The organism is Qipengyuania xiamenensis (genome assembly GCF_019711495.1).
GTDB classification, from domain to species: Bacteria; Pseudomonadota; Alphaproteobacteria; order Sphingomonadales; family Sphingomonadaceae; genus Qipengyuania; species Qipengyuania xiamenensis.
Genome location: NZ_JAIGNM010000001.1, coordinates 280,088 through 395,430, shown reverse-complemented (window position 1 = coordinate 395,430; position 115,343 = coordinate 280,088). Strand labels below are relative to the sequence as shown.

Annotated in this window: 105 protein-coding genes, 1 tRNA gene and 1 pseudogene (2 of these 107 running past the window's edge); 51 read left to right on the top strand and 56 right to left on the bottom strand. The window is 60.2% G+C overall.

Annotated features, from left to right (window positions below; translation table 11 throughout):
• The 3 genes in view from K3165_RS01945 to ppdK are tightly spaced (at most 57 nt apart) and all read left to right on the top strand, a layout consistent with a single transcriptional unit that may run on beyond the window.
• Positions 1-782, top strand: the 3' portion of a protein-coding gene (locus K3165_RS01945) for a glycine--tRNA ligase subunit alpha (RefSeq protein WP_221547186.1). 118 nt of this gene lie to the left of the window's left edge; 782 of the gene's 900 nt are visible here — the last part of the coding sequence; its start codon lies beyond the left edge, outside the window; its stop codon occupies positions 780-782.
• Positions 779-3,091 (top strand): glycine--tRNA ligase subunit beta, encoded by a 2,313-nt coding sequence (gene glyS / locus K3165_RS01940; protein WP_221547185.1) that lies wholly within the window; start codon positions 779-781, stop codon positions 3,089-3,091. The genes K3165_RS01945 and glyS overlap by 4 nt, the downstream gene beginning before the upstream one ends.
• A 57-nt stretch (positions 3,092-3,148) precedes the next feature.
• Positions 3,149-5,815 (top strand): pyruvate, phosphate dikinase, encoded by a 2,667-nt coding sequence (gene ppdK / locus K3165_RS01935; RefSeq protein WP_221547184.1) that lies wholly within the window; start codon positions 3,149-3,151, stop codon positions 5,813-5,815.
• On the opposite strand, the gene K3165_RS01930 is transcribed toward ppdK, so the two are convergent.
• Positions 5,812-6,570: a methyltransferase domain-containing protein gene (locus K3165_RS01930; protein ID WP_221547183.1), complete on the bottom strand. Its 759-nt coding sequence runs from the start codon at positions 6,568-6,570 to the stop codon at positions 5,812-5,814. The two genes, ppdK and K3165_RS01930, sit on opposite strands and share 4 nt — an antisense overlap.
• 15 nt (positions 6,571-6,585) lie before the next feature.
• Here K3165_RS01930 and K3165_RS14145 point away from each other — a divergent pair.
• From K3165_RS14145 to K3165_RS01910, 5 genes and pseudogenes are all read left to right on the top strand, one after another.
• A pseudogene (locus tag K3165_RS14145) lies at positions 6,586-6,798 on the top strand (double zinc ribbon domain-containing protein); the annotation flags it as partial.
• 180 nt (positions 6,799-6,978) lie between these two features.
• Entirely contained in the window at positions 6,979-7,386 is a 408-nt protein-coding gene (locus K3165_RS14140) for a ComF family protein (RefSeq protein WP_345720711.1), read from the top strand.
• Between the two features lie 388 nt (positions 7,387-7,774).
• A complete protein-coding gene (gene hisI / locus K3165_RS01920; RefSeq protein ID WP_425594400.1) occupies positions 7,775-8,107 on the top strand; it encodes a phosphoribosyl-AMP cyclohydrolase in 333 nt (110 codons plus the stop codon).
• Positions 8,108-8,139: 32 nt separating this feature from the next.
• Positions 8,140-8,583: a MerR family transcriptional regulator gene (locus K3165_RS01915; protein ID WP_221547181.1), complete on the top strand. Its 444-nt coding sequence runs from the start codon at positions 8,140-8,142 to the stop codon at positions 8,581-8,583.
• Between the two features lie 57 nt (positions 8,584-8,640).
• A complete protein-coding gene (locus K3165_RS01910; protein ID WP_221547180.1) occupies positions 8,641-10,446 on the top strand; it encodes an acyl-CoA dehydrogenase C-terminal domain-containing protein in 1,806 nt (601 codons plus the stop codon).
• A 69-nt stretch (positions 10,447-10,515) separates the two neighbouring features.
• Here the strand turns inward: K3165_RS01910 and K3165_RS01905 are convergent, their stop codons facing one another.
• The 5 genes from K3165_RS01905 to tyrS form a co-directional block, all read right to left on the bottom strand.
• Positions 10,516-12,930, bottom strand: a complete 2,415-nt coding sequence (locus K3165_RS01905) for a prolyl oligopeptidase family serine peptidase (protein WP_221547179.1) — start codon at positions 12,928-12,930, stop codon at positions 10,516-10,518.
• Between the two features lie 104 nt (positions 12,931-13,034).
• Positions 13,035-13,955 (bottom strand): cysteine synthase A, encoded by a 921-nt coding sequence (gene cysK / locus K3165_RS01900; RefSeq protein ID WP_221547178.1) that lies wholly within the window; start codon positions 13,953-13,955, stop codon positions 13,035-13,037.
• On the bottom strand, positions 13,952-15,262 hold the full coding sequence (locus K3165_RS01895) for an MFS transporter (RefSeq protein WP_221547177.1): 1,311 nt from the start codon (positions 15,260-15,262) through the stop codon (positions 13,952-13,954). The genes cysK and K3165_RS01895 overlap by 4 nt, the downstream gene beginning before the upstream one ends.
• 74 nt (positions 15,263-15,336) lie before the next feature.
• Complete coding sequence (locus tag K3165_RS01890; RefSeq protein ID WP_221431211.1) at positions 15,337-15,675, bottom strand: PilZ domain-containing protein; 339 nt, start codon at positions 15,673-15,675, stop codon at positions 15,337-15,339.
• Positions 15,676-15,787: 112 nt separating this feature from the next.
• Positions 15,788-17,017: a tyrosine--tRNA ligase gene (gene tyrS / locus K3165_RS01885; protein WP_221547176.1), complete on the bottom strand. Its 1,230-nt coding sequence runs from the start codon at positions 17,015-17,017 to the stop codon at positions 15,788-15,790.
• 32 nt (positions 17,018-17,049) lie between these two features.
• On the opposite strand from tyrS, the gene K3165_RS01880 reads away from it, so the two are divergent.
• Both K3165_RS01880 and K3165_RS01875 read left to right on the top strand, forming a co-directional pair.
• A complete protein-coding gene (locus K3165_RS01880) occupies positions 17,050-17,592 on the top strand; it encodes a DOMON-like domain-containing protein (protein ID WP_221547175.1) in 543 nt (180 codons plus the stop codon).
• On the top strand, positions 17,589-18,791 hold the full coding sequence (locus K3165_RS01875) for an exo-beta-N-acetylmuramidase NamZ family protein (RefSeq protein WP_221547174.1): 1,203 nt from the start codon (positions 17,589-17,591) through the stop codon (positions 18,789-18,791). Before K3165_RS01880 ends, K3165_RS01875 begins: the two co-directional genes overlap by 4 nt.
• Positions 18,792-18,828: 37 nt before the next feature.
• Here K3165_RS01875 and K3165_RS01870 read toward each other — a convergent pair whose 3' ends face one another.
• Positions 18,829-20,010, bottom strand: coding sequence for a vWA domain-containing protein (locus tag K3165_RS01870; protein WP_221547173.1), 1,182 nt, complete (start codon positions 20,008-20,010; stop codon positions 18,829-18,831).
• A 198-nt stretch (positions 20,011-20,208) separates the two neighbouring features.
• Here K3165_RS01870 and K3165_RS01865 point away from each other — a divergent pair, with 198 nt between their 5' ends.
• A complete protein-coding gene (locus K3165_RS01865; protein WP_247713852.1) occupies positions 20,209-21,570 on the top strand; it encodes a methyl-accepting chemotaxis protein in 1,362 nt (453 codons plus the stop codon).
• 76 nt (positions 21,571-21,646) lie between these two features.
• Here K3165_RS01865 and K3165_RS01860 read toward each other — a convergent pair whose 3' ends face one another.
• Positions 21,647-22,513, bottom strand: coding sequence for an AAA family ATPase (locus K3165_RS01860; protein ID WP_221547171.1), 867 nt, complete (start codon positions 22,511-22,513; stop codon positions 21,647-21,649).
• Between the two features lie 99 nt (positions 22,514-22,612).
• Here K3165_RS01860 and K3165_RS01855 point away from each other — a divergent pair, with 99 nt between their 5' ends.
• Entirely contained in the window at positions 22,613-23,842 is a 1,230-nt protein-coding gene (locus K3165_RS01855) for a bifunctional alpha/beta hydrolase/OsmC family protein (protein WP_221547170.1), read from the top strand.
• Here K3165_RS01855 and K3165_RS01850 read toward each other — a convergent pair.
• From K3165_RS01850 to K3165_RS01840, 3 genes are all read right to left on the bottom strand, one after another.
• Positions 23,839-24,231, bottom strand: coding sequence for a hypothetical protein (locus K3165_RS01850; protein ID WP_221547169.1), 393 nt, complete (start codon positions 24,229-24,231; stop codon positions 23,839-23,841). The genes K3165_RS01855 and K3165_RS01850 overlap by 4 nt on opposite strands.
• Positions 24,224-26,215, bottom strand: a complete 1,992-nt coding sequence (parE, locus tag K3165_RS01845; protein ID WP_221547168.1) for a DNA topoisomerase IV subunit B — start codon at positions 26,213-26,215, stop codon at positions 24,224-24,226. Before parE ends, K3165_RS01850 begins: the two co-directional genes overlap by 8 nt.
• Before the next feature lie 61 nt (positions 26,216-26,276).
• Positions 26,277-27,422 carry a penicillin-binding protein activator gene (locus K3165_RS01840; protein WP_221547167.1) on the bottom strand — a complete coding sequence of 382 codons (1,146 nt, stop codon included), beginning with the start codon at positions 27,420-27,422 and terminating at the stop codon, positions 26,277-26,279.
• A gap of 37 nt (positions 27,423-27,459) precedes the next feature.
• On the opposite strand from K3165_RS01840, the gene rsmI reads away from it, so the two are divergent.
• The 3 genes from rsmI to gshB are packed head-to-tail and all read left to right on the top strand — an operon-like array spanning position 27,460 to position 29,639.
• Positions 27,460-28,314: a 16S rRNA (cytidine(1402)-2'-O)-methyltransferase gene (gene rsmI / locus K3165_RS01835; protein WP_345720241.1), complete on the top strand. Its 855-nt coding sequence runs from the start codon at positions 27,460-27,462 to the stop codon at positions 28,312-28,314.
• Positions 28,311-28,661 (top strand): YraN family protein, encoded by a 351-nt coding sequence (locus tag K3165_RS01830; RefSeq protein ID WP_221547165.1) that lies wholly within the window; start codon positions 28,311-28,313, stop codon positions 28,659-28,661. The genes rsmI and K3165_RS01830 overlap by 4 nt, the downstream gene beginning before the upstream one ends.
• Positions 28,662-28,670: 9 nt before the next feature.
• Positions 28,671-29,639 (top strand): glutathione synthase, encoded by a 969-nt coding sequence (gene gshB, locus K3165_RS01825; protein WP_221547164.1) that lies wholly within the window; start codon positions 28,671-28,673, stop codon positions 29,637-29,639.
• Here gshB and K3165_RS01820 read toward each other — a convergent pair whose 3' ends face one another.
• From K3165_RS01820 to rph, 4 genes are all read right to left on the bottom strand, one after another.
• Positions 29,640-30,539: a tyrosine recombinase XerC gene (locus K3165_RS01820; protein ID WP_221547163.1), complete on the bottom strand. Its 900-nt coding sequence runs from the start codon at positions 30,537-30,539 to the stop codon at positions 29,640-29,642.
• Positions 30,536-31,690, bottom strand: coding sequence for a radical SAM family heme chaperone HemW (hemW, locus tag K3165_RS01815; protein WP_221547162.1), 1,155 nt, complete (start codon positions 31,688-31,690; stop codon positions 30,536-30,538). The genes K3165_RS01820 and hemW overlap by 4 nt, the downstream gene beginning before the upstream one ends.
• A 64-nt stretch (positions 31,691-31,754) precedes the next feature.
• Positions 31,755-32,384, bottom strand: a complete 630-nt coding sequence (gene rdgB / locus K3165_RS01810; protein ID WP_221547161.1) for an RdgB/HAM1 family non-canonical purine NTP pyrophosphatase — start codon at positions 32,382-32,384, stop codon at positions 31,755-31,757.
• On the bottom strand, positions 32,381-33,097 hold the full coding sequence (gene rph, locus K3165_RS01805) for a ribonuclease PH (protein ID WP_221547160.1): 717 nt from the start codon (positions 33,095-33,097) through the stop codon (positions 32,381-32,383). Before rph ends, rdgB begins: the two co-directional genes overlap by 4 nt.
• Before the next feature lie 85 nt (positions 33,098-33,182).
• Here rph and hrcA point away from each other — a divergent pair, with 85 nt between their 5' ends.
• Genes hrcA through K3165_RS01790 form a run of 3 tightly spaced genes read left to right on the top strand, consistent with a single transcriptional unit; the run spans position 33,183 to position 36,615 of the window.
• A complete protein-coding gene (hrcA, locus tag K3165_RS01800) occupies positions 33,183-34,226 on the top strand; it encodes a heat-inducible transcriptional repressor HrcA (protein ID WP_221547159.1) in 1,044 nt (347 codons plus the stop codon).
• 12 nt (positions 34,227-34,238) lie between these two features.
• Positions 34,239-34,841: a nucleotide exchange factor GrpE gene (grpE, locus tag K3165_RS01795; protein ID WP_221547158.1), complete on the top strand. Its 603-nt coding sequence runs from the start codon at positions 34,239-34,241 to the stop codon at positions 34,839-34,841.
• A 22-nt stretch (positions 34,842-34,863) separates the two neighbouring features.
• Positions 34,864-36,615: a DUF885 domain-containing protein gene (locus K3165_RS01790; protein WP_221547157.1), complete on the top strand. Its 1,752-nt coding sequence runs from the start codon at positions 34,864-34,866 to the stop codon at positions 36,613-36,615.
• A 13-nt stretch (positions 36,616-36,628) separates the two neighbouring features.
• Here K3165_RS01790 and K3165_RS13955 read toward each other — a convergent pair whose 3' ends face one another.
• From K3165_RS13955 to K3165_RS01775, 3 genes are all read right to left on the bottom strand, one after another.
• A complete protein-coding gene (locus K3165_RS13955; protein ID WP_345720710.1) occupies positions 36,629-37,045 on the bottom strand; it encodes a GNAT family N-acetyltransferase in 417 nt (138 codons plus the stop codon).
• 65 nt (positions 37,046-37,110) lie between these two features.
• Positions 37,111-37,584 carry a vgr related protein gene (locus K3165_RS01780; protein ID WP_221547156.1) on the bottom strand — a complete coding sequence of 158 codons (474 nt, stop codon included), beginning with the start codon at positions 37,582-37,584 and terminating at the stop codon, positions 37,111-37,113.
• Positions 37,585-37,646: 62 nt separating this feature from the next.
• The gene (locus tag K3165_RS01775; protein WP_221547155.1) at positions 37,647-38,132 is read right to left on the bottom strand and encodes a copper chaperone PCu(A)C; all 486 of its coding nucleotides are present in this window, start codon (positions 38,130-38,132) and stop codon (positions 37,647-37,649) included.
• Between the two features lie 181 nt (positions 38,133-38,313).
• On the opposite strand from K3165_RS01775, the gene dnaK reads away from it, so the two are divergent.
• Both dnaK and dnaJ read left to right on the top strand, forming a co-directional pair.
• Positions 38,314-40,245, top strand: coding sequence for a molecular chaperone DnaK (gene dnaK / locus K3165_RS01770; RefSeq protein WP_221547154.1), 1,932 nt, complete (start codon positions 38,314-38,316; stop codon positions 40,243-40,245).
• A gap of 75 nt (positions 40,246-40,320) precedes the next feature.
• Positions 40,321-41,436, top strand: coding sequence for a molecular chaperone DnaJ (gene dnaJ / locus K3165_RS01765; RefSeq protein ID WP_221547153.1), 1,116 nt, complete (start codon positions 40,321-40,323; stop codon positions 41,434-41,436).
• Between the two features lie 3 nt (positions 41,437-41,439).
• Here the strand turns inward: dnaJ and K3165_RS01760 are convergent, their stop codons facing one another.
• Positions 41,440-43,755 (bottom strand): patatin-like protein, encoded by a 2,316-nt coding sequence (locus K3165_RS01760; protein WP_221547152.1) that lies wholly within the window; start codon positions 43,753-43,755, stop codon positions 41,440-41,442.
• A gap of 70 nt (positions 43,756-43,825) precedes the next feature.
• Between K3165_RS01760 and radA the strand changes: the two genes are divergently transcribed.
• The 10 genes from radA to K3165_RS01710 all read left to right on the top strand — a co-directional run bounded on the left by radA (position 43,826) and on the right by K3165_RS01710 (position 55,428).
• Entirely contained in the window at positions 43,826-45,190 is a 1,365-nt protein-coding gene (gene radA / locus K3165_RS01755; protein ID WP_221547151.1) for a DNA repair protein RadA, read from the top strand.
• A 34-nt stretch (positions 45,191-45,224) separates the two neighbouring features.
• Positions 45,225-45,758, top strand: coding sequence for a CvpA family protein (locus tag K3165_RS01750; RefSeq protein WP_221547150.1), 534 nt, complete (start codon positions 45,225-45,227; stop codon positions 45,756-45,758).
• Positions 45,755-46,183 carry an iron-sulfur cluster assembly scaffold protein gene (locus K3165_RS01745; RefSeq protein WP_221547149.1) on the top strand — a complete coding sequence of 143 codons (429 nt, stop codon included), beginning with the start codon at positions 45,755-45,757 and terminating at the stop codon, positions 46,181-46,183. The genes K3165_RS01750 and K3165_RS01745 overlap by 4 nt, the downstream gene beginning before the upstream one ends.
• Before the next feature lie 35 nt (positions 46,184-46,218).
• Positions 46,219-47,883 carry an MFS transporter gene (locus K3165_RS01740; protein WP_221547148.1) on the top strand — a complete coding sequence of 555 codons (1,665 nt, stop codon included), beginning with the start codon at positions 46,219-46,221 and terminating at the stop codon, positions 47,881-47,883.
• On the top strand, positions 47,880-48,917 hold the full coding sequence (gene alr, locus K3165_RS01735) for an alanine racemase (RefSeq protein WP_221547147.1): 1,038 nt from the start codon (positions 47,880-47,882) through the stop codon (positions 48,915-48,917). Before K3165_RS01740 ends, alr begins: the two co-directional genes overlap by 4 nt.
• Positions 48,918-49,001: 84 nt before the next feature.
• Positions 49,002-49,553 (top strand): polyhydroxyalkanoate synthesis repressor PhaR, encoded by a 552-nt coding sequence (phaR, locus tag K3165_RS01730; RefSeq protein WP_221431179.1) that lies wholly within the window; start codon positions 49,002-49,004, stop codon positions 49,551-49,553.
• A 65-nt stretch (positions 49,554-49,618) separates the two neighbouring features.
• A complete protein-coding gene (proS, locus tag K3165_RS01725; protein WP_221547146.1) occupies positions 49,619-51,160 on the top strand; it encodes a proline--tRNA ligase in 1,542 nt (513 codons plus the stop codon).
• 37 nt (positions 51,161-51,197) lie between these two features.
• Complete coding sequence (locus K3165_RS01720; RefSeq protein ID WP_221547145.1) at positions 51,198-52,544, top strand: M20/M25/M40 family metallo-hydrolase; 1,347 nt, start codon at positions 51,198-51,200, stop codon at positions 52,542-52,544.
• Positions 52,545-52,556: 12 nt separating this feature from the next.
• A complete protein-coding gene (gene rnr / locus K3165_RS01715) occupies positions 52,557-54,860 on the top strand; it encodes a ribonuclease R (RefSeq protein WP_221547144.1) in 2,304 nt (767 codons plus the stop codon).
• A gap of 52 nt (positions 54,861-54,912) precedes the next feature.
• The gene (locus K3165_RS01710; protein WP_221547143.1) at positions 54,913-55,428 is read left to right on the top strand and encodes a peroxiredoxin-like family protein; all 516 of its coding nucleotides are present in this window, start codon (positions 54,913-54,915) and stop codon (positions 55,426-55,428) included.
• A 4-nt stretch (positions 55,429-55,432) separates the two neighbouring features.
• On the opposite strand, the gene K3165_RS01705 is transcribed toward K3165_RS01710, so the two are convergent.
• Positions 55,433-55,885, bottom strand: coding sequence for a universal stress protein (locus K3165_RS01705; RefSeq protein WP_221547142.1), 453 nt, complete (start codon positions 55,883-55,885; stop codon positions 55,433-55,435).
• 129 nt (positions 55,886-56,014) lie between these two features.
• Between K3165_RS01705 and K3165_RS01700 the strand changes: the two genes are divergently transcribed.
• From K3165_RS01700 to K3165_RS01665, 8 genes are all read left to right on the top strand, one after another.
• Positions 56,015-57,310 carry a pyruvate dehydrogenase complex dihydrolipoamide acetyltransferase gene (locus K3165_RS01700; protein WP_221547141.1) on the top strand — a complete coding sequence of 432 codons (1,296 nt, stop codon included), beginning with the start codon at positions 56,015-56,017 and terminating at the stop codon, positions 57,308-57,310.
• Positions 57,311-57,342: 32 nt separating this feature from the next.
• Positions 57,343-57,807 carry a DUF6650 family protein gene (locus tag K3165_RS01695; RefSeq protein WP_221547140.1) on the top strand — a complete coding sequence of 155 codons (465 nt, stop codon included), beginning with the start codon at positions 57,343-57,345 and terminating at the stop codon, positions 57,805-57,807.
• A complete protein-coding gene (locus K3165_RS01690; RefSeq protein ID WP_221547139.1) occupies positions 57,800-58,177 on the top strand; it encodes an acyl-CoA thioesterase in 378 nt (125 codons plus the stop codon). Before K3165_RS01695 ends, K3165_RS01690 begins: the two co-directional genes overlap by 8 nt.
• A gap of 169 nt (positions 58,178-58,346) precedes the next feature.
• The gene (gene lpdA / locus K3165_RS01685; RefSeq protein WP_221547138.1) at positions 58,347-59,759 is read left to right on the top strand and encodes a dihydrolipoyl dehydrogenase; all 1,413 of its coding nucleotides are present in this window, start codon (positions 58,347-58,349) and stop codon (positions 59,757-59,759) included.
• A 28-nt stretch (positions 59,760-59,787) separates the two neighbouring features.
• Positions 59,788-61,647, top strand: a complete 1,860-nt coding sequence (locus K3165_RS01680; protein ID WP_221547137.1) for a cation:proton antiporter domain-containing protein — start codon at positions 59,788-59,790, stop codon at positions 61,645-61,647.
• Entirely contained in the window at positions 61,644-62,570 is a 927-nt protein-coding gene (locus K3165_RS01675) for an aminotransferase class IV (RefSeq protein ID WP_221547136.1), read from the top strand. The genes K3165_RS01680 and K3165_RS01675 overlap by 4 nt, the downstream gene beginning before the upstream one ends.
• Entirely contained in the window at positions 62,567-63,295 is a 729-nt protein-coding gene (locus tag K3165_RS01670; protein ID WP_221547135.1) for a sulfotransferase-like domain-containing protein, read from the top strand. The genes K3165_RS01675 and K3165_RS01670 overlap by 4 nt, the downstream gene beginning before the upstream one ends.
• 84 nt (positions 63,296-63,379) lie before the next feature.
• The gene (locus tag K3165_RS01665; protein ID WP_221547134.1) at positions 63,380-63,559 is read left to right on the top strand and encodes a hypothetical protein; all 180 of its coding nucleotides are present in this window, start codon (positions 63,380-63,382) and stop codon (positions 63,557-63,559) included.
• A 16-nt stretch (positions 63,560-63,575) separates the two neighbouring features.
• Here K3165_RS01665 and K3165_RS01660 read toward each other — a convergent pair.
• Positions 63,576-63,665, bottom strand: a tRNA-Ser gene (locus K3165_RS01660).
• A 142-nt stretch (positions 63,666-63,807) separates the two neighbouring features.
• Here K3165_RS01660 and K3165_RS01655 point away from each other — a divergent pair.
• From K3165_RS01655 to K3165_RS01620, 8 genes are all read left to right on the top strand, one after another.
• A complete protein-coding gene (locus K3165_RS01655; RefSeq protein ID WP_221547133.1) occupies positions 63,808-64,827 on the top strand; it encodes a lytic murein transglycosylase in 1,020 nt (339 codons plus the stop codon).
• 165 nt (positions 64,828-64,992) lie between these two features.
• Positions 64,993-66,108: a D-alanyl-D-alanine carboxypeptidase family protein gene (locus tag K3165_RS01650; protein ID WP_221548290.1), complete on the top strand. Its 1,116-nt coding sequence runs from the start codon at positions 64,993-64,995 to the stop codon at positions 66,106-66,108.
• Complete coding sequence (tmk, locus tag K3165_RS01645) at positions 66,105-66,746, top strand: dTMP kinase (protein WP_221547132.1); 642 nt, start codon at positions 66,105-66,107, stop codon at positions 66,744-66,746. The genes K3165_RS01650 and tmk overlap by 4 nt, the downstream gene beginning before the upstream one ends.
• The gene (locus K3165_RS01640; protein WP_221547131.1) at positions 66,743-67,693 is read left to right on the top strand and encodes an AAA family ATPase; all 951 of its coding nucleotides are present in this window, start codon (positions 66,743-66,745) and stop codon (positions 67,691-67,693) included. The genes tmk and K3165_RS01640 overlap by 4 nt, the downstream gene beginning before the upstream one ends.
• On the top strand, positions 67,686-69,245 hold the full coding sequence (gene metG / locus K3165_RS01635; protein WP_221547130.1) for a methionine--tRNA ligase: 1,560 nt from the start codon (positions 67,686-67,688) through the stop codon (positions 69,243-69,245). Before K3165_RS01640 ends, metG begins: the two co-directional genes overlap by 8 nt.
• Positions 69,245-70,021, top strand: a complete 777-nt coding sequence (locus K3165_RS01630; protein ID WP_221547129.1) for a TatD family hydrolase — start codon at positions 69,245-69,247, stop codon at positions 70,019-70,021. The genes metG and K3165_RS01630 overlap by 1 nt, the downstream gene beginning before the upstream one ends.
• Positions 70,018-70,785, top strand: coding sequence for an MBL fold metallo-hydrolase (locus tag K3165_RS01625; RefSeq protein ID WP_221547128.1), 768 nt, complete (start codon positions 70,018-70,020; stop codon positions 70,783-70,785). Before K3165_RS01630 ends, K3165_RS01625 begins: the two co-directional genes overlap by 4 nt.
• A complete protein-coding gene (locus K3165_RS01620) occupies positions 70,782-70,967 on the top strand; it encodes a hypothetical protein (RefSeq protein WP_221431160.1) in 186 nt (61 codons plus the stop codon). The genes K3165_RS01625 and K3165_RS01620 overlap by 4 nt, the downstream gene beginning before the upstream one ends.
• A gap of 497 nt (positions 70,968-71,464) precedes the next feature.
• Here the strand turns inward: K3165_RS01620 and K3165_RS01615 are convergent, their stop codons facing one another.
• From K3165_RS01615 to K3165_RS01585, 7 genes are all read right to left on the bottom strand, one after another.
• Positions 71,465-72,943 (bottom strand): serine hydrolase domain-containing protein, encoded by a 1,479-nt coding sequence (locus K3165_RS01615; RefSeq protein WP_221547127.1) that lies wholly within the window; start codon positions 72,941-72,943, stop codon positions 71,465-71,467.
• A 639-nt stretch (positions 72,944-73,582) separates the two neighbouring features.
• Complete coding sequence (locus K3165_RS01610; protein WP_221547126.1) at positions 73,583-73,780, bottom strand: hypothetical protein; 198 nt, start codon at positions 73,778-73,780, stop codon at positions 73,583-73,585.
• 152 nt (positions 73,781-73,932) lie between these two features.
• Positions 73,933-74,349, bottom strand: a complete 417-nt coding sequence (locus K3165_RS14210; RefSeq protein WP_221547125.1) for a GFA family protein — start codon at positions 74,347-74,349, stop codon at positions 73,933-73,935.
• 139 nt (positions 74,350-74,488) lie between these two features.
• Positions 74,489-75,802 (bottom strand): APC family permease, encoded by a 1,314-nt coding sequence (locus K3165_RS01600; protein ID WP_221547124.1) that lies wholly within the window; start codon positions 75,800-75,802, stop codon positions 74,489-74,491.
• A gap of 206 nt (positions 75,803-76,008) precedes the next feature.
• Positions 76,009-78,258: a copper-transporting P-type ATPase gene (locus tag K3165_RS01595; protein ID WP_221547123.1), complete on the bottom strand. Its 2,250-nt coding sequence runs from the start codon at positions 78,256-78,258 to the stop codon at positions 76,009-76,011.
• Between the two features lie 137 nt (positions 78,259-78,395).
• The gene (locus tag K3165_RS01590; protein ID WP_221547122.1) at positions 78,396-79,616 is read right to left on the bottom strand and encodes a DUF418 domain-containing protein; all 1,221 of its coding nucleotides are present in this window, start codon (positions 79,614-79,616) and stop codon (positions 78,396-78,398) included.
• 577 nt (positions 79,617-80,193) lie between these two features.
• A complete protein-coding gene (locus tag K3165_RS01585; RefSeq protein WP_221547121.1) occupies positions 80,194-80,814 on the bottom strand; it encodes a hypothetical protein in 621 nt (206 codons plus the stop codon).
• Between the two features lie 296 nt (positions 80,815-81,110).
• On the opposite strand from K3165_RS01585, the gene K3165_RS01580 reads away from it, so the two are divergent.
• A complete protein-coding gene (locus tag K3165_RS01580; RefSeq protein WP_221547120.1) occupies positions 81,111-82,925 on the top strand; it encodes a multicopper oxidase family protein in 1,815 nt (604 codons plus the stop codon).
• An 819-nt stretch (positions 82,926-83,744) separates the two neighbouring features.
• Here K3165_RS01580 and K3165_RS01575 read toward each other — a convergent pair.
• The 5 genes from K3165_RS01575 to K3165_RS01555 form a co-directional block, all read right to left on the bottom strand.
• Positions 83,745-84,959 carry an LVIVD repeat-containing protein gene (locus K3165_RS01575; protein ID WP_221547119.1) on the bottom strand — a complete coding sequence of 405 codons (1,215 nt, stop codon included), beginning with the start codon at positions 84,957-84,959 and terminating at the stop codon, positions 83,745-83,747.
• A 254-nt stretch (positions 84,960-85,213) separates the two neighbouring features.
• Positions 85,214-85,840, bottom strand: coding sequence for a peptide chain release factor H (gene prfH, locus K3165_RS01570; RefSeq protein ID WP_221547118.1), 627 nt, complete (start codon positions 85,838-85,840; stop codon positions 85,214-85,216).
• Positions 85,837-86,946 carry an RNA ligase RtcB family protein gene (locus K3165_RS01565; RefSeq protein ID WP_221547117.1) on the bottom strand — a complete coding sequence of 370 codons (1,110 nt, stop codon included), beginning with the start codon at positions 86,944-86,946 and terminating at the stop codon, positions 85,837-85,839. The genes prfH and K3165_RS01565 overlap by 4 nt, the downstream gene beginning before the upstream one ends.
• Positions 86,943-87,419, bottom strand: coding sequence for a hypothetical protein (locus K3165_RS01560; RefSeq protein ID WP_221547116.1), 477 nt, complete (start codon positions 87,417-87,419; stop codon positions 86,943-86,945). Before K3165_RS01560 ends, K3165_RS01565 begins: the two co-directional genes overlap by 4 nt.
• Position 87,420: 1 nt before the next feature.
• Positions 87,421-87,564, bottom strand: a complete 144-nt coding sequence (locus K3165_RS01555; RefSeq protein WP_221547115.1) for a hypothetical protein — start codon at positions 87,562-87,564, stop codon at positions 87,421-87,423.
• 460 nt (positions 87,565-88,024) lie between these two features.
• On the opposite strand from K3165_RS01555, the gene K3165_RS01550 reads away from it, so the two are divergent.
• A complete protein-coding gene (locus K3165_RS01550) occupies positions 88,025-88,234 on the top strand; it encodes a hypothetical protein (RefSeq protein WP_221547114.1) in 210 nt (69 codons plus the stop codon).
• Positions 88,235-88,376: 142 nt separating this feature from the next.
• Here K3165_RS01550 and K3165_RS01545 read toward each other — a convergent pair whose 3' ends face one another.
• The 9 genes from K3165_RS01545 to K3165_RS01505 all read right to left on the bottom strand — a co-directional run bounded on the left by K3165_RS01545 (position 88,377) and on the right by K3165_RS01505 (position 98,714).
• Positions 88,377-89,777: a pyridoxal phosphate-dependent decarboxylase family protein gene (locus tag K3165_RS01545; protein ID WP_221547113.1), complete on the bottom strand. Its 1,401-nt coding sequence runs from the start codon at positions 89,775-89,777 to the stop codon at positions 88,377-88,379.
• Between the two features lie 5 nt (positions 89,778-89,782).
• Positions 89,783-91,306, bottom strand: coding sequence for a pyridoxal-phosphate dependent enzyme (locus tag K3165_RS01540; RefSeq protein WP_221547112.1), 1,524 nt, complete (start codon positions 91,304-91,306; stop codon positions 89,783-89,785).
• A 117-nt stretch (positions 91,307-91,423) separates the two neighbouring features.
• Positions 91,424-92,134 carry a response regulator gene (locus K3165_RS01535; RefSeq protein ID WP_221547111.1) on the bottom strand — a complete coding sequence of 237 codons (711 nt, stop codon included), beginning with the start codon at positions 92,132-92,134 and terminating at the stop codon, positions 91,424-91,426.
• Position 92,135: 1 nt separating this feature from the next.
• Positions 92,136-94,034, bottom strand: a complete 1,899-nt coding sequence (locus K3165_RS01530) for a hybrid sensor histidine kinase/response regulator (protein WP_345720217.1) — start codon at positions 94,032-94,034, stop codon at positions 92,136-92,138.
• A gap of 1 nt (position 94,035) precedes the next feature.
• Positions 94,036-95,082, bottom strand: coding sequence for an adenylate/guanylate cyclase domain-containing protein (locus tag K3165_RS01525; RefSeq protein WP_221547110.1), 1,047 nt, complete (start codon positions 95,080-95,082; stop codon positions 94,036-94,038).
• A gap of 2 nt (positions 95,083-95,084) precedes the next feature.
• Complete coding sequence (locus K3165_RS01520; protein ID WP_221545940.1) at positions 95,085-95,450, bottom strand: group I truncated hemoglobin; 366 nt, start codon at positions 95,448-95,450, stop codon at positions 95,085-95,087.
• Positions 95,451-95,500: 50 nt separating this feature from the next.
• Positions 95,501-96,664, bottom strand: a complete 1,164-nt coding sequence (locus tag K3165_RS01515; protein ID WP_221547109.1) for an NAD(P)/FAD-dependent oxidoreductase — start codon at positions 96,662-96,664, stop codon at positions 95,501-95,503.
• Positions 96,665-96,675: 11 nt separating this feature from the next.
• The gene (locus tag K3165_RS01510) at positions 96,676-97,926 is read right to left on the bottom strand and encodes a flavin-containing monooxygenase (protein WP_221547108.1); all 1,251 of its coding nucleotides are present in this window, start codon (positions 97,924-97,926) and stop codon (positions 96,676-96,678) included.
• Positions 97,927-98,135: 209 nt separating this feature from the next.
• Positions 98,136-98,714 carry an OsmC family protein gene (locus tag K3165_RS01505; protein ID WP_160607438.1) on the bottom strand — a complete coding sequence of 193 codons (579 nt, stop codon included), beginning with the start codon at positions 98,712-98,714 and terminating at the stop codon, positions 98,136-98,138.
• Positions 98,715-99,003: 289 nt separating this feature from the next.
• Between K3165_RS01505 and K3165_RS01500 the strand changes: the two genes are divergently transcribed.
• Positions 99,004-99,387 carry a hypothetical protein gene (locus K3165_RS01500; RefSeq protein ID WP_221547107.1) on the top strand — a complete coding sequence of 128 codons (384 nt, stop codon included), beginning with the start codon at positions 99,004-99,006 and terminating at the stop codon, positions 99,385-99,387.
• A 192-nt stretch (positions 99,388-99,579) separates the two neighbouring features.
• Here the strand turns inward: K3165_RS01500 and K3165_RS01495 are convergent, their stop codons facing one another.
• The 9 genes from K3165_RS01495 to K3165_RS01455 all read right to left on the bottom strand — a co-directional run bounded on the left by K3165_RS01495 (position 99,580) and on the right by K3165_RS01455 (position 107,287).
• Positions 99,580-99,885 (bottom strand): HigA family addiction module antitoxin, encoded by a 306-nt coding sequence (locus K3165_RS01495; protein WP_221547106.1) that lies wholly within the window; start codon positions 99,883-99,885, stop codon positions 99,580-99,582.
• Positions 99,886-99,952: 67 nt separating this feature from the next.
• Complete coding sequence (locus K3165_RS01490) at positions 99,953-100,222, bottom strand: hypothetical protein (protein ID WP_221547105.1); 270 nt, start codon at positions 100,220-100,222, stop codon at positions 99,953-99,955.
• Positions 100,223-100,280: 58 nt separating this feature from the next.
• Entirely contained in the window at positions 100,281-100,592 is a 312-nt protein-coding gene (locus K3165_RS01485; RefSeq protein ID WP_177201831.1) for an antitoxin Xre/MbcA/ParS toxin-binding domain-containing protein, read from the bottom strand.
• Positions 100,593-100,678: 86 nt separating this feature from the next.
• Complete coding sequence (locus K3165_RS01480; RefSeq protein WP_221547104.1) at positions 100,679-100,975, bottom strand: MbcA/ParS/Xre antitoxin family protein; 297 nt, start codon at positions 100,973-100,975, stop codon at positions 100,679-100,681.
• A 116-nt stretch (positions 100,976-101,091) separates the two neighbouring features.
• On the bottom strand, positions 101,092-101,415 hold the full coding sequence (locus K3165_RS01475; RefSeq protein WP_143089590.1) for a hypothetical protein: 324 nt from the start codon (positions 101,413-101,415) through the stop codon (positions 101,092-101,094).
• 558 nt (positions 101,416-101,973) lie between these two features.
• Positions 101,974-102,426 carry a hypothetical protein gene (locus K3165_RS01470; protein WP_221547103.1) on the bottom strand — a complete coding sequence of 151 codons (453 nt, stop codon included), beginning with the start codon at positions 102,424-102,426 and terminating at the stop codon, positions 101,974-101,976.
• 9 nt (positions 102,427-102,435) lie between these two features.
• Positions 102,436-104,769 (bottom strand): hypothetical protein, encoded by a 2,334-nt coding sequence (locus K3165_RS01465; RefSeq protein ID WP_221547102.1) that lies wholly within the window; start codon positions 104,767-104,769, stop codon positions 102,436-102,438.
• Positions 104,766-106,280 carry a site-specific integrase gene (locus K3165_RS01460; RefSeq protein ID WP_221547101.1) on the bottom strand — a complete coding sequence of 505 codons (1,515 nt, stop codon included), beginning with the start codon at positions 106,278-106,280 and terminating at the stop codon, positions 104,766-104,768. Before K3165_RS01460 ends, K3165_RS01465 begins: the two co-directional genes overlap by 4 nt.
• The gene (locus K3165_RS01455) at positions 106,277-107,287 is read right to left on the bottom strand and encodes a tyrosine-type recombinase/integrase (RefSeq protein WP_221547100.1); all 1,011 of its coding nucleotides are present in this window, start codon (positions 107,285-107,287) and stop codon (positions 106,277-106,279) included. The genes K3165_RS01460 and K3165_RS01455 overlap by 4 nt, the downstream gene beginning before the upstream one ends.
• 380 nt (positions 107,288-107,667) lie before the next feature.
• On the opposite strand from K3165_RS01455, the gene K3165_RS01450 reads away from it, so the two are divergent.
• Positions 107,668-107,832: a hypothetical protein gene (locus K3165_RS01450; protein WP_221547099.1), complete on the top strand. Its 165-nt coding sequence runs from the start codon at positions 107,668-107,670 to the stop codon at positions 107,830-107,832.
• Between the two features lie 152 nt (positions 107,833-107,984).
• Positions 107,985-108,752, top strand: a complete 768-nt coding sequence (gene mazG, locus K3165_RS01445; protein ID WP_221547098.1) for a nucleoside triphosphate pyrophosphohydrolase — start codon at positions 107,985-107,987, stop codon at positions 108,750-108,752.
• Here mazG and hflX read toward each other — a convergent pair.
• The 5 genes from hflX to ntrC all read right to left on the bottom strand — a co-directional run.
• Complete coding sequence (gene hflX, locus K3165_RS01440) at positions 108,747-110,048, bottom strand: GTPase HflX (protein WP_221548288.1); 1,302 nt, start codon at positions 110,046-110,048, stop codon at positions 108,747-108,749. The two genes, mazG and hflX, sit on opposite strands and share 6 nt — an antisense overlap.
• Before the next feature lie 17 nt (positions 110,049-110,065).
• Entirely contained in the window at positions 110,066-110,602 is a 537-nt protein-coding gene (gene hfq, locus K3165_RS01435; protein ID WP_221547097.1) for an RNA chaperone Hfq, read from the bottom strand.
• Between the two features lie 166 nt (positions 110,603-110,768).
• Positions 110,769-112,151, bottom strand: a complete 1,383-nt coding sequence (gene ntrX, locus K3165_RS01430; RefSeq protein ID WP_221547096.1) for a nitrogen assimilation response regulator NtrX — start codon at positions 112,149-112,151, stop codon at positions 110,769-110,771.
• Positions 112,152-112,153: 2 nt separating this feature from the next.
• The gene (locus tag K3165_RS01425; RefSeq protein ID WP_221547095.1) at positions 112,154-114,394 is read right to left on the bottom strand and encodes a sensor histidine kinase; all 2,241 of its coding nucleotides are present in this window, start codon (positions 114,392-114,394) and stop codon (positions 112,154-112,156) included.
• 61 nt (positions 114,395-114,455) lie between these two features.
• On the bottom strand, positions 114,456-115,343 hold the 3' portion of the coding sequence (ntrC, locus tag K3165_RS01420; RefSeq protein ID WP_221547094.1) for a nitrogen regulation protein NR(I). Its footprint extends 528 nt past the window's final position; 888 of the gene's 1,416 nt are visible here — the last part of the coding sequence; the start codon falls outside the window, past its right edge — the gene reads right to left on this strand; the stop codon is at positions 114,456-114,458.

Sequence of the window (115,343 nt, the reverse complement as noted above, 5' to 3'; positions counted from 1 at the left end):
TCCACACCGCCACCACGCTGCGCGCGCTGGGGCCGGAGCCGTGGAATGCTGCCTTCGTGCAGCCCTGCCGCCGCCCGACCGACGGCCGCTATGGCGAGAACCCGAACCGCCTGCAGCACTACTACCAGTACCAGGTGATCCTGAAGCCGAGCCCGGCGAACATCCAGGACCTGTATCTGGAAAGCCTGCGCGTTATCGGCATCGATCCGTTGAAGCACGATATCCGCTTCGTGGAAGACGACTGGGAAAGCCCGACGCTGGGCGCGTGGGGCCTTGGCTGGGAAGTCTGGTGCGACGGGATGGAAGTCACCCAGTTCACCTATTTCCAGCAGATGGGCGGCTTCGACTGCAAGCCGGTCGCAGGCGAGCTGACCTATGGCCTCGAACGCCTCGCCATGTACATCCAGGGCGTCGACAACGTCTACGACCTCGACTTCAACGGGCAGGGCGTCACCTATGGCGATGTCTTCCTCGAGAACGAGAAGCAGATGTCGAAGTGGAACTTCGAGGTCGCCGAGACGGATGCGCTGTTCGACCTGTTCAACAAGGCCGAGGCTGAGTGCAGGAACGCGCTCGAGCACAACGTCCCCATCGCCGCTTACGAGCAGGCAGTGGAGGCCAGCCACATCTTCAACCTGCTGCAAGCGCGCGGCGTGATCAGCGTGCAGGAACGCGCCAGCTACATGGGCCGCGTCCGCGACCTCGCCCGCGGAAGCTGTGAAGCGCATATGGAAAAGGAAGCGCCCGTGTGGGCCGAGAAATATCCGGAGTGGTCGAAATGAGCGACTTTCTCCTCGAACTGCGCAGCGAAGAAATACCCGCCCGCATGCAGGCGGGTGCGCGCGCCGAACTCGAAAAGCTTTTCCGACGCGAGATGGATGCCGCCGGTGTCACGGCGGGCGAGATCACCGTCTGGTCTACTCCGCGCCGTCTTGCGCTGATCGCTCGCGGCCTTCCCGAAGCGACCGAGGCTGTCAGCGAAGAACTGAAGGGTCCTCCGGTCGGAGCGCCCGACCAGGCCATCGAAGGTTTCTGCCGCAAGGCCGGCGTCGACAAGGGCGCACTCGAAACGCGCGACGTGAAGGGCAGGGCGACCTACTTCGCTGTGAAGAACGTCCCCGGTCGTGCGACCAAGGACCTGCTCGCGGAAGCGATCCCTGCGATCATTCGGGATTTCAGCTGGCCCAAGTCCATGCGCTGGGGCGCGGCCTCGATCAGCACCGAGAGCCTGCGCTGGGTTCGCCCGCTGTCGGGCATCGTCGCGCTGCTGGGCGACGATGTGGTCGAATGCGAAGTGCATGGCGTCACCTCCGGCTCGGTCACGCTCGGCCACCGGTTCCACCATTCGGGCGACATCACCATCGGCAATGCCGACGACTACGCGATGAAGCTTCGCGCAGGCCATGTCATCGTCGATCATGAAGAGCGTCAGGACCTGATCCGCTCGGGCGCCGCCAAGGTCGCGTCCGAAGCCGGACTCAAGCTGGTCGAGGACGAAGGACTGGTCATCGAGAATGCCGGCCTCACCGAATGGCCGGTGCCGCTGCTCGGACGGTTCGAGGAAGACTTTCTCGAAGTGCCGCCCGAGACGATCCAGCTCACCGCGCGCGTGAACCAGAAGTATTTTGTCTGCGAAGACGAGGCGGGCGAACTCGCCAACGCCTTCATCTGCACCGCCAATATCGAGGCGGAAGACGGTGGCGCGCGCGTGGTCGACGGAAACCGCAAAGTCCTCGCCGCGCGCCTGTCCGACGCACGCTTCTTCTGGGAGGTCGACCGCAAGAAGACGCTCGCCGAGCACGCCAAGGGGCTGGAGCGGATTACCTTCCACGAGAAGCTGGGCACCGTCGCGGACAAGGTCGAGCGTGTGGCCAAGTTGGCGGAATGGTTAGCTAGTGAGGGTATCGTCCCGAACTGCGATCCGAAGCTTGCACGACAAGCCGCAGAACTTTGCAAGGCCGACCTCGTCACCGAAATGGTTGGCGAGTTTCCCGAACTGCAGGGCCTTATGGGTGGCTACTACGCCCGCGCCGAAGGACTGCCCGATCCAGTGGCCGATGCAATTCGCGACCATTACAAGCCGGTCGGGCAGGGCGATCAAGTACCGACTGCTCCGCTAACGGTGGCGGTGAGTTTGGCGGACAAGCTGGATACGCTGGCCGCATTCTTTGCGATCGATGAGAAGCCGACAGGATCAAAGGATCCTTTTGCCCTCCGCAGAGCTGCATTGGGTGTTTTGCGGTTGGTTCTGAACAACAGCATTAGAACCAATCTTTCCGACGTTTTGGGCGCGGCGAAGACTGGCGCGATCACGAGCATGATGTTTGCTCAAGTACGGGCTGTGAACAAAGATGCTTATGAAGCCTTAGAAAGAGTAGGCGTCGATTTGGAAGATGATGCCACTTTCGATCTGGAAGAACAGGCACTTGATAAAGGTATGGGTCCGATCATGGCCGATGCCGAACAAAAAATGGCCGGAGATTTGGGTCTCCTCGATTTCTTTGCCGACCGCCTCAAGGTGCAACAGCGCGAGGCGGGCGTTCGCCACGATCTCATCGATGCAGTCTTCGCGCTTGGGGGCGAAGATGATCTCGTTCGCCTGCTCGCCCGCGTGAAGGCGCTCCAGTCCTTCATGGACACCGAAGACGGCGCCAATCTGCTCGCAGGCTACAAGCGCGCGGCCAACATCCTCAAGAAGGAAGACTGGCACGGAGCCGAAGGCGAAATCGCCCGCACCGGCGAGGAAGACCCGCTGAGCCAGGTCGACGATCCCGACATGCGCGCCGTGGTCGAAGCCAAGATGGCCGAGCGCCACGCGAAAGAGCTTTCCTACGAAGCAGAGCCTGCCGAAAAAGCGCTGATGGATGCTCTGGCAAAATCGGAACCGGCAGCCTCGCAAGCCATTGAAGCGGAAGACTTCTCCGGCGCTATGGCCGCGCTTGCCGCACTTCGGGCACCGATCGACCGTTTCTTCGATGAAGTGACGGTAAATGCAGAAGAAGAAAACAAGCGGGCACATCGCCTCGACCTGCTTGCAGCTTTTCGTGCTGCAGTGCACAAAGTCGCCGATTTCAGCCGGATCGAGGGCTGACCAAATTACTTCGCCTGGACACTGTTCCAAGCGTTCCAAGCTGTAGGAATTGCGTTGATGAGTAACGACACGGTCTTCACCTTCGGCGGCGATGCTCCGCATTCGAATGCACGGCAGAAGGACAAGACCGTCACCGGCGGCAAGGGCGCGAACCTTGCCGAGATGGCAAGCATCGGCCTTCCGGTTCCTCCGGGTTTCACCATCGCGACGGAGGAATGCCTCAAGTACCTCGCTGGCGGCAGCGACTTCAGCGACAAGCTGCGCAGCGATGTCGCCGAGGCGCTGAAGCACGTCGAGAAGACCGTCGGCAAGGACTTCGGCGATGCGTCGGACCCGCTGCTCGTCTCGGTGCGTTCGGGCGCGGCGATCTCGATGCCGGGCATGATGGACACCGTCCTCAACCTCGGCCTCAATGACGAAACGGTCGAAGGACTTGCGAAGACCAGCGGCGACGAGCGTTTCGCCTGGGACAGCTACCGCCGCTTCATCCAGATGTATGGCGATGTCGTGCTCGGCGTGGATCACGGGCTGTTCGAGGAAGCGCTCGAAATCGCCAAGGAAGACAACGGCTATTACGCCGACACCGAGCTGAGCGCCGAAGAGTGGAAGACGCTCGTCGCCGAGTACAAGTCCATCGTCGAGCAGGAGCTGGGCAAGCCGTTCCCGCAGGACCCGGTCGAACAGCTCTGGGGCGCGATCAGCGCGGTCTTCGATAGCTGGGATACCGAGCGCGCCAAGGTCTATCGCCGCCTCAACGACATTCCGCACGACATGGGTACTGCCGTCAACGTGCAAGCGATGGTCTTCGGCAATATGGGCGACACCAGCGCGACCGGCGTGGCCTTCACCCGCGATCCCTCTACCGGCGAGAAGGCCTATTACGGCGAATGGCTGGTCAATGCGCAGGGCGAGGACGTGGTCGCGGGCATCCGCACGCCGCAGTACCTGACGAAGGCTGCGCGCGAGGCCGCCGGCGCCGACAAGCCGAGCATGGAGGAAGCCATGCCTGAGGCATTTGCGGAGCTGGCCCACCTCTTCGACCTGCTCGAAAAGCATTACACCGATATGCAGGACATCGAGTTCACCGTGCAGCAGGGCAAGCTCTGGCTCCTGCAGACGCGCAGCGGCAAGCGCACGGCCAAGGCCGCGCTCAAGCTGGCGGTCGACATGGTAGGAGAGGGCTTGATCGACGAGCGGACCGCGATCCTGCGTGTCGATCCCATGGCCTTGGACCAGCTGCTCCACCCGACGCTCGATCCCGAGGCGCCGCGCGATGTCATGACAACCGGCCTGCCTGCATCGCCCGGTGCGGCCAGCGGCAAGATCGTACTCGATGCCGACACGGCGGAACTGTGGGCGAACCGCGGCGAGAAGGTCATCCTCGTCCGCGTCGAAACCAGCCCCGAAGACATTCACGGCATGCACGCAGCGACCGGCATCCTTACCGCGCGTGGTGGCATGACCAGCCACGCAGCAGTGGTTGCGCGCGGGATGGGGCGTCCCTGCGTTTCGGGCGCTTCACAGGTCTCGATCGCGCGCGAGGGCCGCACGCTCACCATTGGCAATCGCGAGCTGAAGGAAGGCGACACGATCACCATCGACGGCGCGAACGGCCAAGTCATGGCTGGCGAAGTTGCGACGATCGAACCCGAACTCGCGGGCGACTTCGGTACACTGATGGAATGGGCCGATAAGCATCGCCGCATGCGCGTTCGCACCAATGCGGAGACCGAAAACGACTGCCGCATGGCGCGCCAGTTCGGTGCCGAGGGCATCGGCCTCTGCCGAACCGAGCACATGTTCTTCGATGCCGACCGCATCAGCGCCGTGCGCCAGATGATCCTGGCCGATAACGAAGCTGGGCGCCGCGAGGCGCTCGCCAAACTGCTGCCCGAGCAGCGCGCCGATTTCGTGAAGATCTTCGAGGTGATGACGGGCCTTCCGTGCACGATCCGACTGCTCGACCCGCCGCTCCACGAGTTCCTGCCGCATGGCGATGCCGAGTTCGAGGAACTGGCTACGGCGACGGGCAAGAGCATCGAGCAATTGAAGCGCCGCGCTGGCGAGTTGCACGAATTCAACCCGATGCTCGGCCATCGAGGTTGCCGTCTCGGCATCACCTATCCCGAGATTTACGAAATGCAGGCCCGCGCGATCTTCGAAGCGGCTTGCGAGGTCGCCAAGAGCAGTGGCGAAGCTCCGGTGCCCGAAGTGATGATTCCGCTGGTGGCGACGCGCAAGGAACTCGAACTGCTCAAGGCGGTCGTCGACCGTGTCGCTGGCGAAGTTTTCGATGCGTCGGGCTGCAAGGTCGAATACCTCGTCGGCACGATGATCGAGCTACCGCGCGCTGCGCTGATGGCCGGCGAAATTGCCGAAGTGGGCGAGTTCTTCAGCTTCGGTACGAATGACCTCACGCAGACGACGCTTGGCGTCAGTCGCGACGATGCGGGCCGCTTCCTGACTGACTATGTCGACAAGGGCATCTTCGCCCGCGATCCCTTCGTCAGTCTCGATGTCGATGGGGTAGGTCAGCTGGTCGAACTGGCTGCCGAACGCGGACGCAAGACGCGCGACGGCATCAAGCTCGGCATTTGCGGAGAGCATGGCGGCGATCCGGCAAGTATCGCCTTCTGCGAAAAGACCGGGCTCGATTACGTCAGCGCTTCGCCCTACCGCGTGCCGATCGCCCGGCTTGCAGCTGCGCAGGCCAGCCTTCGCTAGTTCTTCCAGCCGGTTAGTGTAAGAACCTCGAAGGTTTCGATCACTCGATCCTGCGCATTGGCGGCCGTCAGGAAAGCACTTCTGGCCCGTTCCAAAGCGGCTTTGCCCAACGGCGGAGCGGGATTGGAAAGGCTCGATCCAAGCCCCTGATCCCGCAGGTCGGACACCAGCCTGTCGAGCGAGCCGAAGGAAACCTCGAGGCTGTGACTGTCGACCACCTGCCGCTTGAACAGGGCGCGCTGCATCAGGGCCGAAGCGGCCGAATTGTCGACCAGCGGATGCATGCGCGCCGCAGGCCTGTCGGGCTCCGCCGCGATCATCGCGCGGCGCAGGTTCGCAAGGCTTCCGGCACCGATAATGCTGGCGATCATGATGCCATCGTCCGCCAGCGCGCTCCGCATGTGGAGCAGTGCACCCGGAAGGTCATTGACGCGGTCCAGCGAGGCAAGGCTTACGATCAAATCGAAGGGAGCGCCGTCGAGCGGCAATTCCTCATCGATCGTGCTCACGCTTCCCTCGACAACATCGGACCCGCGTCCGCGCAGTGATAGCGCGAGCGTATCTGTCCAGTCCCCGATCACGAGAACGCGAGCCGGTTCGAAGCGCATGAATTCGAGCCGGTCGAGCACATCGTCGACCATGTCCTGAAGGACGTAACGCGCCGCATCGCGCTGTGACTGGCGAACCAGCGCGCGGCGTAGTCCAGCACGGCGACGGTTGCGACTGAAGATGCGGGGAGGGGCCTGCGAATCCATGCGGCGGGACCTGCCGTGCTTGCATCGACCTTGCAAGCGGTGCAGCAAGACCTTGTGGGGAGAGTAACCAAACTGCGCCGGACCATCGGGGAGGGAATCGCCCCGCTCATCGATCTCGTTTACCCACCAAGGTGCCCAGCCTGCGGCGACGGAGTGGGCGAACATGGAGGGCTTTGCGCGGTGTGCTGGTCGGGCCTCGCTATTCCCGGTGATCCGAGTTGTTCAAGCTGCCAGCGTCCGTTCGGGGAAAGCGGTCCCCAAGGGGATGCGATCTGCGCTCCATGTCTTGGGTCCCCGCCGGCGCACGACGGTATCGCGGCGGGCACGCTGTATACCGACACGTCACGCAAGCTTGTGCTCGCATTCAAGCATGGCAAGAGGATTGCGCTGGCGCCCTTGCTGGCTCGCATGATCAGCGCGCGCCTTCCTGAAAGTGACGAAGAGCGATTGATCATTCTGGTGCCATTGCACCGCTGGCGTCAGTGGCAGAGAGGTTTCAACCAGGCGGCATTGCTCGCGCGTGAGCTGGAAAAGATCGGCTGTGGCGAACTTCTCGTCGATGGACTGAAGCGGACGAAACGGACTCCGAGCCTCGGCGGAATGGGAGCGAAGGCGCGGGCCAAGGTCCTTGCAGGTGCAATCGAAGTTGCCAGACCGGTTGTCAAAGGGAGGCACATCCTCTTGGTCGATGACGTGCTGACGAGCGGTGCAACAAGCACGGCATGTGTGAAGGCGCTCAAGAGAGCAGGGGCCAAGTCAGTCGTGATCGCGTGCTTTGCGAGAGTCCTTGACGAAGCTCTGGACCACGCCGCATAAACGAAACGCCCGGAGTCCGAAGACCCCGGGCGCCACGTGACGAAATTCACCGGACCTGTCTTGCGACGTTGGTGCTTGCCCCCCAGCTAGCACCAGGCCCTATCCCTCATCGTTACCGGGTGCGCCGCACTTAAACCCCCATGCGGCTGCGGACCCGGGACCCCCTGAACCTGGCACTCTTCGGCACCACATGTTCCGGTGGACAGGCCTCACATGACCTGTGAGAGCGTTCTCTCCCAAATCGGGCATTCCTCCAACAGCCTTGTGGCCCTATGTTCGATTTCGAGACCCGCTTGTGGTTATCCTGCAACAAGATGTCGTAAATATACAAAAACCGGAGCCAACATTGTCCGAGACGCAATCCGATCGCGAAACCGGCACGCAGTTCATGCCGAAGTTCGACGACAAGGGCCTGCTGAGTGCCGTCGTCACCGATGCCGAAACCGGTGCTGTCCTGATGGTGGCCTTCATGGACCAGGAGGCGCTCTCCGCGACGCAGCAGACGGGTGAGGCGCACTTCCATTCGCGGTCGCGCGGGAAACTGTGGAAGAAGGGTGAGAGCTCGGGGAACGTCCTGAAGGTGGAAGAAATGCTCGTAGACTGCGACCAGGATGCGATCGTTCTGCGCTGCCGGCCTGCCGGTCCCACCTGTCATACGGGCGCGACCAGCTGTTTCTATCGCAGGCTGGAAGACGGCATTCTCCAACCCGTCAAGTCTTGACGCTTACGTAAACGTTGCACTATGGAAGCGGTATGAATCAGCCGCTTCCAAACGCCGATAAGGATCGCCGCCACGCCGGCGCGCATCTCGACCGGCCCGACAAGCTTGAACGCGAACAGTTTTCGATCTCGGACCTGACCAGCGAGTTCGGTTGCACGGCGCGTGCGCTGCGCTTCTACGAAGACGAAGGGCTGATTGCCCCGTCGCGTGTGGGTTTGACGCGTATCTATTCCAAGCGCGATCGTGCGCGTCTTGCATGGATCATGCGCGCCAAGAATGTCGGCTTCTCGCTTACCGAAATCCGTGAGATGATTGATCTCTACGATCTCGACGACGGCCGGGCCGAACAGCGCCGCGTTACCCTCGAGAAATGCAGGAAACACGTCGCCAAGCTCAAGGCGCAGCGTGCGGACATCGACAGTTCGATCAAGGAACTGTCGGAGTTCATCTCGCTCGTCGAAGACCAGCTCGACTGAACCAAAACCCTCCCCGGCGAGTTGCCGCCTTAACGACACTCTCTCCAAGGACATGTAATGCCCACCTATACCGCTCCCACCCGTGACACGCGCTTCATCATCAATGAAGTCCTTGAGCTCGCGAATTACAGCAACCTTCCCGGTTTCGAAATGGCGACCGACGATGTGACCGATGCGGTCATCAACGAAGGCGGCAAGTTCTGCGCCGAGGTTCTCGCACCGCTCAATCGCGTTGGCGACGAGCATGGCTGCGTACGCAATGACGATGGCTCGGTGACGACGCCTCCGGGATTCAAGGAAGCTTTCGACCAGTTCCGTGAAGCGGGCTGGGGCACGTTGGCCCATTCGGAAGAGTTCGGCGGACAGGGCATGCCGCACGTTCTCGGCTTCGTGATGGAAGAATTCATCTCCAGCGCGAACCAGGCTTTCGGCATGTATCCCGGTCTCACCAATGGCGCGATCTCCGCGCTGGTCGCCAAGGGTTCGGACGAACAGAAGGCCATGTACCTGCCGAAGATGGTCTCGGGCGAATGGACCGGCACCATGAACCTGACCGAGCCGCATTGCGGCACCGATCTTGGCATGATCCGCACCAAGGCCGAGCCGCAGTCTGACGGCAGCTACGCGATCACCGGTACGAAGATTTTCATCTCGGCCGGCGAACACGACATGAGCGAGAACATCATTCACCTCGTCCTCGCCAAGACGCCGGGTGCGCCCGACAGCACGAAGGGCATCTCGCTCTTCGTCGTGCCGAAGTTCATCGTGAACGAGGATGGCACTCCTGGTGAGCGCAATGGCGTGATGTGCGGCTCGATCGAACACAAGATGGGCATCCACGGCAACTCGACATGCGTGCTCAACTATGACGGCGCCAAGGGCTGGATGGTCGGCGAGGAGAACAAGGGTCTCGCCGCCATGTTCATCATGATGAACGCCGCGCGCCTCGGCGTCGGCATCCAGGGCCTCAGCCAGGCCGAAGTCGCCTACCAGAACGCCGTCGCCTATGCGCTCGACCGCCGTCAGGGCCGCGCGCTGACCGGTCCGGCGGAGCCCGAGGCACAGGCCGATCCGATCTTCGTCCACCCTGACGTTCGCCGCATGCTGATGGACGCCAAGGCATTCACCGAATCCATGCGCGCGCTCGCCCTGTGGGGCGGCCTGCTGGTCGACCTGACGCACAAGGCGCAGACCGAGGAAGAGCGTGAGCAGGCAGACCTCCTGCTCGGCCTGATGACCCCGGTCATCAAGGGCTACGGCACCGACAAGGGCTATGAAGTCGCAACCAACATGCAGCAGGTCTTCGGCGGCCACGGCTACATCGAGGAATGGGGCATGAGCCAGTTCGTCCGCGATGCCCGTATTGCCCAGATCTATGAAGGCACCAACGGCGTTCAGGCCATGGACCTTTGCGGCCGCAAGCTCGCCCAGAAGGGCGGCGCGGCAGTGCAGGCCTTCTTCAAGCATGTCGGTGACGAGATCGCCGCTGCGAAGGAAGTCGACGAACTGAAAGACATGGCTGAGCAGCTCGAAAAGGCTCTCGGCCAGCAGCAGGCCGCGACCATGTGGTTCATGAACAATGCGATGCAGAACCCGAACCACCTCGGCGCTGGCGCTCACCACTACATGCACATCATGGGCATTGTGACGCTCGGCCTGATGTGGCTGAAGATGGCCAAGGTTGCCGCCGCCAAGGTCGGCAGTGCCGGCGACGAGAAAGCGTTCTACGAACAGAAGCTCGCCACCGCGCGCTACTACATGGATCGCTACCTGCCCGACGCAGGCGCCCTGCGCCGCAAGCTCGAAGCTGGCAGCGACAGCCTGATGGCGCTGGGTGAGGACGCGTTCGCGACTGCCGCCTAAGCACAGGCCTACAGCAACAAGAAAGGGCGCCCCCGGTGACGGAGGCGCCCTTTTCTTTTGTCCGGCCCTCTACTCGGCAGCTACATCGGGCTCTGCCACTTCTTCCGGCTTCACATAGGTGTCGAACCAGTCGATCATCTCGGCCAAGGTGTGGAGCACGCTTTCGCGGCCCCGATATCCATGACTCTCATGCGGAAGCATGACCAGGCGAGCCGTTCCGCCCGTTCCCTTGATTGCTGCAAACATGCGCTCGGACTGCTGCGGGAAGGTACCCGAATTGTTGTCCTTCTCGCCGTGGATCAGAAGCATCGGCTCGTTGATCTTGTTGGCGGCCATAAACGGCGACAGCTTGTAATAGGTCTCCGGCGTATCCCAGAAAATGCGGCGCTCGGATTGGAAGCCGAAGGGTGTCAGCGTGCGATTGTAAGCGCCGGAACGCGCGATGCCGGCACGGAAGATGTCGCTTTGCGCGAGCAGGTGTGCGGTCATGAATGCGCCGTAGCTATGCCCGCCGACACCGACACGTTTGCCGTCGCCGAACCCGCGACGCACGGTTTCATCGACGGCTGCCTGTGCCGAGGCGACGATCTGCTCGATGAAGGTGTCGTTCACCGTTTCGGGATCGTCGCCGATCACCGGCATCGCAGCACGGTCGAGCACGGCATAGCCCTGCATCAGGAAGAAGAGGTGCGAATAGCCCCCGACACGCGTGAAGCGGTAGTTGGAATCGCGGACCTGTCCAGCCGTCGCAGCATTGTTGAACTCGCGCGGGTAAGCCCAGACGACAACTGGCAGCTTGTCGCCTTCCTTGTAGTTCGGCGGCAGGTAGAGTGTCGCAGTGAGGTCGACACCGTCGTCACGCTTGTAGGTGATCAGCTCGCGCTCGATCCCGCTCAGCTCTGGGTGCGGATCGGGGAAATCGGTCACGAAGCGGGCAGCATCGCCTTCGCGGAGACGGAAATTACCCGGGTTGGTCGGGCTTTCGTAATAGGTGATGAAACGATCCGCGCTGTCGCCGGCGAGGTCGATCACATATTCGAAGCTTTCGCCTTCGTTGCGCCACAACTCGGTCGTCTCGGTGGTCGCGATGTCGAAACGGCGGAGGAAGGGGCGATAGCCGTCAGGGCTTGCTCCCATGCCGGACAGCAGCATGGTTCCTTCCTCGACCTTGGCCACGCCGTAGCCCGCTTCATTGCGAACGAAGATCGGATTGCCGGGATCGGCATAGGCGTCCTGCACATTGCGCAGGTTGAGCACACGCGGTGCATCGTTGCCGGTCACATCCGTCAATGTCTGGCGAACTTCGCGGGTGTCGCGGTCGTAATCGATCAGGATGATGTCGTCGGTGTTCTCCATCCCGAACCAGCCGGAATAGCGGTCTTCGAGCTTGGCAATCTCGCGCGGCGTCCCGTCGAACGGTGCGGAAAGCGTGAAGACAGCGTCGCGCACATCGGTTTCGACGCGCGGATCGCCGCCGTCCTGCGCATCGGCCCAGAGAAGAAGCGACCCCTCGTTCGGATGCCAACCCACCGACCGCCGTCCTGTGGGAACACCCTGGACCGGAAGGTTGTCGGCCAGCGGTTGTTCGGCAATCGTCTGCACCAGATCGCCATCGGCGGTGAAGACGGCAGTCGTCGTCGGGAAACGGTAATAGGGGACCTGATAGGAGAACGGCTTCTCCAGCCAGCTGGCGAGGAGGTATTTTCCGTCGGGCGAGGGCGCGATTTCCGTATAGATCCGCGCGGGCAGCACGTTGCGTGCCTCGCCGCTTGCCGGATCGATCAGCTTGGGCTGGCTGGTGACGAGCCATTCGAAGGTCGCTTCGTCATGCGCGTCCTTCAGCAGGTCCTGGTAGGTGCGCGTCTGAGCCTCTTCGCCGCCGGTCGCATCCTGGATGGCAGGGCCGACCGGGGTGAGGCTTTCAACCGGCTTTGCACCGCGTCCTTCGGGAATGGTCAGGACGAGAAGCTCGCCATCGGGCGTCCAGCGCGGTTCTGCAAAAATCGCATTCACGCCGTTGCGCATGACTGTCTTCGCCTGGCCGCTCGCGATGTCGAGCACCATCAACGCCATTCCATCGGCCAGCGTGTTGGTGAACACGATTTTCGACCCGTCGGGCGACCAGTTCATGTCAGAAATGTCGGCATTGGCAGGAAGCGCCACGCGGCGGACTTCGCCGGTCTCGATATCCTGCAGCGACAGGCCGACGACATTGCGCGGATTGTGCCGATCGTTGATCGCGGCATCGAGCCGGAGGCCAGCCAGGCGCTCCATCGGCTTGGCGAGTTCCGACACGGGAGGAAGCGCCTCGCGCTCCATCAGCAGCATCGTCTTGCCATCGGGCGAGATCATCACGCCGGGCGAGGGTGCGCGGGTGACGATGTCGGCAATTGCGGCAGGCGGCGTATCGTAGGCCGTCTGCGCGGCGAGCGGGGTTGCGACGGTTGCCGCGGCAAGCGCCGCGAGGCTGACGAAATTCTTCATGGGGCAGTCCCTCCCAGTTCCCTAACCTTCAAAGGGTTAGCGAGAGAAAGGAAGGACTGCCAATACCTTGGTGGTCGGGTGAGGACCGTTCGTAGAAAACGTCTCTATTCGGTAGGGAGGAAATCCGGCACCGACAGGTAACGCTCACCCGTATCGTAATTGAAGCCCATGATCCGCGAGCCCGCGGGAAGTTCGGGCAGCTTCTTGGCGATGGCTGCCAGCGTCGCGCCGCTCGAGATGCCGATCAGGAGCCCTTCTTCTGCCGCGCAACGGCGGGCCCATTCCTTGGCGTCTTCAGGCTCGACCTGGATCGCGCCGTCGATCGCCTGCGTGTGGAGGTTTGCAGGCAGGAAGCCGGCACCGATGCCCTGGATCGGGTGCGGACCGGGTTGGCCGCCGCTGATGACGGGGGAGAGCGTGGGCTCGACGGCATAGGCTTTCATGCCGCTCCACGTTTCCTTGAGCACTTCGGCGCAGCCGGTGAGGTGACCGCCGGTGCCGACGCCGGTGATCATCACATCGATCGGGCTATCGGCGAAGTCGGCGAGGATTTCCTTGGCCGTGGTGCGCTTGTGAACTTCGTAGTTCGACGGATTGTCGAACTGGCTCGGCATCCATGCACCCTCGGTCTGCTCGACCAGCTCCTGCGCACGTTCGATCGCGCCCTTCATGCCCTTTTCCTTGGGCGTGAGGTCGAAGGTCGCGCCATAGGCCAGCATCAGGCGGCGGCGTTCGAGGCTCATGCTTTCGGGCATGACCAGAACTAGTTTGTAGCCCTTGACCGCGGCGGCCATGGCAAGGCCGATACCGGTGTTGCCGCTAGTTGGCTCGATGATGGTGCCGCCAGCCTTGAGCTTGCCCGACTTCTCCGCGTCTTCGACCATGGCGAGGCCGATACGGTCCTTAATCGAGCCGCCCGGATTGGCGCGCTCGCTCTTCACCCAGACTTCGTGATCCGGGAACAGGCGCGAGAGGCGGATATGCGGGGTGCCGCCGATGGTTTCGAGGACGGACTGGGCTTTCATGGGATCTGCTCCTGCAGTTTCTTTTCTGGTGTCTCTTCTAGCAATTCATCAGGCGGATCGAAGGTCCGCGTCGTGCGCAGCACGGGGAAAACCCGGCTCCACAAGGCGACCGTCGCGATCGCGCCCGCACCGCCGCTGACGACGGCTGCAACAGGACCTATCGCATAAGCGAGGCTTCCCGAAAAGAAGTCGCCGAATTCGTTGGAAGCGCTGATCGTCAGCAGGCTGACCGAGGACACGCGGCCGCGCTTGTCGTCGGGTGTGTGAAGCTGGATCAGCGACTGGCGGATATAGACGCTGAACATGTCCGCTGCGCCGACGATGAAGAGCATCGCGAGGCTGAGCGGCATCGAAGTCGAAAAGCCGAACACGATGGTCGCGAGGCCGAATATTGCGACAGCCCAAAGCATCTTCGGGCCGACGTTGGTCTTGAGCGGTTTGAACGAGAAATAGAGCGCGGTGAGCGCAGCACCGACGGCAGGTGCCATCGCCAGCTGCGCGAGGCCGGTTTCGCCAACCTCGAGGATGTCGCGCGCGTAAACGGGGAAGAGCGCAGTGGCCCCCGCAAGGAAGACCGCGAAGAGGTCCAGCGTGATTGCGCCTAGCACCATCTTGTTCTTCACCACGTAGCGCAGCCCCTCGACCATTGCGTGAATGGGACGCTGGTTCTGCGGACGCGGCGGTTGAGGCACCTTGCCGATGAACGAGAGCGAGGTGACGGACACGACAAACAAGGCGATTGCAGCGATATAGGGAAGCGCCGGAACGATGGCGTAGAGATAACCGCCCAGTGCGGGACCGACGATCATCCCCACCTGCCACGAGATGCTCGACAGGGCGATTGCATTGGGCAGGATGGATTTGGGGACGAGGTTGGGGGCGAGGGCCGACAGCGCAGGTCCGGCAAAGGCCCTTGCGATACCCAGCAGGATGGCGATGCCGAAGATCCACGTCAGCGCCACCTGGTCGGTCCAAGTGAGCCATGCCAGCAAGCCCGCACAGACCATCTGCAGCATGACCGTCAGGCGGCCCAGGTTACGCCTGTCGAAATGGTCAGCGGCCCAGCCTGAAAACGGCGTCAGCAGGAAAAGCGGTACGAACTGGAGCAAGCCGATCAGGGCCAGCTGGCCCGATGCCTCGGCCACACCCATACCGCTGTCGCGCGCGATATTGTAGGTTTGCCAGCCGATAATCAGCATCATCGCGTACTGGGCCAGCGTCATGGTGAGTCGCGCGATCCAGTAGGCGCGGAAGTTCGCTATGCGCAGGGGCGATGTGTCGGGCGAAGGTTCGGCTGCGGAATTCACGCCAGACGCATGACAGGCGCCCCTTCGGTTGTGAAGAGACGCCTGCTATTTCGTTCGAAAACGAATGTTGGCTGTCAGCGCATCTTCCGCAGGCGCGGATTGGGCTGGATCGTGTCGATCAGCGACAGGAAATCGTCGACGCGGATGATGCGTTCGAACTGGAAACCTGCGCGATTGTCGCGGCACCAGATGCAATATGCCTCGATGCGGCCGATGACCGGCAGTCGAACCACGATACGCTCGCCACGATTGATCGACTGTGCATCGTCGATCATGAAACCGTTGGCAGAGATATTCGCGATGTGCATGCGCATGTCGCCCTTGCCGAAATGCTCGGCAATGACGGGGTGGTCGACCGGGTGGCGCGCCATCCGGCGCTGGTCGGTTACGCTGAGTTGTGCTCCGGCGCTCATGCGGTGTGAACCCTTTTGATGTTCTCGTGACCCGCACTGTAATGCCGCACAAAGGCTGATAATTGGTAAACCGCTCGGTCAGAATTCCAAATAAGGGTTCACCAAACCCCTGTTAGCGCCGGATAATCGCGTGCTTCTTCTTGCCGAGGGAAAGCTTGATTTCATCGCCTTCCGGCACCTCGACCAGATAGCCGGGATCTGTCACGGTTTCGCCGTCGAGCTTCACCGCATTTTCAGCCAGCTTGCGTTTGGCTTCCTTGCCGGACGAGCAGAAACCCAGCCCGGTCAGCACCGCGCCGATACGCATGCCGTCTGCGCCCAACTCGATCGAGGGAAGGTCTTCGCCCGCACCGCCGCCGGCGAAGGTTTCGGCAGCAGTTTTCTCGGCGGTCTCCGCAGCCTCCCGGCCACGAACCAGCGCGGTGACTTCGTTCGCGAGGACCGTCTTGGCCTGGTTGATGTCCGCGCCTTCGAGCGCTTCGAGACGAGCGATCTCTTCGAGCGGCAGGTCCGTGAAGAGACGCAGGAAGCGGCCCACGTCGCGGTCGTCGACATTGCGCCAGTACTGCCAAAAATCGTAGCTCGGCAGTTGCGCATCGTTCAGCCACACAGCGCCTGCAGCGGTCTTGCCCATCTTGGAACCGTCAGCGGTGGTCAAAAGCGGCGTCGTCAGGCCGAATAGCTCGCGGCCGTCCATCCGGCGGGCAAGTTCCATCCCGTTGACGATGTTGCCCCACTGGTCGCTACCGCCCATCTGCAGGCGGCAGTCATAGCGCTGCGCCAGCTCGCGGAAGTCGTAGGCCTGGAGGATCATGTAATTGAATTCGAGGAAGGTCAGCGGCTGTTCGCGATCGAGCCGCAGCTTGACCGAATCGAAGGTCAGCATGCGGTTGACCGTGAAGTGCGGTCCGACATCGCGCAGGAGCTCGATGTAGCCGAGCTGGCTGAGCCACTCGTCATTGTTGACCATGACGGCATCGGTCGGACCGTCGCCGAAGGTAAGCAAACGTTCGAATACCTTGCGGATACCGGCGATATTCGCATCGATATCGTCATCGGTGAGCATCTTGCGGCTTTCGTCCTTGCCGGAAGGATCGCCGACCTTGGTCGTTCCGCCGCCCATCACCACGATCGGCTTGTGACCAGCCTGCTGCAGGCGGCGCAGCATCATGATCTGCACTAGACTCCCGACGTGGAGGCTGGGCGCGGTGGCATCGAAGCCGATATAGCCCGGCACGACCTGCCGCGCGGCAAGGGCGTCTAGTCCTTCCGCATCGGTAATCTGGTGGATATAGCCGCGCTGTTCGAGCAGACGCAGGAGTTCGGATTTGTAGGTGCTCATGATGGAGGGCCCGCTAGCATGGGGATTCGCAATTGGAAACGCATGAACTGGTAGTGCATCCCGCCTATCCGCCTTTGGAAGTGTCGAAGGTCCATGCGAGCATCATTTCGCGCGACGCCAACTGGCTACGCCTGCGCTGGCGTATCGATGGTGCGGCAAAGCTCGTCGTTCCGGCGTTTGCCGGCAAGGGAAGGGCGGACGAGCTCTGGCGCACGACCTGCTTCGAACTCTTCCTGATGCCGCGTGGGGGTGAGGCCTATAGCGAGTTCAATCTCTCTCCTTCGGAGCGCTGGGCGGCCTACGATTTCTCTTCCTATCGCGACGGAATGGAAAACCGACCGTCGCCGCGCGAACCGGACTGCACCATGCGCAAGGGCAGCAGCTTCGCAATTTTCGACGCTGCAATTCCTGCGGGGGCCTTGCCGGTGGAGGAGTGCGAGGCCGGCCTGACGTGTGTTCTGGAAGAAGATGGCGGTATCAAGAGCTTCTGGGCGCTGTGTCATCCACAGGACCAACCCAATTTCCACGATCCGGCTTGCTTCACTGTCCAGCTTGCGGCACCGAGCGCTGCATGAAATTCGGTATCGACCGCCTTCTCACCCAAGACGATCTGCGCGCCCCACTGGAGGGTAAACGTGTATCTCTTGTCGCCCATCCGGCATCCGTCACCGCCCAGCTCGATCATTCGCTCGACGCGCTGATTGCGAAGGGCGTGAACGTCTCATCGGCTTTCGGACCGCAGCACGGCCTGAAGGGCGACAAGCAGGACAATATGGTCGAGACGACGGACGAGATCGATCCGCGTTACGACATACCGGTATTCAGCCTTTACGGCGAAGTGCGCCGGCCGACCGGCCAGTCGATGTCGACGGCGGACGTATTCCTCTATGACCTGCAGGACCTCGGCTGCCGGATCTACACCTTCGTCACGACGCTCCTCTATCTGCTCCAGGAAGCGGAGAAGGCGGGCAAATCGGTCTGGGTGCTCGATCGCCCCAATCCTGCAGGCGGCCCGGTTGAGGGCACGCTACTACTGCCCGGGCAGGAAAGTTTTGTCGGCGCGGCGCCGATGACCATGCGCCACGGCATGACGATGGGCGAGATGGGGCACTGGTTCGTCGACCATTTCAAGCTCGACGTGGATTACCGTGTCATCGAGATGGAAGGCTGGAAGCCGGGCAAGGCGCCCGGTTACGGATGGCCGGAAGATCGCGTCTGGATAAATCCGAGCCCCAATGCGGCAAGCCTCAACATGGCGCGGGCCTATGCTGGTACCGTCATGCTCGAAGGCACGACGCTGAGCGAGGGAAGGGGAACGACCCGTCCGCTCGAGGTGCTGTTCGGTGCTCCCGATATCGATGCAGCCGCCGTGCTGGCAGAGATGAAAGCCATGTCACCTGTCTGGCTGCGTGGCTGTCACTTGCGCGAATGCTGGTTCGAGCCGACTTTCCACAAACACGCAGGAACGTTGTGTAACGGTCTGATGATCCACGCAGAAGGTCCGTTCTACGATCATCACGAATTCAAGCCGTGGCGTCTGCAGGCGCTGGCCTTCAAGGCGATCCGCAAGCTCTATCCCGATTACGAAATCTGGCGCGATTTCCCGTACGAGTACGAGTTTGACCGGCTCGCAATCGACGTGATCAACGGCGGTTCGTCTCTGCGTGATTGGGTCGACGACAGCGAAGCCGAACCTGGCGATCTTGAAGCGATAGCCAGCGCGGACGAACAGGAATGGCGCGAGACGATCGCGCCGCACCTTCTCTACGGCTGAAGGCTTTCCCTAGAACGTCCGCAGCCCTGTCGGGCGATTACCCCTGCTTGCGGCTCAGCTCTCGCATTGCATCGTCGAGCCCGTCGAGCGTCAGCGGGTACATCCGGTCGTTGACCAGCTGCTTCATCACCTTGGTCGACTGCGAATAGCCCCACTGCTTCTCAGGGACGGGGTTTAGCCACACCGTCGCGGGATATGTATTGGCGACCCGCTGCATCCAGGTTGCGCCGGCTTCTTCGTTCATATGCTCGACACTGCCGCCGGGATGGGTGATCTCGTAGGGGCTCATCGCAGCATCGCCCACGAAGACCACCTTGTAGTCGTGACCGTATTTGTGGAGGATATCCCAGGTCTTGGTACGCTCCTGCCAGCGGCGCCGATTGTCCTTCCACACACCTTCGTAGAGGCAATTGTGGAAGTAGAAGAACTCGAGGTTCTTGAACTCGCTGGTGGCTGCGCTGAACAGCTCTTCTGTGATCTTGATGAAGGGGTCCATGGATCCGCCAACATCGAGGAAAAGCAGCAATTTCACCGCATTGCGCCGTTCAGGGCGCATGTGAATATCGAGCCAGCCCTGCTTGGCCGTGCCGTCGATGGTCGCGTCGAGATCGAGCTGGTCGGCAGCACCTTCGCGCGCGAAACGGCGCAGGCGGCGGAGCGCCATCTTGATGTTGCGCGTGCCCAGTTCCTTGGTGTTGTCGAGGTTCTTGAACTCGCGCTTGTCCCAGACCTTTATCGCGCGCTTGTGCCTGCTTTCGCCGCCAATGCGCACGCCTTCGGGATTGTAGCCCGAGTTGCCGAAGGGCGAAGTTCCGCCCGTACCGACCCACTTGTTGCCGCCCTGGTGGCGCTTTTCCTGTTCCTCGAGCCGCTTCTTGAGGGTCTCCATGATCTCGTCCCAGTCGCCCAGGCTCTTGATCTTTTCCATCTCTTCCTCGGAGAGGAATTTCTCGGCCACCGCCTTCAGCCAGTCTTCCGGTATGTCGACCGGGTTCTGGCCATAATCGGTCATGATGCCCTTGAAGACCTTGGAGAAAACCTGGTCGAAACGGTCCAGCAAGCCCTCGTCTTTCACGAAGGTCGCGCGTGAGAGGTAGTAGAAACTCTCGGGCGACTGGCCGATCACTTCCTTGTCGAGCGCCTCCAGCAGGGTGAGGTGCTCCTTGAAGCTGGCGGGGATGCCCGCGGCGCGCAGTTCATCGACGAAGTTGAAAAACATGAACTCTCACTAAGCAATCGGAGGCCGAGAGGCCAGTGGCAATCTGCAACTCGCTGCGCAGCAAGGTTGGCAACTGTAAATTTCCGACAGTCTTAAGCGGTCGGTAACCATTATTCCGTAGTGACCACGCTGCAAAAGACCAAAGAGGGGTCCGCGAATATGGAACTGAATGCGATCGATGCACGGGGAGCATCGGCCTTGGACAAAATTCCCGAGGCTTGCGGTAAAGTAACCGTCGGCTGCTCGGATGTTGCGGGCATCGTACAGGCCGTGATCGACAGCTCGGGCGTTCTGCGCGCCGAGCATATCGAACTACAGGGCACCGTGAAGGAACTGGAGGCGGACCAGCGCAAGGTCGCCGAAGCTAGCGATGAAGCACGCATCCTTTCTGCCCGGGCCATCGAGCGCTTGGGGCAGGGCACCAGCCAGATCCAGTCCTCTCTCCAGCAGATCACCGACCTGCTCGACCTCGTCGAAACGCTTGCCACCCACGTTACCGGCTTTGCCGCCGCGATGGACCAGGTGAAGCGCTGTTCGCAGGACATCGAGCAGATCGCAGAAACCACCAACATCCTCGCCCTCAACGCAACCATAGAAGCGATGCGTGCAGGCGAGGCCGGCCGGACCTTTGCGGTCGTGGCAAACGAGGTGAAGACGCTCGCCGGGGAAACCCGCAAGGCGACGGACGAAATCTCCGACGTTATCGAAACGCTGGGTACTGAAGCATCGACCGTGATCGAACGGATCGAAGCGGGCGCGAAGGCCTCGAACGAGGCCAAGACCTCGGTTGCGAGCATCGATGCCACGATCGCCGGCGTCAGCCAGTTGGTCGAGGAAGTCGATCAGCAGAACGACCAGATCACCCGAGCGACCGGCATGATGACCGAGCACGTGGACCGCGTATCGATGGTCCTCGAGAGCTACGACCGCGCCGCGAACGAGAACGAACAGCGCCTCGAAACCGCACACGAGCGGATCGAGGAACTCGAACTCACCGCCAGCGAAATGTTCGACCGCATCGTCCAGGCCGGCCTCTCGCCGCAGGACAGCGCCATGGTCGAAGCGGCACAGCAGCGTGCGCGCGAGGTCGAGGAACTTGCCGAACAGGCAATCGCCGACGGCAGGCTCACGCTCGACCAGCTGTTCGACCAGAACTACGTCGAAATCCAGGGAAGCAATCCGAAGCGCTATCGCACCGGCCTGATGGACTGGGCGCATGACAACTGGCGCGCGGTGCTCGACGGCGCTGCGGACAGTGATCCCCGTGTAATGGCCGCAGCCTGTACCGACATGAAGGGTTACCTGCCGACGCACTTGAGCAAGTGTTCGCAGAAGCCGACCGGCGATATCGACCACGACACCAAGTTCGTTCGTAACGGCCGCATGATCCTCGACACGATCGACCAGCGCGCCAAGGAGAGCCAGGCTCCCTACATGATGGCCGTGTACCGCCAGGAAAACGACGGTCGAACCTACCGCGTGGTCCGCAACGTCTATGTGCCGGTCACGATCAGGGGCCGCCGCTGGGGCGATTTCGAACTCGCTTACAGCTTCGGCTGATCACAGGTTTCCCCAAGCAAAAGGGCCGGAAAGCACACATCGCTTTCCGGCCCTTTTCTTATCGCTGTTCGCCCGATCAGGTCTGGCGGCGCGCCATGAAGGCGAGGCGCTCGAACATCATCACGTCCTGCTCGTTCTTGAGCAATGCGCCGTGCAGCGGCGGGATCGCGCTGTTCGGGTTGCTGTCCTGCAGGACTTCCAGCGGCATGTCCTCGTTGAGCAGCAGCTTGAGCCAGTCGAGCAGTTCGCTGGTGCTGGGCTTCTTCTTGAGGCCGGGGACATCGCGCAACTCGTAGAAGATTTCCATCGCCTTGGTGACGAGGGTCTTCTGGATGCCCGGGTAATGCACGTCGATGATTTCGCGCATCGTGTCGCGATCGGGGAACTTGATGTAATGGAAGAAACAGCGGCGCAGGAATGCGTCGGGCAGTTCCTTTTCATTGTTCGAGGTGATCACGACGATCGGGCGTTCCTTCGCCTCGATGCGAGTGTGCGTCTCGTAGACGTCGAAGCTCATGCGATCGAGTTCCTGCAAGAGGTCGTTCGGAAACTCGATATCGGCCTTGTCTATTTCGTCGATCAGGAGGACCGGGAGCTGCTCGGAAGTGAAGGCTTCCCACAGCTTGCCCTTCTTGATGTAGTTCGAGATGTCATGGACGCGCTCGTCGCCGAGCTGGCCGTCACGCAGGCGGGCGACCGCGTCATACTCGTAAAGGCCCTGCTGCGCCTTGGTCGTCGACTTGACGTTCCATTCGATCAGTGGGGCATCAAGTGCCTTCGAAATCTCGTGGGCCAGCACGGTCTTGCCGGTGCCGGGCTCGCCCTTCACGAGCAGCGGGCGGCGCAGGAGCACCGCAGCGTTCACCGCGACCTTCAGGTCCTCGGTGGCGATATAGGATTGGGTGCCTTCGAAACGGGTCTGTTCGGCAGTAGTGTCGGACATCGGTTTTCCCTTGCAACTTGACGCAAGCGTTAGGGGGCGGGCACGCGAAGGGCAAGGGGGCGTTGTAACTCTGACAGCCGCCGTATCGAATGAGGGACCATGCCGACCGAGAACATCACCATCAGCACCGACGCGGGACACGAGTTGACCGGATCGCTCGAACTGCCAACCGGACTAGTGCGGGGCGCTGCGCTGTTCGCGCATTGCTTTACATGTACGAAGAACAGCAAGGCGGCCATCGCCGTGTCGCGAGCGCTTGCGGCCGAGGGCATTGCGACCATGCGGTTCGACTTTACCGGGCTTGGCGGAAGCGGCGGAGATTTCGGGCGTGCGGGCTTTGCGGCCGATGTGTCGGACCTGGTTGCTGCCGCCGAAGACCTGATCGAACGCTTCGCCCAGCCGATCCTGCTGATCGGACATAGCTTGGGCGGCGCAGCCGTTCTGGCGGCTGCCGATGACCTTGGCTTCGACAGGATCGCTGCCATTGCGACCATCGGTGCGCCTTCGGACGTGCCTCACGTGCTCCAGAATATCGACGGCGATATCGAGACCATCCGCCAACAGGGTGAGGGCGAAGTGCGGATCGGCGGGCGCGAGTTCACGCTTGGCCGTGAATTCATCGAGAAGGTCGAGAACACCGACCTGCTCGCCGAAGTCGGGCGTATCCGGAAACCGCTTATGTTCCTCCACTCGCCGATCGACCAGATCGTCGGGATCGAGCACGCGAGTGCACTTTTCCAAGCTGCGAAACATCCAAAGAGTTTCGTGAGCCTCGAAGGTGCCGACCATCTGCTGTTACGTGAGGAAGACGCGCAATTCGTTGCCAGTGTGATCGCTGGATGGGCACATCGCTACCTGCCTCTGCGTGAGGACTGGCCGATGCCGGAAGAGGGCATCGTCGCGTGCACCGGGCACGGCAAATTCGGAACCGAAGTCCATACCAAGAGCCATCGTTTCGTGGCCGACGAGCCCAAGAGCTATGGCGGCGATGATACGGGTCCGACTCCCTACGACCTGCTCAATGCAGCGCTCGGCACCTGCACGGCGATGACCATGAAGATGTATGCCGACCGCAAGAAGTGGCCGCTCGAGGGTGTAAGCGTCGAGGTTACGCATGAGCGCGACCACAAGGACGAGTGCGACCATGTCGAGGCCATGGAAGAGGGCAAGCAGATGCAGGCGCTCAAGCGGGTGATCACGATCCGCGGTGACGACCTCGACGAGGATCAGCGTGCTCGGCTCATCGAGATTGCGGACAAGTGCCCGGTGCATCGTACTCTGGAGGGCGAGCTCCACGTGCACACGTCAAGGGCTACTACAGACGCCTAGTTCAGCAGGCTCAGTGCCGTAATTCCAAAGGAGAATGCCAGCATGAGGCCCGTACCCCAGCGCCAGCCTGCGGAAGCCTCGGCCATCCCGCGCTCATAGGTAAAGTGCCAGATCAGCCCGCTCGCGGCGAGGCAGATCGCAACCACCACCAGTTGCGGCAGGCCCAGGACGCCGAAGGTCAGTCCGACGAGTACCGGCTGCGCGATGACCTGCATCAGCAGGGCGCCAGCGAACCAGACGATCGGGATCGGGCGATAGTGCGTGTCCGAAACATACCAGTCGGGCAGGGCCGTATCGCTACGTGCGATCCGGCGGTCGCCGGCCATGACTTCACCCTCGTCTTCGGGTCTGCCTTCGGCGTCTTCGGGCAGGTCGCGCTCGTCAGGCATCGATCATGTCGCGGTCCATATCGCCCGCATTGTTCTGGATGAAGTTGAAGCGGTGTTCCGGGTTGCGGCCCATGAGCTGATCGACCAGCTCTTTCACCATCGCGCGCTGTTCGAACTCCTGCGGCAGGGTGATGCGCACGAGGCTGCGGGTTTCCGGATCCATCGTGGTTTCGCGCAGCTGCGCCGGGTTCATTTCGCCGAGGCCCTTGAACCGGCCCACGTCGACCTTCTTGCCCTTGAAGACCGTCTCTTCCAGCTCCTTGCGATGCTCGTCGTCACGGGCATACCGGCTCTCCTTGCCTGCAGTCAGGCGGTAGAGCGGGGGCTGGGCGAGGTAGAGATGCCCGCCGCGTACGATTTCGGGCATCTCCTGGAAGAAGAACGTCATCAGCAGCGTGGCGATATGCGCGCCGTCGACGTCAGCGTCGGTCATGATGATGATGCGGTCGTAGCGCAGGTTTTCCGGGTCGCATTCCTTGCGGGTCCCGCAGCCCATGGCGAGCGACAGGTCGGCGATTTCGCTGTTGGCGCGGATCTTGTCGGCAGTAGCGCTGGCGACGTTGAGGATCTTGCCGCGGATCGGCAGGATCGCCTGGGTCTTGCGGTTGCGTGCCTGCTTGGCGCTGCCGCCTGCCGAATCCCCTTCCACGATGAAGAGTTCGGTTTCGCCTTCGCCATCGCCAGAACAGTCGGTCAGCTTGCCGGGCAGGCGCAGTTTCTTGGCATTGGTCGCGGTCTTGCGCTTGATTTCGCGTTCCTGCTTGCGACGCAGGCGCTCGTCCATCCGCTCCATGACCTGGCCCAAGAGCGCCTTGCCGCGGTCCATATTGTCGGAAAGGAAGTGGTCGAAGTGATCGCGCACTGCGTTCTCGACCAGTCGCGCGGCCTCGGGCGAGGTCAGGCGGTCCTTGGTCTGGCTCTGGAACTGCGGGTCTCGGATGAAGACGCTGAGCATGACGTCGCCGCCGACCATGATGTCGTCAGCGGTGAGATCCTTGGCTTTCTTCGCTCCTGTCAGTTCGCCGAAGGCGCGCAGACCCTTGGTGAGTGCGGCGCGAAGGCCCTGTTCGTGCGTGCCGCCATCGGGAGTGGGCACGGTGTTACAATACCAACTGGTGGAACCATCGGAGTAGAGCGGCCAGGCGATCGCCCATTCGACACTGCCCATTTCCTGCCCGGCGTCGTTAGCGGGAAACTCCTGCTTGCCGGAGAAGGGTTGCGCGGTAACGCATTCGCGACCGCCCAGCTGTTCGGCCAGATGATCGGCAAGGCCTCCCGGGAACTTGAAAACCGCCTCCGCAGGGACTTCCTCCGAAACAAGGCTCTCGTCGCATTTCCAGCGGATTTCGACGCCTGCGAAGAGGTACGCTTTCGAGCGAGCGAGCTTGAACAACCGCTTGGGATTGAACTTGCGATCGCCGAAAATCTCGGTGTCGGGGATGAAGGTAACCGTCGTGCCGCGGCGGTTCGGAGCTGCGCCGATTTCCTCGATCTTGCCTTTGGGAGTGCCCTTGGAAAATTCCTGTGCGTACAGCGTCTTGTCGCGCGCCACCTCGACCCGCGTATAGTCCGACAGCGCATTGACCACGCTGACACCGACCCCGTGCAAGCCGCCGCTGGTGGCATAGGCCTTGCCGGAAAACTTGCCGCCCGAGTGCAGCGTGGTGAGGATCACCTCGAGCGTCGACTTGCCCGGATATTTCGGATGCTCGGCTACCGGCATGCCGCGACCGTTGTCGGCGATGGTGATCCGGTTGCCTTCTTCCAGCTTCACTTCGATCCGGCTCGCATGGCCGGCAACAGCCTCGTCCATCGAGTTGTCGAGGACTTCGGCGACGAGATGGTGCAGCGCGCGGTCATCGGTGCCGCCGATATACATGCCGGGGCGACGACGCACCGGTTCGAGACCCTCGAGGACCTCGATGGAAGAAGCATCGTAATCGCCGGATGAAGTCGGCGTGTTTTCGAACAGATCGTCGGACATGGGTTCAGGCTATATCGCCCGCCCTGAAGGCTGCAAGAAGGCAGCCAAGGTTATCCGCCTGTCAGAAGCCGGTGGGAGCCGGGGAAGCGATGGTCACATCGCCATTGGCTACCTCGCGGACTTCCATGGCCCGCTCCACCACGCCATTGCGCTGGAAGCGGAAGGGACCGTCCATCCCGTCGAAGCCGCCAGCCTGATAGAGCACGTTCACCGGGAATTCCCGGCCGACCCGCCAGTCACGCGCAGCCCGGAGGGTCAGCAATACCGCGTCATAGCCGAGCGTTGCCACGCGATAGGGTTGCGCCCCGAAGCGTTCCTCGTAGCTGGTGACGAAACCGCCATAGCGGCTGTCGATCACGGCGGAGAAAATCGCACCGCGCAAGGCCGAAGAGCGAAGCACGTCGCTGTCGCCGCTCCAGCGCTCGGTACCGATGATCTGCAAGCCATCGGTCTTGACCGCACTCGCGCCGCGGATCGAGTTGCTGCCGCCATCGGCGATCAGGATGGAATCGAATCCGCCGCGCTGCTTGAGGCGTCCGGCCGCACTCACGACCGAGGTGTTGGTGCGGGCATAGCGTTCGCCAGTGACATAGCGGCCGCCGTATTCGGTCAAGGCGTTGCGCAAGGCAGCCTCTGCCCGGTTTCCGTAGTCGCCGTCGGGAGCGAGAATTGCGAAGTCGCGCGCGCCCCTGGAACGGGCATATTCGACGCTGCGAGCGATCGACTGTTCGGGGATGTGACCCATGACGAACACGCCGGGTCCGGCGATACTCGTATCGTTGGAAAAGCTGATGATGGGTACAGCAGTGCCCTCGGTTTCGGCGCGGACCGAGGCGACATTGCTACCGAGGAGGGGGCCAAGGATCAGGCGATTGCCGTCGGCGAGCGCTTCGCGAGCAGCTGCGCGTGCGCCACCCGAAGTGTCGTAGGTGGTGATGCGGAGATTATCGGCATTGGTATCGAGGATCGCCATGGTCGTAGCATTGGCGATCGACTGGCCGACTTCGCCGTTCGAGCCGGAAAGCGGGACGAGCAAAGCGATGCGATGGCGCTGTTCGTCGTCGGGGAGGGTGGTTGCGCTCGGTTCGGGCGTCGGCCTGCCTGCACCCGGCGTTTCGGCGGTCTTCGGAATGATAGAACAGCCCGACAGGAGAACGGCCCCTGCCGCCACCATCAGATTACGCCGGTTTACAAATGCGCGCTTCATCTTGCCGCGTCCCTCATTGGTAGTTCATGGAGGAAAGGTGAGCGACAACACACCTTCCGTTTCCGAGCGCCTTACACCCGGTCTTTATCTGGTTGCCACCCCTATCGGCAATCTCGGGGATATAACGCTTCGAGCTGTCGATATCCTGAAGCGCTGCGATGGTGTCGCCTGCGAGGATACGCGGGTGACGGGCAAGCTGATGAAGCACCTCGGCATATCAAAGCCGTTGTGGCGGTATGACGACCATAGCGAACACCGCGACCGCGAAAGGCTCGTGGAATCGATGCGCGATCGGGCGGTTGCGCTCGTGACCGATGCCGGCACTCCGATGATTTCGGACCCGGGATACCGGCTCGTGAACGATTGTCGCCGCGAGGGCATCCCCGTGACCAGCCTGCCGGGAGCCTGCGCCGCAATTGTCGGGCTGACGCTTTCGGGCCTGCCGAACGACCGTTTCCTGTTTGCCGGGTTTCTTCCTTCCAAGGAAAAGGCGCGCAAGGACACGCTTCAGGAACTGGCGACCATCGATTCAACGCTCGTATTCTACGAAACCGGTCCACGCCTGCTGAAATCGCTGGCCGCGCTGAAGGATGTCATGCCCGAGCGGGAAATCGCCGTCGCTCGCGAGTTGACCAAGCTGCACGAGGAATGCCGCCGCGGCCTCGCCGACGGGCTGATGGCTTATTACGACGCCAATCCGCCCAAGGGAGAGATCGTACTGCTCGTCGGACCGCCGGATGAGGAAGTGCCGAGCGACGCCGATGCCGATGCGATGCTTCGCGAAGCGCTCGAGACGATGAAGGCCAGCCAGGCGGCGGGGCATGTCGCCAAAGCTACCGGTCTCGACCGCAAGACGCTCTATGCGCGCGCCATGGAAATCCGGGCTGGATGAAGCGGCAGATCGCCGAACAAAGCGGCCGTGACGGCGAGAAACGCGCTGCCTTGTGGCTGCGCGCCAAGGGATGGCAGATCCTCGACAATCGCGTGAAGACACCCGCCGGAGAGATCGATCTCGTGGCCAAGCGCGGTTCGCTGGTCGCCTTCGTCGAAGTGAAGTGGCGCAAGCGCAAGGAAGAGCTCGATCATGCGATCGACCTGCACCGGCTTTCGCGGGTCGCCGCTGCAGCCGAAGCGGTGGCGCATCGCTATGCCGCAGGGGGCGAAGATTTCCGGGTCGACGTGATCCTTCTTGCGCCCGGCGCGTTCCCTCGCCACATCGCCAACGCCTGGCAGCCATAAGGAATTCGCATGTCGCTCCGCGTCGCCGTACAGATGGACCCGCTCGAAAGCATCAATATTGCGGGCGACAGCAGCTTCGCGCTGATGCTGTCCGCACAGGCGCGGGGCCACGAAGTCTGGCACTATGATGTCGAAAGCCTCGCGTGGGAGAGTGACGGAACCCCGATGGGGAAGATCACTGCCCATGCCGCTCCGGTAACCGTGCAGCGCGTGGCAGGCGATTACTTCTCTGCCGGCGAACGACGCCGGATCGACCTTGCGAAGGATATCGACGTGGTCCTTATGCGGCAGGACCCGCCGTTCCACCTCGGATACATCAGCTCCGCGCTGCTGCTCGACCGGTTGAAGGGCACCACGCTCGTCATCAACGACCCGCGTGAGGTCGTGAACGCGCCCGAGAAGATGTTCGTGCTCGACTATGCGCGTTTCATGCCGCCGACAATGATCGCGCGGCATCTCGATGACCTGAAGGCTTTCCAGAAAAAGCACGGTTCAGTGGTGATCAAGCCGCTCCACGGCAATGGCGGCAAGGCGATCTTCAGGCTGGACGAGAGTGGGACGAACCTCTCGGCATTAAGCGAAGTCTTCGACCTCACCTGGCCCGAACCTCACATGATCCAGCCCTTCCTTCCCGAAGTGTCGGAAGGCGACAAGCGGATCGTCCTCGTGGACGGTGAATTTGCAGGCGCAATCAACCGTTTCCCGGGCGAAGGTGAGTTTCGTTCGAATCTCGCGCAAGGCGGTCATGCCGAAGCAACGGGCCTTTCCGAGCGCGAGCAGGAGATCTGCGATGCAATGGGGCCGGAGCTCAAGCGGAGGGGGCTTGTCTTCGTCGGTATCGATGTCATCGGCGGCAAGTGGCTGACAGAGATCAACGTGACGTCGCCCACCGGTATCGTCGCGATCGACAAGTTCAACGGCACCGACACCCCGGGTTTGATCTGGGACGCGATCGAGCGCCGTCACGCGGCGATGTAATCAGTCGTCCCGTTCGCGGGGATGCGCGCTGCGATAAGTGTCGAGCAACGTCGCGGCGTCGACCTTTGTGTAAATCTGGGTGGAACCGAGGCTCGCGTGGCCCAGCAATTCCTGCAGACTACGCAAATCCACACCCGCGCCGAGCAGGTGGGTAGCAAAGCTGTGCCGCAAGGCGTGCGGCGTCGCGGTGTCGGGTAGGCCGAGGGCACGCCTAGCCCGGGCGACCGCCTTTTGCACCACACCCTGCGAAAGGACGCCGCCCTTCACCCCGCGAAACAGCGGATCACCCTTGCCGAAGGGCCATGGCGACTTGCGCACATAGTCGTCGATCGCCTCGCGGATCAGCGGAACGATGGGGACGACCCTCTGCTTGTTGCCCTTGCCGGTGACGGTGATCGTATCGCCCATCGGCAGGACGTCGCCAGTCAGCGACAACGCTTCGGAAATGCGCATCCCTGCCCCGTAGAGCAGCAGGAGGACGGCACGGTCACGCGCCCCCGTCCAGCCTTCGGCGGACAGGGCCTCGACCGTTTCGGCCAGTCCCATGGCGTCATCGGGCGAGACGGGGCGGGGCAGTCCCTTTTTCAGCCTTGGCCCGCGAAGGCGCGGGGCATCGGTGACGTCCATCCCGGCTTGTGCGCGTGAGAAGGAGACGAAGCTCTTCAGCGCCGAAAGTTCGCGCGCGGCAGACGAGTTGGACAGTCCCTCGGCGCGTCGTGCGGCCAGATGGGTGCGCAATTTGCCCGCAGTGAGCCCAGCCACCTGTTCGAAGCTCGAAAAATCGTTGCGGGTCAGCAAGCGCTCGGCCGCCTTGTGATAGGCGCGGACCGTATGTGGAGAGCGGCGCAGTCCCAGCGCGAGATGGTCATGCCATGCCTCGAGGACTTCCTGCCGGCTCAACTGTTCACCAGCTCTGCCGGAACCAGCTCGCCCAGAAGTGCATCGAGCAGCGGCATTCCCGCATCGGTGACGCCAAGATGGTCGCCCTCGCGGACCACAAGGCCAAGCCCCGAGTAGAGTTCGAGCTTGCCCTGATCGACCAAGGCCGTCTCCGGCACGCCGAACCTGCCGGACAGCGTGGCCAGATCGACACCTTCGGTGAGCCGCAACCCCATGAGGATGGCTTCGGAGGCCTGCTCGCGCTGACCCAGCGAGCGCGCTTCGGCAATACCATGCTGCTGCCGGTAGACAGCTGCCAAGAAGTTCTCGGGCTTCTTGTGCCGCGTCGTGGCGACACCGCCGCGGCGGCCATGCGCTCCGGGGCCGACGCCGTGGTAATCCTGGTACCGCCAATATGTGAAGTTATGGCGGCTTTCTTCGCCCGGGCGCGCGTGATTGCTGATCTCGTAGGCCGGCAACCCGGCCGCTGCCGTCATTTCCCGTGTCAGTGCGAACAGATCGGCCGCCGGGTCGTCATCGAGCGGCGAGAAAATGCCTCGCCGGACGTCGGTGGCGAAGCGGGTCGTGGGTTCGATGGTGAGCTGGTAGAGCGATAAGTGGGATGTGCCGAGCCTTAGCGCTTGCGACAGCTCAGCTTCCCATTCCTCGGGCGTCTGGCCGGGGCGGGCGTAGATCAGGTCGATTGATACCCGCTCGAAGTGCTTCTGAGCGATCTGCAGCGCATCGAGGGCTTCCTGCGCCCCGTGGAGCCTGCCGAGAAATTGCAGGACATCGTCGCGCAGGCTCTGCACTCCAAGCGAAACACGGTTCACGCCGGCGCTTGCCAGGTCTGCGAATTTGGCCGCTTCGATCGAGGACGGATTGCCCTCCAACGTGATCTCGATGTTATCGTCGAAACCCCAGAGCTTTTCCGCCTCGTCCAGCAATGACGCCACGAGGGCAGGGGGCATCAGTGAAGGAGTTCCTCCACCAAAAAAGATACTTACGAGCGGTTCTTCACCTGCCTTCACGGAATGCTCGTGGCGCATGTCTGCCAGCAGAGTCGCTTCCCATGCCGCCATATCGGTCCGTTCGCGGACATGGCTGTTGAAGTCGCAATAGGGACACTTTGCGAGGCAGAATGGCCAGTGGATGTAGAGCGAGCGCGCCAAGAATTGCCTTCAGGTCAACGGTGAGGACAAGGCCTCTATAGCGGCGAGCCGGTGCGCGCCGCAATCAGGACCCGAATTGCTCCGCTACGAGCTTTGCAAACGCATCGGCGCGGTGACTGATCGCGTGCTTTTCTTCAGGAGCGATCTCGGCGAAAGTTTTGTCCGCGCCCTTGGGCACGAAGACCGGGTCGTAGCCGAAGCCCATCTCGCCGCGAGGCGGCCAGGTCAGCGTGCCGGGCGCAGTGCCTTCGTAGACGGCCTGCTCCCCGTCTGGCCATGCGAGCGCGAGGACGCAGTGGAAGGCGCAGGAGCGGTCTACGTCGGGGCCCTTCTGCTGGAGCAGTCCCTCGACCTTGCCCATCGCCATGTACCAGTCGCGGCCTGGTTCACCTTCGAACCACTGGCGTTCGGCCCAGTCAGCCGTGTAGACGCCGGGGCGTCCATCGAGTGCATCGACCGAAAGGCCGCTGTCATCCGCAAGGGCAGGGAGGCCCGAGGCTTCGGCTGCCGCGCGGGCCTTCAGCAGTGCGTTCTGGACGAAGGTCGTCCCAGTTTCCGCCGGTTCGGGCAGGCCCAAGGAGCCTGCGGAAATGCACTTCACCCCGTGCGGGGCGAGAAGCGCCGAGATTTCCTTGAGCTTGCCCTCGTTATGCGTGGCAATCACGAGGCTGCCCGAACCGATGCGGCGTGTCATTTGCGGGTCGCCTCGTCCTGTGCGCGGAAGATGTCGGCACAGCCCATCTGGGCAAGGCGAAGAAGGCGCAGGAACGCTTCTTCGTCATAGGGCGCGCCTTCCGCGGTCGCCTGAGCTTCTGCGATCTTGCCGCCTTCGATCAGGACGAAGTTGGCATCGGCATCTGCGTTGCTGTCCTCGGGATAATCGAGGTCGAGTACCGGCGTGCCGTTGTAGATCCCACAGGAAATTGCGGCGACCTTGGCAGTGATCGGATCTTCGACGATGTCGCCCGATTTCATCAGCTCGTTCACCGCCAGTCGCAGGGCAACCCATGCACCGGAAATCGATGCCGTGCGCGTGCCGCCGTCTGCCTGAATGACGTCGCAATCGAGAGTGATCTGGCGCTCGCCAAGCTTCTTCATATCCACCACGGCGCGCAAGCTGCGGCCAATAAGGCGCTGGATTTCCTGCGTCCGTCCGCTCTGCTTGCCCTTGGCAGCCTCGCGCTGGCCACGGGTGTGCGTGGCGCGCGGGAGCATCGAATACTCGCCGGTGACCCAGCCTTCGCCTTTGCCGCGAAGCCACGGCGGGATGCGTTCTTCGACCGATGCCGTGCACAGCACGCGGGTTTCGCCGAAGCTGATGAGGCAGCTGCCTTCGGCGTGCTTGGTGTATCCGGTCTCGATCGTGATGGCGCGCATTTCGTCGGGCGCGCGTCCTGAAGGTCGCATCTGTATCTCCAATGCAGTCGAATCTCTGGTGCGGGCTTTGGAGCAAGCCCCTTGAGGCCGCAAGGGGAGCGGCTAGATAGGACACATGAACGCACCACCGCTCACCGATTTGTCCGACCGCGCCCGCGAGATTTTCCGTCTCGTGGTCGAAGGCTATCTGGAAAGCGGCTCACCCGTCGGTTCGAAAGCCTTGGCGGGTGAGGGCGGTGTGAACCTCTCGCCGGCCTCGATCCGCTCGGTCCTTGCCGAGCTCGAGCAGCGCGGGCTTCTCGCAGCGCCGCATACCAGCGCCGGACGAATGCCGACCGACAGCGGCTTGCGCCTGTTCGTAGATGCCATGATGCAGGTGGCCGAGCCTACGGCCGAAGAACGGGCAGCCATTGAACAACGCATCGCGCAGCCGGGACCGATCGAGCGGGCGCTGGAGCAGACGAGCGCGCTGCTGTCCGACCTCTCGGGCGCCGCTGGCATGGTCATGGTGCCGCGCCGCGAGCCGCGCCTGTCGCAGGTTTCCCTAACCGCGCTCGACGCGAACAGGGTGCTAGCGGTGCTGGTGGGCGAGGACGGAAACGTAGAGAACCGCATACTCGCGCTTCCTGCAGAGGCGTTGGGTACCTCGCTCGAACAGGCCAGCAATTTCCTCACCGCCAAGGCGCAGGGACGTACTTTGGCGGAGGCCGCAAAGCTGGTCGAACAGGAGATCGCCAGCGGACGGAGCGCCCTAGACGAAGCGAGCAGGGATCTCGTCGCACGCGGCATTGCGACATGGACCGAAGATGCATCGAACCGTCCCGTCCTGATCGTACGCGGGCAGGCGAACCTGCTCGACGAAAGCGCGCTTTCCGATATCGAACGCGTCCGCTCGCTCCTCGATGATCTGGAAAACCGGCAGTCGGTCTCGAGCCTTCTCGAGTCCGCACGCGAGGCCGAAGCCATGCGGATCTTCATCGGTAGCGAGAACCGGCTGTTCTCGCTTTCCGGTTCGTCGGTGATTGCATCACCTTACCGGGATCGCGACGGAAAAGTGGTCGGAGTACTGGGTGTGATCGGCCCGACTCGGTTGAATTACGCCCGTGTCGTCCCCATGGTGGATTTCACGGCCCGATCATTGGGCAAACGAATTGGCTGACAGGGTTTCCAGGTGAACAACGAAAACACGAACGAACCGCAGGATAAGGCGGTCGACGAAGAAGTAGCGCGCGAGATGGAAGGCGTGCCCGAGCATTTGCGTGACGATGGCGGCGAAGACGCCGAAGCCGCGGACGAGGCGCTGGACGAAGCTCTGGCCAGCCTGCGCGGCGATCTCGAGAATGCGAAGCAGGAAGTGCTCTATGCCCGCGCGGAAACGCAGAACGTGCGTCGCCGCATGGAAAAGGACGTGCAGGACGCGCGCAATTACGCCGCTACCGGCTTTGCCCGCGATATCCTGAGCGTGGCCGACAATCTTGGCCGCGCACTCGATGCCATTCCCGCAGAGCAGCGCGACGACGACAAGCTCAAGGGCTTCATCGCCGGTATCGAAGCGACCCAGCGCGAGCTGGAGAAGGTCTTCAACCAGAACGGCATCACCCGGATTGCCGCGAAGGGCATGCCGCTCGATCCCAACCAGCACCAGGCCATGATGGAAGTGCCCACCGACGAGGTCGAGCCGGGTACCATCGTGCAGGAAATGCAGGCCGGCTACATGATCAAGGATCGCCTGCTGCGCCCGGCCATGGTCGGGGTCGCGAAGAAGCCCGATTGATCCACGCTTTGGGAGAGAAGTGATGAGGACTGCGTTTTTCGGAGCGGCGGCCCTCGTCGCTGCAGGGTTTGCGGTGCCGCTGGCTGCGCAGGAGACCGCAGACGAGCGGCTCGCGGCGCTCGCCGACGAATACCAGGATTACCGCCTCGCCAGCTTCGGTTACGTGGAAACCGAAAGCGGAGCCACGCGGCAGGGCGATGCGTTGTGGTCGGTGACACCAGAAGCCTGGCGTGCCCGCGCAGCGCAGTATCGGCAGTTCCTCTCGCGCCTCGACGCGCTGGAAGGCGAAGGCTTCAGCAGTGATGCGAAGACCGATGCGCTTGTCCTGCGCACCTTGCTCGAAACCGAAATCGGCGACGCGCAGTTCTCCGAATGGGAAATGCCGTTCAACAGCGACAGCAATTTCTGGTCCTATCTGGCGCCCGGTGGGGCATTCGGCTCGGTCGAGGATTACGAAGCCTATATCGGCCGCCTGAACGATGTTCCCCGATATTTCTCCGAACACACTGCAAATGCGCGCGCAGGGCTGGAACGCGGGTTCTCGGTCCCGCGTGTTTCGCTCGAAGGACGCGACGTTTCGATTGCTGCCTATGTGGTCGACGATCCGGAAGACAGCCCCTTCTGGCGGCCTTTTGAAGCAATACCTTCTAGCTTCTCCGATCAGGATCGCGAGCGGCTGCTGGCTGCAGGTCGTGCGGCTATCCGCGATAGCGTGACCCCGGCCTATGCCGACTGGCTGAACTTCTTCCGCGACGAATATCTCGCGAACACCCGCACCAGCCTCGGCGCGAGCGAGTTTCCCGATGGCGCGGCCTATTACGAGCAGCAGATTCAAGAATACACGACACTCGACCTGAGTGCCGAGGAAATCCATCAAATCGGCCTGTCGGAAGTTGCCCGCATCACCGCGGCGATGGAGGTCGCCAAGGCCGATGCCGGCTTCGAAGGCACGCTGCAGGAATTCATCACCTTCCTGCGCACCGATCCGCAATTCGTTGCGGATACGCCGGACGAACTGATGGGCGTTGCCGCCTATACGGCCAAGCGTGTCGACGACAAGCTGGGCGAATATTTCGGCTTCCTCCCACGCTATCGTCACGGCCTGCGCCCCGTCGATCCGGCGATTGCGCCGTTTTACACTGCGGGCAGGGGCGGTCTGGAGTTCTGCCAGATCAACACTCACGACCTGCCTTCGCGTCCGGTCTACAACATCCCTGCGCTCACCATGCACGAATGCGCGCCGGGCCATTCATTCCAGGCTGCGATTGCACTCGAACGCGAGGATGCGCCGCGCTTCCGCCGCCAGACCTATTTCTCGGGCTTCGGCGAGGGTTGGGGGCTCTACACCGAGTATCTCGGCAACGAGATGGGCATCTATCGCACCCCCTACGAACGCTTCGGCCAGCTGTCCTACGAGATGTGGCGAGCCGCGCGGCTCGTGATCGATACCGGCCTCCATCATTATGGCTGGAGCCGTGAGCAGGCGATCGACTATCTTTCGAGCCATACGGCCTTGTCGGACCGCGAGGTCGAGACGGAGATCGACCGCTACATCAGCTGGCCCGGTCAGGCGCTTGCCTACAAACTCGGCGAGATGCGGATTCGGGCGGTGCGCGAGAAGGCGGAAAACGCGCTTGGCGAAGACTTCGACATTCGCAAGTTCCACGATGTCGTCCTGTCGCTAGGTTCCGTGCCGCTTCCGGCGCTCGAAGCGCGGATCGACCGCTTTATTGCGGAGGGCGGCGAAGGACTTCCGGGTGTGACTTACGACTGAGCCAGCGCTTGGCTCAAAGGGTAAGAACCATCTGGAGGTTGCAGCGGGCATAGGGCGTCGGCCAGAGTTCTTCACAGGACAGCCGACGGAAGCCCTTACGTTCATATAGTCTCGTCGCTGCAGTCAGCGTTTCGTTCGTTTCGAGCCAGATGGCGTCGCAGCCCTGCTTCCGCGCTTCCTCGATCAGGAAATCGAGAACCTTGCCGCCTACGCCAGCGCCTTGCGCCTCGGGGGCGGTCGCCATCTTGACCAGTTCGAGCCACGCCAGCCCGTCTTCCGGCAAGTGATGCGGCGGAACGAGGGCGCCGCAACCGACGACGTCTCCGTCGAGCTCGGCAATGGCGATCGTCCCGCCCGGTGCCAGGATGGTGCCATGCGGGTCATCAAGTTGCTTGCGGTCGCTTTCTTCGACGCCGAAATATTCTTCGATCCAGCGCAGGTTGAGCTGCGCGAAGGAGGCGGCATCGCCGTCCTGGAAATGACGGATCGTGAGGCTCAGCTTCGCGCTCCAGCAAAGTTCACGAGCAGATCGTAGGCGGCAACATCTGCAGCGCCAGCGAGCTTGACCCCGTTCCGCAGCCAGAAAGCATGTTTCACGATCTCGGCCTGTTGCTCGATCCCATAGCGTTCCAGCGGCCAACCGGGCTTGAGACTGTAGTCGTACCGCGCCCATGGCATGCGATGGGTCACCAGATACCAGCTGCCACGCGTCTGGGTCTGCCAGACGTGGACGAGCTCGTGAATCAACAGGCCCTGACGGATGACGCTCTCTTTCGAGAAGTCCTCGCAGTAGTTGGCCGATTTCGGATGAAAGTGCAGGTGACCGCGCGGGGCCATCGTTACCCGGGTCGGTTGGAACGGAAACCATTTGCGACGCCTGATCGTGACCAGGCTATAGTCGATTGCGTCTCCGAATACGGTCCGGGCTAGAGCAATTTCACCCGGGGTCAGGGGCCTTTGCCCGCCCACCGGACAAGCCGGCGGGACAGGTTCGTCATGGCTCTCGACCCCGAGTGTATCGCGTTGTTCGATCAGCGATCGTCCCCGGCGGCCTGCGCCGTCGCTTCGAAGGAGTGGCGGCGGCTTCCTGCCGCGATCAGGGTGACGGTCGTGGTGTCGCCTTCACCGAAGCCTTCTTCGAGATCGAATGCCATCACGTGCTTGCCGCCCGGTTCGAAGGCGACCGTGCTGCCCCTTTCGACCATCACCGGCGGCGCTTCGCCCATGACCATTTCGAAGTCCCATTCCATCATGTCATGGATTTCGGCGTTGCCGGCCTTCTCCACCTCGGCATTGCGGAAAGCGATGTTGCGGTCGCCGTTGTTATTCAGCGTGAAGTAGATCGCTGCCGGATTACCAGCGACAGGCGGAAGCACGAGGCGCGCGTCGGTAACCTCGATCCCTTCGATCACGTCGGCCTGCTCGACCGGCGCTGCTTCTTCCTGCTGGCCGCCGCAGGATGCCAGCCCGAGCGATGCTCCGGCAAGCAGGATCGCGGCGTAAAACGGCTTCTTCATCTAGAAATTCCCCCTCGTGTGTCAGGGTGCAAAAACTAGCGACGTGCATCCCTTGTGCCAAGGAAAACCGCACCTATATCGCCGGGGTAATACACCGTTTTTTTCGAGCTGCCGACCGGTTTCGCCTTGGATGGGAAATCAACTGTGCGGCGTCCAACGATTTGAAACAGATGGGGAAACCATGAGCAAAGTAATCGGTATCGACCTCGGCACCACCAACAGCTGTGTCGCCGTGATGGACGGGGGCAAGCCCAAGGTCATCGAAAATTCCGAAGGCGCGCGCACGACGCCCTCGATCGTTGCCTTCACCAAGGATAACGAGCGCCTTATCGGCCAGCCGGCCAAGCGCCAGGCGGTCACCAATCCCGACAACACGCTGTTCGCGATCAAGCGCCTCATCGGCCGCCGCTTCGACGATCCCATGACCAAGAAGGACATGGATCTCGTCCCCTATGACATCGTCAAGGGCAAGAACGGCGACGCATGGGTCGAAGCTGGTGGCGAAGAATACAGCCCGTCGCAGATCTCGGCCTTCATCCTCCAGAAGATGAAGGAAACTGCAGAGAGTTATCTCGGTGAAGACGTGAAGCAGGCGGTCATCACCGTTCCGGCCTACTTCAACGACGCCCAGCGTCAGGCAACCAAGGACGCCGGCCAGATCGCCGGTCTCGAAGTCCTGCGTATCATCAACGAGCCGACGGCTGCGGCGCTCGCCTATGGCCTCGATAAGGAAGACGGCAAGACCATCGCCGTTTACGACCTTGGTGGCGGTACCTTCGATATCTCGATCCTGGAAATCGGCGATGGCGTCTTCGAAGTGAAGTCGACCAATGGCGATACCTTCCTGGGTGGTGAAGACTTCGACAGCGCAATCGTCGAATGGCTCGCTGCGCAGTTCCAGAAGAAGGAAAACATGGACCTGAAGAGCGACAAGCTCGCTCTGCAGCGCCTCAAGGAAGCTGCCGAAAAGGCCAAGATCGAATTGAGCTCCGCGCAGACCACGGAAGTGAACCTGCCCTTCATCACGGCTCGCATGGAAGGTGGTTCGTCCACGCCGCTGCACCTCGTCGAGACGATCAGCCGTGCAGACCTCGAAAAGATGGTCGGCGACCTGATCAAGCGTACGCTCGAGCCCTGCAAGAAGGCGCTGGCCGATGCAGGCGTTTCGAAGGACGAGATCGACGAAGTGATCATGGTCGGCGGCATGACCCGCATGCCCAAGGTCCGCGAAACGGTCGAAGCCTTCTTCGGTTCGAAGCCGCACACCGGCGTGAACCCCGATGAAGTCGTGGCCATGGGTGCTGCCATTCAGGCCGGCGTCCTCCAGGGCGACGTCAAGGACGTGCTGCTGCTCGACGTGACCCCGCTTTCGCTGGGTATCGAAACGCTCGGCGGCATCATGACCAAGATGATCGATCGCAACACGACGATCCCGACCAAGAAGAGCCAGACCTACTCGACTGCCGAGGACAACCAGCAGGCGGTTACGATCCGCGTGTTCCAGGGCGAGCGCGAGATGGCTCAGGACAACAAGCTGCTCGGCCAGTTCGACCTGGTCGGTATCCCGCCCGCACCGCGCGGCGTGCCGCAGATCGAAGTCACTTTCGACATCGACGCCAACGGCATCGTCAACGTGTCGGCCAAGGACAAGGGCACCGGCAAGGAGCAGCAGATCCGCATCCAGGCATCGGGTGGCCTGTCGGACGCCGACATCGACCAGATGGTGCAGGACGCAGAGAAGTTCGCCGACGAGGACAAGAAGCGCCGCGAAGGTGCCGAGGCTCGCAACCAGGCCGACAGCCTCGTCCACGCGACCGAAAAGCAGCTCGAAGAGCATGGCGACAAGATCGACGCTTCGCTGAAGAGCGAAGTCGAAGAGAAGGTCGCAGCGCTCAAGACTGCGCTTGAAGGTGACGACGCTGCAGACATCAACGCCAAGGCCCAGGACCTGTCGCAGAGCGCGATGAAGATGGGTCAGTCGATTTACGAGCAGGAGCAGGCGAATGCCGCTTCGGACGCTCCGGAAGGTGGTGACGCCGGTTCGGACAGCTCGTCGGATGAAGAGGTGGTCGACGCCGAATTCTCCGAAGTCGACGAAGACGCGAAGAACTGAGACGCCTGATGAAAACCATGCCCCCACCGGTGCAAATTTGCGCCGGTGGGGGTTAGGTTTTGGGCGGGGGACAGCATGTCAGCTACCGAAGTCGATTTTTACGAACTGCTTGGCGTGAGCCGCGATGCCGATGGCAAGACCATTAAGAGTGCCTATCGCAAGCTCGCGATGAAGCATCATCCGGACAAGAACCCGGGCTGCACCGAGAGCGAGGCCAAGTTCAAGGCGATCAGTGTCGCCTATGACTGCCTGAAGGACCCGCAGAAGCGGGCGGCCTACGACCAGTATGGTCATGCGGCATTCCAGAACGGTGCCGGCGGATCGCACGGTAACGCCGATTTCGGCGATATCGGCGATATCTTCGAGACCATTTTCGGTTCGGCCTTCGGCGGCGGCGGGCGAGCACGGCCGCGCCGTGGGGCGGACCTGCGCTATGACATGGAAATCGGCCTCGAGGATGCCTTCCACGGCAAGTCGACCGATATCGAGATCGAGGTCAGCAAGGCCTGCGATACCTGCCATGGTTCGGGCGCCACGCCCGGCACCCATGCACGCACCTGCAATCTGTGCGGCGGACAGGGCAATGTCCGCGCCAAGCAGGGCTTTTTCGTGGTGGAACGCCCGTGCCCCAACTGCCACGGCGCCGGCGAGATCATTACCAGCCCCTGCCGCGACTGCCGCGGGGAAGGGCGGGTGGACGTCCCACAGAAGCTCGAAGTCGATATCCCGCCCGGTGTCGATACCGGCACGCGTATCCGCCTGTCGGGCAAGGGCGAAGCGGGACCTCGCGGCGCACCTGCGGGCGACCTCTACATATTCGTCCATGTTAAGCCGCACCCGATTTTCCAGCGCGAGGGCACCACGCTCGCGACCCGCGTCCCGATCAGCTTCACCAAGGCAGCGCTGGGCGGATCGATCGAGATCCCGGGGCTCGACGGCGAGGAACTTACGCTCGAAATTCCGGCCGGTATCCAGTCGGGCAAGCAGTTGCGACAGCGCGGTGCGGGTATGCCCGTGCTGCAGGGCCGCGGCCGCGGAGACATGGTGATCGAGATTTCGGTCGAGACGCCGACCAAGCTGAGCAAGGAACAGCGTGCCCTGCTCGAGCAGTTCCGCGACACCGAAACCGGTGACGAGTGTCCCGAAAGCCGTAGCTTCTTCGACAAGATCAAGGATGCGCTGGGGGGCTGACCCTCACCGCATCCGGTCGAGCACTTCGCTCCGGATACCTTCGATCAGGCCCTCGTCGCAGCGCCCCGCCTCGACTTCCTCGTCGAGGATGGCGAGGAAAGCGGTGCGTTTGAAGTTACGACAGGTCTCATCGCCCAGTGGCTCCTCGATGGTCGAGCACACGAGGTCGATCATGCGCTCTGCGCCGTGCAGGCGACCCCAGAGGTAATCGTTCTCGCGATAGGATCGGCTGAAGAAGGCCCCGAAATTGTAGAATTCGACCCCGCGCAAAGTGGCCTGCGAGCCGCCTTCGCGAATGCTGCGCGCGTCGTCCGGACTGATCCGGTCGACCTTTACCGGATCGAACTCTGTCAGGCCTTCGTTGCGAAGCAGCGGCAGTGTGGCGACGTCGTAGAAGGGGAAGCCGAGATAAGCGAAGAGCATGCGCCGCTTCAGGTTGGCGGGCATTTCGGCCAGCAACTCGGCGAGCATTTCTTCCGTGCGATCGTCGGCATCGGGCAGCAGCCGCTTGGCTTCGATATGGTCGAGCAAGCTTCCGGGATCGGCAAGGACATTTTCGGCCTTCTCGGCGAAGTCATCACCCAAGGAGGCCAGGCTTTCCTTCTCGAAATACAGTGCAAGGATCTTGTAGACCGCGTCACGCCCCGTTTCGAGCGCATCGTCGGAAATTTCAGGGTCTGCTTCCCAATCGCGGGCCAGCCTCCGGGCGAGCAGGCGCAACCGGCGGATCCGGAAACCGATATCGTGTTCCCTGAAGAACCGGATCGCATCGGGCGTCGCCCCGGCGGTCTCGTGGCTGATCGGATCGATCCCGCGTCGGCGGAGCTCTTCCCGCAGGACCTCTTCGATGGGGGCCGGCGAGGCGAGGTGGAGCGACGGCGCGGCATCCCAGGCGAGCTTCGCAATGCGCGCGACGATCCCGCTCAGCTTTGCTTGGGCGTAGGAGTGGAATGCGTATCCTGCCTGTTCCGCGGCCGCCTGCTGCGCCTTCTGCCGCCAGACCTTGAGCCGCTTCGGCGTCGGGCTGTCGAGGAAGAGGGTGAAGCCGAAGAGCTTTTCGACCGCACGTTCCACCTCTGGCCGGAGCGCGGCGACGATCCGCGAAAGCCGCTCAGCCTCGCGGCTCTGCTCTTCGAGTTGCTCGAGGTTGTCGCGGATGGGCTGCTCGCGCGGGATCGCCGAAAGCGACCCGAAGATTGCCGTGAAGAAGCCCACGTCGCGTCTGCCACGCGCCTCCCATTCACCGAAGCGGTCGGGGCGGGGATCGACATAGACGAAGCGCCGGTCGACCTCGCGCTGTGCGGGCCTCCCGCGCAGCGCCGCCATCGCACCCGAGAAGGGCTTGTTGACCAATACCGACCCGTCGATGAGCGAGACGCTGTCGACACAGTCGCGCATGACGTGGACCGGCATGATCCGGTCGAGGAATTCGTCCCGCGAGGCCCAGCCCTGTCCGGTTTCTTCCGCGAGGCGGTCGATCTCCTCGACCTTGAGCGGGGGAAAGGCGCCGGGGAAACTGGCCGTGGCGCGGGCGGCGAAGACGAGTTCCATCGGGTCGGAAAGGTTCTGTCCGCCTGTCTCGGGCGTCTTGCGCCGGATCGCGATGGGCAGGCGATGTTCGCTGTCCTCGACCACCGGAGGACTGTGAAGATGCAGCAGTTCGAGATAGCCGTGGAAGTCGGTAGCGGTAACATACAGGTCGAGCGGATGGCGCGGCGGCAGGAGCGGAGCCTCCGGAGTGGTTTCGGCCATCGCCAAAAATGCCCGGTGCAGGAGCTTGGAAAAACCCAGCCCGGAGAAGGGTGGTTCGAACCAGCGTCCGCGAATGAGGTGGGAAACCTTGCGGCGGACCTCGTCGCGGGTTTCGGGGGCAACCTGTTCGGATAGTTCGTTCCCCGGGCGGCTCAAAAGCCAGCTCGCCAGCGGTTGGGCCCAGATCTTGCCGCCCGACCAGCGAAGCTTGGCATCCGGGTCGGTGAGTTCGTCGACATCGGCGACTTCGAGCCACAGTTCGGTCAGCGGTTCGAGGCTCTGTCCCGAGTAGATCGCCTGTGCGAGGAACACGGCGTTGATGCCGCCCGCACTTGCACCGCTGGCAATGTCGGGAAGTACGCGCAGGCGCAGGCCCTGTTCTGTTTCGATATGCTCGAGCAGGTCGCGATACACGTCGTGAACACCGCCGCGTTGTCCGGCGCCGGAATGGAAATCGCGGCTCGCACGGGCAAGCTGCCACAGCTCCCTTGTCACCCCGTGCATATAGACTGCCAGGCTGACCCCGCCGTAGCAGACAAGTGCGATCCTCAGTTCCTTTTGCCGCATCCCCTTGCTTGTGCACAGACACGCGGACAAAGGCAATTGCGTTCTGCAAATGTTCTGTTAGTCAATCGCCATGGCCAAGCCCAAGAAACGCTATGTCTGTCAGGCCTGCGGGTCGGTGTCCCACCGATGGCAGGGTCAATGCGCTGATTGCGCTGAGTGGAACACGCTGGTGGAAGACGCGCCGGCAACCGTGTTTTCCATGAAGCATGATTTGTCGAGCGGGGGCAGGGCGGTCGAGTTCGTCGACCTGAACAAGCCCGGCGAATTGCCGATCCGCCAGAAGACGGGTTTGGCGGAATTCGACCGAGCGCTGGGCGGCGGCCTCGTCCCTGGCAGCGCGATCCTGATGGGCGGCGATCCGGGTATCGGAAAGTCGACGCTGCTCTTGCAGGCAGCGGCCAAGGTCGCACGGGAAGGGCACGGTGTCGTCTACGTCAGCGGCGAGGAAGCTTCAGGGCAGGTCCGCATGCGCGCAGCCCGTCTCGGACTGTCCGATGCGCCGGTGAAGCTGGCTGCGGCAACCGGTGTCCGCGATATCCTGACAACCCTCGGTTCGATGGAAACGCCCAAGTTTCTCGTCATCGACTCCATCCAGACGATGCATTCCGACACCATCGAAGGCGCGCCGGGAACGGTGAGCCAGGTACGCGGATGCGCTTTCGAGCTGATCCGCTATGCCAAGGAAAACGGCGTCGCGCTGGTGCTGGTCGGGCACGTGACCAAGGACGGCAATATCGCTGGCCCTCGCGTGCTGGAACACATGGTCGACGTGGTAATGAGCTTCGAAGGCGAACGCAGCCATCAGTATCGTATCCTTCGTGCGCTGAAGAACCGCTTCGGCGCGGTCGATGAAATCGGCGTCTTCGCCATGGCGGGTGACGGGCTCGAGGAAGTCGAGAACCCATCCATGCTGTTCCTGTCGGGACGCGACCAGCCGATGGCGGGAAGCTCGGTATTCCCGGCGATGGAAGGCACGCGACCGGTGCTCGTGGAAATCCAGGCGCTGATCGTTAGGCTTCAATCCGGCGCAACACCGCGCAGAGCGGTCGTTGGATGGGACAACGGGAGGCTTGCCATGCTGCTCGCGGTGCTGGAATCGCGCTGCGGTCTCTCTTTCAGTTCGGCGGAGGTCTATCTCAATGTCGCAGGTGGTTACCGCCTGTCCGATCCCGCTGCCGATCTCGCCGTGGCCGCTGCACTGGTCAGTGCATTGGCAGACAAGCCGCTACCCGACCGAAGTGTCTGGCTCGGCGAGGTCAGTCTTGCCGGCGAAGTTCGACCCGTTGCCCATGGAGGGATAAGAATGCGCGAGGCTGCAAAGCTCGGATTCAAGCGCGGCTTCGGTCCGTCCGACCCGAAGAACGCCTCGCCCGACCTTGATTATTCGGGCTTGGGACAACTGGCAAACCTCGTTGACCGTGTGATGAGCAGTTAATAAACCGCAAAGCCCTAGGGATTAATGGGGTTTTATGACGGGTTTCGATCTTATCGTGCTGCTTATCGTTGGCGTGGCCGCCATCGGTGGCTTCATGCGCGGTTTTTTGCAGGAAGTGCTCTCGCTCGGGTCGTGGATCCTTGCGGCTTTCGCGATTCGCTATCTCCACACGCCGCTGACGCTGGTGATGCAGGACTATATCGGCCCCAGCGTCGCCACATCGGTCATGGCTTTCGTGTTGCTCCTCCTCATTCCCTACGCGGCGATGAAGGTCATTGCGAACAATGTGGGCGAGGCTTCGCGTAGTTCGGTGCTCGGCCCGATCGACCGCGTTCTCGGCTTCGGTTTCGGGACCCTCAAGGGCATGATCATCGTCGTGATCGGCTTCTCGCTTCTCGTGCTCGGTTATGACCGCGTGTGGGACTATCGCGGTCGCCCCGTCTGGATCACTACGGCAAACAGCTATGAGCTGATCGACGGCGGTTCGCGGACATTGGTCGAAATCCTCGCGCAGCGGCGTGCCGAACTTCGCGGCGAGGAAGCAGAAGCCGAAGAACCCGAAGAGTGACTTCGCGACCCGGCGGCGCGCTCTATTCGCCCGCTTTGCTCGGGCTGGCGGTTGAACTTGCCGAGTATCCTTTCAACAAGGACGCATCGTTGTTTGGCGAAGCGCACTCGCGCAGTTGTGGCAGCACGCTTGCCGTGTCGTTCGAGCCTGGTTTCAGTGATCTCGGATTGAGGGTGACTGCCTGCGCTGTCGGGCAGGCGTCTGCAGCGATCTTTGCCCGTCACGCAGCAGGACGCGACCCTGCCGAAATCGCGGAAGTTACCGCTGCCATTGAAGCATGGTTATCCGCGGAAGGCCCGCAACCTGACTGGCCCGACATCGCGATGCTGGAAGCGGCAAGGGACTATCCGGCGCGACACGGGGCGATACTCTTGCCGTGGAAGGCCGCGCTCGATGCGCTTTCCAAGGGCGCAGCGGACCGCTAGACGGCCCTGACAAAAGCCAGAGGGGATCGGAGAGAATGGCCAGCGGCAGCACAGTGACACAGCGCGAGCCGAGCGAGAACGAGATCAAGCTCGTCATCGGGGCAAGCAGCGCCGGCACCATCTTCGAATGGTACGACTTCTTCATCTACGGCACGCTCGCCTACATCCTCAAAGACGCCTTCTACGACGTCGATAACGAGACGCTCGGCCTGCTCCTGGTGTGGTCGACCTTTGCTGTCGGCTTTGCCTTCCGCCCGATCGGCGCGATCCTGTTCGGCTTCCTGGGCGACCGGTTGGGTAGGAAATACACCTTCCTCGTCACGGTCACGCTCATGGGCATCGCAACGGCGGGAGTCGGCCTGATCCCGACGGTCGCGACTATCGGGATTGCGGCCCCTATCATCGTCATACTGCTACGCGTGCTCCAGGGCCTTGCGCTCGGGGGCGAATATGGCGGCGCAGCCATTTACGTCGCCGAGCATGCACCGCCCGAAAAGCGCGGTTTCTACACCAGCTTCATCCAGGCGAGCGTCGCGGGCGGTTTCGTCCTGTCGATCGCCGTGGTGCTCGCTTGCCGCTTCTTGATCCCCGAGGATGACTTCCAGGCATGGGGTTGGCGAGTGCCGTTCCTGCTGTCCATCATCCTGCTCGGCATCTCGCTGTGGATGCGCCTGAAGCTGTCCGAAAGCCCGGTATTCCAGGCGATGAAGGAAGCCGGTGAAACGGCCGAAAATCCGTTCGTCGAGAGCTTCACATATCCCGGAAACAAGAAGCGCATCTTCGTGGCGCTGTTCGGTGTCACGGGCATCCTGACCACCATCTGGTACACCGCTTTCTTCAGCGGCATGAGCTTCCTGCGGGGACCGATGCATGTCGACGACCTCACGGTCGAACTGATCCTGTTCGTGTCCGGCCTCATTGCGATGACTTTCTACGTCTTTATCGGCAAGTGGTCTGACAAGGTTGGTCGCAAGAAGCCGATCATCATCGGCGCCGTGGCAACTCTCGCGCTGCTGTTTCCGGCCTTCTGGACCTTGGGCAATCTCGCCAATCCGGGCATCGCGGAAGCAGCGGAAAGGACCCCGATCACCGTTTCGGGACCCGAATGTTCGACCGACCCCTTCGCCGACCTGTTCGACCGCGAACAGAGCGATTGCGGGAAGGTGCTCGAGGTCCTGACCGCTGCGGGCGTTCCCTATGACCTCACACCGGGAAGTGACCTCCAGCTTTCGGCAGGTGGCGAACAGATCGCCATCGATCCGGTATGGTTCGAGGATGGTGCAGCCCGGCGTGACGGCATCCGTGCGGCGCTTGGCGAGTATGGCTTCGATTTCAGCAAGCAGCAGCCGGCGTTTGCGAACATCCTCGGGATCGTGGCGGTGTTGCTCGGTCTCGGCATGCTTTCGGCGCTGACCTACGGTTCTGTCGCGGCTCTCTTGTCCGAGATGTTCCCGGCCAAAATCCGCTACAGTTCGATGTCGATCCCCTACCACATCGGCGCGGGCTATCTCGGTGGCTTCCTGCCGCTGATCGCAGGCGTCATCGTGGCGAGCACGGGGAATATCTATTCCGGCCTGTGGTACACCTGGGTCGTCGTCGCCTTCGGTGTCGTCGTCGCATGGTGGGGCCTGCCCAGCGGCCCGCCGGCTGATTTCGAGGATTCGGGCGACGCACCGCCCGCATCGCCCGTTACCCCGTGAGCGACGTTCCGCCGCCAACCCTTCGCCTGAGGATCGACCACGAGGCGCTCGCCTCGAATTGGTCTGCGCTCGACCGCATGTCGGGCAATGCAAGGGCGGGTGCCGCAGTAAAGGCCGATTGCTACGGACTGGGTGTCGTGAATTGCTTGCCGACCCTGGTCGAAGCCGGTGCGCGCGATTTCTTCGTCGCGCACTGGAGCGAAGTTGCACCCGTTCTCGAGCACGCCCCGCCGGAACAGGTCGCCGTCCTCCACGGGCCGCTGGACAATGCGGAAGCCGCCTATGCGCGTGCAACCGGCGTGCGGCCCGTTATCGATAGTGTGCGACAGGCCAAGCTCTGGACCGAGAGTGGCGGGGGGCCATGCCACCTAATGGTCGATAGCGGGATCAACCGCCTTGGCATCCGACCGGAAGAGGTTTCCGACCCGCTGGTGCAGTCGCTCGAAGTCGAAGTGCTGATGAGCCACCTCGCCTGCGCGGACGAAGATAGCGCCATGAACATGCGGCAAGTGGAGGATTTCCGCGCGATCCTGCCGTTGATCGATCACAAGGTTGAAAGCCTTGCGAACAGCGCGGGCATCGCTCTCGGACGCGACTATCACTTCGATCTCACACGACCGGGCCTGTCCCTCTACGGTGGAGTGCCGCGGGGTGAGTTGGCACCGGAAATTCGCCAGGTCGCCTATCCCGAGGCCGCGATCATCCAGACACGCAACCTGCGTGCGGGCGAGACCGTCGGATACAACGCGACCTTCACTGCCAAGAGCGACATGCGCGCCGGCGTGCTCTCGCTCGGCTATGCCGACGGGATCCTGCGAAGCTGGGGCGGGGCGGCGTTCGAGCATGAAGGACGCAGCCTCCCGATACTCGGCAAGGTCTCGATGGACATGATCGTGATCGACCTCGACGAGGCGCCCGAACTGGTCGAGGGAGACTGGGTTTCTCTGCCCTATTCGCTCCCCCATGCTGCGCGGCAAACCGCTCTGTCGCAATACGAATTGCTTACCGTTTTGGGACACCGGTTCGATCGCTGAACCTGCCGTGTTGCACTGCACATTGTGCAAGTGCTAAGCACCCCCGCATTGCACAACGGGGCAGAAGTGGGGAGAAGTAGCGACATGGCAAAGCGGACCGCCGAGGGCGAACCGATCATCATCAAGAAGTACGCCAACCGGCGTCTCTATAACACCGATACCTCGAGCTACATCACGCTCGACGATCTGGCGAAGATGGTCCGCGAAAATGTCGACTTCCAGGTCCTCGACGCGAAGTCGGGCGACGACATTACCCACACCATCCTTACCCAGATCATCGTCGAGGAAGAGAGCCACGGCACGCAAATGCTGCCGGTCAGCTTCCTGCGCGACCTGATCAGCATGTATGGCAATTCGATGCAGTCGATGATGCCGAGCTATCTCGAAGCGAGCATGGCGAACTTCCGCAAGAACCGCGAACAGCTGCAGTCGGCCTTTGCGAAGGGGATCGAGGGCAACCCGCTTGCAAAAATGGCGGAAGCCAACATCAAGATGATGCAGAATGCCGCGGAGGCTTTCATCCCGGTGACCCGCAAGGGTGCGGATGCGGCCAAGAAAGAAGCCGACGACGAGCTCGCCCAGATGCGCGAACAGATGGCTGCGATGCAGAAGAAGCTGGACGAGCTGAGCAAGTAGTCGACCAGTCGCTTGCGAGACGCTAGGGGCGGGCGCGAGACCAATCACAACGTGAGAATCGAACTGTGGCCAACATCCGCCATGCCTTGAATGCCCGCCGTGCCGATGATTTCGCGGCATGGTACCAGGAAGTCATCTCAGCTGCCGAAATGGCCGAGGAATCGGGCGTTCGCGGCTGTATGGTCATCCGTCCGTGGGGCTACGGCATCTGGGAGCGCATGCAGCGTCTCCTCGACGACCGGATCAAGGCGACCGGCCATTCGAACGCCTATTTCCCGATCTTCATCCCGCTCTCCAATTTCGAGCGCGAGGCGGAGCACGTCGAAGGCTTTGCCAAGGAAATGGCAGTCGTCACGCACCACCGCCTGATCGCTGGCCCCGATGGCGGTCTGATCCCGGATCCCGAAGCCAAGCTGGAAGAGCCGCTGGTCGTGCGCCCGACTTCGGAAACGATCATTGGCGATGCCATGGCGCGCTGGGTGCAGAGCTGGCGTGACCTGCCGCTGAAGCTCAACCAGTGGGCGAATGTCGTGCGCTGGGAAATGCGTACCCGCATGTTCCTGCGCACCAGCGAATTCCTCTGGCAGGAAGGCCATACCGCCCACGCTGACGAGGCGGAGGCTAAGGACCACACGCTGACCATGCTCGAAGTCTATCGCGCCTTTGCGGACGAAGACCTCGCGCTGGCCGTCGTCCCTGGCGAAAAGCCCGAAAACGAGCGCTTCCCTGGTGCAGTAGAGACCTGGTCGATCGAAGCCATGATGCAGGATGGCAAGGCGCTGCAGGCGGGCACCAGCCACTATCTCGGTACCAATTTCTCCAAGGCTTCCGGGATCAAGTACCAGAACAAGGATGGCGGTGAGAGCCTTTGCCATACGACCAGTTGGGGCGTATCGACCCGCATGGTCGGCGGTGTCATCATGACCCATGGCGATGACGACGGCCTACGCCTGCCGCCCAAGATCGCGCCGCAGCAGGTCGTGATCCTGCCGATGCTGCGCGACAAGCCCGAAGACGAACCGCTGATCGAATATTGCGAGGCGCTGCGCGCTACGCTCGCCAGCCAGCACGTGCTCGGCGAACCGCTGCGCGTCCTGCTCGACACACGTCCGGGCAAGGCTGCCGCCAAGCGTTGGGATTATGTCCGGAAAGGTGCGCCGATCATAATCGAAGTCGGCGGACGCGACATGGACAATGGCGTAGTCAGTCTGCTGCGCCGTGACCGTCTTTGGGACACGGAAACCGGCAAGCCGGCCTTCCAGACCCCGACGCGCGAAGTCGCAGGCCAGACCGTGCCCGATATCCTCGCCGACATGCAGGCCTCGCTTTTGACTGAGGCTGCCGAGCGTCGCGAAGCCAATATCACGCGCGGGGTGTCGAGCTTCGAGGAAGTCGAGACTTTCTTCTCCTCCTCGCGCTATCCGGGCTGGGTAGAGGTGCAGTGGTCCAAGCCTACCGGCGACGCACTCGAAAAGGCCGTCGAGCGGTTGAAGGAGCACAAGCTCACCATCCGCAACGTGCCCATGGATGCCGCGCCGGTCGATGGCGACTGCATCTTCACAGGCGAGAAGGCGGTCGAACGGGTCCTGCTGGCGAAAGCCTACTGACTTGATCTGAGGGCGGTTCTGCAACAGACAGGTGGGTATGAAGAAACTCGCCCTGTTCGCCGCCCTCCTTGCAACACCGCTCGTCGCGCAGGAGGCCGATCCGGCTGCGGACGTCTCCGAAGAGCGCTTGCGCGCCGATATCGATACGCTGGTTGGTTTCGGGACCCGCCACACGCTTTCCGAACAGGACAATCCGACCCGAGGAATCGGCGCTGCAGTCGACTGGGGCCTCGCCGAGTTCGGTCGTATTTCAGAAACTTGCGAGGGTTGCCTCGAAATCGTCGCTCCCGAGCGGATCGAGGAGGGGAGGCGCCTTCCGCGTCCCACGCGTATTCGCAATGCCGTTGCCATCCAGAGCGGGACCGAGCGGCCCAATGAAGTCGTCATCGTGCAGGCCCACATCGACAGCCGCGTGACCGATGCGATGGACTGGGAAAGCGATGCGCCCGGCGCGAATGACGATGGTTCGGGCACAGTCCTCGTTCTTGAGGCGGCCCGGGCACTGAGCCAGCGTAGCTATCCGGTTACGATTGTCTACGCATTGCTTTCGGGCGAAGAGCAGGGCCTCTACGGAGGACGCTTGATGGCGGACTACGCAGCAGAGCAGGGCTGGCAGGTAAAAGCTGTCCTAAACAACGATGTCGTGGGCAACAGCTGCGGCAGCGACGGCTATTGCGATCCCGATCACGTCCGCGTCTTCTCCGAAGGCCCGCGCGCCGACCTCACCGATGCGATCCGTTCGGCACAGCGCCGGGAGGGTGGAGAGAACGACAGCCCGAGCCGCAATCTTTCGCGCTGGCTCGACGATCTCGCCGACGAAACCGAGGGCGGGCTCGACGTGCGCCAGATCTGGCGGGTCGACCGCATGGGTCGAGGCGGCGACCAGATCCCCTTCATGGAAAAGGGCTATCCGGCGATCCGCATCGCGGTCGCGGTCGAGGATTACGAACACCAGCACCAAGACCTGCGGGTAGAGGACGGCGTGACCTATGGCGATACAGCTGACGAGATGGATTTCGCCTATCTCGCCAAGGTGACCCAATTCAACATCCGAGCGCTCGACAGGCTGGCAAGTACTCCTGCGCCGCCGGCCTCCACGGCCCGTGCAGCCGTGCAGACGTTCACCGATATTGCATGGGAAGAAGTGCCCGGAGCGATCGGTTACACGGTCTGGCAGCGCCGAACCGACGAGGCTTATTGGCGCGAGGAGCCGATTATCGAGAACGTAGTCGCCACCAATGCGCGGCTCGAGGGCGTTCGTGGAGACGACTGGATTTTCGGCGTTAGCGCCACCGCTCCCGACGGTTCCCGCAGCCCTGTCTCCAGCGCGGTGCCCGCCGGGCAATTCGCGCCTATTCCGGTGGAAGAGGATGACAGCGAGTAAGCGCGTCCCCATATGACGCGCATGAAAAAACAGAACAGGACCGGAAGGCCGCAGGGTCTTCCGTCGAAAACACAGATACTCGAATTCATCCAGAGCTCCGATCGTCCCGCAGGCAAGCGCGAAATCGCCAAGGCCTTCGGCATCAAGGGGCAGGAAAAGATCGCGCTCAAGAAACGCCTCAAGGAGATGGCCGAAGAAGGCCTTATCGACGGCAGGAAGACCGCATTTCACAAGATGGGCGGATTGCCCAAGGTAACCGTGCTCAAGGTCGTCGAGATCGAGGATGGCGAGCCGATTGCCGTGCCTGAGGCATGGTCTCCGGATGCCCCCGACAAGCCGCCTCGGGTCGTCGTCAAGGAAAGCAAGAAAGTTGCCGCCCTCAAGCGAGGCGACCGTTTCCTCGGCCGGACCGAGGAGCGCGGGAAGGGCTGGATTGCCCACCCGATGAAAAAGCTGCCTGCGCGGACCGAGGGCCTGATGGGCGTCGTCGAGATGGACGGCAGCGGCAAGCCCTGGCTCGCCCCGGTGGACAAGCGCGTCCGCAATTCCTCACCCATCGGCGATCTCGGAGAAGCCAAGGAAGGCGAGCTCGTGCTTGCCGAGCCCATGGGCAAATCGCCGCGCGCCAAGGTGAAGGTCGTCGAAGTGATTGGCGATCCGCTCGCCCCCAAGAGCTTCAGCCTCATTGCCATCGCCAAGCACGGCATCCCGCACATTTTCCCCGAAGAGGCGCTGGAAGAAGCGCAGCGCGTGGCCGAACTCCCGCTAAGCGAGGAGAAGCGCGAAGATCTGCGCGATGTGCCCATCGTGGCCATCGATCCCGCCGACGCGCGTGACCACGATGACGCGATCTGGGCCGAGCCCGATGGCGAGGGTGGCTACAAGGCTATCGTCGCGATTGCGGACGTGTCGTTCTACGTCCGGCCGGGCGGCGCGCTGGACAAGGAAGCCCGCAAGCGGGGCAACTCGGTCTATTTCCCCGACCGCGTCGTGCCCATGTTGCCCGAAATCCTTTCGGCAGACGTCTGCTCGCTGGTCGAGAACGAGGACCGGGCGGCGATGGCCTGCCACATCCGCATTTCGCCTGAGGGTAAGGTCACCAAGTGGCGCTTCACCCGCGCCATCGTGCGGCTTGCTGCAAACATCGCCTATGAAGATGCGCAGAAGGCCATCGACGATGACAGCGCCGATGAGGTGCTCAAGAACCTGTGGGGCGCGTGGAAGCTGCTCCACAAGGCGCGCGAGGCTCGTGATCCGCTCGATCTGGAACTGCCCGAACGGCAGGTTCGCCTGAACGACGAAGGCAAGATCGAGGAAATCGCCGTGCGCGAACGCCTCGACGCGCACCGCGTGGTCGAAGATTTCATGATCGCGGCCAATGTCGCAGCGGCCAAGGCGCTCGAAGAGAAGGCCGCACCGGTGGTCTATCGCATCCACGAGACGCCGAGCCGCGAAAAGCTGATGGCGTTCAAGGAATACCTCGCCAGCCAAGGCCGCAGTTTCGCCATGGGGCAGGTCATCACGCCGGGCCTCTTCAACCGCATGCTCAAGGATATCTCCGATCCGGCGGAAAAGGCGCTGATCATGGAGGCCGTCCTGCGCAGCCAGACGCAGGCCTATTACGGCCCTGCGAACTCGGGTCACTTCGGCTTGGCGCTGGGCAGCTATGCCCACTTCACTTCGCCAATCCGGCGCTATGCCGACCTGCTGGTCCATCGCGCGCTGGTCGATTCCTACAAGCTCGAACAGCCTGCACCCAAGGGCAAGATACCCGACGGCTCGGGGCTTTCGGACCGTGATCGTACCGCGCTGAACCAGATCACCGATGCGATCAGCCAGACCGAACGTCGCGCGATGGAGGCAGAGCGTGACACGATCGACCGCTATGTCGCGGCATGGCTCTCGGGCCGCGTGGGCGAGGTCTTCGACACGCGCATCACCGGTGTGCAGGGCTTCGGTTTCTTCGCCACGATCGAGAAGCTCGGTGGTGACGGGCTGGTCCCGGTCACGACGCTGGGCCGCGAATACTTCCGCTACGACGAAGGCGCGCGCGAACTCGTTGGCGAGAACACGGGCACGACCTATGCCGTGGGGGACAGGCTGAAGTTGAGGCTGGCTGAGTCCAACGCCCTGACGGGTGCGCTCAAATTCGAACTGCCGGATGGCGAGGGCGCGCCCATCGAAAAGCGCGGCAACCGTCCGCCGCCGAAGAAGAAACATTTCAAGAAGGGGCAGGGCGCTCCGCGGCAAAAGCACCAGCAGGGCCAGCGCGGAAGGCCGGGCAATATCCGTCACCAGGGTCGGAAGAAGAAGTAGGCGGAACGCAGGCGGTGGCCTCTCCATTGAATGGGCAAAGGAGAAATGATCCATGCTCATTCCCGGACAGAAAGTCCCCGACCTCGACCTGCCGCTGACTATCGATGCGCGCTTCGAACTGTCGAAGCAGTCGCCCGATGCCTTCACCATGCTGGTCTTCTATCGCGGCAAGCATTGCCCGATCTGCAAGAAATATCTGACCGAACTGGGCAGCAAGCTGTCCGGCTTCACCGATAAGGGGATCAACGTCTTCGCAGTGTCGATGGACAGTCCCGAGCGTGCTGCTGTCTCGCACGAGGAATGGGACACTGGCGACGTCCCGCTCGCCCATTCGATGACCGAGCAGAAGGCCCGCGAATGGGGCCTCTACATTTCGGAAAAGCGCGAAGGCAGCGAGGAACCCGACACGTTCAGCGAGCCGGGCCTGTTCCTCGTGAAGCCCGATGGCACCTTGCATTTCGCAGTGGTGCAGAACGCGCCCTTTACGCGTCCCGATCTCGATGATTTGCTGAGCGGCCTGACCTTCACGCTGGAGAATGATTACCCAACGCGCGGCACGCTGACCTGAGCGATCAGGCCAGCTCGTCTAGTTCCTCGCGGCTGAGCTTGCCCGGCACGATATAGAGCGGGCAGGGCAGGCTATTCGCATGAGCGGCGAAGTGGGTGACGAGCGGGTCCTTGCCGCCGTCAGTCGCCGTGCCGAGCACGAGCGCGGCGATCGAACCGTGTTCCTCGATATAGCTGCGGATAACTTCGGCCGGTGATCCCGGACGCACGGTGATCACCGGCATCTTGCCCATCTCGCCGAAGATGTTGCCCGCTGCGTTATTGGCCATTACCTCGGCGCGTTCGCGCGCTTCCTGTTCGATGGTTGCCTGCACCCCGCCGAATGCGTTGAATGTCTGTTGCGGCACGAGGGCGAGGATGTGCACCGATCCGCCGGTCTTCATCGCGCGCAGCGAGGCGAAGCGCAGGGCCTGCTTGGCCTCTTCCGTTTCGTCCATCACGACGAGGTATATTCGCATAAGTCCGGCTCCCTCCGAGGGGCACCGACTACAAGCTAATTCGTATTCTGCGCAAGGACCTTGCGGCTCCGCGCCAAATTGGCCAGAGACCGGCGCAACACATTCCCAGCGAGGACGTAACGTCAAACCATGCCCACGCCGATCAAGATGCCCGCCCTGTCGCCCACCATGGAAGAGGGCACGCTCGCCAAGTGGCTGGTGAAGCCGGGTGATACCGTTTCCGCCGGTGACATCATGGCCGAGATCGAAACCGACAAGGCAACGATGGAATTCGAAGCCGTCGATGAAGGCACGATCGCCTCGATTGCGGTCGAGGAAGGCACCGAGGGCGTCAAGGTCGGCACGGTCATCGCCATGCTCGCCGAGGAAGGCGAGGATCTGGACGAGGCTGCTGCTGCGGCACCGTCGGGCGATGCGGCTCCTGCTCCTGCTGAGAAGCCTGCCGAAGCGAAGGAAGAGGCTGCACCTGCGCCTGCTCCCGCTCCTGCCGCATCACCTGCTCCCGCTGCACCGAAGAGCGATGATGGCAACCGCATCAAGGCCAGCCCTCTCGCTCGCCGTATCGCGGAGCAGAAGGGTCTCGATCTTTCGACAATCACCGGTTCGGGTCCGAACGGCCGCATCGTGAAGGCGGATGTCGAGGATGCGAAGCCCGGCGCTGCGCCTGCCAAGGAAGCTGCTGCCGCATCCTCGCCCGCTCCGGCCAAGCCCGCCACCATGGGCGGCGATCTCGATGCGCCTTACGAAGCGCAGAAGCTCAACAATGTCCGCAAGGTCATCGCGCGCCGCCTGACCGAGGCGAAGCAGACCATCCCGCACATCTACCTCACCGTGGACGTGCGCCTCGACGCGCTGCTCAAGCTGCGCAGCGAACTCAACAAGAGCCTCGAAGCGGACGGCATCAAGCTGTCGGTCAACGACCTGCTGATCAAGGCGCAGGCCCGCGCGCTGCAGCGTGTGCCGCTGTGCAATGTCAGCTTCCAGGGCGACGAGCTCTACCAGTACACGCGCGAGGATATCTCGGTCGCCGTGGCCGCGCCTTCGGGCCTCATCACCCCGATCATCCGCGATGCGGGCCGCAAGGGCCTCGCGCAGATCAGCACCGAGATGAAGGAGCTTGCGGGCAAGGCACGCGACGGCAAGCTGCAGCCGCATGAATTCCAGGGCGGCACCGCCTCGCTCTCCAACCTCGGCATGTTCGGCACCAAGCAGTTCGACGCGGTGATCAACCCGCCGCAGGCGATGATCCTCGCGGTCGGCGCAGGCGAGCAGCGTCCTTACGTCATCGACGGCGCACTGGGCGTCGCCACCGTGATGAGCGCCACCGGCAGCTTCGACCACCGCGCCATCGACGGCGCGGACGGTGCACAATTCATGCAGGCCTTCCAGCAGCTGGTCGAAAACCCGATGGGGCTGCTGGTTTGACGGCACCGCGTCTGAAACAGTTCGCTTCCCGATTGACCGGGTTCTCTACGCCTATTTTTGGCGCGCAATGGACTGCCACGGAGTCGGAACGGGACATTGCCAACAAGTTGATGCTGTATCTCGAGGATCGAAGGGTTCTTTACAATCCATATTACGCAGAGGACCCTCGCCATTGCGTTGAATCGATTATCGACATTCGCTCGTGCCTCTTTGAATTAGCATCGAAGTTAGGTCAGAATTCCGTTCTCCGTAAGCACATCAGAGCAATGCGCGCTGGGGCGCGTGAGTTCATGAACCGCTTAGATTTGAAAGACGATCGTCCTCTAGACGGGTGGCATTTGGACGGAATGGGCGGGAGCATGGATTTCCAAGATGCTCTAGGGCGCTTGCGGTCTGGCTATGGCCTGCATTTGGCATTCGTTGCTGAGCGGTTCGACGTGAAAGTACCCGAAGAATTGCAAGCAATTCTACCGCCAAAGGTTACTAGCGATGACTGACCGCCAGCCCCTCATCCGCGTCACGGCCATGCCTGCCGACACCAACCCCTATGGCGGGGTGTTCGGCGGGTGGCTGATGAGCCAGATGGCACTTGGCGCAGGTTCGCTCGCGAGCCGCGAGGGGAAGGGCAAGGCGGTGGTCGTCTCGGCCACCGATTTCGCCTTCCCCGGCGCGATGCAGGTGGGCGACGAACTGTCGGTTTACTGCGAGATCGCGGCGACCGGAAACACCTCGCTCACCATCACCGCCGAAGCCATCGCCCGCGAGCGTAATGGCGAGGCCGAGACCAAAGTGGCGCAGGGCACGTTCAAATTCGTGCTGCTCGACGAGAACAACCGTCCCCGCGCGGTTGCGGAGCGCTGGGCATGAGCGCTGTCCTAGACACGCGGCTGCATGGCATGGTGCCCGCATGATCGGCGCCGTCATCCCGCACCCGAATACCTATTCCGTTTCCCCTCGCGACCTTCCCGCGCTTTTTAGCGCCAGGACCGTGTTCCATCCGTTTCATCCTGTCGGACCAACCGAAGGCTAAATCAAAATGGCTACCCAATACGACGTCATCGTTCTCGGCTCCGGACCCGGCGGCTATGTCGCGGCGATCCGCTGCGCGCAGCTGGGCCTGAAGACCGCCATCGTCGAACGCGAACTGCTCGGCGGCATCTGTTTGAACTGGGGCTGCATCCCGACCAAGGCGCTGCTGCGCTCGGCGGAGATCCTGCACTATGCCCAGCACGCGAGCGACTATGGCCTCAAGATCGCGGGCAAGATCGAAGCCGACCTCGAAGCGGTGGTGAAGCGCAGCCGCGGCGTAGCCAAGCAGCTCAACCAAGGCGTTACGCACCTGATGAAGAAGAACAAGATAACGGTGCACATGGGGACCGGCACGCTGACCGGCCCGACCAGCCTCACCCTGAAGGGCGAGAAGGGCGAGGAAAACCTCACCGCCAAGCACATTATCGTCGCCACCGGCGCGCGCGCCCGTGACCTGCCGTTCGCCCCTGCCGACGGCAAGCGCGTGTGGACCTATCGCCACGCAATGACCCCGCCCGAGATGCCGAAGAAGTTGCTCGTGATCGGTTCGGGCGCGATCGGCATTGAGTTCGCCAGCTTCTACAACGACATGGGCTGCGACGTGACCGTGGTCGAAATGCTCGACCGGATCGTGCCGGTGGAAGACAAGGACGTCTCCGCCTTCCTCGAAAAGAGCCTGACCAAGCAGGGCATGACCATCATGACCGGCGCGGGTGTGGAAGCGCTCGAGGTGTCGGACAAGGGCGTGAAGGCCAAGGTCAAGGCCAAGGACGGCAAGGTTTCGGAGACCGAGTTCACCCACTGCATCACCGCCATCGGCATCGTGCCGAACACGGAGAACGTCGGGCTGGAAAAGCTGGTCGAGATGGACCGCGGCTTCATTCAGATCGACGACTATGGCCGCACCAAGTCCAAGGGGCTCTGGGCCATCGGCGACTGCACCCCCGGCCCGTGGCTTGCGCACAAGGCGAGTCACGAGGGCGTCACCACTGCCGAGGCAATTGCCAAGGAACTGGGCAACAAGGACGTCCATCCGCACCCGCTCGACCGCGGCAACATCCCGGGCTGCACCTATTGCCATCCGCAAATCGCCAGCGTCGGCCTGACCGAGGCGAAGGCCAAGGAAGCGGGCTACACCGTCAAGGCAGGCACCTTCCCCTTCATCGGCAACGGCAAGGCCATTGCGCTGGGCGAGGCGGAAGGCTTCGTGAAGACCGTGTTCGATGCCAAGACCGGCGAACTGCTCGGCGCGCACATGGTTGGCGCAGAGGTCACCGAGATGATCCAGGGCTTCGTCGTCGGCAAGACGCTGGAGACTACGGAAGCCGAACTGATGAACACCGTCTTCCCGCACCCGACGATCAGCGAGAGCATGCATGAAAGCGTGCTTGCGAGCTACGGCAGGGCGCTGCATATCTGATGCTCGATAGGGGGAGGGCGAGAATACAGTGACCAGTTTCCTGATCCTCGCTTTCCTCATCCTCGTGGCCGGGATCGTCGCTGTCCCGCTGGCAAGCCGCTTCGGGCTCGGCTCGGTCCTCGGCTACCTGCTCGCCGGCATGGCGATCAGTCCGGTTCTCGCGGGCCTCAACGTCGATGTCGAAGCCCTGCAGGTCTTCGCCGAATTCGGCGTGGTAATGATGCTCTTCATCATCGGCCTTGAGATGGAACCCAAACGCCTCTGGGCCATGCGCGGCAAGCTGCTGGGCCTCGGGGGAGGGCAAGTGCTCCTTACTACGCTGGCGATCACCGGGATCGCGCTGCTCGATGCCAATCCGTGGCAGACGGCACTGGCGATGGGTATGGTCCTCGCGCTCTCATCGACCGCGATCATCGTCCAGACCCTGACCGAAAAGAACCTGATGAAGAGCGAGGGCGGGGAGGCCAGCTTCTCGGTCCTCCTCGTGCAGGACGTGGCGGTAATCCCCATTCTCGCACTTCTGCCGATACTCGCAATGCCCGAGCTCTATGCCGGCGCAGGTGGTGAAGGCGGCGGACACGGTCACGGTGGTATCGACCTTACGGCCAACATGCCGGTCTGGCTTGCAGCGTTATCGCGCGTCGCTGCGGTCGCTGGCGTCATTGCCATCGGCATTTTCGCGATCCGGCCCCTGTTCCGTTACATCGCGGCCGCCAATTTGCGCGAACTCTTCACCGCAGCCGCGCTGGGAGTTGTGATCGGCATAGCGCTGCTGATGTCACTTGTCGGTCTATCACCCGCACTTGGCGCATTTGTCGCGGGTGTGGTGCTGGCAACCAGCGAATACCGGCACGAGCTGGAAAGCGACATCAATCCGTTCAAGGGACTGTTGCTCGGCCTGTTCTTCATCACCGTCGGCGCCGGCATCGACTTCGTCCTCGCAAGCGAGATGTGGCAAGACGTGGTCTTCTGGGCCGCCGTCACGATCGCTGCCAAGTTTCTCGTGCTGCTGGTGGTGGGTTGGCTCTACGGCCTTCGCAAACAGGCGCTCTGGCTGTTCTGCCTCAGCCTTCCGCAGGCAGGTGAGTTCGCCTTCGTCCTGATCGCATTTGCGGTCGCCAATGCGGTATTGCCCGAAGCGCTGGCGGACCTGCTGCTCCTGATCGTTGCGCTTACCATGCTCGTCACGCCGCTGTTGTTCATCCTCTACGACAAGGTCATCGCGCATGCCTACTGCACCGACGGCGAAGCGCGCGAGGCGGATGCGATCGAGGAAGAGAACGAGGTCATCATCGCCGGGCGAGGCAGGGTCGGCGGCATCGTCGATCGCATGATCCAGGCGGCGGGCTATTCCACCACCGTGATCGACTATGACAGCAAGCAGCTGGAGATCGTGCGCAAGTTCGGCTTCCGTACGTATTTTGGTGATGCCACGCGGCCCGATCTCCTCCATTCGGCGGGCATCGAAAAGGCCAAGCTGCTGGTCGTCGCCATGGACGAACGCGAGCAGATCGACCGCCTCGTGAAACACGTCACGCAGCATTATCCCGATGTCCACATCATCGCGCGGGCAATCGATCGCAACCATGTCTACGAGCTGTGGGCCTATGGCTGCCGCGATATCATCCGCGAGACCTACGACAGCTCCCTGCGCATGGGCCGCTCGGCTTACGAGGCGCTGGGAATGGATCGCCAGCAGGCAACGGCGGCGATGGATGCGTGGGAGGAAATGGACCGCAAGTTCATGCCCGAAGTCGCCAGCCTCTATCGGCTCGACATTCCCTATCACGAGAACGAACCGCTGATGAAGCGCGTGAAGGAGCTCCGCGCAGAATGGGATCCGGTCCTCCGCGAACAGATGGACGAAATCCTGAAGAGAGGATCATGACGCAGGGAACTCACCACTACGTTGCCGACGAGCGCAACGAGAATGTCCTGATCGACATCAATGGCGAACATTTTGCGCGTCCCGATGCCACGATCAGTGTTTTCGACAGCGGTTTCATGCTCGGCGACGGTGTCTGGGAAGGCATCCGCCTGCATGCCGGCAAGCTGGCCTTCCTCGACCGTCATCTCGACAGGTTGTGGCGCGGTGCCAAGGCAATCCACATGGACTTGGGCATTTCGCGCGAGGAGATGGTGCGGCGGCTTTACGCGGTCCTCCAAGCCAACGGGATGGATGGCGACGGGGTACATATCCGCCTGATGGTGACGCGCGGCATTCGCTCCACGCCCTATCAGGATCCGCGCGTAGTCGTGACGCCTGCGACCATTGTGATCATACCGGAGTGGAAGGAGCCTGCTCCGGAAACGGCGACCCGAATGCTCAAGCTGGCCACGGTCCATGTCCGGCGGGGTTACCCCGACGTACAGGACCCGATGCTCAATTCGCACAGCAAGCTCAACTGCATCACCGCTTGCATACAAGCTGCGCAGGCCGGCGCGGACGAGGGCCTGATGCTCGATCCCCACGGCTTTGTGGCGACCTGCAATTCGACCCATTTCTTCATCGCGAAGGATGGCGAGATTTGGACGTCGAGCGGAGACTACTGCCTCGACGGTATCACGCGGGGCATCGTGATCGAGGTAGCCCGAGAGGCAGGCATCACCGTCCGCGAGCGCAACTTCTCACTTACTCACGTTTATGGTGCGGACGAGGCCTTTACCACCGGGACCTTTGCGGGCGTTGCTCCGGTGGGCTCGGTCGATGGCAGGATACTCGGCGAGAGCAGGGGGCCGATGGTCGAGCGCCTGCAGGGGCTCTATCTCGACCGTCTGGCCCTCGACACGGGTGGCGGAGGCCATTCGTGACGATCAGGATCGCGATGTGGTCCGGTCCGCGTAACATATCGACCGCGATGATGCGTAGCTTCGGCGCGCGTGCGGACTGCGCGGTGTCCGACGAGCCTTTCTACGGCGCATTCCTCAAGGCGAGCGGAGAACCGCACCCGATGGCCCGGGAAACGATCGAGAGCATGGATTGCAATTGGCATTCCGTGCTCGAAAGCCTGTCGGGCGAGGCGCCGGGTGGCGAACCGATCTGGTATCAGAAGCACATGCCGCACCACATGACTGGGCCGGTCGCCCTGGCTGCATTCACGAGCCATCGGCACGCATTCCTCATCCGTGATCCCGATCGGGTTGTGGCAAGCTATCGCAAAAAGAACGAGCTGCGCCGGCCCGAGATGCTCGGCTTCGCGCAGATGAGGCGCTATTTCGAGTTCGAGGCAGAGAGAACGGGGACCGTCCCGCCCGTGGTGGATTCGGATGACATCCTCGCCGATCCCGCAGGAGTTCTCGGCAAGTTGTGTGCGGCGCTCGGCATCGAATGGGATGCTGGCATGTTGCACTGGAAGAAAGGCCCGCACCCCGAAGACGGCATCTGGGGCGAGCATTGGTATGACAAGGTCAACAGCTCGACCGGCTTCGGCAAGCCTTCCGAAGAGATGCCGGTGCTCGACGGCGAATATCGCGAGACTGCCGACGCATGCGGCGACGATTACGAAGAACTGGCCCGCTATCGCATAATGTCCTGACATTCCGGCGCAGTTTCAAGGCGTCTTGCCGCAACTGCCGACGCTTTTCGCTCCCAACGACGTTGGTTAGGTGAGGAGCGACAAATGGAATATGAAATCGATGACGACCCGCAGGGTCTCGATGAGGACGACGAAGCAGCCCGCGACGGCGGAATCGTCGAAGACCATATCGCGCTGAAGAACCAGTCGAGCGTGCAGCCGGATGACTATCCGGCGTCCTATCGGCGCGCCACTTCGCTGGTGAACCCGTCCCAGCAATCCTGAAATGATCTGAAAGAGCTGGCGGACAGGGTGGGATTCGAACCCACGAAGGGCTTGCACCCTTGCCGGTTTTCAAGACCGGTGCATTCAACCGCTCTGCCACCTGTCCGCGAGCAATTGGCCCGCTAGCGCGCTCTCGCCGGATTGTCACGCCGCAAACTCTTATCGACGTCCAGGGAAACGCTTTCGAATCCGGCGCGTATGGCAAACATGCCATTTACCGTTCAGCTTTCTCGTGCGAGTGTAACCGCATGAAGTTTACTCGCATCGCAGCCACCGCCGCAGCTCTCCTCATGGCCATGCCGGCTGCGCCGGCGGCAGCGCAGGACATGTCGTTCGATGCCTATCTCCAGCTCTTGATCGCCCGGGCACGCGCGGAAGGTGTGAGCGAGGCGACCTTGCAGCGCATGACCGCCGATCTCTCGCCGAACATGCGTGTCATCGAACTGGACCGCGACCAGCCAGGCACGCCGACAACTTCGGGCTACCCCCCGCTAGCCCCCTATATCGCACGGCACGTCGATCGTGCGAGGATCAGCGGTGGTCAGAGGGAATTCGCGAACTACCGCAGCGCGCTCGCACGGATCGAGCGTGAATACGGTGTGCCCGCGGAAATCGTCGTTGCCATCTGGGGTCATGAAACGGCCTATGGCAGGGTGAAGGGCGGTTTCGATCTGTCGCAGTCGCTGGCAACCCTTGCATGGGAAGGACGCAGGCGCGAGCTGTTCTCCTCCGAGTTCGTCGCGCTGATGCAGGTGGCGGACAAGGGCTACAGCCGCAGCGAATTGAAGGGCAGCTGGGCCGGGGCCTTCGGCAACCCGCAGTTCCTGCCCAGCGTCTACCTGCGCCTTGCAGCCGATGGTAACGGCGATGGCCGTGCAGACATCATGAATTCGCCGGTGGACGCGCTCGCTTCGATTGCGAACTATTTCCGAGACGCCGGTTGGCGTGAGGGATTGTCTTGGGGTGTTCGCGCCTATGTCCCGGGCGGTTTCGACGTCGATGAATACCGTACCAAGATCGTCGCACCGACCTGCTCGCGGGTTCACGAACGTCACAGTGTCTACAAGACGGTCGCCGAGTGGAGGGCGCTCGGAATCCAACCGCAAATCCCGCTTGCGCAAGACACGCTCGTAACTTTGTTCCAGCCCGATGGCCCGGGCACGTCTGCGTACCTCCTCACCAGCAATTATCGCGTCATCCTCGAGTATAACTGCTCGAATTATTACGCGATGAGCGTGGGACTGCTGGCTGACGAGATCGCCCGCTAATCCTTCGGTGGAAAGGGCAGGGTGGCGCTCGCCAATGCTGCGGCGGGCGGTTATAGCTTGGCCCAATCATTTCCATTTAGGGAGACGCCGGAAACATCCGGCGCATTGACCGGCTTGCGAAGACTTTTCCGAACTGCCCTTGCTTCCACCGCTGCCTTTGCCGTGATGGGCGCAACTCCGCTGAAGGAGCAGTCCGGCGATCCGGCTCCTCCGGCGGCGGATGCTGCCCCAATCGCCTATCTATATGACGTGACTAGCGGACAGGTCCTGTTCGAACGTGAAGCGGGTCGGCGTTTCCTGCCGGCCTCGATCACCAAGGTCATGACCACTTTCCTCGCTTTCGAATGGCTAGAGGAAGGCAAGATCGCTCCGCAACAAAGCTTCACGCCGCCCAACGATCTCTGGCGTGAATGGAAGAACGTCGGCTCGACCATGTTTCTCGCGGCAAACGAGCCGGTGACGGTCGACGAGCTCATCCATGGTGTGACGACGGTGTCCGCGAATGACGGTGCTGCCTTGCTCGCCCATGGTTCTGCCGGGTCGGTCGAGGACTGGGTCGCGGCCATGAACGCCAAGGCTGCCGAGATCGGCATGCGCGACAGTCATTTCGGGACACCGAATGGCTGGATGGACGAGGGCCGCACCTTCGTAACGGCGAGGGATCTCGGGTCGCTCGCCACCGCGATGCTGCGGCGCCATCCGGTAAAGTACCGACATTTCGTCGGCAAACCTTCGTTCAGTTACAATGGCATCAATCAGCCCAATCATGATCCGATCAGCGGCGTGGTTCGCGGGGCTGACGGGATCAAGACCGGTTTTACAAACCAGGCCGGTTACGGGTTCCTCGGGTCGGCTTCGCGCGATGGCCGACGTCTTGTGCTGGTCGTCGCGGGCAGCCCGCGTGCGCGTGTACGCGATCAGGCTGCTCGGGACTTGCTGGAATGGGGTTTCGCGGCATTCGAGCAAACGGCCTTGTTCGGAGCAGGCGCGCGTGTTGCCGAAGCAGATGTCCAAGGCGGCTCGCAAGGCTCCGTGGGCCTGGTCGCACCCGATGGTGTCTTCATCGACTTGCCCAGGGGCGAGGCGCGTCAAGTCGAAGTCCGCCTGCAATATGAAGGCCCTCTGAGGGCTCCGATTACGAAGGGTGAGTTGGTCGCGCGGTTCCTCGTGTCGATCGAGGGCATGCCGGATTACGAGGTGCCTTTGTTCGCCGAAGAGGACGTCGATACCGCGAACGCCTTCGAGCGCGCGATAAACGGCCTGAGGAGCTGGGTGTCGTGACAAAGGGCAAATTCATCGCCCTGGAAGGCGGCGAGGGTATGGGCAAGTCGACCCAGGGTCGTCTCTTAACCGAAGCTCTCCGAGCGAGGGGCCTCAAGGTCGAGTTGACCCGCGAACCGGGCGGAACTCCCGGCGCCGAAGCTATCCGTTCGCTTTTGCTCAATCCGCCGGGCGAGGGCTGGGGCGCACAAGCCGAAGCCCTGCTATTCGCGGCCGCACGATCCGACCATGTCGCACGGCTCATCGTTCCTGCAATCGAGCGCGGAGCATGGGTCGTGTGCGATCGTTTCCTGGACTCGAGCAGGGCCTATCAGGGCGCAGCGGGCGAACTGGGTGATGATCAGATCCGCCAGCTTCACGCGGTTGGTAGCGGCGGCCTCCTGCCCGACCTCACCCTCGTGATCGATGCGCGACCGGAAGAGGTAGGGCAGCGGCTTCGCGAACGTGACGGAGAGACTTCCGATGCGATCGGGGGCAGGAGCGACGACTATCATGCTGCGGTCAACCAGGCCTTCCTCGACTTCGCAAAAGAGGAACCTGATCGCTTTGCCGTAATCGACGGCAGCGGAACGGTCGAAGAGGTACATTCACGCGTCATGTCAGCGATCGAACCCCTCATCGCGGGACTGACCGAATGAACCTCGTCGGACATGACGAGGCATGGGCTGCATGGCGCTCAGCACTTTCCGGCGAACGGATGCATCACGCATGGTTGCTTGCCGGCAAGAAGGGTGTGGGCAAGGCCAGCTTTGCACAGGCTGCTGCGCGCGAATTCCTCGGCGTGAGTTCCGAAGATAGCTCCCATCCCGACATCATCACGCTGACCTATGGCCCAAAGAACAAGGATGAAGCCAAGAAGCGAGATGACGGAAAGCCTTTCGAACTCGCACGCGGCATCAAGGTCGAACAGGTTCGCGAGATACAACGCCGCTTGAACACGCGCCCGACGATGGGCGCCCATCGCGTGGTCATCATCGATCCTGCCGACGACATGGAAGTGTCCGCCTCGAATGCGCTACTCAAGAGCCTGGAGGAGCCTCCTGTCGGGACTTTCTTCATGCTTGTGGCTCACAGCCCGGCTCGGCTGCTTCCAACGATCCGATCGCGCTGCCGGACCTTACGCTTTCCTGCCGTGGACAGGAATCGGATGGACGAGCTCCTGCGCGATCTCGCACCGGAGGCCGATATCGCGACCCGGGATGCGGCCATTGCCGCCGCTGCAGGATCACCGGGCGCTGCTCTTTCCTTTGTGAACCTCGATCTCGGCAAGGTCGCTCAATTGATGCGCCGGATAGTAGAGGATGGCGATCGCGATTTCTCGCTGCGCGGACAGCTTGCAGGCGCCATCGGTGCCAAACAGGACATTCCGCGCCTTCAGGCGGTTCTCGATCTTGCGCGCGCAATCCTTGCCGAACGGATCGACGAGGCAGGCCCGGATCCCCGCCAGCTCGTCGGCACCCATGCCCAGCTTGTCCGGCTGACCGGCGAACAGCCGACCTACAATTTCGACCCGGGATTGCTCGGAATGGAAATCGGAACCTTGCTCGCGCAGGCAGGCGCGGCTAGCGAGCGCGGCAATGGCTGATCCTTTCTATATTACGACCGCGATCCACTATCCCAACGGCAAGCCGCATATTGGCCATGCCTATGAGACGATCGCTGCCGACGTCATCGCGCGCTTCCAGCGTCTGATGGGGCGCGATGTGCGCTTCCAGACCGGCACTGACGAGCATGGCTTGAAGATGGCGCAAAAGGCCCGCGATCTGGGCAAGACCCCGCGTGAGCTTGCCGACGAGATGTCTGGCGCGTTCAAGGACCTCTTCGACCGTCTCGACATCACCTATGATCGTTTCATTCGCACGACCGACGAGGATCACCACAAGGCGAGCCGTGCGATCTGGGAAGCGATGGAAGCCAAGGGCGACCTTTATCTCGACCGCTATGAAGGTTGGTATTCGGTTCGCGACGAGGCCTATTACGACGAGAAGGAGCTGAAAGAGGGACCGAACGGCGAGAAGCTCTCGCCCCAGGATACCCCGGTGGAATGGACCGAGGAGGAAACCTTGTTCTTCCGGCTCTCCAAATATGCCGAGCCGCTGCTCGAATTGCTGAACAAGCCGGGCTTCCTCGAGCCTGCAAGCCGCCGCAACGAGATGATCGCCTTCGTCGAAGGTGGTCTCAAAGATTTGTCGGTCAGCCGCACCAGCTTCGACTGGGGCGTAAAAGTCCCGGGGCATGAAAACCACGTCATGTATGTCTGGGTCGATGCACTGACCAATTACATCACCGGTGTCGGCTATCCCGATGGTGGCGAAATGTGGGACAAGTACTGGCCCGCCAGCCTTCACCTCATCGGCAAGGACATCGTCCGTTTCCATACGATCTACTGGCCGGCCTTCCTGATGAGCGCCGATATTCCAGTGCCGAAACGGGTGTTCGGCCACGGCTTCCTGCTCAATCGTGGCGTCAAGGAGTCGAAATCAGCAGGCAATGTCACCGACCCGAACGAGCTGGTCGACCTGTTCGGAGTGGACTCGCTGCGATATTTCCTGATGGCAGAAGTCGTCTTCGGAAAGGATGGCAGCTATTCTGCCGAAGCGCTTGTAAACAAGGTAAATGCCGAACTGGCAAACAGCTTTGGCAACCTTGCGCAGCGGACCCTTTCGATGATCCACAAGAACATGGACGGCAAGCTCGAGGCATTCGAGACCAGCGGGGAAGACAAGACCCTGCTCGCTACGGTCCGCGAAGCTTGCAATGTCACCCTGCCGAAGGAGTTCGAGGCGCTGAATTTCAGCGTCGGTATCGAAGCCTGGCTCAAGGCCGTGTTCGCCTGCAACGCCTATGTCGACGAACAGGCGCCCTGGGGTCTCAAGAAGACCGATCCGGAACGCATGAAGGCTGTCCTCCAGACGCTGTTCCTCGCGATCCGCGACCTTGCCATCGCGATCCAGCCCGTGGTTCCGACCAAGGCCGCCGCGGTCCTCGACCAGCTTGGCGTCAGGCCTGATCGGCGAACCTATGCCGATCTGTCCGACGAAGGCTGGTTCAACGAGCTGGTAGCCGCCGGCCATATCGTCGACAAACCCACGCCCGCCTTCCCGCGCCTCGAAATGCCGGAAGAAGAGGGCGCCTGATGCTGGTCGATAGCCACTGCCATCTCGAATACGAAGGACTGGTCGAAAGCCAGTCCGACGTGCTCGACCGCGCACGCGGGGCAGGGGTGGGGGCCTTCCTCAATATCTCGACCAAGCGGGCGGAGTGGGATCAGGTCGTCGGCACGGCCAATGCCAAGCCCGATGTCTGGGCCAGCGTCGGAATCCATCCGCACAATGCCGACGATCATCCCGACCTTACCCGTGAAGAACTGCTCGACGCCACGCGTGATCCCCGTGTGATCGGTATCGGAGAGACGGGTCTCGACTATTATTACGACCACTCGGACCGTGCCGAACAGCAGCGGCTCTTCCGTATCCATATCGACGTCGCGCGCGAGACCGGTCTGCCGGTGATCATCCACACGCGTGATGCGGAGGATGATACTCTGGCCATCCTTGCCGAGGAGATGGACAAGGGCGCGTTTCCCGCGCTGATCCACTGCTTCACTGCGTCGGAGGAATTCGGCCGTGCGGTGCTCGATCTCGGCCTTTCGATCTCCCTTTCCGGGATTGTCACGTTCAAGAACGCGAAGGAACTGCAGGAAGTGGCGAAGACGGTTCCACAGGATCGGCTGCTGGTGGAAACCGACAGTCCTTTCCTCGCTCCGGTTCCCCACCGCGGTAAGATCTGCGAACCGGGATATGTCCGCGACACGGCCGCCTTCATTGCCGACCTGCGCGGCGAAACCCTTGAGGAACTTGCCGAGTATACCACGCGCAATTTCTACAGTCTGTTCAGCAAGGCGGCTTCGTGAAGCTGATCATGCTCGGTTCGGGTACGTCCACGGGCGTCCCGCGCGTGGGCAATGACTGGGGCAGCTGCGATCCGAACGAACCGAAGAACCGGCGCACGCGGGTATCGATCATCGTCGAGAACGACGCCGGGCAGCGCATTCTGGTCGACACGTCCACGGATTTGCGCGCGCAACTCCTCGCCAACGGGATCGAGAAGGTCGATGCGGTCTTCTGGACACACGACCATGCCGACCATTGCCATGGCATCGATGATTTGCGCGTGATGCGATACGACCGAAGCAATCCGCTGCCCGGATACGCCGGCCGCGTGACCTGTGAACGGTTGAGGCGCAGGTTCGACTATGTCTTCGAAGGCCAGTTCGGGTACCCGACGATCGTCGAACTCAAGGATCTCGAGCAAGCGCATCTTGTGGCGGGCTTCTCATTCGATCACGTGAGAATGCCTCATGGACCGGCCAAGAGCACGGGATTCCGGTTCGAAGCCGACGGCAAGTGCCTTGTCTATGCGACTGATTTCAGTGAAATTACGCCTGCGATGGTCAAGTGCTTCAAGGGCTGCGACCTCCTTGTAGTCGACTGTCTGAGAGAGCGCCCGCATCCCACCCATGCGCACCTCGAAATGTCGCTGGATCTTGCGCGCAAGATCAAGGCCAAGCGGACGGTATTGACGCACCTGGATAAGTCGATGGACTACAAGGCGCTCAGCGCGAAGGTGCCAGCTGGTGTAAGCGTCGGGTTCGACGGGTTGGAGGTGAAGGTATGAATATGGACGGCGGAACGATCGCCTGGGCAGCTATGGCAAGTGCGCTGGTTGTCGCTTACCTGATGGGCATGCGGCGGGATCCGAGTCTTTCCGGTAACCGAATGCTCAAGATCGCATTGATTTGGGTCCTGATTATCGGTGGTGGTTTCCTGCTGGTGAGGGCTTTGACGGGAATGAACTGACGGATTCCCACATGATATATTTAACAGTCTGAGCGGTTTCGCTAGCTGTAGCACATAATTTCGCCAAAGTTACCCTATTAAAACAAAGGTTTAGGAGACTCTTGACGCCGCAGCTACCCCTTCCGGTGTTGCACAACCGAATTCTCAGTTTGTAGCAACATAGGTCGGTTTTCGTCCCCGTCCAGGTATGGTCCCATTGAGTGCTCAACCCTCTTTGAAGTTTCTTCAAAGAGGGTTGAGCGCAACCGCCGCAGGCGGAATAAGCCTCAGCTGATGAGAAAGTCGATCGTGGCAAAGAGGCAGCGGCCGCTTTGCGCCCCCATTCCGGACGTTCAGGTTCTCCCACAGAATACCCAAAAGCAGACCGGCAGCTTTGCACCGGTAATGAGCGCCACGATTGTCTGATTGTGGGTGGTTAGCCGACACACAGAAAATTCGCGGATTGCTCCAAAAAATTGCTTCTTCTCGAGCTGCCCAACGCAAAGACACTTTCACAATCAGTCGCTGCGAAGGAGGCGAAACGAGGCTCCGTTCTCCATCTTCCCATTAAGTGCGAAGATCTTCCCGTCATCGCTTCGCTCAATCGAAAGCCTGCGAATGGAGGCTTCGCAATTGCCAGTGAGAAGATCGCCTTCGGGGCTCGTGAAGAAGCGACCTTTATCTCCCCTATGTGTGACAAATGTCAGTGTATCGTCACGCCATTCTAGCCTGAGCGAAGAGTGCTGTCCCATGGAGTAATTGCCAACCAACTCCATTGCCAGTTTTTCGTCAGGAACACGGCCCGCTTCGATAGCTTCGCGCCAAGCATCCCTAATCTCGCCAGCCCAGATCGACCTTATCTCATGGAAACCTTCTGTCTCGCCGAGCTCCTGATAAAAGCGCGCCCGGTTATAGATATTCCGCGATTGACTGAAGTAGAGAACAAGCTTGCCAGTACGTGGGAATGCGATGGCTAGGGTACCATTCGATCCACCCTGCCCAAAAATGCTCGGCATCCCTTGAGCCGAATTGGGGTCGTAGATCGTCCAATGAAGGCCGAACGCACTCCCTTCATTGTAGATCAAACGATCCCCAATGGGTTGAAGAGCCTCCTTGACCGTGGCCTCTTTCAGAAATTGCTGGCCATCGAAACGGCCCTCATTGAGCCACATCGAAAGAAAGCGAGAATAGTCATGCGCAGTGGTATAGAGGCCACCTGAAGGGCGGAAATAGGGCGCGGATTGCACATCCGCAGGCGACCAGACGCGTTCGTGCTTACAGCTCTCAGGCTGCAATGCGTAGGTTGAAACCACTTTGTCTGCCCACGGTGCTTGCGGACTGAAGCGGGTATGGCTGTCTATCATGCCGAGAGGCTCGAAGATTCGGTGCGCGATGAACTGCTCGAGCGAAATACCCGACACTTGCGCGACCAGGTGGCCCAACACGGCAGTATTGTTGTTGCTGTATTGAAATCGATGGTCGAGAGAGTCTCTAGGAATTGCCGCAATTGCCTCGACCAAAGTCGCAAGGTCTGGATAAGCATTGAACCCTTTTGGCAATCTGGAGTCGCTGCCCGTTGAGCCGCCAAGGCCGGACCTATTTGATAGCAGTTGCCTGATCGTGATCGAACGAAGCGCCTCAGTGTCAAAAGATTTCAAATAGGACGACACCGGATCGTCCAAGTGCAGCGATCCATCATCTGAAAGCAGTAGTACCGCGGTACCGATGACGGGCTTGGTCATCGCATTGACCCGATATATCGCGCCGACTTCCAATTTCGCGCCAACTTCCCGATTTTGCCAGCCAAATGCCCGGCTGGCGATCATTTGGTCACCCTCGAATATCAATAATTCCGCACCGACGATCTCATCCGATGCGGCCCATCGAGCGATCCGGTTTTCGAGTTCTTCGATTGACCTTACGTCGGATTTAGCAGCTTCAATCTCTGAGGCTCTTGCCTCGCGCGCAACCACGCAATGTCCAAGGGTCGAGGCCACAAGGACGCTAGCGGCGATACATCTGGACACTAGAGTAAATGGCAAGACAAACCTCCCGGACTGCGAGAGGGGTTCTACAATCCGATGCCGCGTTTTCGCAAACTTCGGTTAGGTCGGCTTGCGGGTCGTTAGCGTCTGGTCCGCTCCTGGCGCATCCTTAGCGCGGTGAAAGCGGCATCAGATGGGTGGAAAGCGGACATTGCGAACTTAAATGACAACTGCTTAAAAGCAGTGATGGGTCGTCTCAGTAAGCGATATGCAAAGGTTACTAGTCTAGCCGACACTCCTACGCCCAAAACGAGAGCAATCGCAGGTGCCGTGGCGTCGGTTGCCGCGTTTGCTATGACCTATGTTCTTCTAGGCGTAGTGTGGGGCGCTGGGACCGCGATCATTTGGCTTTGCGCAATAGGTGCCGCCGTGGGTGCTGGTTACGCCGCAGCGACTACCAAGTGGGCCTTGGGTGCCACCTACGGTGTAATTGCCGCGATTTGGGTGTTGTTTGAAGCACTAGTGGCATTCTTGGCCGCCGTAGCATCTGCGATCGGCTGAACCTCGGCAATCGGGTCGTGAGCCGTCCGTCCGCTCCTAATACTTCGCTAGCTCGGTAAATCAGTCTCGAATTGGGTGGGAAAGCGGAACCTAGGCGGACCCTGCCTCGCTGGCTTTCCTCAATCGTTCAGCTTGCAACTTGGCATTATCGACAGCGTCCTCTGAACATTCGGCCTCCGCCAGTTGATCGATCTCTTCGGCGGCGCGCTTGACCATTTTCCTGAGCACGATCTTTTCCTGCTCAGTGTTCTTAAGCTTATGACGGAGCGCGCGCTTTTCTTCATCCATCCACACAGACTAGAAAAATCATCGGCTGATGCAAGTATGTCCGCAATCGGGTCGTTACCAGCCGGTCCGCTTTTGACACAGCGCCTGCTCGGTGAAGCTGTCACGAAGTGGGTGGAAAGCGGACGCTATTTTCATTTCCCAGGGCCGGCGGATCAATTCTCAACCTGCTTCTGATACTGCTGCATTCCCTCTAGCGCTGGAAGCCAAGATACTTTCGAAGCGCAAAAGCCCTCAACAACCGGGACCAACTGTTCGAATTGGTCTGCGGTTGACGTTCGCAAGCTTATGAATGGAAACGCAGAATTGTCAGCTGGCAAAGCGCAGATGTGTGTGCCGCATTCACCGCAAAAAGCCATACGTCGCGTCCCGCCGAGGTCGCCTACCTTGTCGAAATAGACCGGATGACCTTTGGTAAATCGGAAATTGGCTGGAGCAACGGCACCAACCGTTCGAAATGCGGAGCCACTAAAGATCTGGCAGTCTCGGCAATGACAAATCCCGACGTGACCTGGGTCCATCTCAGCTTCATATTCTAAGCTGTCGCAGAAACATCGTCCGGTAATTTTCATCGCGCCCTCGTCTCTTGGAGTCACGTTCGACCACTCTGTCTTACAGAATTTGGAAGAAGAGTTCATCCCGCGCTCGACGGGAAAATATATTTGGCGCCATTGGACGTCCGCAATCGGGTCGGGAACGGACTTTCCTTAATTAGCTGCCTCGTTTTTCGGGAAGCAATACTGGCTCATGTTGAACGGCCCTGCGCTTCGAAAGACCATATAGCAGCAAGCCGAATACGATAAGGATTGACGTAGAAAGAACAGCGCTAGCAGGCACCTGCATTGTTAGCCACACGATGAGACTTACCGCTACTGGAATGATCAGCGCCCATCTTAGTCCCATTTCATCAGCTATGCCGCCATCATTTCGCTTCCACATTATCAGTAACGAGCCAACCATTATGAAGAGGATGAGCTGTTCAACCGCAACGCCAAGAGTAATCAAGATTTCGAATGTTCCTGACATGGCTAAAACGGCGACGATTCCCGAATAAATTGCGATTGCTGCTGCCGGTGTCTCAAACCTAGGAGAGACATAAGTGAAGATGTTGGGAAGCAGCCCCCTACGCCCCATCCCGTAGGCGATCCGTGGCATCGCAACAAAATTCGAAAGCTGGTTTGTCGCGATCGAAAAGATGGCCGCTAAGCTAATGATGAGAGCTCCGACTGGACCAAGCAGGGAATATCCTGCTGCAGCGAGTGGACTTTCCGTCTGTGCAGGGTCCGGACTGATCACGATGTAAGCAAGTTGGATTGTTGCATAAAGAATCGCGACAATGGCTATATTCAAGTAGATCGAACGCATAATGGTGCGCCGTGGCTCTTTCGATTCTCCAGCCACCACTGTTGCTGCGCCAGCACCCGAAAAAGCATACGCCAGCAAGATTGCTACAGTTTCGATCTCAGAAAACTGCGGCAAGATAATCTCGGATGGCAATCCGTTGACTCCGAAGCCTGCGACGCAAAGTAGAATGAGCGGTGCGAGTTTGATCGTAGTGCCAGCCCACATCGCAAAAATGGACCTCTTGGTTCCAACGATGCCGATCATCATGAAGGTGGCAACGAGCAATAAGATTGTTGCCGGTCTCATAATTGGCCCATCGAAAATCGGGAAGATTGCAGCCAAGTAAGAAACAAGCACATGAAAATTTGCGGCTCGACCTGCCATGTTGGTGCACAGAATGAACCAACCAACCATGAAACCAGCCATGGGCCCGAATGCGTGCTGGGCGTAGAGTTGTGGGCCGCCTGACTGACGAAATACGGTCGACAGTTTAGCTGCGATGGCTGCCAAACAGGAGTAGAATACGGCGAATACCAAAATGGCGACCGGTGCGAATGTACCTGCGCTCGCGTATAAAATTGCGGGCAGCGCAAATATACCAGCGCCGATCACACCGTTAAGGTTGAGGAGTACAGCTCCACCGAGCCCTATCACTCTTGGCGGTTTTCCATTTTCCAGCAAGTGTCCCCCCCGGAGTGCTTCTGGAGAATGGAAAGGGTTAGGGACAAAGTCAATTTAGCTCAGCTGATCGGCCGGTAAACCTTCGGACAAGTTTCCATTTTTGTGGTCGGCTGCAATCGGGTCGTTAGCGGCTGGTCCGCTTTAGGTCAGCGCACCACTCGGCAGATCGGTCAGAAGCTGGGGTGGAAAGCGGACACGCCGGTCAGCTAGATGTTTATGCTCCTCAGCCGAAGAGAATTGGCCACAACCGAAATTGAAGAAGCGCTCATTGCAAAGGCGGCAATCATCGGACTGATCAGGATACCCATCACAGGGTAGAGAATTCCAGCAGCGACAGGCACACCCAGCGCATTGTAGAAGAGGGCGAAGAACAAATTCTGGCGAATGTTGCGCATCGTCGCCAGCGTGAGTCTTCGTGCACGAACAATGCCATCGAGATTGCCTTTCACAAGAGTAATCCCGGCGCTTTCGATCGCGACATCCGCGCCTGTTCCCATGGCAATGCCAACATCGGCTTGAGCAAGAGCAGGAGCGTCATTCACGCCATCGCCCGCCATTGCGACCTTGTAGCCCTGCTGCTGCAGATCGCGAACAATGCGCGCCTTGTCTTCCGGCAGCACATCCGCGCGCACGTCATCAATTCCCAGACGCTTGGCGATGGCGACAGCAGTGCGCTCATTGTCCCCTGTGGCCATGATTATGCGGAAGCCCAACTGGTGCAAAGCGGACAGGGCAGCGGGGGTGGTCTCTTTCACCGGGTCTGCCACGCTGATCATGCCAGCAAGCGCGCGCTCGATGGCAACGAACATGACCGTCTCACCTTCGTCCCGGCGCGCACCGGCCGCTTCTGCAAGTCTCGCTGGCTCGAGCCCCAGGTCCTGCATCAGCGCCGCATTCCCGAGCGCGACCGACTTCCCGTCGACGACTCCTTTGACCCCTTTGCCGGTTATGGCCTCGAACATCTCGGTATTCGAAAGCTGCAAGCCACGATCGTGCGCGCCGCTCACGATTGCCTCGGCAAGCGGGTGTTCGGAGCCGCGCTCCAGCGTCGCTGCGACACGTAGCAACTCATCCTCGGCGCTGCCTCCTTCCGAGATGACCGCGATGAGGCGCGGTTTTCCTTCGGTAAGAGTGCCCGTCTTGTCGACGATCAGAGTTTCGATCGTCTCGAAACGTTCCAGGGCCTCGGCATTCTTGATGAGTATCCCTGACTGCGCGCCGCGACCCGTCGCAGTCATGATCGACATGGGTGTCGCCAGCCCAAGTGCACAGGGGCATGCAATGATAAGAACCGAAACAGCCGCGATCAGCGCATAAGAGAGAGCAGGCTCAGGACCGAGAATTGCCCAGGCAATAAAGGCGATGAAAGCGACGCCGATCACTGACGGCACGAACCAACCGGCGACCTTGTCAGCATATTTCTGAATCGGGGCGCGCGATCGCTGCGCCTTTGCGACCATCTCGACAATCTGGCTCAGCACCGTGTCCGCGCCGATCCGCTGGGCTTCGATGATAAGGCTGCCCGTGCCATTGATGGTCGCACCGGTGACCGGATCGCCTTTCGCCTTCTCGACTGGAACGGGTTCGCCTGTGATCATACTCTCATCGACGGCTGAGTGACCCTCGATGACCCGTCCGTCGACCGGCACCTTTTCTCCCGGCCGCACGCGAAGGTAGTTGCCGACCTGAATTTCTTCGAGCGAAACTTCTTCCTCGCTGCCATCATCGTGAATGATGCGCGCTGTCTTGGATGCAAGATCGAGCAGCGCCCGGATCGCCTTACCCGTTCCCTCGCGGGCCCTGAGTTCCATTACCTGCCCAAGCAGGACCAATACGATGATTACCGCAGCGGCTTCGAAATAGACCGGCACATGGCCATGCATGTCTCGGAAGCCTGCCGGGAAAACTTCGGGCGCGAAGACTGCCGCAACGCTGAACAGCCATGCGGACACTACGCCCATGGAGATCAGCGAGAACATATTGAGGTTCCACGAGGCAAAAGACTTCCAGCCCCGTTCAAGGAAAGGCCAGCCGCACCACAACACCACCGGCGTGGCAAAAACCAGTTCCGCCCATTGCGCACGCCCTTGGCCGATTGCCTCACGGATCGCTCCAAGGCCGATCATCGGTCCCATGGCGATGAGCAAGACAGGCAAGGTAAGGATTGCTCCGATCCACAAACGACGGGTGAAATCACCCAGTTCCGGGTTAGGACCCTCTTCCGCTTGCGCCGCAGATTCGAGTTCGAGCGCCATCCCGCAAATCGGACATGGACCGGAGTGGGTCTGACGCACCTGGGGGTGCATCGGGCAGGTGAATACCGCCCCCTCGTAGTCCGAAGGAACAAGGTCGTACTTACCACCGCGAGCAGGCTCTCGATACCCGCCAAGGTGACCGCCCTGGCAACTGGCCTGATCGTGATGACCCGACCGGTTATGATCGGCGTCTTTGCTCATGCCGGCCTAGTATATTGGTCACATGGGATATTTGCCAGTTTCCGCAATCGGGTCGTTACCAGCAGGTCCGCTTTTGACACAGCGCCTGCTCGGTGAAGCTGTCACGAAGTGGGTGGAAAGCCGACGTGGCTGAAAATTTAGGCCATCGTCACTTTTGCTACCGGCCTCGGCGGATAGGTAAGGCGTCGCCACAGCCATTCGAGGGGCCCCTGCTTGTAGCGGGAAAGCCAGAGCCGGCTCCAGACTAGCATCAAGGCGAAAAAAAGCAGCCCAATGGCATAGGTCTCTGGAACCTTGAGCGTCCCCATCATCCCAAGTCCAATTCCGTAGAAAATGAAACCCATCACCACGCTTGTCCCGATATAGTTGGTGAGCGCCATGCGTCCCGCATCTGCAAGAAGGCGCCGGATCCGAGGTGTATAAGGAATAATCAAGAGAAACGCGGCCGCATAAGCGAAACCGAGTGGCGCAGTGCCCAATAGCGACGACCAGTGCGACTGTTGGTGCGGCATCTGTTCTGCATATACGATGCCGCAAGGCACACCTATGGCAAGGCCGATCAGCAGAACGCACCACAACAGCCGGCGTTTTCCGATCAGATTTCCACGCACGAGTTGCCGCCCGGCCCACATTCCCAAGAGCATTGTTCCAAGGACCTTAAGGAACCGCCAATCCTCGATACGACCAACAATTCCAAAGGCCCATTCAGACGCTGCGCGAGGCATTAATTCAGCAAGTCCTCCATTGGCGAGGTCGTTGAAGTATTCGCTATTCGTTATCGCAGTCCCGCCCGCTGCGACATAGATATTCATAGCCCAATCCCGCATGGGCGTCGCCCATTCAGGATTCTGGCTATTGACGAAAAAAACCAGGAGAGATGGAAGAACGAAGATCAATACTGCCGACGCCGCGAGCAGAACGCGATCGGTTAGAGGTCGGAAAAGGGGAAGCGTGAATCCGAGCAGCGCATAGAGCATCAATATGTCGCCCGGCCAGATTAGACAGATATGGATCAGTCCGAAAACCAGGAGCACGGCCATTCGCCTTATAAAGATGCGTCGGCCATCGGCACCACGCGCGTTAAGACGCTCAATTTGAAGCGAGAAGCCAAGTCCAAACAGCGCGGAGAAAATCGTATAAAACTTGCCGTCCAGGACGCCGTTAAAAACGGCCGCGAACTGCTGCTGGGTGACCGCTCCCATCAATTCTGGCACGCGTTCACCAGCGAACGGTATCCCAATCCAAACTGGCAGATTGGCAAGCAGAATACCAAAGAGTGCGAAACCTCTAAGCGCGTCGATCTCCGTGAAGCGATCAGATGCGCCAGCAGGTTCAATAAGACTGGCTATCTTCGTCAAATTGTCACCCCATCCCTAAGAACGCATCCTAACCATCTTAGGCGAGCAGTCTAGATTCATGATCGAGCGATGCCGGATGTCCGCAATCGGGTCGTTAGCTGCCCGTCCGGTCTTGGCACATCGTTAGCTCGGTGAAAGCGTCGTAAGATGGGGTGGGAAGCGGTCAACGCTCTGACCAACTGACATAGCAATCAGTGTCGATCATCGCGATAAGCGTTCGACCGTCTTTGCCTTCGAAGTAAACTTTCGCGACCCAACCGGTGCTATCGCCTGCTAACCGCGCCACATCAGATGCGAAATTCCTACGGTATGCCTGTGTTGATCGCTCAAGCATCTGACCTTTTTGCTCAATCGCAAGGGAAACTGATTGCGCAGGTGTCAAATTCCGACAGTTGGCATTCTGCGAACAGCCCGAAACGATAGTACAGAGAATTAAGCTCAGCAGCGGCAATGGGCGGGACATGGCTCACCTGTGCCCCCATTCTCTACTGTCCGCAATCGGGTCGTTATCTGACCGTCAGCTGTTGGCTCGCGTTATGCCCCGCAAATCAGTCACGAACTGGGTGGAAAGCCGACGCTATGCTTTCCCGGCGACTCCCAACAGCAATTGGTCGATTACCTCCCAATCGCCAATAAATTTGCCGTCGCTGGCCCAGAATTGGGCCATCTCCTTCGTGAAGCTCACTAAGAAATCAAAAATGTCCGAATAGTTGCGCAACGGCTCGCCGCTTTCTGCATTGAGGACAATAACGCAGTCGTCAGGCCCGCAAATCAATTCGTCCTGACGAATAAATGAGACACCTCCTATCCGGAAGAAACCCTGTTGATGCCACTGCGGTCGCACTGCCGCGAAGAGGCGGTTGCCTTGCTCAATACATATGGGAATCGGTCTGTAGGGGTCGCGACTAAAGTCCTTCACCAACCCATTGACGCTTACCTGGCCCTCGAAGAGCCTCAATCCATTCGTGAGTCCATAGAAGTCGCGTAACCGACGTGGAATTTGATGATCAATGACCGCTTCTAGGTCTTCCATCTGTGCTGAGCCTAGACCAGGATATAGGCGGTGCAAGTAAGCAAGATCGCCGTTTTGTGGCTGGTGGCATAGCAAGCGCACTTTCCCACTTTCGCGCAGATCCTCGTCGCTTGACCAACGGTCTAGCAAATTGAAAAGATTTTCGGCTGCGTGTGTATCAGTCATCAGGGGGCATCTGACAGGCCAGTTCAATGTCCGCAAACGGGTCGTTAGCGGCCCGTCAGATCCTGGCACACCGCTAGCTCGGCAAATCGGTCACAAAGTGGGTGGTTAGCGGACATCAACGATAAACTTGGAATCTATGAAAATTGTACTTTCTGGGACAACTTCTCATGGAAATTTAAGGATGTTGTCGATCTAGGATTGGAGGGCTGTCCGCACGCGCCCCTTTTTACAAGACTTAGTCACTTCCGTTTGTTATCTTTTGGTCAGGTCGCCTGGAATTGCTGGGGGCGATCCTTATGAAATTTGCTGTTTCCGCACTGGTTGCATGTTGCGCTGCCGCGCCATTGGCATTGTCGGCGGTAGTCTACGCACAATCCTCCTCACCGCGCTATGAATTGTCTGTCGAGCGGATCAACAGTGAGGTTTACAACCCTTGGACCCAAAAGCTGGACACGGTGGAGGTACGCGCATTCCAAGGCGAAGGCGGCGAGGGATTGGTGGCTCCCGTCATGCGCGTTTCGCCTGGCCAGGTTCTCAGCTTGAAAGTTAACAATAAACTTGAACCGTGTTCAGCGGTCCAGATCGCAGAATCCAAATGCTATAACTCGACCAATATCCACACGCATGGCCTGTGGATTTCGCCCAGCGGAAACAGCGATAACGTGATGCTGTCCATCGATCCGGGCGAACGGTTCGAATATGAGTTTGTAATCCCGCCCGACCATCCTGCCGGCACATTCTGGTATCATCCGCACATGCATGGTGCGACGAGCATTCAGCTTGGCTCCGGCATGGCTGGCGCACTGATTGTCGATGGCGACCGTGTTCCTACAAAAACCTCCCCTGGTGACATAGATATCCTGTTTCGTGATGCGGCGGGCAAACCGTTCGGCGAACAGATCATGGTCTTTTCCCAGATCCAGTATGGCTGTTTTGAAGCGGGCGAAGAAAGACCGCGTTTCAACAGGGACATTCTGCCATGGGATATGCCACCATGGGAATGCGAGGACGATGAAGTCGGCACTGTCGACAGTTTCAGATTGTTCAATCCGTTCCCGGAAATGACATCAGGTCGCCTGACCGGGGTCAACGGCAAAGTCCAACCCACCATTTCCGGTTTCGAAACGGGGCGTTTTCATCGGCTGCGAATGATCCATGCTGGCTTGCGCCGCACTGTGGACATGAGCATTCGCAAATTGGCGGATGATGCGCCTGATCTGAGGGACGTTCCCGGCAGCGATCACATCCAGTGGATCAACGATTATTGCACCGGTGAGCCGGTCGAGCAGTTTCATTTCGCTGACGATGGGCTTACGCGATATTCCATGCGGCAAGTCAACAGGTCCCGCCTTACCGCCGGCTCGCGGTATGATGCCTTGGCCTATTTCGAGGAGCCGGGTTCGTATTGCGCTATCAACAATAGCGTTTGGGGAGGGAATGAAGAGCAGCGGCGCATCCTTTCCATTTTCGAAGTGAGCGGTGAAGCTGCGCCGGTCGACAGCGTGTCCGACCTGCTGTCCGAAACCTTGATTGCAGCGGCCGCGCGAAAGATCGACGACGAAAGCGTTCGGGACATGATTGTCGCTGATCTCAAGGATGATTTTTCGCTCTATGCCTTTGCATGGCGCAAACCAGTCCGCGATGAAGAACTGACCGGCAAGCAAGAAGCGACCTTCAGCATTGTCGAGCACGAAGGCGGTGGTGCAACTTTAAGCATCGATGGGTCCCCCTATAAGCATGAGCGAGTCGACAGAACATTGACTTTGGGGGACGTGGAAGAGTGGGTGATCACCTCCATTCTCGGCTCCCACCCATTCCACATCCACGTTAATCCGTTCCAGATTGTCGGGATTGTCGATGACCAAGGGCGTGATGTTACCGTCGAAGGGACGGAGGCATACGATCCTGACTATGCTGGGATGCTTGGAGGCTGGCGTGATACGGTTCTGGTCAAAAGAAACTACCGGATAACCATGCGCACCCGGTACAGGCGCTATGTCGGGGACTTCGTGATGCACTGCCATTTTGCATCGCACGGCGATGAGGGGATGATGCAGAATATCAGGATACAGACACGAGGTGATCGAGCAGCGTCGATGATGCGCCATTAAGCCACATTGAAGGTCCCGATCGTGGTCACAATAAGACAACACTACCGTTCATGAGATCATCAAATCTGGTTGCAGAGCACGCGTCCGCAATCGGGTCGTTGCCAGCCGGTCCGCTTCTGGCACATTGCTAGCTCGACAAATCAGTCATGAAGTGGGTGGCTAGCTGCCATTGGCACTGAGGCCTGCCAATACTGTCGGGCCTCAATTACACCGTATCCAACGAGCAGCGGTCGCGGAATTCGCGCTCCAATCATCCCGTCGCCATCGGAACTCATTCGGCCCGTCGAACTCAACCCACCATTTCACGGGGTCTCCGTCTTCGGTTTGTCTTTTTTCACCTAGTATTTGAAGTTGTAACCCGCGCCGATCGTTGGTCAAGACGCGATAAGTGGTAGTGAAATCAGTGCCGAGCTCATTTAGGCTAATGGAGCGTTGATCGTCATGCGGCTCGAATTTCTGCCCGCTCGCGCAATCCATCTCCACAACATCCCCAGTTTGAACTCGCCAGAGCCCAGCCATTTGCTGAACCCAATCTGGATGTTCTGCTGGAGCTGGTGTCGAAGTGCAGCCAGCCAGCAGAGCGAATGCAGTGATCATTGTGGGCCAAAACGCCTTAAAACCTTTCATCCAGTTATCTCGAAATTTCGGAAGTATAGCCCCAGCATAAGCCATCTTATCGCGTCAGCAATCGGGTCGTCAGCTGCCCGTCCGGTCCTGGCACATCGTTAGCTCGGTGAAAGCGTCGTAAGATGGGTGGAAAGCGGACGTCGACAAAATACACGCTTGTCGTATTAACGCGGAAAAGCTGATGTGAAACGCTCAGCGAGAAAATACCGCTCCATGTGGTGCGCCTTCTCCTGTCCAGCCGTGCGGCCATGTCTGTTCGGCAAAGCTGAAGCCCGGTTCGCCGTCTTGACCCCGGAAATCTTCGTCAATGGTCAGTTCTCCGCTGTCTTCGTCGAGTTTGAGGACATGCAAGCGCTGGCCTGACCGCGATGTTGTAACGACCAGCCTGCCCGAGCCGGGATCCATTGCGGTCCAGTGCACCGCATAATCCTCGCCCATATCAAGACGCGAGACTTCGACTGGATTCTCTCCGTCTGAAATGTCCAGAACTATGAATGAATGGATGTCCGGAACTGCCTGCACCATGTAATTCCCCATGATGACGGGGACACCGCACCAGCTGCCCGGATATTGGTGAACCAGTTGCACCTTGGGTGACGCGGTGTCGATGTCGGTCACCCTTTGAACGCCGCACGACAATGTGAAAATGTAAACGGCACCGTCAGGCCCGATCCTCGGCTCCTGAGGCGAAATATGGCCATTGAGCCGCGGTCCGGGATCGAGGCGGTATGTTCCAATTAGCTCGAGATCGGACAAACGGAACAATTGATAAGTATTACTGGTCAGCAAGAAGTCGTCGCGCATTGGCGAATTGCTCACAACCACCCGATCAATATCCTCGATCACGGCCAAACTGTACGGCAGCAAGCCTTCGTCCGCGAACAATGGGTCAGCATTGCTCACCGAACGCACCAATTTGCCCGCATTGTCGATCTCTACCAAGCCCCCGCTGGTCGAATCCATTGCCATATGGCCATCATGATCGGCGTATTGGAAAGTCGCGAGAACATTACCGTTGGGCAATCGCGCAAAGCTGTGCAGCATGCTGAAACCGCCAAGGCTGGAGAAAGCGCCGATCTGGCGGGGCTGCAGTGGATCATTGAGATCAATCACTGCCGTGCGATTGCCACCGTGATCATTGGCGAACAAAATCCCGTTGGCAGACATTTCGTATTCGGTGTGATGGGCGCCCACGGTCTTGATGTCAGTCACCCCGCTGGAAACCAGCTTGCCGTAATTGGGAGAGTCCGGATCAGCATCAATAACAATGATGAAATTGTTGTCTGCTTTGGCTCGGTCGCCCACCCAGACAAACAACAAGTCGCCGCTCTCGGCTTGGGCATTGGACTGAATGGGAACGAACAGCGCCGAAAGTGAAACGGCGAACATCAAAAGCCGACGAAGCATGGCATTCTCCCTGCATGCGATCGACCCTGTAAGAGCTGCTTACGGGTTACATCGCTCGATGGCCATACATAAATCAGACGTCCGCAATCGGGTCGTTAGCTGACAGGCAGCTTTTCGACAAAAAGGTCCAATAGCGGACAGTCCGATTACGGCCCCATTTCAGTCATTCACGCTGAAGGACTTCGATCGGCAGCTATTGGGCCGAAAGGAGACTGTCCGTTTCTGGCCAAGAAGACCGATTTCCGGTCATTCACTTAGCGGCTTCGCCTCGGTTTGAACTTGGGACCGGCGTAAGTGCGCACTGGGTTTCCGCGCTCCAATTGCTGGTGAATTGACCACTGCTCTTGTCTCACTTGCTCGGTCGCGCTTGAGCGACGCTCTTCCAACACCATTGCCAATTTCAGTTTCGCCAATTTGCGGTTTGCGTGCTGTGATCGCTGTTCCTGTGCGGTTGCAACCAAGCCAGTTGGCCGGTGTATCGCGCGTACAGCGCTATCAGTGTTGTTGACGTGCTGTCCTCCAGGACCGCTTGCTCGCATCGCCTGGAAGTCAATGTCACTGTCGCGCAAGTCTGGCACGTCCTCTGGTACAGGCGCGAGCGCGACGCCAACAAACCAGTTGCGGCGCTTGTGCCTGGGGCGAAAAGGACTTTCGCCGATCCAGAGGATCGTTCCCGTCCGCTCCCTTACAAAGGCGAGCGCCCCATCTCCTGAGACGCGCATCAAAAGAGAGGCCGGTAGCTCGTCCTGAGCATCGAGCACTTCGCACGTCACACCGATCCTTGCGGCTTCGTCGGCAAAAGCCTTGGCCAGCTGCGCAACGACCCAACGGCATTCATCTGGGCCTTTACCGGAGGTCAGATGCAGTATCGCTTCTTTCATGACGCCCTCGTTTTGTAGCTGAGGAGAGGGCGAAGGCGGGCGATCACCCGGATCAGGCCCGTGGCCTCCAGATCGGCAATGACACTGGCAATATCCTTGTAGGCTTCCGGAGCTTCTTCAAAGATCAGGCGGCGGTCCTCGCAAATCACATGGCTGGACAATTTCGTGCGTTGCAAGTCAGCGACGCGATATCGGCGAGAGAGGCGCGCATGGGCATCCTTACGGCTCCATTTGCGGCCCGCGCCGTGCGCAAGCGAGCATAAGGCATCTTCCGCACGGTCGGGCACAGGCTCAACCAGGTAGCTGAAATCCCCCCGTGACCCTGGTATCACGACTAGACCGCAATCCGCTGGTGCAGCCCCCTTTCGGTGCAACCAGCCTTCGCGATGCCGTGTGACGCTATTATGCACGATGTCGAGCATGCATTTGCCAGACATGCCGAGGGCATCAAGAAACCGGCCAGCGATAACTTTCCGGTTCACGATCGCCCATGCCACGGCCTGATTGTGCCGCTGCAAATAGGCGTCAGCGTCCGGAGTCCCATCATGGAGACCGACCGTTCCATGCCTCGCCATTTGCTCTTGCAGGATAGCGTGTCCCAGCCCACGCGAACCGCTGTGAACCATCATCAGAACGCAATCATCCTTTAGGCCAAGCTCGGCAAATCGATCGGGCGCGACGACCTCCTCGATGGCCTGGAACTCAACAAAGTGGTTTCCGCCACCAATGGTGCCGAGAGCTGGGCTGACAAGTTCAGGCGGCAATCCCGCGTCGGCCAGTGCATGTGCTGCGGGTCCATCCCATGGCGCATCAAGACCGTGCAGCTTGCGCTCGATCTTGCCGACCCGGAACTTTCGCACAGCCAGGCTGGTCTCCCATAATGCCATGCCACAGCCGATATCGCTCCCGACAAGATGCGGCCAGATGCGCTTCTGAGACCAGAAAGCTGCGCCCACGGCGATCCCGTTGCCCGCGTGGAGATCGGGCAAGCCGACAACACGGCCCATGCCTTCGAGGCGGGAAGTGGCTTCGAGTTGATCAAGAGCCAAGGGATCGAAGCGAGCGGGATCGCGCGCGACAAGCTTAAGCGAACTTTCCTCGTTCATGCCCGCCCTCCTGCAATCTCGCCATTTGCCACAGGCAATCGCTTGGCTAGCAAGGCATAATCCTTGAGTATGCCATCCTCCGGATCGACGAAGAATTCGCGTCGCCTGAACCAAATGCCGTGGGCGCCGAGAACCTCCCCTTCGAACATCCACTCGCCGTGCCGTCCGATTGAGATCCGGGTGAGAACGAAATCCTCCAGGTGCTCGCGAACGTGCATCTTGACCGTGCTCCCCGTATCGAGGCGCTCACAAATCTCGCTGAAAACGTTGTCCCACGGTTTCCCCCTCCGGCTGCGCAGAAAGCGAACCAATGGAGCAAGGTTCTCATTGAGCGATTTTGTGTAGGGCGCGCTTTCGAAGGCGTGGCGCTTGTGCCCGATGTGCTTCAGCGTGCGATCTTTGGTCCTCTTTAATTTTGGCGACGCCGCATGGCTTGCGCCCCAGCGCGGTCGCTCGACGATGACTTTGAACATGTCAGAACGCATGGCGGCCCTCCATAGCAATGGAGGTCACCTTGCACTGCGCATGCAAAAGGCCTGGATTTGTGAAATGCGCAACGTTCAATCCGCTGCGAATGAAGATCAGGCGTGCTTGTCCGCCCGACAGGAAATTGCCCATGCAATATGTTCCTGAATATTATGGATCGGGAAATCGGTTGTGAGACGAACGATCACAGCTCGCATGATTTGCTCCTTTCCATTTTCAGAAACACGCCGGGATTGGCTGACGTGGTCGGTTAGAAGAATATGTCGGACTAATCAAGTTCTTCGGCGATGCAAGGTCGTTCCGACCGAGCCTGAAAGCCGATGTTGGTGACCAAGATGTCAACTGACTGGCCAATTTGGTGCCGACAGCGAACCGTCCGCTATTGACCCCTCGCGTCGAAAAGCTGTCTGTCGGCTAACGACCCGATTGCGGACGGTCTGCTTTCAGGCTGCGAAGCGCCTAAAGCAGACACTCCGCTTACGCATCGAGATTCTTCGGTTTTAAACACTGGCGGGTCTTTAAAAGCACAAATCGCATGCAATTCTTATGGAACTGCGAGACCCGGATTGAGTCCATGAGATGCTAGAACGACATGGGACTGGCGGAATGGCGAAGAGCAACCATACTGAGCGCAGAAGTCTGGACCTGCGAGTTGATTGCCCTTCGCTTCAAGTTCTGTGATCGTTCGATAGAAGGGATCGATCACGCCACATTTGCCTGTGTCACCACCATGGCGACGGCGCTGCTGATAGTAGTCATCGCGCAGATCGTGGCGGCGAGAGCCAGCTTCATTTTCTGTTGAATCGGGTTTTCGGTCTTTACGTACATTTTCATTCTCCAATGTTTGGCATCGCCGGTTCGTCGGCAACACGGAGAATATGGCTTGGCCGTGTATCACCCTGATATCGCATGGCCGGTTTTCTCGTTTCGATTGTTTCGGTTTCTCAGGCGGCGGCGCGCGAGATCGCTTGCCATGCAGCGGCAATCTCATCGACCATCGGTGCAACGTGGTCGGGACCAGTTTCGCCGTTGATGATCGAGAAGCGCAGCAGCTTGCGGCCCTGCCATTGAGCGGTGCGTACGAAATAGCGCCCGCTGGAGTTGAGCGCCTGCGCCACCGCTTCAGCCCCGTCGCAATGCGGGCTGTGGAACGCCACAGCGAGCTGGTTGAGGCACTGACGGTTGATCACCTCCACGCCGTCCAGCCGCCTAAGCGCCTGGGCGAGCAAGTGCGCCGCGTGGCAATGGCTTTCGATCATGTCCTCGATGCCCTTGCGCCCGAGGCTCTGCATCACCGCCCAGACCGAGAAGCCGCGCGCACGGCGCGAGAGTTCTGGGACATAGTCCGAATTGTTGCGCAGCGGTTCGCCTTCGGGGAGGTATCCCGCCTGCATCGACATGGCGCGGCGGTGGTACTCCTCATGCTTCACGATTGCGAAGCCGCAGTCATAGGGAATTTGCAGCCACTTGTGTCCGTCGACTGACCAGGAATCGGCCAGCTCCACGCCTTCGGCAATGCGCCGCAACCTTCGGCTGGCACGCACCCATAGGCCGAAGGCACCATCGACATGCAACCATGCGCCGTGGCGTTTGCACAGCGCGGCGAGGCGCGTGAAGTCGTCAAAGGCGCCCGACATGATGTGGCCCGCCTGTGCCAGCACGATCCGCGCGGGCGCATCGTCTTCGGCCATGGCTGCCTCGAGCGCGTCGCAATCATAGGTTCCGTCGTCCAGCGAGGGGATCCGGTGCAATTGGTCGCTGCCGAAACCGAGGTACCGCAGCGCAGAGTAATTGGTCACATGGGCATCGTCGGCAATGTAGATCGCCACTTCGGGACAGCCGTAAAGGCCCTTGCGCTCGAAATCATGGCCAGCGCGCTCGAGCACGCACAGGCGCGCAGCGGCGAGCGAAGTGAAGGCTGCCATGGTCGCACCGGTGGCGAAGCCGACCGAACTTTCGGGCGGCAGGTCTAGCACGTCGAGGAGGTATTTCGCGCTTGCCGCCTCGGCCTGGGCAGACGCAGGCGAAGCTTCGTAGAGGCAGGCATTCTGGCCCCAGGCCGCGGCCATCCAATCGGCGGCCACGCCTGCAGGATGCGAGCCGCCGATAACCCAGCTCATGAAGCCGGCATCGGTCATGCCGGAGAGGCCGGGACGCGCAGCACTATCGAGCGATTCGATCACTTCGAGTGGGTCGCGACCCCTGCGAGGAAGTGCGATGTCGAAACTGTCCCGTGCTGCGAGCGGAGCCTGGTGGGGATCAAGCGCTTGGTCGCTGTAGCGACCCCGTGTCGCCAGTTGCGCTGCCTTTTCGAGCAGGCGCTGAGCAATTTTCTTGTCGGGCAAGGAACTCATCTTTTCTGCAACCACTTCGGAAGGAGGGAATAGGCGTTTTCGACGCCGGGCTGCTTGTGGGCGATACCGGCGTCTTCGAAAATGCCGGAGAGCCGACCGTCGTTGAAAGCATCGAACAGGTCGGTCGCCCCGCCGAGGTGCTTCGTACCGACGAAGATTTGGGGGATCGTCGGTGCTCCGCCGCTGCGCTGGGCAAGTGCGGCGCGTACGTCGCCGCCCCATGCCGGATCGGCATAATCGGCTCCGTCGAGATGGACGATGCGATAATCGACTTCCATCAGGTCGAGCAGCTTTTGAGCAGACCAGCAGAATTCGCACCATTCGAGCGCGAAAAACACCAGCGACTGCGTTTCGTCGGCGATAATGGCATCGACATGGGCGAGTGCGCGCTTATCGGCCTCTGGCGCAGCTGCTGCGGGAGCGGCAGCAGGCGTGGCATCGAAGCGGGCACCGGGGGTCGATCGCGAGATTTCCATCTCCGCCTCGTTCATGTCCTCCTCGATGTCACCGAACAGCGGCGTGGTCATGTAACGCTCGCCCGTGTCGGGGATCATCGCCAGCACGCGCGACCCTTCAGGGAGCTCGCTTGCAAGCTGGCGTGCGGCGGCGAAAGTTGCGCCCGAAGTGATGCCGCAGAACACGCCTTCCTCGCGGGCCAGGCGGCGCGACCAGGCAAGCGCATCGGCGCCCGCGACCGGGACGATCTCATCGATCACGCCGTCGGTAATGGCACGCCCCGTGACCGCGGGAATGAAATCGGGGGCCCAGCCCTGCATCGGGTGCGGGCGGAAGCGGGGGTGGCTCGCAGCGGGCGAGCCGTCCTCGGCATATTGCTGAGGAACACCCGAGGCGAGGACCGGCGAATTGTCGGGTTCGCAGGCGACAATTCGCGCCGAAGGCATATGTGCCTTGAGCGCACGCCCTACGCCGGCGATAGTACCGCCGGTGCCGAGACCACTGACGAATGCGTCGAGCGGTGCGTCGGCGAATGCTCGGACGATTTCCATGCCGGTGGTCGCTTCGTGGACCTTCTCGTTATTCTCGTTCTCGAACTGGCAGGGCAGGAACCAGCCGTGCTCCTCGGCCAGTTCGCGGGCCTTGTCGACCATGCCAGTACCCTTGAGCGACGCCGGAGTGAGCACGACCTTCGCGCCGAGGTAACGCAAGATCTTGCGGCGCTCGACGCTGAAACTTTCGGCCATGACGATGACCAGCGGATAGCCCTTGCGCGCGCAAACCAGTGCAAGACCGATGCCGGTGTTGCCGCTGGTCGCCTCGACCACTGTCTGTCCGGGCTTGAGCGATCCGTCCTTCTCGGCGGCTTCGATCAGGCCCAGCGCGAGCCGGTCCTTGACCGAACCCATGGGGTTGGCGCTTTCGAGCTTGAGCCACACTTCGCGGCCTGGAGGGGAGAGCTTCTCGGCCAGCACCACGGGGGTGTCGCCGACGAGTTCGAGGACGGACCCGCGCCTTTCGCTTCCTTGGGGACGGGATAGGGGACGGGGGAAAGGAGCGTTCATGGCGCGGGTCCTAGGCTGTGTTTCGATGCCCATGACTATGCGCGGCCGGCGTTTCAGCCGGATATCGCGCCGGCGTCCTTAATGTTTCAATTGTATCGCTGCAGTGGCCGCACGCCCCTATTCGGGGTCGTAGATATACCCCAGCCCGCGCACCGTGCGGATGACCGCGGGCTTCGACGGATTGTGCTCGATCTTCTTGCGAATGCGCGAAATGCGGATGTCGATGCTGCGGTCGAAGGGGTCCCATTCGCGGTCGTGCGCGCCTTCGAGTATCTGGTCGCGATTGAGCACCCGCCCGCGGTTCTTCGCGAAGAGCTTGAGCAGGTTGAATTCCATCGCGGTCAGCGGGATCGGCTTGCCATCCCTGTCGTATAGCTTGGCCGCTTCGAGATCGAGCCAGGTCTTGCCGAAGGGCAGGCGTCCTTCGGCTGCCTGCGGGTCTTCAACTTCCTTTGCGGAAGAACGGCGCAGCACGGCGCGCACCCGCGCCACCAGTTCGCGCAGGTCCACGGGCTTGGCGAGGTAATCGTCGGCGCCCATTTCCAACCCGACAATCCGGTCGACCGTTTCTCCCGCTGCGGTCAGCATGATGATACGCGGAGCCCGTTCCTCGCCCTGCAGACTGCGCAGAACCGAAAGCCCGTCTTCGCCCGGCATGTTGATGTCGAGCAGAAGCAGTGCCGGTTCGCAGCTTCCCAGCGTTTCCCGCAAATTCGCCGCATCATGCGCCTGCACGGTGCGGAAGCCGTTCTTTTCGAGATATTCTGCCAGCATCGCCCGCAGCGGCTCTTCATCGTCGCAGATGCAGATGAGGGTCGCATCTTCCATGTCAGCTACTCCGTCCGACGATCCTTGCGGCAAGCGCGCGGATGTCCTTTGGTGCGACCGGCTTTTCGAGAAAACGGCAGCCACAATTATCGAGGAAGCCGCGTGTTTCGGGGCTCATCGTGCTGCCCGTGACGAAAGCGATCCGTTCGACCAGTTCGGGACGTTCACCCCTGATCCGCTCGAGGAAACCCTGCCCGCCGATGCCGGGCATTTTGATGTCGACGAGAATCGCGTCGTATTCGGTCGCAGCGCAGGCTTCGAGCCCGTCCTCGCTCGAATGGACCATGTCGACCTCGTAGCTGTCGCGCCGCAGGATTTCCGCGATCAATGCAGCGACGTCGTGTTCATCGTCGATCACTAGCACCTTGCCCGAGGGTTCCCCCGCTTGCTGCAGGGCGGGAGTAGCCTGCTCCATGTGCGCATCCTCGCCGAGCGGCAGGTGGATGCGGAAATGGGCGCCACCTTCAGAAGGCATCAATTCGATCGACCCGCCATGCGCGGTCAGCACGCGGTGGCAGAAGGCAAGACCGATGCCCGTCCCCTGGCCCACTTCCTTGGTGGTGAAGAGCGGCTCGAACACGCGCTTGCCGACATGGGCGGGAATGCCCGGTCCATCATCGCAGAAGTCGATTACCATGAGGTTGCGGCTGCGGTCAGGGCGCGCTGTAATCTCGATCTTGCCGCCTTCGCCCGATTTGGCGATGGCCTGCTGCGCATTGACGAGCAGGTTGGTCACCACCTGTTCGAGCTGGGCGGGATCGCCGGAAAGCGGCGGCAGATCCTTCTTCAGATCGCAATTAACCTCGGCGGTGAATTCCATATCACCTTCGCGCAGGCTGCGAACCGCGTCCTCTACCAGTTCGGCGAGACCCAGCGTTTCCTTTGAAACCTGCTGTTCGCGCGCCATGGCGAGAAAGCTTTTGACGATCTTGGCGCAGCGTTCCGCGGCGTTCTCGATCTGCTCGACCCGCCGCAGAATTTCGGTGTCCTGCGTTTCTTCGCGCAGCATCAGCGCGTGCCCGACGACAACCGAAAGCGGGTTGTTGAGTTCGTGCGCGACACCCGCCAGCAGCTCCCCGAGCGCTGAAAGTTTCTCGGTCTCGAAAATGCGCTCGCGCTGGGCGGCGAGCATCGTGCGCATCTCGATCTCCTTGGTGATGTCCACCAGCGATGACACAGCGACATCCTCGCCGCGGTATTCGATCAGTCGCGACGACACGAGCGCGGGAAAAGTCTCACCATCGGTATTCTTGAGCTGCACCGAGACGTCGTCGACACGTCCCTGCGGCAGGATTTCGGTAACGAAATCAGCTAGGTCCGAGCGCTTGACGAAATGTTCGGCAACTTTCTTGCCTGGGCCGAGGACTTCGCGTGCCGCGGGCGAGCGGTAGATGATCTGACCGTCATCCATTCGCGACATAACAAGATTTGCAGGACACGCCTCCATCACTTGCCGCAGGATCGCATCGGCTTCCTGATCGTGCTCGCTCGCCATTTCTCGGCGCGTCACGTCGCGCTGCGACAGTGCGAACCCGCCGTTCGAGGTTGCGACCAGCACCAATTCGTGGAGGCCCATGCCGCGCATCTCGACGACCGCTTTTTCGCTCTCCATATTGCCGGCTGTCAGGCCACTCTCGAGCCGGCGTAAGCGCTCCTGCACCGTCCTATCGATAACACCGCGCGCAACCCACTCGATCAGCAGCTGATCCCATTCGAGGCCGGGCGCGAAGAGATCTTCGAGCGCCGGATTGATCTGCGCCATAGCGTGATTGCTGTAGAACAACCGCGCTTCGTCATCGAACAGCGCGACCCCCAGCCAGAAATGATCGAGCAATTCGCGGAAAACCGGCGACTGTCCCTGCTCCCCGATGGCGGGTTTAGAGGTGGCTGGAGTGCTCACCTCAATGGCTCAAGCTGCCGTTCCCGGACAGCACCCGGACGAGTTCCACCGCTGTTCCGTCAGCCAGTGCGCCGGAACCGGCAGCCTCGGTCTCATGCGCTTCGCCGAACCGCTCGGCAAAATCAGCCGCCGCGACGATCTCCATCGCTCCCGCCGCTTCGCGCAGGCGCATGGCATCCGCCACGGCCGGTCCGAAAACGTCGTAGATGTACTTCTGCACACCCACCACCGATCCGATCACCGAACCGGCGGCCAGGCCGATCCGGCAATTCCAGTCGACTGGGTGGCTCTTGTTGCGATTTTCGAGATAGCGCACGAAGCGAACCGCTGCGTCCGACACCGACTGGATGGACCGGTCCGATGGATCGGGCATACCGGCAACGGTGATGTAGAGATCGCCAACGGTCTTGATCCGCTCGCAGCCGAACTGGTCGCCGATACGATCGAATGCGGTGTAGATATCATTCAGTTCGCTGACGATCACGCCGGCGTCCTGTTGCTCGACCGTGGCCGAAAAACCGGAGAAATCGAGGCACAGAACCGCTACGTTCTCGTAGGTGCGCGGCGTGACCACGCCGAAAGTCTTGTATTCCTCGTAGACCGAGCGCGGCATCATGTTGAGGAGCAGCTTTTCGACCTGCTCCTTCTCGCGCTTGATCTCTCGCGTGTTGCGTTCGACCATCATCGAATAGGAATCGATCATCGATTCCAGTTCCTTGATCCGGCTGATGTTCTGGCACACCAGAACGGCGACCTTCTGGTTGCCCTCGAGCGCGGGATTGATCGTCATCGCGATCGTCATCGTGCGACGGCGAATGCGAAAGCTTGCCTCGCTCGTGAACTGGCCGGTTTCCTGAAGCGCCCTAATCACCTCCGCAGTATCGATATCAGGAAAGACGTCGCGCAGTTGCTGCCCGGTCTCGATCTCGGCAAACCATTCCTTGAAGGTGTCGTTGAAGAAGCGGAACTTGAGCTCCGATGTGTCGAGAAGGGCAACGCCCACACCGATGGCGCGGAGCAACTGCTCGTTGATGGCTTCGATCGACATGCTCAGTCGTTCACCACGAGGCCGCGACGCTGCGCAAAGGCGCCGACGACTTCCTGTGCGTCCTCATCCTCGACCCCATGGTCCTGGAGAACCTGGGTCAGCATGACGGCGAGCTTGTCGAAATGCGCATCGGAAATCGGGAGGTGGCTGTGGAGCTTCTGGATCTGCACGTCGGTGTAGGAAGCCGGACCGCCCATGACCGAAGACACGAACTTTGTCTGGTGATCGACGATCCGCGCAAATTCGACATCGTCGAAGAATGGGCCGAGATCATCGTCGTCCAGCAGTCGTTCGTAGAGGTCCAGCACGATCTTGCTGACCACCGAAAAACCACCGTATTTGTCGAACATCGATTGCTGTTGAGCCATGATAGCCTCCCCACCGCAAAGCGGCATGCTGCTCTGATGACAGAGCAAAATCAAGCCGCCGCCCGAGTGGCGTATAGGTTCTCGGCGATCCAGAGCTGGTTCGCCTGCATTGCCGTGTTGAGCGACTTGTGCAGGGCAGCCAGTCCCTCAAGGCCCATGTTGTAACCGGCGATCTCGTCGGATAAGCGAAAGATGTCGTGCGACAAGGCATCGCGGACGGCAGGATAATCGTCGAGCCTGCCGCGCGCCCAGCTGTCGGCCAGCAGTTGCGCATCGCGCAGCGCATCGGTGATACCATGCGCAGTAATCGGGTCCTTGAAGTAGCCTGCATCGCCAACCAGCGCCCAACCGTTTCCGCAAGCCTCGCGCATGTGTCCCGGCTGGCCGCCAAAGCTGCGGATCTTGCCGGAAAGGCACGCTCCCCGCAATTCATCCGCCATCTGCGGCATCATCTTACTGGCCGCGTAGGCAAAAGCATCGGCGCCGCGCATGCCGCGCAGGCCATAGGGCCCGTCGTGCGCAGCCGACAGGAATACGCAAGCCTCGCCGTCATTGGTGGGGATCACGCCGCCGCCGCAATCATCGCCCCAGTACCAGCGATAGCCGCGCTGGCCGAGGCCCATGAAATAGCCGAATGCAACCTGAGACATGTTGGTGCCGCGCTTGATCAGTCCCGCGCCGACATGCCTGGCGAGCGAGGAATTGCGACCATCGGCGCCAATCACCAGGTCGCAGGCAATTGTGTGCGTGCCCTGGCGGCCCTTGATAGTGACGCCTTTAATGCGCCCTGCGCCTTCCTTGACAACGCCGGTCATGGAAACGCCGAAAAGCGTGTCGACCCCGGCTTCGCGCGCCGCTCGGACCAGCTGGCGGTCGAGCACCGTTCGGCGCGGCGCATAAAGCGCGCGCGTGCCGAAGCTGTCGGACAGGTCGATATCGATCGGGTCGGCATCGCCGTAGATGAAGGAGGTTCGATGGATCGGCGGCGTGTTTTCCGCAGTTATGGAGTGCAGGACTCCCCAATTGTGAAGCTGCATGACCGCCCCGCGCATCAGCGCATGGGTCGAAAGTGTGTCGCTTCCTTCTGCGGCTCGGTCGATCATCAGCACGCGCGCACCGTGGCGCGCCATCAGCATCGCAGTGGCCGCGCCTGCGCAGCGTGCTCCAACAACGACGGCATCGTAAAGATGTGTGGGACGGATATTGTCGGTCACGTTTATTCTCCTCAGGCTGCTTGCAGGGCGTCGGAAGCTCCGAGCCGGGCGGCAATGACGGGGGCGAGGGCTTCGGCGTCGCGGCCGACACCGTCGATGAAACTGGATGCGCGGTGGCGCATGAAGGGCAGGCCCAGCACGTAGAGGCCTGGCGTGTCGCACAGGCCGCCCTCCTGCCTCAGTTCGCCGTCTGCATCGCAGGCATCGAAATGGATCCAGGAGTAGTCGCGCCGGTAACCGGTCGCCCACAGCACGGTGGAAATCCCGTGTCCGGCAAGGTCGATGGCGCCGTTCATTGGCATGAGGAGGCCGGTGTTCTGGCGGGCGGCGGGGTCCTCGGGAGCATCGATGCCTGCTGAGCCGATGAAGGCATCGATCTGGCTGAGCATCCGCTGGCGGCGGCGCTCGCCAAGGCCGAGGCTTCGCGCAAGATCATCGGCAAAGCCTACGACGTTGCCTGACGCGCCAGAGGCATGGCCGGCAATGATCACACCATGGCGCGCGAGGCTGTAGAGATCGATTTCGCGATTATCGTCGCTGCCGATCAGCTGCATCGAAGGCTGGGCCATGAGCTGGGCGGGCGAGCGGCCTGTCGCGGTCGGCTGAGCAAGAAAGCCGCTGGCATCAAGCCAGTCGAACAGGTCACGGCCGCGATAACGGCGCGGCGAACGCACGTGGCTGCCTGCCGCGAGGATGGTCTTGCGGCCCGACGCCGCAATCTCGCTCCCGAGCTGGACGCCAGTTGCCGAAGCCCCGACGACAAGAACGCCGCCCTGGGGAAGCTGCTCGGCGCCGCGATATTGGGTCGAGGCAATCTGGTAGAGGCTTGGCGAAAGGTCACGGCCCCAAGACGGAATACGCGGTCGGTCGCAGGCACCGGTCGCAACGACAACGCTGCGTGCGATCCAGCTGCCGCGCGAAGTAACGGCACGAAAGCGGTCGCCCAGCTTCTCGAGCGCGAGCACGTCGATATTCTCGATAACGGGAAGGCCCTGGCCCGCTGCATAGTCCTGCAGCCGGGCGGCAAGGTCGCCAGCACCGAGGAAACCTTCCTCGCGCCCTGCCAACTGCTGGCCGGGCAGGCGGGTCATCCAGCCTGGAGTCAGCAGCCGCAGCGAAGGCCAGCGCGCCGTGCTCCAGCGATTGGCAATGCTGCCACGTTCGAGCACGACGTTTTCGATTCCTGCGTCGAGCAGGCTGCGGCTCATCGCGAGACCGGCCTGGCCTCCACCGATAATCAGGCAGTCGATGAACTGTGTCATGGGACGAACTCCGTTGGATTGGTCCGTCCCTTTTCGCCTGCCAACGTATCGCTCTTGTGCCGCCAAATGCGGTTTTTTGTTTCAAAGGTTTCAGCAGCGACAGCGAGCTCTGGTGGCAAAAGGAAGGCCCGCCGGTCCTGAAGGCCGACGGGCCAGTGTTGCGGCAACTCGGGTCGCGAAGAGCGCCGCCATACTTTCGGGGGCTTGGGTCAGCCGACCTTGGCGGCAACCGAGACGGGGACGCCGTTGGTCATCACGTCGAACACGGCCGAACGGGCAACCGACTGGCGCACGATCTTTTCAAGCGTTTCGTCATCGGCATTGCCCTTGATGGCGACAGTAACGCGAACGCCCTGGAAGCCGTTGCGAACCTGCGGGTCGAGACCGAGGATGCCGTTGAGATCGATATCGCCCTCGACCGTGCATGCGACCGATTCGAGTTCGACCTGACGCATCGAGGCGATGTTGCCGATGCCGGCAGTCAGGCAGGCCGAAAGTGCGCCGAGCAGCAATTCAGCCGGGGTCGGGGCATTGTCGGTCCCGCACAGCACTTCGGGGTGGTCGCCTTCAATTGCGTAGGTCTGGTTGTGCTCGTTCTCGGAACAAGCGCCGTAGAAGTCCTTGAACTCGACGCGGCTATGCGTACCGGCAAGCCACTGGCCATTGGCGCGGAAGGTGAAGCGCGCGATTTCGCGCTGGTTGTCGACCGCACCGAGCGTGGCGATGAAGGTCGGAACGTCGACGCCGTTCATGGCGACGCGAGCGGGCTTGGTCATGGTATTGGTCATTTGTGGGTCTCCATTCAATCTCTGCACTGCCCGCCACCGTGACGGGAGAACGAGTGATTGAATGGGCCGCCCATGTTTCTGTTGGATGCCGCAACGACCGGTATTTCATTTCAGTTGTTTCAAAGTTCAGGAACGAGATCGTCCGCTTTTTTGATTGAACAGAAGAGCTATGACTGTCCGCTTACCACCCATTTCCTGACCGCTTCGCCGAGCTGGCGATGTGCCAGCAGCGGACGGGCCGCTAACGACCCGATAGCGGACCTTGGGCGATCTTGCTAAATTGTGCCGCATGTCAGAGCAAAAGCCTTCAATACCCAAGAGGTTTCAGATCGCCCGTCGTTGGCAATGGCCGGCTGCTGTTGCCTCAGCACTTTTCTTCTTGAGTTGCCTGATAGGCTGGCCCCTCGATGCCTTCTGGCCATCAGCAGTTGGTCTAGCCTTTTTCGTTCCAGCGGTTCTGCTGTTCAACATCAAATGCTACGCCTGTGGCTTCCCTGCATTCGCTGATCATCAAGCCAATGAGCGCTTGAGGAACGATGACCGTTTCTGGACTAGGTTCTGGGGCAAGGAATATTCAGGTGTGCACCTGCCTCTACGGACCAGTTGCTCTAAGTGTGGGGTGAGTTTTGTTGGCGACGATAACAAAACACGTGAATTCAACAGCGTCCGCTAACCACCCATAATCGGACATTGGCGGTGCTCATTAACGGAGCAAAGCTGCCGGTCTGCTTTCAGGCATTTGCAGGGAAAGCCTGAACGTCCGGAATGAGGGCGCAAAGCGGAAGTCATGAGATAGGCAGGCGCCAAATTGCCAGGCCTAGGCAACTGGCCCTGATCAAACGACAGCCGGAGTCAGGGTTTGGTGCTACGTCACTGGAGGTGGAACTCGACTGATGATGATCGACGATGCCTCAAGCTTCGCCTTCGCTAAAGCGTGCGACAACTGCATCCGAAGCAACGTTGCTGCCGAAATCCCAAATGCCTTTTCGAAGCGCATTGCCATGAGAGGAGTGAGGCGAGCATTACCGTCGAACACTCGGGTCAGAGCGGACCTAGCAACCTGTAACTGACCAGCAGCACTGGTTACCGTCATCCCGTAGGTTTTGATCACCTGTTCGCGCAGCCATGGCCCAGGATGGATCGCAAACCTCTCGTGCGATTCTACCGCCATGAATAGAACCCTTCTAGCGATTTCCGCGATCCCGGGACCGTCTCACCGCGCGTTGTCTGGCACTCATTCAGTTACGTTCGCGTTCTTCTCCGAGCAGGTATCGGGTGTTGAGGGTTTCGGCGACCGCACCTTCGACGATTTCGTCGAGCGGAGTGACGAACGCGGATGTGTGAATGCATCTTCCATCGGCAAAGCGGTTCTTGCGGTCGCTGGATACGATCCCGACTAGAAGGTGCGTGCCGGGATAGTCGGGCAGCGGTAAAATGATCCAATCATGCAAGACGGCATCGTACCCTTGTCCTGATGTTGCTGGCGTATTGGCAAGTGAAGTCTTCATTGCACACGCTCACGCCACAGGACGAGGGTGGTAGGCGGCGAGCATGTAAATGGCCCAATCATCTGTAGCGTTCGCTCAGCAAGTACCGAGCGACATCTTCCAGGTCCTTGCGCTTTCCGCTCGTCATCAGAGACATCGCGCACCTGCCTCCAAATAGCGGAGCTCGATTGGGCGCGCGCACCCAGCCTTTCGATCGATCATGGTTGAGCAGGATCACCAGCGATGCGTAGATTGAGAGGACACAGCCGATGCCTTCCAGTACATCCTTGGTTAGCGACACGTTATCGCCGGCTCGAAGACGCTCCATCCAGTCCTGCAGGACCTTTTCGTCGCCGACCCCGAGGAGGTGGCATTGCTCTGAAGCGGTCATGTCCCAATGCGCTGCGATATTACCGAAGGCATGAAGGCAAGCGCTATCTCTTTTCGTACTTTCCGATCCGACCGAGGGCGTGCCCATCAGATGTAAACCCCGGACTCGATTGCACCGATCATATCGATCACGAACTCAAGACCTTCGTCCGACTGCTCCGCACGTTCGATAGGTGTTTGGCCATCCAGCCAGGGATGGGACTTGTTCATGAATAGAAGCGTGGAGATCAGGTCGCCGGCATATAGACGAGTGGCGGCTTCGATAGCTGCTTGAGTTGAGCGGGCGCCGATGCCCCCGACGACCTGTACTCCGTTCTGAAGCATCTTTCGCGCTTCTGATGTGCGGCCACTTTCAAGAAGTACCGCCAGATTCAGCTCATTCATTTTGCATGGCATGCTCCAATTAAGAGCCGCAGGAGCAGTCTTTCCGAGACTACTGTCTCGATCAAGGTTTACGGAGAGGTAATAGAAGTGGCCTCCGGCATTGTGCGCTCAGGAATTCAATCATCACGTCGCGCCAATACCGCTAAGGGGCTCCATTCAAGATCCTGAGGTCGGTCACGAATAGTTATTCCGGCAGGCAGATGGAGTTGAACCTTGGAACTCCCGCGGGTTCTTCCCACCTCTTCCCAGTCCGTAGAGATTGTTGTGACGAACCCGTCTGGGTCGACAATTTGGCAACGCTCTTTGCCTCTCCATCCAAGGAAGGAGACAGAAACATCGCTAAGCGTGTCGAGACCCTCTGCCTGCAGAAGATCGCTCAATGCGAGAGAGAGTTTTTCCAATTCGTCGACAGCGAAAAAGCCATTGAAAGAAAAATACATGCCAGTCCTCCATCTGATAGGGGCGGACCGGCAGAGCCGGGTGTTCGTAACCTGAGCTCTCGCCAAGGCGCCGCCGCCTTTAGGCGGAGCCTTGGACATGCGCGACGGCCACCCGGCCACTGATATGTGACCGGCCGAGAACTCTGGGGTTACGACGCCCCACCGCTGGGACTCACCAGCGATGTCCGATGCGTCGCAGAACATTTGCGGCGATGCAAGAGCCTTCCAGAATCTTCCTGATATGAGCAAAAATGGGCAAAAATTGGTCGTTCTCGTCCCATTTCGTGCCATTTGACCAACCCGTTGATACCAAACAATAGTGTGTAAGGATCAGCGTCAAATTTGGCCAAAAATGGCCTACAAACCGAACGATCTATCCCCCTATCGATCCGCGACATCGACCTAAATCGGAGCGCGCTCAAATTCGCGCTAATAGCCCAATATTGGAGATATCACGATAAAGAACGTTATCGTGAGTTTGGGGCATTATCTTGTTCCAATGCTGGTTCGCCAGGAAGGGGAGGGCAGGGCCACTCCATCTGACCGAGTGAGCCAATGCTAAGGTTTGGTTTTCTTAGGAGAGGTCCTTGTCGGAACCGCTTGCAATCTAGTGAGTGCATCAAGGGAGTCCTGATGCCGCTCGAAGAAAGCGAGCCAGGCCTTCAGTGCGCCCATTTCGCCGACCGCCGCGTACATTGCTTTGTGCGAAGCCACTAAGAGTTGCAGGTCCGCTTCCAAGGAGGCAATCTTCTGTGCCTGTGTTTCAATCTTTGCAGCCAGCGTGTTCTTGGAATCTTTTAATTTTGCTGCAGCAAGTCGTATGTTTTCTTGGCGTTCTTTAGCCGCTAGATATAGTTCACGGATGGCAGGGGGTCTCGCGATATCCGTGGGATGACGAAACAATTTGGGCAAGCGGGCGATGATGTTCCGGGTCGTTATGTTCTCGTCCTCGAGGAGCATTTTCTCCAGCACCGCTCCGAGCTTTTCCAGATCCTGATCCGATAATGACACGTGCAATTCTTACTGTTGAGATCGGATCGCAGTATCTATCACCGTTGCTGAGCGGTCTATCGGCCTGGCGAGATCATGGCCATTCGGGAACACTTGACTGCCGGGCTTCGCGGCAATTGCCAGTTTTAGATTCTCAATGACCGTAGATGCATGAGATATCTGATTCCTGATGCCCGGACTGTCACCGGGCCGGCGCTGGGCCTCGTAGAGGTGCTGCTCCATCCGATCGAGCAGCTGATTAAGATTCTGCTCTTCTACAGGATTTTCGGTTCTGGTGAGATTTCTGCAACCGTTGAAGCATTCGAGGTGCTTCGGACAAGGATCGACCGTGAAACTCGAAAGGCAAAATCCATACGGAGTAGCGTGGAAACCATCCGCCTCTGCGGCAAGGTATCGAAAGGCCTGTTCGTCACCTGACTCACGCTGAATCTCGAGAAATTCTTCTACGATGGGGCCTCGCATCCTTCTAGCCAGCATCAGTTTAGCGGTGTCGTGAAGTCTCTCTGGAAGCGCGGCTGCTTCCGGGGGAAGTTCAAGCTCAATGATTTGTTCGCGCAAGCTCCTATGATCATAAGCGCCGCTTTGGGCCGTGCTCTGCCTGCCATATCGCTTTGTGATCATGGCATCGGTTATGCCTAGTCGGAACAGCTCGGTGTTCTGGAGGTGCCGAAGGCTATGGGTATTCAGGGAAAGCTTTTTGTCGTCTTCCGTCTCGCCATAGCGGTCAAACAGACCGCTTTTTTTGCCGGAAAGTTGCAAGATGATGTCGTCGGCCGCTAATCGCCCGACAGAAAAGTATTTTGTGACATCAACAATTCCGCCATTCCGATCCTCGATGAGCGCACGCGAAGGCTGAAGAAACAGGAGTTGGTGAGGATAGAATGGCTTGCCGTCTGTCGCGATAAATGGACTGATATCAGACAGTTTGGTGGGCATTTCCCTCTTCACAAATTCTTCAACTTCGCTCACCAAAAAATAGCAACGCGTATCGATCGGGCCAGAAATTATCTTGCCTTTCTGGTCTCTGATCGGGGGGCCGCCTTTCTGGCTTTTCCAATACTGTCGTACTGGCTTGCATGATGTGGAACTATAATGGGCAACTTGCTCCGCCCTGATCGGATTTAAGAGTTCGCTATTGTGTTTTTGGAGGTACGAATCTTTAAAGTCCGGGCTAATCGGTCGGTTCGAGATTTGAACAGATCCCGCAATCCGGGTGTACATCTCATCCGCACTGACCAACGCGGTTGGCGAATATTCCGGAATCAGCCGGCCGGTAGTTGACTGAAGCTTCAAGCGCGCCCTCAATGGAGCGGTTGCCTTGCCTATCTCACCTACAAGGTCCTCGATGATATCAGCAAAGTGAGGAGGGATTTCCTGATACCTCTCCACAAGACGAGACTGCGCCCCTGTCTGGCCACCTTGCTTAAGTGCAAAATAGCGTAGTGACAGCGCCTTTGAAAATCCGCCCAGTTCTCCTGCTGAACGACCGTCGACCGCGTAGTAGTCCTTCCACCGTAAGCAGTTCTCCGGGATCATAACGACTTCACCAATGCGAAGACCTGTCAAAATCTGAAGCTTGATAACGGCGAAGCGGACGCGATCAGTAAACGTCCGTGGCCTCTCCGTGAAAACTATCCTGACCAGTTCCCAGAAAGCGGCTGTCTCAGGAAGCTTTTCAGCAGACTTGCGTTCATGCAGCTCCCGCTTGGCGTGCACATTGTGGTTGTTTCCTTCGCGCAATTTTTGACGAGAGACTCTCTCTTCACCCTCTAGAGCGCTGACGCTCTCATATGGTTTTGCATAGGTCACCAGAGGACAGTATTTACTCAAGTGGTTCGCATCGAAGAGGACTTTAGCGACCATCGACAAGTTCATCGCGAGTTTACCCGAGGTTCCCGACTGCAACGCAATGTTATAGGCCTGCTGAAGTTCAGCAGGTCGCAATTCCCATGGTGGAGTTTGACCTGCGCAAAGGGAGATCGTTCTTATCGCTCGCGCATGCGCAGAAGCGTTCGAAACTTTGTTCTCCTTGATAAATAGTTCATGTGAAATGCTGGCCTGCAAAAACTCGCGCCAATCCTTCGACATTAATTCGGATGGTCTACAGTTACTATCCGAACATTTTGATACCTTGCGAAGCAACTCAATATCTCGCAGTAGATGCCCAAAATTGGACATCCAAATTTCTCTGTCTGGAGGCAAGCCGACCGCCGAATTCAGACCCCAGCGTTGAGTTTTGGCAACCTTGCCAGTCACATTGTCAAACTCGGGATTCCAAATGAGGTCCCTCGCGATAGCTGTGGATCGCGCAAGCTTTAACCAATTAGCGTAGAATTGGTTCATGACCGCTGCTCTTTGCATTGATCAACGAATGCCTGGGCGATGGATATCGTTCGCTTAAGTTGTAAGTAAGCGGGCGACCTCTCATCACCGAGACCAGCCTTGAAGAAATCCATCACTACCGTGCGAAGCGTATCGACAACATGCTGATGGATTTTAACGTCACTGACCGCTAGAAACTTGCGGCACCCATAGCAGCTAAGGACCGGATTTTTTTGGCATAGCGATTGCGGTGAGTCGCACGCTCCGATCCCGGCGATCGGTGAGCCATGAGGCATTCCTCCTATCTGACGCTCTTCGGGAATGCCCATCAAAGCTCTTTTGTCGATTATTCTTGTTCGATGAATCTCTGGTAGAACCGAGTAAACCGGCGAGATTGCCAAGGCGTCATTGACAAGTTTGGCTTGGTGCGGACTTTGATCGAAATAGACGTTCCCGACTAAAACGCTATTGTGCTGCATGAAGTCAGCTAGTTCGTCCGCTGAAGCGCCCATATCAACTTGGCGCTGTGCACTTGTGTGACGAAAGTCAGTAGCGGTCCAACGCGTCCCGGTAAGAGATTCAGTTCGATTTGCGATGCACCTGGTAACTTCATCGGGGGTAAGACCAAGAAGCTTTCGGTTCGGATCTGCGGACGTATCTTCCATGTCTCTGAGATCAAGAAGCGATCGAACTATTTGAGCCCAATCTTGCCTTACTTTACGTGTGATATGGATGCGCTGGGAGTTTCGTTGCTTCTTGATCACAGCGGCTGTGATGTGGACCACGCCACCTTTGTGCACTCGGACATCTGCCACCTTGATACGAGCAATTGTTCCACATCGAAATGCGTGTTGATCGGCAAGAATTATCGCGGTCGCATCGATCAACCTGCGGAGGTCTACGCTATCATTGCTCGACAGCGATTTCGCGGTCTCATCAATGAAACTATAGATTGCCTTTTGGTCCGCGACGGGGATGAAGCACTCACCTGATCGGACGATTGCAAAGGGATCTTGACGAGGCGAAGGCAGGTTCGAAACCATGGAATGGTAGGGAGGCGCCCAGCTACCCACACTTTCTCGACAAAAGCAGTGAAGGACCTTTTTTAGGCAGCTTGCCTCATACGGATGCGTGAATTCTGGCAGCAAAGCTGTTGACCAAACATCTAGAACCTTTTGCGGCGTTTGATGGGCCAAGAAGTTTACAATTTTCGGTGTGGCTTTTTCCACGAGTGCGAAAATATGGTTGAGCCAGATTTTCGCGCTGGACGGATCACCGGATTGTAGCAGATGGGCAGTAATTAATACTATGACCCCACTTTGAAATTCGGACAAAGGCGCAAGGTCATATTTAAAAATCCTCCCATCGTCGTGAAGGATAACTTCTTTTGACGCGCTATCGAATCTAAGAATTCGGTCCTTCTCTTCAAAATCATCCCAATATTTCACTGCGCGGGGTAGTGGGGGCAGGGGAGGCTCGCTTCTGCCTTCGGGAAACGAGGCTTTGGCAAATTTGGCAGGGAGGGAACTCACGCCAGGTGCTCCAAGGTGCGGATAGCGGCGACGTAGTTGTCATAGTTGTCCTGCCTGACGGTGTCGGATTCAGTCTCGAAGTACGCCCGAGCATACCGCATGGGCATCACAGATTTTTCATTCCAGCCAAAGAAAACTCTGAGCCTTTCTATAGCTTTGGCATCGAGGTTTCCGTTCGGGCAGTAACCAACAAGCCGCCGCACAGCGCAGGTGTGGCGCAGGTCATGTGGCTGGACGTTTGCTTTACCTTGCCGATGTAAGGCTCGAACCGCATCTGCCCTGAGCTCGCCGCTCGCCATCTGGAATATCTCGTTCACTTGACGCACAGAGAGCGGACGACCGCGTTGCGAAAGAAAGAGGAAAGGCCAATTACTAACCGGTCGGGCCTCGAGATATTCTTCGTAAGCTTCCAATAGCTCTTCGCTTATAGGTAGAATGCGACGAGCGATGGGGTTCTTGAGACTGAGTGGCGGAGACCGTGGATCAATGAGCGACTTGGGGTTTTCGTCATCATCGAGGTCGCTGAGCACCATCCACGAAATTAGCCGTCCAGCGCTATCGTCGAACTCGGCGTTGATGGAATTCACGTAAAGAAGAAGCATCTCACTGCGACGAATTCCCGTTTGCAGCAGCGTCAGGAAAATGAGGTAGTTACGAGACCGGGTTCGTCCGCACCGAAATGGATTTCGTGCCGAGCCAGGATTAAAAATTTCATAGAGGTCCGATACGACTATGGATGGCAAAGATCTGAGGGGCGCAGGCTGTTTATCTCGACCATCAAAAGAGAAATTACTGTAAGCAGTTTGAAGCAATCTGACTTGCCTCTTAATCTCAAGCCAGCGGTCGTCCTCTATCTTTCCAAGGTCCTCCAAGACGTACTCGAGAAACGTGATGCACCAAGCCCAGCGTTTCGTCAGGTCGACCTTTCGCCGAGTTGCATCGTTATTGAGCTTCTGTAGATGACTGTTGAGGCAGATTCTGATCTTTGGGAAATCCAGCGACATCATCGTGATGTCGAGACTTGTCCCGTTGACTTCGTAGGCAGTGGCGTAAAGCTGGAGCAGTGCTCTGGTCGCAGTCTCCCGAGTAGACCGCGCATGAGCGAATAGGCACAACTGGGTCCATCTGGTCAGCCAGAAATGAGGGATATGCCTATCATCGCATCCGACTGTCCCGCGAAGTGAGGGTGGGACCAGTGGCGAGTTCAAACGTATCTGCTTCAATGTTCAGTTCCCGAATCCTGTAGCGTTTATCGCCGGGCAAAATTCGGGAATCAATGCGAGATAAGGACCTCAACTAGCTAGAAATACGATATTTTCCTGCGATCAGGATCTTTCAGGACCTTTGATTGATTGAAATGCGGCGAATGGTGGTGCGGGTCAGATGAATGGCATCCGGAAATATATTGCTGGATCTTTCAGGCAATCGTTCGATTTCAAAGATCGAAGCGCGCGTATTTTTCCTGTTTGGAGGATTTTTGAGGATTTCGAGGACCGGTTTTAGGATTAGCCGCATGGATTGCGCTGAACGCGGCGATCGTCTGGCAAAGTGAGCTAAACTTGACTTGGAGAACGGACTAGATTGAAGGAATTGCTACAAGGATGAAATGGCCCGGCCTTAACATAATATATATTATCATTCCAGTATTTGGGTTTAGCGGAGGAGGCTCCCTACTCCCCGCACAGATGAAATTGGCCAACACGCATGTCCGAACAGCTCGACCGCTTGCTCAACATCATGGCACGCTTGCGTGACCCGGTTTCCGGTTGCGAATGGGACACGGCTCAAAGCTTTGAAACGATCGCTCCCTATACAATCGAAGAAGCCTACGAGGTCGCCGACGCTATCGAACGATCCGATATGGCGGATCTACGCGGCGAACTTGGCGACTTGCTGTTCCAGGTCGTCTTCCACGCCCGGATGGCTGAAGAAGCAGGACATTTCGCTTTCGCAGACGTCGCGAAGTCCATCGCAGACAAGATGGAAGCCAGGCATCCACATATCTTCGGCGACGAAGACGGCGTGATGGAAGATAAGCGCTGGGAAGACATCAAGGCAGCCGAACGCACCGCGGCCGGCGCCACCAGCGCGCTTGAGGGTGTCGCGATAGCGTTACCGGCTTTGATGCGGGCTCAGAAACTCCAGAAACGCGCTGCGCGCCACGGCTTCGATTGGCCCGACACGGAAGGCCCCCGCGATAAGGTTCTTGAAGAAATCGAGGAACTTAGATCAGCCACTGAATCTGAAATCGAGGAAGAGGCTGGCGACTTTCTTTTCGCAGCAGTCAATCTCGTCCGCGCTTATGGCATCGACGCAGAAGATGCATTGCGTGCGGCAAACCGGAAGTTCGAAAGACGCTTTCGGACGATGGAAGAAATTGCGGGTGGAGACTTCGCCGATCGCAACCTGGCCGAGCAGGAGGCGCTGTGGCAGGAGGTCAAGCGCCGTGAGAAGGCTGCGCCTTCGTCATAGGGTCTCGAACTGGCCGAGTTCCTTGGGGTTGAGCCTCACCACGAACTTGCGCATCGGGCCATCCTCGCCCTCGCCTGCATCTTCCTCGGACAGAATTTCGCCGTGTGCGTGCAGCCAGGCAATTCGCCGCCCATCGCTCACCGGCAGTTCGAATTCATGAACCGACGCCTTGGCGGTCAACATATCGCCGAGGCGTTCGAGAAGTTCGGGAACACCCTCGCCGCTCAGTGCAGAGGTGAGAACGATATCTTCGCTCATTTCGACCTGAGGTTTCAGATCTGCCGCTCGTTCTTCGTCAAGCAAGTCCCACTTGTTCCAGACCTCGAGGATCGGAATGCTGGACGCCCCATCTTCGCCGTCGATGACCTCGAGGTCTTTCAGGACCCGAAGGACCTGGGCCTTCTGCGCCTCGGCCGAGGGATTGGAGATATCCCTGACGTGGCAAATGACGTCGGCAGCAGTCACCTCTTCAAGCGTCGCGCGGAAGGCGGCGACGAGCTGCGTCGGCAAATCCGAGATGAAGCCGACCGTATCCGACAGGATGGCTTTCTCGACACCGGGCAGCGAAATGGCCCGCATCGTCGGATCGAGAGTAGCGAACAGCAGGTCTTCGGCCATGACTTCGGCGCCGGTCAGCCTGTTGAACAGTGTCGACTTGCCGGCATTGGTATAGCCTACCAACGCAACGACCGGCCAGGGTGCCCTCTCGCGCCGTTCACGATGCAGCCCGCGCGTCTTGCGGACTTGTTCGAGTTCCTTGCGCAGCCTGCCCATGCGCTGGCGGATCATCCGGCGGTCGGCCTCGATCTGGGTCTCACCGGGTCCGCCAAGGAAGCCGAAGCCGCCGCGCTGGCGTTCAAGGTGGGTCCAGCTGCGGACGAGCCGGCTCTGCTGGTAATCCAGGTGTGCGAGTTCGACCTGCAGGCGACCTTCTGCAGTCGCCGCACGTTCCCCGAAAATTTCCAGGATCAGGCCCGTCCGGTCGATGACCTTGCGTGAAAGCTTTTCTTCGAGGTTACGCTGCTGGATCGGGCTTAGCGCGCCGTCGACGACAACGAGTTCGGCCTCATGTTGTTCGCAGGCGATACGGATATTATCGACCTGACCTGCACCGAACAGCAGGTTCGGCCGCACTTCCCGAACCGGAAGGACGAAGCTGTCCTCGATCTCGATGCCGATGGCGAGCGCAAGCCCCTCGGCCTCGCTCAGACGGCTGTCTGCGTCGAGATCATAGGTTTGCCCGCGAATGTCGGGGCAAATGACGAGGGCCCGCGCACCGCGCGAGACTTCGCCCAGAAGGTCGTCGTCGAAAATCAGTTGTCGTCCTCGTCCCAGTCTTCGCTCAGGTCGACCGGCGTTGCAGGCTGGATCGTCGATACAGCGTGCTTGTAAGCCAGCTGCACATAACCGTCGCGCTCGAGCAGCATGCAGAAAAGATCATAGGCAGCAATCTTGCCTTGCAGCATGACGCCATTGACCAGGAACATTGTTACCTGTGCCTCTGCCTGCCGGACCCGGCCCAGGAACACGTCTTGCAACAAGCGCTGCTTCGCGTTCGAGCCCTGGCTCTCGAATTGGCCGGCATCGATCGGTTGGCCGGGCATGATGGTGCTCACGGCATGTTTGTAGACCAGCTGCGACTGGCCATCGCGGCGCAGCAAGATGGAAAAATTGTCGAACCAGGTGACGATGCCCTGGAGCTTCACGCCCTTCACGAGGAACACCGTTACCGGTGCCTTTTCCTTACGCAGCAAGTTGAGGAATGCGTCCTGCAGGCTGGGCGCCTTGCCCTTGGGGGCTGTTTCTTTCGCTGGACGCGGGCGTGCCGAGAGAGTGCGTTCGCCAGACATCGTTGTGTCTCCTGTTGTTGGCCGCCCCGGTTCCGGACGACGATCTGGACGCCACCACCGCGTCCGGGCACCAGATTTCCATCCGGATTTGAAACGCAATGTGCCGTGTAAGACACTTGTTAGCAATAAAATAAATGTGACAGGCCTGCGGCCTATGCTTGTCGCGTTACTTGCGCTCGCTGCCTTTTCGCTCGGCCATTCCGAGCAGTTTGAGCTTCCGGTGCAGAGCCGACCGTTCCATTCCGATGAAGCTCGCCGTCTTGGAGATATTGCCGGAGAAACGGCGGATCTGGATCGCCAGGTATTCGCGTTCGAAGCTCTCACGCGCTTCTCGCAATGGCGCCCCCATCAACGCAGCCATGCCCCCGGTACCGGACACTTTGCCTCCGGTGACTTCCTCGGAGAGCATTTCGGCCTCGACCGTTTCCAGCTGGTCACGGGGGGTGAGGATGATGGTCCGTTCAACCACGTTCCTCAGCTGGCGCACATTTCCGGGCCAGTCATAGGCCTGAAGTGCAGCCATGGCTTCCTCACTGATCTTCGGCGGTCGCAAGCCCTGCTCGGTTGCGTAGCGAGCGAAGAAATACTCGGCCAGGGCGGGAATATCGTCACGCCGCTCGGCAAGCGACGGGATTTCGACCGGCACGACGTTGAGACGGTAGAACAAGTCCTCGCGGAAATTCTTCTCTTCCATCTCCTTCGCTAGATCGCGGGCAGTGGAGGAGATCACGCGGACATCGACGCCGACCTGTCGGTTGCCCCCTACCCGGACGAAGCTTTGTTCGGTCAGGACACGCAAGATACGAGCCTGTGTCGACATCGGCATGTCGGCTACTTCGTCGAGATAGAGCGTGCCGCCGTCGGCGGTTTCCAGAAGGCCCGGCCGGACCAGCTTGCCATCCGCCTCTTCGCCGAAGAGTTCTTCTTCGAACCGTTCAGGGGTGATCCGGGCCGAATTGACGGTGACGAAGGGCTTGTCGCCGCGTGTCGACCAGCTGTGCAGCAGGCGGGCGGCAACCTCCTTTCCGGAACCCGCAGGGCCGGAGATCAAGACGCGGCTACCCGTAGATGCCACGCGCTTCAGCGTCGCTCGGACGTTGTTGATGGCGGCCGAATTACCGGTGAACTCGCCGCTCTCATTGGTTCTTTCGCGCAGGCGCGAGTTCTCGCGGCGCAGGCTTTCCGTTTCGGTTGCGCGTTCGACCAGGTGCAGCAGGCGTTCTGCTTCGAACGGCTTCTCGATGAAATCCATCGCGCCGCGGCTGACGGCCGACACAGCCGTATCGATATTGCCGTGGCCCGAGAAAATGATGACGGGCAGTTCCGGCTCGCGCAATTTGATCGCGTCGAGAACTTCGAGCCCGTCCATCGGACTTCCGTGCAGCCAGACGTCAAGTAGTACGAGACTCGGCCGCTTCTCGTCTACCGCATCGAGCGCGGAGACACTGTCGGCCGCCGTCCGGCATTCGTAGCCTTCATCGCTCAAGACCCCTGCAACCAGTTCGCGAATGTCGCGTTCGTCGTCGACGATGAGGATATCCAGAGCCATATTCAGCTTCCCGTTCTTTCTGCGGCGTTCTGTTCGGTATTTTCAGGCGGCTTGCCATGAGGGTCCCTGGCAAAGCGCAGGATCACCCGGGTTCCGCCACCTTCGACGGCGGAAAAGCTCATTTCCCCGCCATGTTCTTCAACGATCTTGTTCACGATTGCGAGGCCGAGGCCGGTGCCCTTCTCGCGCGTCGTAACATAAGGCTCCATGATCCGCTCGCGATCCTGCGGCAGGCCAATGCCGTTGTCCGTGACGGCGACCATTATCGCGTGGTCGTCTTCCGTTACCTCGACAGCGATCCGCCCGCGGTAATCGGCCTCCGCCTGCGCGGCGCGCGCTTCGATGGCTTCGGCGGCGTTCTTGAGAATGTTCGTGACCGCCTGACCCAGCTGGTGACGGTCCGCCTGGATCTTGAGCGGACCTTCGATCTCGGTGGTCAGGCCGTAGTTGATATCGGGGTTGGCGACTTCCTGCAGGAAGAGCGACTGACGGATCAGGTCGAGCGCATCTTCCGGGCGGAAGACGGGCTTGGGCAGTCTGGCGAAGCTGGAGAATTCATCGACCATCTTCCTGAGATCGCCGACCTGTCGCACGATGGTGCTGGTCAGCTCGTCGAACAACTCGCCATCTTTTTCGATCTGCTTGCGATAGCGCCGCTTGAGCCTTTCGGTCGCAAGCTGGATCGGCGTCAGCGGGTTCTTGATTTCGTGCGCGATACGCCGCGCAACGTCCGACCAAGCAGCCTGCCGCTGATCGAGCAACTGGCGGGTGATGTCCTCGAAAGTGATCACATACCCGTCGCCTTCGGGAACCAGCTTCACGGCGAGGGTCATCAATTCTCCACGGCGCGAATGGCTGACCACCCCGCGCTCGAGACCGGCCTCGACCATTACGGCGATCTGGGGCGCCATTTCGTCGAGTGTCTCGGGGTGTTCTGCCCCCTCCCCTCCTTCGAGAAGAGTGGACTGCGCCGGCGCATTCATAAGTAGGACGCGGCGCTGCCCGTCGATGGTGATCACACCGGCACTGACCGATTCCAGAACGGCTTCGATAAAGCTGCGGCGGTCTTCCAGCTCGCTATTGGCAGAGACAAGAGCATCGGTCTGCTTTTCGATCTGGGCCGTCATGCGGTTAAATGCGCGGTTGAGAAGGCCGATCTCATCGGCGCCGGTGCGACCTTCAACACGAAGCGCAAAGTTGCCTGCACCCACCTTGCGGGCCGCCGCAACCAGATCGGTAAGCGGTTCCACCTGCCTGTCAGCGAAACGCAAGGCGAACCAAACGGCTATTCCGACCAACGCGAGGCTGACAAAGAACAAGGCGAGGTTGAAGCGCAGTTGCAGTGCCCGCGCGCGCTTGGTGAGCTCGTCATAGGCAGTCGAGATCGAACGCGCACTTTCCCAGCTTCGGAAACTGACCGCCTCCGCATTGCGAGCCGTATACAGATAGATTCCGGCCGTCCGGTCGATCGGCGCAAGGGCCTCAATTCGTTCGGGGCTGCCACGCACGGCAACCTGCTCGCCGCGGCGGAGGCCATTGAGGCTTTCCTCGGTGAACCCGACCGGATCGCTTTCTTCGGTAATCCCGTAAACGACTGCAGTGCGGGCGCTGCCATCTGGAAGCACCTGAATTATCGCACTCTCGAAAACGTCTCTCGGCTGCGCCTGGTACTCGTAGACCAAGGGAAAGTCTGGATCGGTTACCGACACCTGCTGCAGCAGTAGCCGCATGTCCATTGCCATCGAGATGGTCTCTTGGGCGAGGTCCAGCTGGTTTTCCTCATAATACCTTTCCGCAAGCTGGTTTGCGTTCTCCATCAGCCCACGCGAGTTGTCGGAGAACCAGAAATCCACCCCGGACTGGAAGAGCACCGCTGCAAAAGCCGAGACGAGCAGCGTCGGTACGGCTGCAATCATCGAAAAGAAGAAAACCAGTCGGACATGCAGACGCGCAGTGCTGCCAGCTGCCCTTCGTAGCGCCAGGCGACGACCTGCAAGGACGAGCAGCGCCATGGCCGGGATAAGCGTGCCGATCAGCAGGACCGCAACCTGCCTGCTCGGCAGCAATTGTCCGGTAGGTGGTGCGGTCGTGAATGCAGCCCAGGTAGCGCCTACCATCGTGAGGAAGGCGACCGCAGCCATGATCTCGACGACGGTGAAGAAATTCGCCCTACGCGAGGCGACAACGAACTTGCGCCACCAACGTGGTGTGCGTCGTGCCTGGGGAGCTGCCTGCGTCGCCATCGTGGCAGCCTTACATCGTTACTGTTGCATTTTTGCAAGCATAAAATCGACGAGCCGCCTGCTAACGACGCCGGGCAAACCGTTCCGGCTCGATTTCGAGGTCGCACAAACGCTTCCGCAGGGTGTTCCGGTTGATCCCGAGTAGCTGTGCTGCGCGCAGCTGATTACCGTCGGTTTCGCGCAAGGCGTGTTCGAATAGAGGCTTTTCAAAAGCGGCGAGTGCACCATGGTAAAGCGTGCCGGCGGAAGGACGTTGTTCGTCAAGCCAGCCGGTCAGAGCGGCTTCGAAGCCATCCGGACCCTCCTCTTTCGAACCGGCGGGATTCGAAGGAAGCACGTCCGCCACCGTTTGCGCATCGATCTGGCTGTCGCGGGCAAGCAGCGCCAAGCGGAATACCACATTGCGCAACTCGCGCACGTTTCCGCGCCAGACATGGCTTTCGAGCGCTTGGACAGCCTCGTCGCTGAGAGTGTGTCGCGGGAGGCCCTCGTCCACCGCCTGTGTGAGGAAGTGCCTCGCAAGGTCGCCGATATCCTGACTGCGTTCGCGCAACGGCGGGAGGTGGATGGGCACGACGTTCAGACGGTAAAAAAGGTCCTCTCGGAACCTGCCGTCGGCAATCATCGGCTCGAGATTGCGATTGGTTGCAGCAACGATCCGGACATCGACTGCGATTTCCTGCCGGCCTCCAACGCGCCGGATCCGGCCGGACTGTAGCGCACGCAGAAGCCTCGTCTGTGCCTCTGCGGGCATATCGCCGATTTCGTCGAGGAAGAGTGTGCCCCCGTTTGCCTGTTCGAACTTGCCGATCTGCTGGGCGTGAGCGCCGGTGAAAGCTCCGCGTTCGTGACCGAAGAGCTCGCTCTCCAAGAGGTCGTGAGGGATTGCCGCCATGTTGACTGCGACGAAAGGTCCGGTCCGCCGTGAACCCAGCTGGTGGATTGCCTC

What these genes read in the sequence shown, in the direction of transcription:
- glyS (WP_221547185.1), top strand. Translation starts at nt 779, where the DNA reads ATGAGCGACTTTCTCCTCGAACTGCGCAGCGAAGAAATACCCGCCCGC.
- ppdK (WP_221547184.1), top strand. Translation starts at nt 3,149, where the DNA reads ATGAGTAACGACACGGTCTTCACCTTCGGCGGCGATGCTCCGCATTCG.
- K3165_RS01930 (WP_221547183.1), bottom strand. Translation starts at nt 6,570, where the DNA reads ATGGATTCGCAGGCCCCTCCCCGCATCTTCAGTCGCAACCGTCGCCGT.
- K3165_RS14140 (WP_345720711.1), top strand. Translation starts at nt 6,979, where the DNA reads ATGATCAGCGCGCGCCTTCCTGAAAGTGACGAAGAGCGATTGATCATT.
- hisI (WP_425594400.1), top strand. Translation starts at nt 7,775, where the DNA reads ATGCCGAAGTTCGACGACAAGGGCCTGCTGAGTGCCGTCGTCACCGAT.
- K3165_RS01915 (WP_221547181.1), top strand. Translation starts at nt 8,140, where the DNA reads ATGAATCAGCCGCTTCCAAACGCCGATAAGGATCGCCGCCACGCCGGC.
- K3165_RS01910 (WP_221547180.1), top strand. Translation starts at nt 8,641, where the DNA reads ATGCCCACCTATACCGCTCCCACCCGTGACACGCGCTTCATCATCAAT.
- K3165_RS01905 (WP_221547179.1), bottom strand. Translation starts at nt 12,930, where the DNA reads ATGAAGAATTTCGTCAGCCTCGCGGCGCTTGCCGCGGCAACCGTCGCA.
- cysK (WP_221547178.1), bottom strand. Translation starts at nt 13,955, where the DNA reads ATGAAAGCCCAGTCCGTCCTCGAAACCATCGGCGGCACCCCGCATATC.
- K3165_RS01890 (WP_221431211.1), bottom strand. Translation starts at nt 15,675, where the DNA reads ATGAGCGCCGGAGCACAACTCAGCGTAACCGACCAGCGCCGGATGGCG.
- tyrS (WP_221547176.1), bottom strand. Translation starts at nt 17,017, where the DNA reads ATGAGCACCTACAAATCCGAACTCCTGCGTCTGCTCGAACAGCGCGGC.
- K3165_RS01875 (WP_221547174.1), top strand. Translation starts at nt 17,589, where the DNA reads ATGAAATTCGGTATCGACCGCCTTCTCACCCAAGACGATCTGCGCGCC.
- K3165_RS01870 (WP_221547173.1), bottom strand. Translation starts at nt 20,010, where the DNA reads ATGTTTTTCAACTTCGTCGATGAACTGCGCGCCGCGGGCATCCCCGCC.
- K3165_RS01860 (WP_221547171.1), bottom strand. Translation starts at nt 22,513, where the DNA reads ATGTCCGACACTACTGCCGAACAGACCCGTTTCGAAGGCACCCAATCC.
- K3165_RS01855 (WP_221547170.1), top strand. Translation starts at nt 22,613, where the DNA reads ATGCCGACCGAGAACATCACCATCAGCACCGACGCGGGACACGAGTTG.
- K3165_RS01850 (WP_221547169.1), bottom strand. Translation starts at nt 24,231, where the DNA reads ATGCCTGACGAGCGCGACCTGCCCGAAGACGCCGAAGGCAGACCCGAA.
- parE (WP_221547168.1), bottom strand. Translation starts at nt 26,215, where the DNA reads ATGTCCGACGATCTGTTCGAAAACACGCCGACTTCATCCGGCGATTAC.
- K3165_RS01840 (WP_221547167.1), bottom strand. Translation starts at nt 27,422, where the DNA reads ATGAAGCGCGCATTTGTAAACCGGCGTAATCTGATGGTGGCGGCAGGG.
- K3165_RS01830 (WP_221547165.1), top strand. Translation starts at nt 28,311, where the DNA reads ATGAAGCGGCAGATCGCCGAACAAAGCGGCCGTGACGGCGAGAAACGC.
- gshB (WP_221547164.1), top strand. Translation starts at nt 28,671, where the DNA reads ATGTCGCTCCGCGTCGCCGTACAGATGGACCCGCTCGAAAGCATCAAT.
- rdgB (WP_221547161.1), bottom strand. Translation starts at nt 32,384, where the DNA reads ATGACACGCCGCATCGGTTCGGGCAGCCTCGTGATTGCCACGCATAAC.
- rph (WP_221547160.1), bottom strand. Translation starts at nt 33,097, where the DNA reads ATGCGACCTTCAGGACGCGCGCCCGACGAAATGCGCGCCATCACGATC.
- hrcA (WP_221547159.1), top strand. Translation starts at nt 33,183, where the DNA reads ATGAACGCACCACCGCTCACCGATTTGTCCGACCGCGCCCGCGAGATT.
- K3165_RS01790 (WP_221547157.1), top strand. Translation starts at nt 34,864, where the DNA reads ATGAGGACTGCGTTTTTCGGAGCGGCGGCCCTCGTCGCTGCAGGGTTT.
- K3165_RS01775 (WP_221547155.1), bottom strand. Translation starts at nt 38,132, where the DNA reads ATGAAGAAGCCGTTTTACGCCGCGATCCTGCTTGCCGGAGCATCGCTC.
- dnaK (WP_221547154.1), top strand. Translation starts at nt 38,314, where the DNA reads ATGAGCAAAGTAATCGGTATCGACCTCGGCACCACCAACAGCTGTGTC.
- dnaJ (WP_221547153.1), top strand. Translation starts at nt 40,321, where the DNA reads ATGTCAGCTACCGAAGTCGATTTTTACGAACTGCTTGGCGTGAGCCGC.
- K3165_RS01760 (WP_221547152.1), bottom strand. Translation starts at nt 43,755, where the DNA reads ATGCGGCAAAAGGAACTGAGGATCGCACTTGTCTGCTACGGCGGGGTC.
- radA (WP_221547151.1), top strand. Translation starts at nt 43,826, where the DNA reads ATGGCCAAGCCCAAGAAACGCTATGTCTGTCAGGCCTGCGGGTCGGTG.
- K3165_RS01750 (WP_221547150.1), top strand. Translation starts at nt 45,225, where the DNA reads ATGACGGGTTTCGATCTTATCGTGCTGCTTATCGTTGGCGTGGCCGCC.
- K3165_RS01740 (WP_221547148.1), top strand. Translation starts at nt 46,219, where the DNA reads ATGGCCAGCGGCAGCACAGTGACACAGCGCGAGCCGAGCGAGAACGAG.
- phaR (WP_221431179.1), top strand. Translation starts at nt 49,002, where the DNA reads ATGGCAAAGCGGACCGCCGAGGGCGAACCGATCATCATCAAGAAGTAC.
- K3165_RS01720 (WP_221547145.1), top strand. Translation starts at nt 51,198, where the DNA reads ATGAAGAAACTCGCCCTGTTCGCCGCCCTCCTTGCAACACCGCTCGTC.
- rnr (WP_221547144.1), top strand. Translation starts at nt 52,557, where the DNA reads ATGACGCGCATGAAAAAACAGAACAGGACCGGAAGGCCGCAGGGTCTT.
- K3165_RS01710 (WP_221547143.1), top strand. Translation starts at nt 54,913, where the DNA reads ATGCTCATTCCCGGACAGAAAGTCCCCGACCTCGACCTGCCGCTGACT.
- K3165_RS01705 (WP_221547142.1), bottom strand. Translation starts at nt 55,885, where the DNA reads ATGCGAATATACCTCGTCGTGATGGACGAAACGGAAGAGGCCAAGCAG.
- K3165_RS01700 (WP_221547141.1), top strand. Translation starts at nt 56,015, where the DNA reads ATGCCCACGCCGATCAAGATGCCCGCCCTGTCGCCCACCATGGAAGAG.
- K3165_RS01690 (WP_221547139.1), top strand. Translation starts at nt 57,800, where the DNA reads ATGACTGACCGCCAGCCCCTCATCCGCGTCACGGCCATGCCTGCCGAC.
- lpdA (WP_221547138.1), top strand. Translation starts at nt 58,347, where the DNA reads ATGGCTACCCAATACGACGTCATCGTTCTCGGCTCCGGACCCGGCGGC.
- K3165_RS01675 (WP_221547136.1), top strand. Translation starts at nt 61,644, where the DNA reads ATGACGCAGGGAACTCACCACTACGTTGCCGACGAGCGCAACGAGAAT.
- K3165_RS01665 (WP_221547134.1), top strand. Translation starts at nt 63,380, where the DNA reads ATGGAATATGAAATCGATGACGACCCGCAGGGTCTCGATGAGGACGAC.
- K3165_RS01655 (WP_221547133.1), top strand. Translation starts at nt 63,808, where the DNA reads ATGAAGTTTACTCGCATCGCAGCCACCGCCGCAGCTCTCCTCATGGCC.
- K3165_RS01650 (WP_221548290.1), top strand. Translation starts at nt 64,993, where the DNA reads ATGGGCGCAACTCCGCTGAAGGAGCAGTCCGGCGATCCGGCTCCTCCG.
- K3165_RS01640 (WP_221547131.1), top strand. Translation starts at nt 66,743, where the DNA reads ATGAACCTCGTCGGACATGACGAGGCATGGGCTGCATGGCGCTCAGCA.
- metG (WP_221547130.1), top strand. Translation starts at nt 67,686, where the DNA reads ATGGCTGATCCTTTCTATATTACGACCGCGATCCACTATCCCAACGGC.
- K3165_RS01630 (WP_221547129.1), top strand. Translation starts at nt 69,245, where the DNA reads ATGCTGGTCGATAGCCACTGCCATCTCGAATACGAAGGACTGGTCGAA.
- K3165_RS01620 (WP_221431160.1), top strand. Translation starts at nt 70,782, where the DNA reads ATGAATATGGACGGCGGAACGATCGCCTGGGCAGCTATGGCAAGTGCG.
- K3165_RS01610 (WP_221547126.1), bottom strand. Translation starts at nt 73,780, where the DNA reads ATGGATGAAGAAAAGCGCGCGCTCCGTCATAAGCTTAAGAACACTGAG.
- K3165_RS14210 (WP_221547125.1), bottom strand. Translation starts at nt 74,349, where the DNA reads ATGAAAATTACCGGACGATGTTTCTGCGACAGCTTAGAATATGAAGCT.
- K3165_RS01595 (WP_221547123.1), bottom strand. Translation starts at nt 78,258, where the DNA reads ATGAGCAAAGACGCCGATCATAACCGGTCGGGTCATCACGATCAGGCC.
- K3165_RS01585 (WP_221547121.1), bottom strand. Translation starts at nt 80,814, where the DNA reads ATGACTGATACACACGCAGCCGAAAATCTTTTCAATTTGCTAGACCGT.
- K3165_RS01580 (WP_221547120.1), top strand. Translation starts at nt 81,111, where the DNA reads ATGAAATTTGCTGTTTCCGCACTGGTTGCATGTTGCGCTGCCGCGCCA.
- K3165_RS01575 (WP_221547119.1), bottom strand. Translation starts at nt 84,959, where the DNA reads ATGCTTCGTCGGCTTTTGATGTTCGCCGTTTCACTTTCGGCGCTGTTC.
- prfH (WP_221547118.1), bottom strand. Translation starts at nt 85,840, where the DNA reads ATGAAAGAAGCGATACTGCATCTGACCTCCGGTAAAGGCCCAGATGAA.
- K3165_RS01565 (WP_221547117.1), bottom strand. Translation starts at nt 86,946, where the DNA reads ATGAACGAGGAAAGTTCGCTTAAGCTTGTCGCGCGCGATCCCGCTCGC.
- K3165_RS01560 (WP_221547116.1), bottom strand. Translation starts at nt 87,419, where the DNA reads ATGTTCAAAGTCATCGTCGAGCGACCGCGCTGGGGCGCAAGCCATGCG.
- K3165_RS01555 (WP_221547115.1), bottom strand. Translation starts at nt 87,564, where the DNA reads ATGGGCAATTTCCTGTCGGGCGGACAAGCACGCCTGATCTTCATTCGC.
- K3165_RS01550 (WP_221547114.1), top strand. Translation starts at nt 88,025, where the DNA reads ATGGGACTGGCGGAATGGCGAAGAGCAACCATACTGAGCGCAGAAGTC.
- K3165_RS01540 (WP_221547112.1), bottom strand. Translation starts at nt 91,306, where the DNA reads ATGAACGCTCCTTTCCCCCGTCCCCTATCCCGTCCCCAAGGAAGCGAA.
- K3165_RS01535 (WP_221547111.1), bottom strand. Translation starts at nt 92,134, where the DNA reads ATGGAAGATGCGACCCTCATCTGCATCTGCGACGATGAAGAGCCGCTG.
- K3165_RS01525 (WP_221547110.1), bottom strand. Translation starts at nt 95,082, where the DNA reads ATGTCGATCGAAGCCATCAACGAGCAGTTGCTCCGCGCCATCGGTGTG.
- K3165_RS01520 (WP_221545940.1), bottom strand. Translation starts at nt 95,450, where the DNA reads ATGGCTCAACAGCAATCGATGTTCGACAAATACGGTGGTTTTTCGGTG.
- K3165_RS01510 (WP_221547108.1), bottom strand. Translation starts at nt 97,926, where the DNA reads ATGACACAGTTCATCGACTGCCTGATTATCGGTGGAGGCCAGGCCGGT.
- K3165_RS01505 (WP_160607438.1), bottom strand. Translation starts at nt 98,714, where the DNA reads ATGACCAATACCATGACCAAGCCCGCTCGCGTCGCCATGAACGGCGTC.
- K3165_RS01500 (WP_221547107.1), top strand. Translation starts at nt 99,004, where the DNA reads ATGTCAGAGCAAAAGCCTTCAATACCCAAGAGGTTTCAGATCGCCCGT.
- K3165_RS01495 (WP_221547106.1), bottom strand. Translation starts at nt 99,885, where the DNA reads ATGGCGGTAGAATCGCACGAGAGGTTTGCGATCCATCCTGGGCCATGG.
- K3165_RS01490 (WP_221547105.1), bottom strand. Translation starts at nt 100,222, where the DNA reads ATGAAGACTTCACTTGCCAATACGCCAGCAACATCAGGACAAGGGTAC.
- K3165_RS01485 (WP_177201831.1), bottom strand. Translation starts at nt 100,592, where the DNA reads ATGACCGCTTCAGAGCAATGCCACCTCCTCGGGGTCGGCGACGAAAAG.
- K3165_RS01480 (WP_221547104.1), bottom strand. Translation starts at nt 100,975, where the DNA reads ATGAATGAGCTGAATCTGGCGGTACTTCTTGAAAGTGGCCGCACATCA.
- K3165_RS01475 (WP_143089590.1), bottom strand. Translation starts at nt 101,415, where the DNA reads ATGTATTTTTCTTTCAATGGCTTTTTCGCTGTCGACGAATTGGAAAAA.
- K3165_RS01465 (WP_221547102.1), bottom strand. Translation starts at nt 104,769, where the DNA reads ATGAACCAATTCTACGCTAATTGGTTAAAGCTTGCGCGATCCACAGCT.
- K3165_RS01455 (WP_221547100.1), bottom strand. Translation starts at nt 107,287, where the DNA reads ATGATGTCGCTGGATTTCCCAAAGATCAGAATCTGCCTCAACAGTCAT.
- K3165_RS01450 (WP_221547099.1), top strand. Translation starts at nt 107,668, where the DNA reads ATGGCATCCGGAAATATATTGCTGGATCTTTCAGGCAATCGTTCGATT.
- mazG (WP_221547098.1), top strand. Translation starts at nt 107,985, where the DNA reads ATGTCCGAACAGCTCGACCGCTTGCTCAACATCATGGCACGCTTGCGT.
- hfq (WP_221547097.1), bottom strand. Translation starts at nt 110,602, where the DNA reads ATGTCTGGCGAACGCACTCTCTCGGCACGCCCGCGTCCAGCGAAAGAA.
- ntrX (WP_221547096.1), bottom strand. Translation starts at nt 112,151, where the DNA reads ATGGCTCTGGATATCCTCATCGTCGACGACGAACGCGACATTCGCGAA.
- K3165_RS01425 (WP_221547095.1), bottom strand. Translation starts at nt 114,394, where the DNA reads ATGGCGACGCAGGCAGCTCCCCAGGCACGACGCACACCACGTTGGTGG.